Below are 115,343 nucleotides of genomic sequence, written 5' to 3'. Positions count from 1 at the left end.
AGCAGTCCTGGGCGCAGTTCGAGCAGCGCATGCATGAATACGTGGTGGGCGGTTATGCGTTTGACCTGGAAGACAACGAACCGTCGATCCGTTGCGTCGCGGCACCGGTGCGCGATGCCAGCCGGCGAATCGTCGCCGGCATCAGCATCGCCAGTACCGTGCCCTACATGCCGCTGGAGAAAATGGCCGAGCTGATCCCTGTGATCAAACAGGTCGCGGCCCGGCTCTCGGCGCAACTGGGCGCGAAGGCCTGATCAGGCCTTCAGGGTCGCCATGTCGATGACGAAGCGATACTTCACATCACCGGCGATCATGCGGGTGTAGGCCTCGTTGATCTGGCGGATGTCGAGCATCTCGATGTCGCAAGTGATCCCATGTTCGGCGCAGAAATCCAAGACTTCCTGGGTTTCGGCAATGCCGCCGATCAGCGAGCCGGCCAGCACTTTACGGCCCAATACCAGTTTGGCGGCGTTGACGGGCGGGTCCACCGGCTCGATCAGGCCGACCAGGATATGCACGCCGTCAAAGCGCAGAACGTCGAGGTAGGGGTTCAGGTCATGCTGCACCGGGATGGTGTCGAGCAGGAAGTCGAAGTGCCCGGCGGCGGCTTTCATCTGCTCGGCATCGGTGGACACGATCACATGGTCGGCGCCCTGGCGGCGGCCTTCTTCAGCCTTGCTCGCCGAGCGGGTGAACAGCGTCACTTCGGCGCCCATGGCCTTGGCGAACTTGATGCCCATATGGCCCAGGCCGCCCATGCCGAGAATCCCGACCTTGTCGCCGGCCTTCACGCCGTAGTGCTTGAGCGGCGAGTAGGTGGTGATGCCCGCGCAGAGAATCGGTGCGGCGCTGGCCAGGTCGAGCCTGGCCGGAATCTTCACCACGAAGTGCTCGCTGACCACGATGCTGTCGGAGTAGCCGCCCATGGTGTTGCTGCCGTCAACGCGGTCCGGGGTGGCGTAGGTCATGGTCGGGCCTTCGAGGCAGTATTGCTCCAGATCCGATTGGCAGGCGTCGCAGTGACGGCACGAATCGACCATGCAGCCCACGCCGACCAGGTCACCGACCTTGTGCGCAGTAACACTGGCGCCGATGGCAGTGACTTTGCCGACGATTTCATGGCCGGGCATCAGCGGGTATACCGCGATGCCCCATTCATTGCGCGCCTGGTGGATATCGGAGTGGCACACGCCGCAGTAGAGAATCTCGATGGCCACGTCATCGGCGCGCGGGCTGCGGCGTTCAAACGACATGGGGGCGAGGGGAGTGGTGGCCGACTGGGCGGCGTAACCGATAGCGGTGTACATAGGGAAACCTCGCAACTGCATTGAAAAGTGAGGCGGGCCATTCTCCTCATTGACCTTGCGTGCGGCCATGGCGATTGCTCCGAGTCTCATGCCTATTCGTCCGACAGTGCCCCTTGTTTGGATGCATGTGGCGCCAGACCTGCGATGATGTTCTTATCCCTTTTTCGCGAAGTTTTTTGCCATGCTGTTGACCCGCCATCTCGACGCCAACGCCACCCTGGTTTCCTTGATCGAGGGGCTTGCCTCCCGCGACGGCTTTTCGCCGACTCACTTGCCTGGCGTAAAGGTGTTGCGTGCCAGTTGCGACGTGGCGCGTGGGCCGCAGATCTACGAGCCGAGCCTGATGTTCGTGGCTCAGGGCAGCAAGGTCGCCTATCTGGGCCCGCGTACGTTGGAGTATGGCGCCGGGCATTACCTGATCCAGGCCATGCCGGTGCCGTTCGAGTGCGAGACGTTTGCCATGGCCCCCGGGGCGCCGTTGCTCGGCGTGACGGTCGGCATTGATCGAGTGGTGCTGGGGGAATTGGTCATGGCGATGGGCATGCAAGCCGGACCGCCGCCGGCGGCGCAGACCCTGGAGTCGATGAGTTCGGTGGTGCTCGATGACGCCATGCGCGGGTGCGTCGAACGGCTGTTGCAGTGCCTGCACGATCCGCTGGAGAGCCGGATCATGGGGCCGGCGCGGGTGCGTGAATTATTGTTCACCGCGTTGCGTGGTCCCCAGGCCGATGTGTTGCGTGCATTGGTGGAGCAGCAGGGGCAGTTTTCGCGCATTGCCACGTCCCTGAACCACCTGCATGCCCATTACGCCGAACCGCTGAATATCGAGACGCTGGCTGGTTTTGCGCACATGAGTGCGTCGACCTTTCACGAACACTTCAAGCGCTGCACGCTGTTGTCGCCGGTGCAGTATCTCAAGCGCCTGCGGTTACTCAAGGCCCAGCAGCTGTTGCTGGTCGACGGCATGGGCGTGGCGCAGGCGGCGCATAGCGTGGGGTATCAGAGTACGTCGCAGTTCAGTCGTGAGTACAAGCGTTACTTCCTGCGTAACCCCGGCGAAGAACGGGCCGCCTAAATCTTGCTGACACTCTGGAGTCAAAATGTGGGAGGGGGCTTGCCCCCGATAGCGGTGGGTCAGCCACAGATTGCTAACTGATACACCGTCATCGGGGGCAAGCCCCCTCCCACACTTGATCTGTGTCGCCCACAAAAAAGGCTCCCAATTGGGAGCCTCAGTTGGCTTTACATATTCGGGTAAGTCGGTCCGCCCGCACCTTCCGGCGTAACCCAGGTAATGTTCTGCGAAGGGTCCTTGATGTCACAGGTCTTGCAGTGCACGCAGTTCTGGGCGTTGATCTGGAAGCGCTTTTCGCCGTCTTCTTTAGTCACCACTTCATACACGCCGGCCGGGCAGTAACGCTGCGCCGGTTCATCGTAGAGCGGCAGGTTGGTGCCGATCGGGATGCTCGGGTCTTTGAGCTTCAGGTGGCACGGCTGCTCTTCTTCGTGGTTGGTACCGGAGATGAACACCGAGCTCAGCTTGTCGAAGCTCAGCTTGCCGTCGGGTTTGGGGTAATCGATCTTCTGGCTGTCCTTGGCCAGCTTGAGGCAGGCGTAGTCCGGCTTGGTGTCGTGCAGGGTAAAAGGAATCCTGCCGCCAAAAATGTTCTGGTCGAGCCAGTTGAAGCCGCCGCCGAGGATGGCGCCGAATTTGTGCACGGCCGGGCCGAAATTGCGGCTGGCGAACAGTTCTTCGTACAACCAACTGGCCTTGAAGCTGTCGACATACGCGGTCAGTTCATCACCGCCTTCGGATTCGGCAAACAGGCGGTCGGCTACCGCGTCGGCCGCGAGCATGCCGGACTTCATCGCGGTATGGCTGCCCTTGATCTTGGCGAAGTTCAGGGTGCCGAGGTCGCAACCGATCAGCGCGCCACCCTTGAATACCATCTTGGGCAGCGAGTTCAGGCCGCCTTTGCAGATCGCGCGTGCGCCATAGCTGACGCGCTTGCCGCCTTCCAGGTATTGGGCCAGTACCGGGTGATGCTTGAGACGCTGGAACTCGTCGAAGGGCGACAGGAAAGTATTGCTGTAGGACAGGTCCACGATCAGGCCGACCACCACCTGGTTGTTTTCCAGGTGATACAGGAACGAGCCACCGGTGTTCTCGTTACCCATGATGTCCAGCGGCCAACCGGCGGTGTGCACCACCAGGCCCGGCTGATGTTTGGCCGGATCGATTTCCCAGATTTCCTTGAGGCCGATGCCGTAGTGCTGGGCATCGGCGTCGCTGTCCAGGTTGAAGCGCTGGATCAGTTGCTTGCCGATATGCCCACGGCAGCCTTCGGCGAACAGCGTGTACTTGCCGCGCAGCTCCATGCCCGGGGTGTACAGGCCCTCTTTGGGCTTGCCTTCGCGGTCGACGCCCAGATCACCGGTGATGATGCCGCGCACCACGCCGTTTTCATCGAACAGCGCTTCCTGAGCGGCAAAGCCTGGGTAGATTTCCACGCCCAGGTTCTCGGCCTGCTGGGCCAGCCAGCGGCACAGGTTGCCCAGGGAAATAATGTAGTTGCCTTCGTTGTGCATGGTCTTGGGCACAAAAAAGTCGGGAACCTTGCTGGAGGTGTCGCTGCTGCGCAGTACATAGATGTCGTCGCGCACGACCGGTGTGTTGAGCGGGGCGCCCAGTGCTTTCCAGTCCGGGAACAGTTCGTTCAGGGCGCGTGGTTCGAACACGGCACCGGAGAGGATGTGTGCGCCCACTTCGGAGCCTTTCTCGACCACGCAGACGCTGATTTCCTTACCGGCTTCGGCGGCCTTCTGCTTCAGTCGGCAGGCGGCGGACAGGCCCGCCGGGCCGGCGCCGACGATGACCACGTCGAATTCCATGTATTCGCGTTCCACAGGCTATCTCCTACTCAAGGCTCAACGGGCTTTTTTTCTAATGGTTGGAGGTTCGGTAGCGTCATGCTGCAACGGCACGACCCACCTTTCTCTCTAGGTGGCGCATTATATCTACACCACCGGCAGCGTCCAATACAAACGTTTGTTTGAATTGCCCGCAGGCTAGGTAAATCAAAGCAACGCGGCTTATGACTGACCATTTTGCCGTATTGACCAGAATAGACGTTCCGGTCAATATACGGTCGGTTTTGCGCTGACCGTAGGCAGACTGCTGGTTTCAAGAGCACGTCCAAAAGCAAGACAGGTGACGCGCGCGCAATTATGGCGCGCAGTTTACACGCTGCGATTAAGAATGACTTCTCGGTCACCCCTGACGAACGGTCATTACTTCTCCATCGCTGGGTCATCCGCCGACCGTTTTGGAGGTGCCCTTGTGTGCCGATGAGCATCAACCGCCAGGTTCGCCTAGGCGACTTTCTTTTCACCGGAGAGTAACGAGGAATCCATGAAGGTTCTTGTAGCTGTCAAACGCGTTGTCGATTACAACGTGAAAGTTCGCGTCAAGGCGGACAATTCCGGCGTCGACCTTGCTAACGTCAAGATGTCGATGAACCCATTCTGTGAAATCGCCGTGGAAGAAGCCGTACGCCTGAAAGAGAAAGGCGTGGCGACCGAGATCGTCGTGGTTTCCATCGGCCCGACCACTGCCCAGGAGCAATTGCGTACCGCCCTGGCACTGGGCGCCGACCGCGCTATCCTGGTCGAGTCCGCTGAAGAGCTGACCTCCCTGGCCGTGGCCAAGTTGCTCAAGGCCGTTGTCGACAAGGAACAGCCGCAACTGGTGATCCTCGGCAAACAAGCCATCGACAGCGACAACAACCAGACTGGCCAGATGCTGGCTGCACTGACCGGTTACGGTCAGGGCACTTTCGCTTCCAAAGTCGAAGTGAGTGGCGACAGCGTTGCGGTCACCCGTGAAATCGACGGCGGCGCGCAGACGGTTTCCCTGAAACTGCCGGCCATCGTCACTACCGACCTGCGTTTGAACGAGCCGCGCTACGCGTCCCTGCCGAACATCATGAAAGCCAAGAAGAAGCCGCTTGAAGTGCTGACTCCGGATGCTTTGGGCGTTTCCACCGCCTCCACCAACAAGACCGTCAAGGTTGAAGCACCGGCTGCACGCAGCGCGGGCATCAAGGTCAAGTCGGTGGCTGAACTGGTCGAGAAACTGAAAAACGAAGCGAAGGTGATCTGAACATGACTATCCTCGTAATCGCCGAACACGATAACAAGGTGCTGGCCCCGGCCACCCTGAACACCGTGGCCGCTGCCGCTAAAATCGGTGGCGACATCCACGTGCTGGTTGCAGGTCAAGCCGCTGGCCCGGTAGCCGAAGCCGCAGCCAAAATCGCCGGCGTGAGCAAAGTGCTCAACGCCGACAATGCCGCCTACGCGCATCAGTTGCCGGAAAACGTTGCGCCGCTGGTTGCAGAGTTGGGCAAGAGCTACAGCCACATCCTGGCCGCCGCCACTTCCAACGGCAAAAACATCCTGCCACGCGTTGCCGCGCAGCTGGACGTTGACCAGATCTCCGAGATCATCTCGGTTGAAAGCGCCGACACCTTCAAGCGCCCGATCTACGCCGGTAACGCCATCGCTACCGTGCAGTCCAACGCTGCGGTCATGGTCATCACCGTACGCGCCACCGGTTTCGACCCGGTGGCCGCTGAAGGCGGTTCGGCTACCGTTGAAGCCGTCGCTGCCGCCCACGACGCCGGTACTTCCAGCTTTGTCGGCGAAGAGCTGGCCAAGTCGGATCGCCCGGAGCTGACCGCTGCCAAGATCGTCGTTTCCGGCGGGCGTGGCATGCAGAACGGTGACAACTTCAAGCACCTGTACGCCCTGGCCGACAAGCTGGGCGCGGCGGTCGGCGCTTCCCGCGCGGCCGTCGACGCAGGCTTCGTACCCAACGACATGCAGGTCGGCCAGACCGGCAAGATCGTTGCGCCACAGCTGTACATTGCTGTCGGTATCTCCGGCGCGATCCAGCACTTGGCCGGTATGAAAGACTCCAAGGTGATCGTTGCGATCAACAAGGACGAAGAAGCACCGATCTTCCAGGTGGCTGATTATGGCCTGGTGGCGGACTTGTTCGAAGCCGTACCCGAGTTGGAGAAGCTGGTCTAATCCAGTCGCTTCACTTATAAAGAGCCCGGTCTTGTGACCGGGCTTTTTTTTGACGTGTTGGAGCACCTCGCCATGCAACTGCGTTCCCTGATCCCGCTGCTGGGCCTTACGCTGCTGCCGACCTTGTCGCTGGCGGCCGGCAAATGCGAGCGTCTGGTCATTACCGGCAGCCCGGATGCGCCGCCGTTGCTGTGGCGCGACCCGCAGGACCCGACTCACCTGATCGGCGCCACCGCCGATGTGCTGCAACAAGTGGCCACGGACCTGGGTCTGAAAATCGATCTGCTTTACGGCGGCAAGCGCTCCCTGGCGCTGGAGGAAGTGCGCAGCGGGCGCATGGATATCCTCGCCGATGCGCCGTTGAACCTCGGCGAGCTGGAAAACCTCGACTACATACACCCGGCGCTGATGCAGATCGATTACCTGGTGTGGACGCGCAAGGACTCGCCCCTGGTCTATACCACCGCTGCCGACTTGCACGGCCATAAGGGCGCCGCATCGGAGCGTGCTCGCCTGAGTGCAGGGTTCGACACCTTTGCCGGCGAGCAACTGAGCCTGCAGCGTCTGCCCAGCCTGACGCCGGCGTTCCAGAAGCTGTTGCTGGGGGAGGTTGACTATGTGCTCGCCAGCCGCTATTCCGGCATGGCCATGGTCCAGACCCTGGGCATGCACAATGACCTGGCCGCGCGCGACATACCGATCGACCAGCCCGGCCTGTACCTGGCCATATCCCACAATTCAGCCTGCAATGATCCGTGGCTGCGCGGACAGTTGGCAAAAAAGATGACAGAATTGCCCGCGTCCGGTGCCGCGGAAGCCGCGTTGCAGCGCAATATCGAGCGCTGGAAGGCGCAATTGCAACAATCTGTCGGCACCCCAACAAAGTAGGGATTTTCAGTGACTCTTCGACCTCTTTACGCGGCCCTGGCCGTTGTCGCTCTGGCGGGATGTGCCACCGATCCTGCGCCGACTGAACAGATGCGCCTGACCCAGCAAGCCGTTGAGCAAGCCAACGCGGTCGGCGCCAATACCGATGAATCGCCCGAGCTGAAACTGGCCGAAGACAAATTTGCCAGGGCCAAAGGCAACATGGCCGACCAGTCCTACAAACATGCCCGCATGCGCGCCGAACAGGCCGAGCTGGATGCACGTCTGGCCGAGGCCAAAGTGCTGACCGCCAAGAGCCAGGAACAATTGAACGTGGTTAATACCCGCATCGCGCGCCTGCGCAAGCAGTTGCAGTTGGGAGAAGCCCAATGATCCGCGGTTTGAGTGTTGCATTACTGCTCAGCAGCGCGGCGCTGGGCGGCTGTGCCAGCCAACCCAGCAGCGAGCAGGCATTGCAGCAGGCCGGCAGTGACTTTCAGTTGGTCAAGGAAGACGCCAATGTATTGCGTTTCGCGCCCAAGGATGTGATCCGCGCCGGGGAGTCCCTGGCGCGTGCCGATCGCCTGTCCAGCTATTGGGGCAGCGGCGCCGACGTGGTGCATTACGCCTACCTGAGCCAGCGCTACAGTGCCATCGCCCGTGAGCACACCGAGCAGGGGCTGAACGCCGAGCGCCTTGCCAAACTCGAGCTGGAACGCCAGCGCCTGCAATTGGCGTTGCGTGAAAGCAAGTTGGCCAGCGTGCAGCAGCAGGGCAAGTGGGTCGAACAGCAAATCGCCAGCCTGACCACACAGACCGAGCGTGGCCTGGTGATGACCCTGGGTGACGTACTGTTCGATACCGGCGAAGCCGAGTTGCAGAACTCAGCCAACCGTACGGTGTTGAAGGTCGTGCAGTTCCTGCAACTGAACCCCAGGCGCAAGGTGCGCATCGAGGGCTATACCGATGATACCGGGGGCGAACACGACAACCTGAACCTATCCCGCGACCGCGCTCAGGCGGTGGCCGATGTGCTGGTCGACCTGGGGATCGACGAGAAACGCATCCAGGTTGAGGGGTATGGCGACAAATACCCGGTGGAGGCCAATGCTTCGGAGCGTGGCCGTGCGCAGAACCGCCGAGTGGAAATTGTGTTCTCCGACGAAAAAGGCCAACTGGGCGCCGCTCGCTAAGAACCAAGCCCGGATCAAAATGTGGGAGGGGGCTTGCCCCCGATTGCAGGGGGCCAGTCACAGATGTGCCTACTGACACTCCCTCATCGGGGCGTAGGCATCTACACAACTCTGTAGCGTTCAACCGTAACCACGATGCGAAGCGAGTCGCTCTTGATCTTGATCTGCTTTTGATCTTGATCTCAGGCGCCCCGTTAAACCACGCTGGCCGAACGCAGGTTTGAATCCGTGGGTAACCCGGCAGGACGCCGGGTTAGCCGCACTGGGCCATGGATGGCCCATTGCGGCGGCCCACGGATTCAAGCCTGCGTTCGGGCACACCGAGCCCAAGCGAGGTGCCGAGTGGTGGGGCAAGAGCGTTTTGCTTACTTTTGCGCTTTTCAAAAGTGAGCCGCTGTAAAAGCGGAACCCTAAGTGGCCGTGACCTAAATAATGGATATGTACTCGGTCTGATCCAACATCCTGGTCGGCCCTAAGGCCGCCATCGGGGGCAAGCCCCCTCCCACATTTGGACCGGGATCGACACCAACATCCTGGTCGGCCCAGAGGCCGTCATCGGGGGCAAGTCGAATCGTCGCACCGCCCCTCCCACATTTGGACCGGGATCGACACCAACATCCTGGTCAGCCCAGAGGCCGCCATCGGGAGCTAGCTCCCCCGCCACATGTCGGTGTCATATCAAAGCTGTGCAGATACCTATGCTCATCGGGGGCAAGCCCCTCCCACATTTCGTCAGGTGTACGCCCTTACAGTTTTTTCTGTCACTGCGGCCCGCGCTCGACTATTGTGGCAACTGTCCCCGTACACTTCTAAACTGTGCCGGTATGTTTCACACAAAAATAAAATACCCGTGAAATCGAGTGCTGCGTCATGACCAATCTGTTGCTCTACCAACGTATTGCCCAGCAATTGGCTGAGGACATCCGGCGTGGTGTCTATCAGCCGGGGGAGCGTGTGCCTTCGGTGCGCAAGATGAGCTCCCAGCTCAATGTGAGCCATGCCACGGTATTGCAGGCCTATGCCAATCTGGAAGATCAGGGGCTGATCCGGGCGCGACCGCAATCGGGTTATTACGTGCACCAGACACCGGCGCTCACGGCGCCAACGCCGGACATCGCGCGGGTTGAACGTCCTGGGCTGGTCACCCGCAGCAGCATCATCCAGCAAGTGCTGGTCGAGTCGCGCCGTGAAGGCGTGTTCCCACTGGGCGCGGCGGTGCCGAGTGTGGATTACCTGCCGGTACGGGCGTTGCACCAGCAGCTGGCCAAGGTCACACGCTTTCAGAGCCCGCGTGCTTTCAGCTACATGTTCAGCCCGGGTTTTGAACCGCTGCGACGTCAGGTGGCGATTCGCATGCGCGATGCCGGCGTGGTGGTGGACCCCTCCGACGTGGTGATCACCCACGGCTGCGTCGATGCGCTGCAAATGTCTCTGCGCGTGCTGACGCGCCCCGGCGACCTGATCGCCGCCGAGTCCCCGACCTATTACGGTTTGCTGCAATTGGCCGACCTGCTGGGCCTCAAGGTTATCGAGATCCCCAGCGACCCGGCCACCGGCATGAGCCTGGAAGCCCTGCAACTGGCGGCCAACCAGTGGTCGATCAAGGCGCTGGTGCTGACTACGCGCCTGAGCAATCCGTTGGGCGGCACCATGCCCGAAGAGCGGCAGAAACAATTGTTGCGGCTGGCCTCGGATTTCGATATCCAGATCGTCGAAGACGATATCTACGGCGAGCTGATGTTCGAACTGGGCCGCACCAAGGCCCTCAAAGCCTATGACCGGCTTGACCGAGTCATCTATTGCTCGAGTTTTTCCAAGACCTTGTCCCCTGGGGTGCGCATCGGTTGGATGATTGCCGGCAAGTACCAGCAGGAAATCCAGCGTCTGCAGATGTTCAGCACCCACTCGGCGTGCAGCGTCACCCAGATGGGCGTTGCCGCTTACCTGGAGAACGGCGGTTACGACCGGCACCTGCGTTACATTCGCCAGGAATACCGCAAGAATCTCAGCGCCTTCCAACTGGCAGTGCAGCAGTATTTCCCCGAAGGCACACAGATGACGCGCCCGACCGGCGGCTTTATTTTGTGGGTCAGTTTGCCGGGAAGGGTCAATACCCAGGAACTGCATGTGCGCGCCCTGCAACAGGGCATCAGTATCGCGCCGGGGTTGATTTTCAGTAATACGGAACAGTTCAACCACTGTATCCGGCTCAATTGCGGCACCCCGTGGAACCGCGAGGCAGAACGTGCGCTGATGACCCTGGGCATGCTTGCCAGCCAGTTGTGCCAGGAGACGGCGTCGGGCTTTTGAGCGGGGCAAAGGGGACAGGATTGATCTGCGTGCTTGTCATGCTGCGCACAACGAGCGAGCATATGGCCTTCTGCCGTTAATGCTGTTGGCGATATGACCTCTATTTTTCGCGCTGTCTGGATGGTTGGCTTGTTAAGCCTGTGCAATGTTGGCGCTGCGCTGGCGGCGTCGCCCGTGACGCAAACCCAGTCTGCTGCAGGCACTGAGCAGAAGACCCCGGCGCAAAAAACAGCACCGGTAAAAAAAACGCAGACCAGGAAGAAAACCGCCAAGTCGAAAAAGCGCGCACCCATTGCGAGCAAAACCAAGTCCGCTCGCGAAGTCGCCCAGACCAAGCTGCCGCCGGCCCAGTTGGATCTGTCCCTGCCGTCTGACATGGTCAGGCTGCTGCAACCCATCGGCACCATGCCCAAGCCCAAGAGCGTGCCGCTATTGCCGCCGATGTTCAGTGAAAGACCTTCCGACAACAGCGCATTTCAAATCAACGGCCGCTTGCTCAGCAACGAGATGAAGCTGCAATTGCGTAACGAAGAGCGGCGCGACGTGGAAGGTGCCGCGCTGGATTTCGAATTCAAGCAATAAACGTCTGACCCTCAGTGACTCCCGCTCCCGACCATCTGTCGCAGACTGGTCGGTCATCTTGGTTTTGTACGAAAAACCCCTGTTGGACCATTTTAAAACGGCTGTTTAAGGGCGTACTCTAGCCCGGCCATCCCATTGAGTTGTCGAGGACCTGCTGGTCATGAAATGCCGTGAAGGCTGTGGCGCTTGCTGCATCGCTCCCTCCATCAGTTCGCCTTTGCCGGGAATGCCCCAGGGCAAACCTGCGGGCGAACGCTGCCTGCACTTGTCGGTCGAACACCTGTGCCAGCTGTTCGGCCAACCGGAGCGGCCGGCGGTGTGCAGCGATTTCAAGGCAGATATCGACGTCTGCGGCAACGACCAGACCGATGCGATCCGCTTGATCGGCTGGTGGGAGCAGATGACGGCGGCTTGATGGGCTTTACTATCGGAACTTCAACAATAAGGAATACATCGATGGGTTCGCTGAAACGAATGGCTGTGGTCTGTGGCTTTACAATGATGTTCGCGGGCGCTGCCCAGGCCGAGGATTGGCAAGTGGCCAAGGACGAGGATGGGATCAAAGTGTCCCTGAGCGAAGTGGCCGGTTCAAAGTACAAGGCCTATCGCGGGGTGACGGTGATCAAGGCGCCAGTCGCGAAGATCGTTGCACTGCAGGAGGACGTAGCGGGCGCCTGCAAGTGGATTCATGAGTGCAAATCCCAGAAGCTCGTCGACAAGAAAGGCGATGAGGCCTGGACTTACACCCAGTTCAAGGCCCCGTTCCCCGTCACGGATCGTGATTCCTATATCCATGTCACCACCACCAAGTCAGCCGCCGGCACCGTAACGCGCAAACTGGAGGGAGTGCCGACCTACAAGCCTGAAGAAAAAGGCTATGTGCGGGTGGCCCAGGTGGAAGGTTCCTGGACGCTGGTGCCCAAAGGCGCCAACGAAACCGAAGTGACCTACCAGGTGCACACCGAGCCAGGCGGCAGCGTGCCGTCGTGGTTGGCCAACAAGTTTGTGGTGGACGCGCCGTTCAACACCTTGAAAGCCCTGAAGGAACACGCCGAGCAGTAAGCGCGGCGAATCCTGTGCCTCCTGCCTTGAGTGGAACGTTTGCTGAAGCCTCAAGGTCCAGATAGATGTGAGCCCACACATGGGTTTTATCGAGGAGGCACCGATGCCGAAGTGGAACATTTCTTTCATCAATGACCGTGGTGAGCCGGTAGTCGAGCAATTTGACTGCGATCATGAGCCGACGCTGGAAGAGGCCGCACAGTTGGTGCGCGTACGCGTGTCGCCGGTATTGGAAAAGCTGGACCTCAACGATCTTGCTGATCGGGTTCCGGATCCCACGGTCAAGAGCCTGCACGATCAAAACGGCATCAAAGACCTGAGGGTCGAACCCGCCGCATGAATATTCCCCTGGGCGCCATCCTTGTGCCTCTGGTGCAGGTGGTTGCTTCGCGCTACTCTGCAATCGAGATCAGCGAATGAATCGCTAAGGTCTGGTCTTGTCAGCTACATGCTTGTTTTCCTGCGGTGGTCATTGCCGTGGTACCCGCGCCAGTAGCGCGCGGGCTTCAGGAAGCACGGAAAGTCTATCCATCAGTCTGAGGAGGACGTTTCATGAGCACAGCCTATCAAGAAGACATCAGCACCCACGTTCTGCGCCGCATGAAAGAAGGCGGCTTCGACTTCTCACGTTTTCACCCCATCGAGTTCTACGCCATTTTTCCTGATGAAGAACGGGCGCGCAGGGCTGCGGGTCGATTTCGTGGAGAATCGCTGAACGCTCAGGTCAGCGCCCGCGACGATGGTGCCTGGTACCTGGAACTGAGCAAAATCATGTCCGCCACCTACGACGGCATAGGAGACTTCGAGCAGGACTTTGAAGCAGTGGTAGAGCCCCTTGGCGGGATCATCGAAGGCTGGGGCGTCAAGCAGGAGGTGCGTGGGTTACCCATGTAGTGTTTATGAGCAACACAGCGTATCGGCTGACCTTGGGTCGGCCGATTTTGTTTGCGCTCCGCGCACGTTTTCGCGAGCGTGCTTCGCGCTTTGTGTGCACGCAAAAAAAAGCCACCCGAATAGGGTGGCTGAAAGGGAAGATCGAGGAGCCGATCAGTACACGAGTTGATACGGTACTGGCTGTGCAAAGGGCTTAGCTGTAGGACATGTCCTGTTCAGCTGATGGAAACGATTATCCGCAGGTGCAGGCGGGCAGTGAAATCAACTCTGACTATGCTGTTGATAGTCAGAGGCCGCATTGTCATGACGCGTGCGGCGAAACTCCGGCCAGTTCACGCACCAGGACGGTGCGATGCGAATTCCCGGGTTGTCCAGCCTTTTGATTTTCAGGTGTTTATGCCGCTGGCATGGGCCTTGCGAAGGTCCTTGCGTCCGGGTGACAAGGAGTACGGCATGATCCGCACCTATTACGATGAAATGTACGATGGGGCAGGGCAGGTCCGGCCCCATTACCGCCAGTTCGCCCGCTGGTTGGCCGACACCCCGGCTGAACTGCTGGCCCAGCGTCGGCGCGAGGCCGACTTGCTATTCCACCGGGCAGGCATCACCTTCACGCTTTATGGGGACGAGCAAGGCACTGAGCGCTTGATTCCCTTCGACACCATCCCCCGCAGCATCCCGGCGAGCGAATGGCGAACGGTCGAGCGCGGCTGTATCCAGCGGGTCAAGGCGCTGAACATGTTCCTCGCCGACCTGTACCACGAACAACGCATCATCGAGGCCGGGATCATTCCGGCCGAACAGGTACTGGCCAACGAGCAATACCAGTTGGCAATGCAGGGCCTGGACCTGCACCGTGATCTGTATTCCCACATCTCCGGGGCCGACCTGGTTCGCGATGGCGATGGCACTTACTACGTACTGGAAGACAACTTGCGTACGCCGAGCGGTGTCAGCTACATGCTCGAAGACCGCAAGATGATGATGCGCCTGTTCCCGGAGCTGTTCGCAGCCCAGCGCATCGCGCCGATTGACCATTACCCCAACCTGTTGCTCGACACCCTGAAAAGCGCCAGCCCCCTGGATAATCCCAGCGTGGTGGTGCTGACCCCGGGGCGCTTCAACAGTGCGTTTTTTGAGCATGCCTTCCTCGCCCGGGAAATGGGCGTGGAGCTGGTGGAAGGCGCCGATTTGTTCGTGCGTGACGACCGCGTATTCATGCGCACCACCGACGGCCCCAAAGCGGTGGACGTGATCTATCGCCGTCTCGACGACGCGTTTCTCGACCCGCTGGCCTTCAACCCGGCCTCGATGCTCGGCGTGCCGGGCCTGCTGGCCGCCTACCGCTCGGGCACTGTGGTGCTGGCCAATGCCATCGGCACCGGGGTGGCGGATGACAAATCGGTCTATCCCTTCGTTACCGAGATGATCCGTTTTTACCTGGATGAAGAACCGATCCTGCAGAACGTTCCGACGTTTCAATGCCGTAAGCCCGACGAACTGTCCCACGTCCTGGCCCACTTGCCCGAGTTGGTGGTCAAGGAAACCCAGGGCTCCGGCGGCTACGGCATGCTGGTGGGCCCGGCGTCCACGGCGGCGGAAATCGAGGCGTTCCGCGCACGCATCAAGGCCAAGCCCCACGCCTATATCGCCCAACCCACCCTGTGTTTGTCCACCTGCCCGACGTTTGTTGAAAACGGCATCGCGCCGCGGCATATCGACCTGCGCCCGTTCGTGCTGTCCGGCAAGGACACCCGCGTGGTGCCCGGTGGCCTGACCCGCGTGGCGCTGCGCGAAGGTTCGCTGGTGGTCAACTCGTCCCAGGGCGGCGGTACCAAAGACACCTGGGTGGTCGAGGACTGACCTATGTCGATTAGAAACTGTTCCCACCTGGAGGCGGCATGAGACTCTCCATCAGCCACGAAACCACCTACCGCTACGAAGATCAGGTGCGCGCCAGCATTCAGTATCTGCGCCTGACGCCCCACGACAGCGAGCGCCAGCATGTGCTGAGCTGGCAGCTCGACCTGCCGCGCCCCGTGCGGGCGCAAGTGGACCCGTTCGGCAACATCCTGCATGTGCTGACCCTGGACGAACCTCACGACTGCATCATCATCGGCGCCCGTGGCCAGGTGGATATCGACGAGCTGCGCGAGGCCGAACACGAGAACCAGTCGGCCTTTCCGTTCCTGCGTTGCACGCGCCTGACCGAGCCCGACGAAGCCCTGCGCGGTTTCGCCCGGCAGCACTGTCATCAGCGGCGTGACCGCACGGCCCTGATCGACCTGATGCAGGCCCTGAACCAATCGATGCGCTACACGCCGGGCGCCACCCAGGTCGACACCTGCGCGGCCGAAGCCTTCGCCGGCCACGCGGGCGTCTGCCAGGACCATACCCATGCGTTCCTGGCCTGCGCGCGCAGCCTGGGGATACCGGCGCGGTATGTATCCGGGTATTTGTATACCGAAGACAGCACGCACCTGGCCAGCCATGCCTGGGCCGAAGCCTGGCTGGATGACGCCTGGTACAGTTTTGATGTGACCAACCAACTGGCCCGGCCGGAACGGCACTTGAAGCTGGCCGTAGGCCTGGACTATCTGGACGCCTGCCCGGTGCGCGGCATGCGCCGTGGGGGCGGGCATGAGCAGATGCATGCCAAGGTGTTCGTGGCGCCGACCCCGGTGATTTCTGTCCAGCAGCAATAATCTGAGACTTAATGCCGTCCAAATGTGGGAAGGGGATTGCCCTGATACCGTCTGTAGGAGCGAGCTTGCTCGCGAAAACTCACAGGCACCGCGCTCATTCAGAAAGGACGCGTTATCGTTGACGTTTTTCGCGAGCAAGCTCGCTCCTACAACTGGTATTAGGGCAAGCCCGCTACGCAAGCCTCAAGGCTGTTTCTTGCGCCCCGCCATATGCTGCAAATACGCCACCAGCAGATTCAACTCGTTGTCCGGCAACACACTGGTCGCGAACGCCGGCATCTTCGCCTGCGGCCAGTGCCTCAGACTTTGCGGGTCACGGATGTACCGCTTGAGGAAATCCCCGCCGAAATATTCGGTGGGATTGTAGGGAATATTCAGATCCGGTCCCACTTGTGCATCACCGGCGCCATTAAGACGATGACAAGCCAGGCAGTTCTTCTGAAACAGCGCGAAGCCTTGATTGACTGGGTCATCCGCCGGCAACTTGGGGTCGGGTAACAAGGCGGGGAAACGCTCGGCAACCGTCTGCAACTGCTTGATGCTGGAGATCTGGAACGGCCACTGCTCCGGGCTGATATGCCCTGCCTGCGGGTCGGTCCATACCAGGTAGAACGGCCCGGCGCTCGGTTTGCCTTGCCCCAGTGCGGGCCAGGGATGGGCCGGGTCTTCCACCGCCAGCCAGGCGCGGGCGCCGGTTTTTTCCAGCAGCGGCGCGGCGGAAAGTTCGGCGGCGAAACCATCAAGAGCAACCGCTTGCAGGTGGCTCGCAGGCTTCAAACCCGGTAGGAGAAGCGCCAAAGGCACTGCGCGATAGACCATGGTGCGCTTGTAGGAAACATCATCAACGATCTGCACCGTCTGCGCGTCGGGGTGCTTGAGCAGGTCCGCGGTCTGCCAGGTCTTGCTGGCGTGGTCCAGTTCAATGGTCAATTGCGCCGCCCAGGCGGGCAGGGCCAGCAGCAGGGCAACAAAGGCGAGGATCAATTTCAAAGGAGGAACCCGGGTTCGAAATGGCGGGAAAGGCACGATAGCGCAAATCCGCACGCAAAAAGACAGCCCCCGCAACGGGACCGCTATTGGCAATGTCCCGGCAGGTGCTGCCAAAAGCTGCAGTCCCGATGCTGTGGGTGCACGCAACAGATCGCTCGCGTCGTCACCCGATAACCTTGGTTAAATTGGGCAAGATCAGAATCAGTGTGGTGGCGAACAGAATAAGTCCCGCCTGACGTACTTTCGAATGCTTGAACATGGCTGACTGCCTTTTGTTGTTATTCCTGAGCGTCAAATGCGTGCCGGTGAGTCCAGTATCGCGATCTGGCGTGACACTTTTCTTACAACCGCTCCAGCAAAACCCGGCAGCAGCTTCTTACAGATTCAACCTTAGAGCCCTCGTTCTTCGTCGCATAGATCCATTTCATATCAGCTCATCACGTTTTCTGCTTAAAAAGGCATGAGGCCTAGTGCCATCTTGGCGCCAGCCCCGAGGCTAGACAGCTAAAACGATTAACCCGTGATTTCTCATAGCTGCCTACCGTTCGTCCGAGCGAGGGGGTCAAAGGCATTGAGCGCATCCGTCATTGAAACCGTGTCAATCGGGCTTAAGGTAAGGGGCATACGCCCACTGTGGTTCGAGGACATCATGACCCAGGCTTTGATCTTTGATGCGATACGCACACCCCGTGGCAAGGGCAAGGCCGACGGCGCCCTGCACAGCGTCAAGCCGGTGAATCTTGTCGCCGGCTTGCTCACCGCGCTGGCGCAGCGCAATGACCTCGACACTCGCCAAGTGGATGACATCGTCCTCGGCTGCGTCACTCCGGTGGGCGACCAAGGCGCCGATATCGCCAAGACCGCCGCGCTGGTGGCGGACTGGGACGTCAGCGTCGCCGGCGTGCAGATCAACCGCTTCTGCGCCTCGGGCCTGGAGGCCGTCAACCTGGGGGCGATGAAAGTACGCTCCGGTTTTGAAGACCTGGTGGTGGCGGGCGGTGTCGAATCCATGTCCCGCGTGCCCATGGGCAGCGACGGTGGCGCCTGGGTACTCGACCCGCAAACCAACCTGCAGAGCCACTTCACGCCTCAGGGCATCGGTGCCGACCTGATCGCTACCCTGGAAGGCTTCACTCGCCAGGACGTGGATACCTTTGCCCTACAGTCCCAGCAGAAAGCCGCCAGGGCGCGAGCAGAGGGTTCCTTCAACAAATCACTGATCGCGGTGCAGGACCAGAACGGCATCGTGCTGCTGGACCATGACGAATTCATCCGCGGCGACTCAACCCTCGAGGGCTTGGGCAAGCTCAAGCCCAGCTTCGAAATGATCGGCCAGATGGGTTTTGACGCCACCGCGTTGCGGGTCTACAGCCATGTGGAACGCATCCACCATGTGCACACGCCGGGCAACAGCTCCGGCATCGTGGACGGTGCCGCGCTGATGCTGATCGGCTCGGAGGCCAAGGGGCGCGAACTGGGCCTGCAACCACGGGCGCGCATCGTCGCCACGGCCGTCACCAGCACCGACCCGACCATCATGCTCACCGGCCCTGCACCGGCCACCCGCAAGGCGCTGGCCAAGGCCGGCCTGCGCGTCGAGGACATCGACCTGTTCGAGGTCAACGAGGCGTTTGCGTCGGTCGTGCTCAAATTCATCAAGGACATGGGGATCGATGCCGCCCGCGTCAATGTCAATGGCGGCTCGATCGCCATGGGCCACCCACTGGGCGCCACCGGCTGCGCGATCCTCGGCACCTTGCTCGACGAGCTGGAGGTGCGTCGGCAGCGCTACGGCCTGGCCACCCTGTGTGTTGGCGGTGGCATGGGCATCGCCACCCTCATCGAACGCCTCTGAGCCCAAGGACACTGTCATGACCGACGCCATTCGTTACGAAAAAGGCCAGGACCAGATCGTGGTGCTGACCCTCGACATGCCCGGCCAAAGCGCCAACACCATGAACGCGGCCTACCGTGAAGCGATGGCGGCCACCGTCGCGCGCCTGGAGGCGGAAAAAGACACCCTGGCCGGGGTGATCATCACCTCGGCCAAGAAAACCTTTTTTGCCGGTGGCGACCTCAACGAGCTGATCCAGGTCGACACCGCCCACGCTCAGGAATTTTATGTCGGCGTAGGCGTGTTGAAGGCCCAACTGCGCAGCCTGGAAATCCTCGGCAAGCCGGTGGTGGCCGCGATCAACGGCGCGGCCCTTGGTGGCGGCTGGGAGATTTGCCTGGCCTGTCATCACCGTATCGCGCTGGACGATCCTTCCGTGCAGCTCGGCTTGCCGGAAGTCACCTTGGGCCTGTTGCCGGGCGGTGGCGGGGTTGTGCGCATGGTGCGCCTGTTGGGCCTGGAAAAAGCTTTGCCGTATCTGCTGGAAGGCAAGAAAGTGCGGCCGGCGCAGGCATTGCAGGCGGGACTGATCGATGACGTGGCGGCAGATCGCGACGAGCTGCTGGCCAAGTCGCGCGCCTGGATCCTCGCTAACCCGCAGGCCAGGCAGCCGTGGGACAACAAGGGCTATCAGATTCCCGGAGGCACGCCGTCGCACCCGAAAGTCGCGCAGATGCTCGCCATTGCGCCGTCGATCCTGCGCAGCAAGACCCAGGGCTGTTTCCCGGCGCCTGAGAAAATTCTCTGCGCCGCCGTGGAAGGCGCCCAAGTGGATTTCGACACTGCGCACCTGATCGAAACCCGCTATTTCACCGAGTTGGTGACCGGGCAGGTGGCGAAAAACATGATCGGCACGTTCTGGTTTCAACTCAATGAAATCAACGCCGGCAGCTCGCGACCACCAGGTTTTGCGCGGTATGTGACGCGCAAGGTCGGCGTACTTGGCGCCGGCATGATGGGGGCGGGTATTGCCTACGTGAGTGCCTGTGCGGGCATCGACGTGGTGCTCAAGGACGTCAACCTGGCCGCTGCCGAGAAGGGCAAGGCCCATTCGGCGGCGTTGCTGGACAAGAAAGTCAGCCGTGGGCAACTGACCGCCGAGCAGCGGGAAACCACCCTGGCGCGGATTCAGCCTGCACAGGAAGACGCTGACCTGGCCGGCTGTGACCTGGTGATCGAAGCAGTGTTCGAAGACCGCGAACTCAAGGCCAGGGTAACCGCCGCCGCGCAACGCGTGGTCGGTGCAGACGCGGTGATCGCGTCCAACACCTCGACATTGCCCATCAGCGGCCTGGCGAGCGCAGTGCCCGACCCTGGCAAATTCATCGGCCTGCATTTCTTCAGCCCGGTGGACAAGATGCCCTTGGTGGAAATCATCAAGGGCGCTCATACCCGCGACGAAACCCTGGCTCGGGGTTTCGACTTCGTACTGCAAATCCAGAAAACCCCGATTGTGGTCAATGACAGCCGCGGCTTCTTCACCTCGCGGGTATTCGGCACGTTCACCAACGAAGGCATCGCCATGCTCGGCGAAGGCGTGGCCGCGCCGCTGATCGAGACCGAAGCGCGCAAGGCCGGCATGCCGGTGGGGCCGCTGGCGGTGTCCGATGAAGTGTCCCTGAGCCTCATGAGCCATATCCGACAGCAAACCGCCAAGGACCTGCAAGCGCAGGGCAAGGCAGCGCCGAGCCATCCGGCGACGGCGGTGATCGAGCTGCTGGTCAATGAGCACAAGCGCACGGGCAAAGCCGCGGGTGGCGGTTTTTATGACTATCCGGCAGGCGCCCGGAAGCGCCTGTGGCCCGAACTCAAGACGCGGTTCGAACAGCCCGATAAACAGATTTCGCCCCAGGACGTGCGCGACCGCTTGTTGTTTATCCAGGCCATCGAAACCGTGCGCTGTGTGGAGGAGGGCGTATTGATGTCCACCGCCGACGCCAATATCGGTTCGATCTTCGGCATTGGCTTTGCGGCGTGGAGTGGCGGCGCGCTGCAGTTTATCAACCAGTATGGCCTGAACGACTTCATCGCCCGGGCGCGCTATCTGGCAGGGCAATATGGAGAGCGCTTTGCGCCACCGGCGTTGTTGCTGGAAAAAGCGGCCAAGGGCGAGGTGTTCAACTGATCTAAATGAGGGAGGGCGCTTGCCTTGAAGGTGTATTTCAAGGCACGCTCTGGGGTGTTCAATATTCCCATCGCCGTGTCAGGTATTTTTTATGTCGCTACGCGTGTGCATCCTGGAAACCGATATCCTGCGTCCGGGCCTGATCGATCAGTACCAAGGCTACGGGCAGATGTTCAAGCGCCTGTTCGCCAAGCAGCCGATTGCAGCCGAGTTTGTGGTGTACAACGTGGTGCAGGGTGAATACCCGCCGGATAACGAAGTGTTTGACGCGTACCTGATCACCGGCAGCAAGGCCGACTCGTTCGGCACCGACCCATGGATCCAGACCCTCAAGACCTACGTGCTGCAGCGCTACGAGCGCGGCGACAAGCTGCTGGGTATCTGCTTCGGCCATCAGTTACTGGCGCTGCTGCTCGGCGGCAAGACCGAACGCGCCAGCCAGGGCTGGGGCATGGGCATCCACGATTACACGCTCGATGCCAAGGCGCCGTGGATGAGCCCTGAAGTACCGCAACTGACGCTGTTGATCAGTCATCAGGATCAGGTCACCACCTTGCCGAAAAATGCCACGGTCATCGCCTCCAGTGAGTTTTGCCCCATCGCGGCGTATCACATCGGTGACCAGGTGCTGTGCTTCCAGGGCCACCCGGAATTCGTTCAGGACTATTCCCGCGAATTGCTGGAAATTCTTCAGACAACCCTGGGCGAAAAGGTCTACACCAACGGCGTGGCCAGCCTTGAGCGCGACCACCATGGTGCGACCGTGGCGGAATGGATGATGCGCTTTGTGGCGCACAACGCTAAAGCCAACCCGACCGTTTGAAGCTCGCCCACAGGCTGGTGCAGCCCACCCCAATAAACCCGAGCACTGCAAAGTAGCCGTAGTGCCATTGCAGCTCGGGCATGTTCTGGAAATTCATCCCATAAATCCCCGCCACCGCGGTGGGGAACGCCAGGATCGCGGCCCAGGCGGCGAACTTGCGCTGCACCACGCTCTGGCGCGAAGCCTCCAGCAATACGCCGATCTCGATGGTCTGGCTGGCAATGTCGCGCAGGGTCGTCAGGTCTTCCATCTGCCGCGTGACGTGGATCTGCACGTCACGGAAATACGGGCGCATGTTCTTGTCGATAAACGGGAAGCTCAGCTTCTGCAGCTCCTGGCTGATCTCCACCATCGGCGCTACATAGCGCTTGAGCCGCAGCACGTCGCGGCGCAGGCCGTGAAGGTTCTGGATGTCGCGCTCGCTCAGGGAACTGCACAGCACATTGCGCTCCAGTTCATCGATCTCGGCGTGGATCGCTTCGCTGACCGGCTGGTAGTTTTCGGTGACGAAATCCAGCAAGGCATAGAGTACGAAATCTTCCCCATGCTCCAGCAACAACGGACGTGCCTCACAGCGCTGGCGCACAAACCCGTAGGACGCCGAATGCCCGTTGCGGGCGGTGATGATGTAGCCGTTGCCGGCGAAGATATGGGTCTCGATAAACTCCAGCTTGCCGTTCTCGCGCACCGGTGAGTACGTGACGATAAACAGCGCGTCGCCGAAGGTTTCCAGCTTCGGGCGGCTGTGCTTCTCCATGGCGTCTTCGATCGCCAGTTCATGCAGGTTGAACTGGCGTTGCAGGTTGTTCAGTTCCTGGGCGCTGGGTTCTTCCAGGCCGATCCACACAAAGTGGCCGGGTTTGGCGGCCCAGGCCGCACCTTCATCGAGGGTGATATCCGTGACTTTCTTTCCGGCGCTGTAGACGGCGGCCGCAACGACTCTACCCATGGTGCTGATCACTTCTTTTCAAGAGGACAGATGTTGGGCAGCTTAGCGTGAATGGCGTTCCCTGGAGTGATCGTTCAAGCGCTTTGCAGCTCGCGATCCATTTGCGCAATGCACGCGTCCATTTGCGCCTGGCACGCCTGCATCAACCTCGGAACGTCGTCCGCCGTCATCCCCACAGTAGGAATCGGCGCCAACGAACGTATGAGCACCTCGCCACTGTTCCAGCGATTAAGTCGCATATGCGTGACGTAATTACTGACACACACCTGCACGATCGGCACGCCGGCGGCAATCGCCATATGGAACGCGCCCTTTTTGAACGGCAACAACCCTTTGCCCAGGTTGCGCGTGCCTTCCGGAAATACCCAGATGGACGTGTCTTCATGCTGCAGGGTACGGGTGGTGGTGAGCATGGCCCGGCGTGCCTTGTGCGCATTGCCGCGGTCGATCAACACATTGCCGGCCAGCCAGAACAACTGGCCGAACAACGGCACCCATTTCAGGCTTTTCTTGGCAATGCACACCGTACGGTGCGGTACCACGGTACCGAGCACAAACAGATCATAGTTGGACTGGTGGTTGGCGATCACCACGCAGGTGCCAGGCTTGTTGCGCAGCGAGTCGACATCCTTCGTTACCTTCAAGCGCAGTATCCACATGGCCGGCAGTGCATAGAGGCGGGCGCAGAGGCGACTGTTGTCCGGATTGAACGGTCGGGACACTCCTACGAGCACGCCCAGTACCCCAGCGAGCATAAAGTGCAGGCTCATCAACAACATACGTAACAGAAAAAGCATCGACACGGCCCATCGGGACAAAAGGTGGCGCAGTGTACGGATGTGCACTGTATTCGGCAATTGCCCCTACAGACGTAGGAGATAGGCGATGTTTGAGCGCATGTTTCAACATAGGCCGATAAAGCCTGTCTAGAGCGGCGCAGGCTGTTTCGGCTTGAGCTGTAAGAAAAAGCCCGACTCAAGGTCGGGCTTCGGTACAGCACGTGTAGCGTGTTAAATCAGGCTGTGGCCCTGATCCTGGATAATCGCATCGTCCAACGCCTCCAGCAGCGCTTTACGCACTTTCAACTTGGTCTGCTTGTGCGCGTTCATATTGATCTTCTTCAACTGCCGCGCCGCTTCCAATGCCGCCGCGTGCAATTCTTCCGGTGCCACCACCTTGTCGAGGAAACCCGCTTGCAAAGCGCCTTGCGGGTCAAACATCTCGGCATTGATTACCGAGCGATGAAACGCCGACTTGCGCAGACGATCGCGCGCCAACTCGATCCCGGCGTGGTGCATGGTCATGCCGATCGCCACTTCATTCAGGCCAATGCTGAACGGTCCCTCAACCCCAATGCGATAATCCGCCGACAGCAGCAGAAACGCCCCCTTGGCCACCGCATGCCCAGGGCACGCCACGACCACCGGGAACGGATGCGACAACAGGCGCCGCGCCAGCGTCGAGCCGGACGTCACCAGGCCGATGGCCTCTTTGGGGCCGGCCGTCATCACCTTCAAATCATAACCGCCCGACAGAATCCCCGGCGTGCCCGTGATGACCACCACTGCCCGATCCTGCTCCGCCTGATCCAGCGCCGCATTGAACGCACTGACCACCGCTGGAGAAATGGCATTCACCTTGCCGTTGCTCAGGGTCAGGGTCGCGATACCGTCTTCGAGGTGGTAGGCAATCAACTCACTCATGACGCGATTCCTTATAGGGCTTGTTATAGAAGAATGCAGCAGACGTTACCCACCGCGCCCGCGCGGGTAAAGCGCCGTGACTGACTGCCCAGTCAGGCTTTTGCTTCACCGCCGGCAGTAGAGCGCCTGAAGCAGGGCACAACAGCCAGCGTAGACCATCCCGATCCATGCCCGAGATTGGCACAATCACCACCGCCCACAGAGCCCGTTCCGGCATACCCGTCTAAGCGCATGAAAATTCTGAAAAAAACCTTTGCCATCAGAAAGGCTTTCGACTACATTAGCGCGCCTCGACAGACTGAACTGGTTTGCCGAGATACGGTGAAGTGTCCGAGTGGCTTAAGGAGCACGCCTGGAAAGTGTGTATACAAGAAATTGTATCGAGAGTTCGAATCTCTCCTTCACCGCCACATTAAGTAAACACAAACCCCCGGTTTTCCTAAAGAAAGCCGGGGGTTTGTGGTTTCTGGCGTCTGAAAATTCAGGCTTGCGGCGTGCCTCGCCTGTTCTCGGCCCATTCAATCAGCGCCTGCATCGACGGCCCCAGCGCATACCCGTCGACAGTCAATTCGTACTCTACCTTGGGCGGTACCTGAGGGTAGACCGTACGGCGAACGATGCCGTCCTTCTCAAGCTGCTTGAGCTGCTGAATCAGCATTTTTTGGTTAATACCTTCAATCAGCTTTTCCAGGTCGGAAAAGCGCAGCGGGCCCTTGGCGGCGAACAGTTGGCAAAGAATGATGATTTTCCATTTGCCCTCCAGAACGCGAAGGGTTTCCAATGTGGCCTCCGCCCATTTCACGCGATTTTGGGGGTCGCTGCAGTTCCACTCTCTTTGGCTATTCATATGATAGGTTCGTTACTTACCTTTTGGTGTGTACTTACCATTATCTCACTGTTCTCTTAAGGTGAACGCCTGAGCTGAAATCAAAGGTGAGATCCATGAAAATCGGAATTATTGGAACAGGGAATATCGGCGGCACGCTTGCTCGGAAACTGACAGCAGCGGGTCACGACGTCGTGGTCGCTAACTCCAAGGGCATTGAAGGTGCTCGGGCATTCGCCAGTGAGATAGGCGCGACACCGTCTGATGTGTTTGGCGCGGTGCGGGGTGCGCAGGTGATCGTGCTGTCTATCCCTCTGCCTGCCGTGGCTGAGCTGCCCGATGATTTGTTCGCGTCAGTCCCGGCGGACGTGCCGGTTATCGATACCGGCAATTATTATCCCGGGCTGCGTGACGCCAACATCCCAGCCATTGATGACGGGATGACCGAAAGCGTTTGGGTATCCAGGCAGATTGGCAGGCCGGTGATCAAGGCGTTCAACAATTTGTTGGCCTATACGCTGGCTGAATTGGGTCAACCGGAAGGCAGTCCTGTGAGACTGGCGGCTGCCGTTGCCGGGGATGATGAACGTGCCCTGGAAACGGTGATGGAATTAGTCAGTGAGGTGGGTTTTGATCCCGTTTATTCCGGCTCGCTTGAGCAGTCCTGGCGGCAGCAACCCTCCACGCCGGCCTATTGCTGCGACTACGCGGCCAGTGATATGCGTCGCGCGCTTGATGCCGCAGTCAAAGGTGCGGCGGCGAAAATTCGAGACCGTATGCCGGAGAATTTCGCGAAGCTTGGAGATAATCCCAGCCATGACGAGATTGTTGCCATGAATCGATTGCTGAGTCCGATTTCGAAGTAGATTCAGATACTCGTTTGATGGGTGGTGCTCACCTTCAAATCATCGGCTTTGTGAGATGACACCACCCATATATTCATTCAAATCGCGAAAGTCCTTAACGCTCCAGGCGTGCGGCGGCAGCTTCACGCCATTCTCCCGCAAGGTTTTCGGAATCAAGTCTCCATTTGGACGAAGTATGATCGACGACACGATAACGCCCGGGTAATCATGCAGCCGCTTCTTGAATGTGGGCGTTGTGAGATCAGGCGTAGGCGGGGTGCTTTTAGTCGCCAGCGGCCCCGTGCCTTTGATATCTGCTCCGTGGCACATGGCGCACTTTTGCAAATAAAGGGTTTTGCCATTGGTGTTGTCTGCGAGAGATAGCGTCGTGTAAGGCAGCGATAAAACGATAAGCGTGGAGATGTATAAGGCTTTCATTTTTATAGGTTTGGCCGATGGGCGAGTCTTGATTTTCTGCACCTTGAACTGAAAAGTAAACAAACCCCTGATTTTGCGAAAAATCAGGGGTTTTGTTATTTCTGCGGTTTGAAAATGTGGCGATCTAGGTCAGGCGCAAGGCATGTCAATCCGCCGCCCAATGACGTCCAGCAAATCGCATCCGTCGCGTAGTGGTATTGAGCAGAGCAACGCGAAATCGCTGAGTACGACAGCATCACTGCTGATGTCACTGCGTAGTGCGAGGTTCTCAAGGACTTGGGTAACGGCGCGGAGTCGATAGGTTGCCGCGTCGAGAAGTATTTCCAGCGGCGCGGTGGTGTCGACAAAAAGGGCAGGGGTGGCGCTGTCGTTGTTGGTGAGGGCTATGTATTGGTTCATGCGTTATGTCCGTTCGCTTTGAGGGGTATGAGCCACCTTTTTGTCGCCAAACAAAAGGTGGCAACTGTACGCAGGTTGGCGAACCGGCATTAAGAACGGACAAAGACCGGCAGACCCGAAGGTCTCCCACGCACAGCTACCATTGAGCAGCTTATTGCGTGCAGGGGCATCCCGCAAATCAGCCGGGAGGCTTTTGCCGTCTTAATAGTCGAGTCGCCAAACCCGGTCACCCTATGAGTGACTGGGTGACTATAGGCATGGTGATTTTCAAACGGGAGCCCCGCATTTCTGCAAGGCGTGTAGGACGTTGCCCAAACCCGCACAGCGGTCAGAAATGATTCAGAATTGAGCGTCAGCGAGACGGGCGTAACGGATACCGAGGTTCATGGGCCATCCTCTGGAGTCAGGCCCATGATACGTCGCTTGCCAGGCTTTGCGCTCTGGCAGCCGGATACTTATTGCGCAGTTTTCAACTTGATCACATCACCGGAGATCTTGGTGGTGTAGCCATTGAGGACCCAGGCCCAGAACCATTTTTCCTGGATTTGGGTGTTGATCATCGCGTCGCCGCCTTTGGCCTTGATGGCTGCATCCTGAGCGCGGACGAAGCGACTGTTCTGGCCGATCGGGATAACGCCCAGCAGCATGATGCCGGTGGCGCTGGCTTCGCTGTGGCCGAGCACGGTGTATTGGCTGGCGTCGTATTGCTGGGTTTTCATGGCGGTGCCGGTGCAACCTGCCAGGGTGAGACCAAGAACGGCGGCTGTTGCTACTTTACTGACGTACTTCACGCGTAACTCCATGGGCTGAATCTCGAGATTCAATTCTCGAGGCGCGACACTTTAATCGCTCAGGTGGCGGATTGAAATCAGCCAGCCAAGGTTTGTGACGGCAGTCAGGCCGCCATCGGGGCAAGCCCTAATGCCAGTCAGTTAAGGCTTTTTGTAGGCGCGAGCTTGCTCGCGAAAAACTCACAGGCACCGCGTTCATTCAGAAAGCACGCGTTATCGTTGACGTTTTTCGCGAGCAAGCTCGCTCCTGCAGACTGTATTAGGCCAAGCCCCCTCCCACCGTCAGAGATGCAGCCACGCCAGGCTGCCGAGTACCACGGCCACGCCGCCGGCCGCGTACGCCATGCGCTTGAGCCATTCCTTGCGCGTGAGCAAGGTAATTGCCGCCAGTGAGATCGCGATCTGAATCGCCGTCATCGCCTGGGCCCAGCGATGGTGCTGGTGCAGCGCTTCTTCGGATTTGCGGTCCCATTCCAGGGAGGTGGCTTCAAGCTTTTCGGCTTGTTTGCGCACGTCTTCTTTCTGGCTTTTATAGCGCTGGATTTCGTCGTTGTAGTGGGCGGCATCCACGCCGGGAATATGCGTGGCCAGTTCCGCCAGGTTCTGGCGGCTGGATTTGGCCTGGTAGTAATTCCACTGGTTGGCGGCTTCGGTCTTGATGATCGCGGCGTTGTTCTTGTCCATCGCCGCCTCGCTTTCGCTGGAGCCGGCCTGGTAGCTGAGCATGGCGCCGACGGTGGCCATGATGGCGGTCATCACCGCGATACGGCTGGCGAAGGTGTCGCCTCGGCCGTGGGCCTGTTCGGTGGTGTGTTCGAGGTGTTTTTCGTGGGGGCTCGGGACTTCGAAGGCTTCGGACATGGCGGCGTCTATGAAGAGGCAGGGGAGCCTGATTCTTCACCAGGGCGGCTGTCTCAAGCCTGTCGATAACGTCGGATCAGGTGCCCATACACCGCAATGTTGATCAACAGCACCAGCGCGCCCAGGCCCAGCTGGATCTGCGGCGTGAGCCCGGCCGGGTAGATCAGCGCGATGATGTAATGTTCGATGAAGCCTGCGCCATAACCCTTCTGCCCAGCCATGTGGCGCAACAGGTTTTCCCAGCGAGTGAGCGGGCAGGGCAGGTGAAACACCTCGACGGCAACGCCCCAGGCGGCTGCGGGCAGGTGCAGCCAGATCAGCGGTCGCCATTTGAGCGCCAGCAGGCCACCGAACAACACGAACAGGATGAAGCATAAATGGAACAGCACCAGGCTGTCGGCGGCTAGACGAAAGAGCATCGCAGGTACTTCTAAGGGAAAGCAGGCAGTGTAAAGGGTTGCCCGCAAGCGAGTGCGGCCGTTATTGTGCTGAAACCATTTAGTCCTTCCCCCAAGGTTCTGTTGTGATGAATGCACCGCGTACCGCTGTCCCGATCAAGGCCGTGATTTTCGATATGGACGGGTTGTTGCTGGATACCGAAGGCATCTATACCGAAGTCACGCAAATCATTGCCGAACGCTATGGCCGCACCTATGACTGGAGCATCAAGCAGCACATCATCGGGCGCGGTGCACAGGACCTGGCCGATTATGTCGTCAAGGCGCTGGACTTGCCGATCACACCGGCCGAGTTTCTCGAGATTCGCGAGCCGCTGATGAGCGAGCGTTTCCCCAAGGCCCTGGGCATGCCTGGCGCCGAGGCGTTGGTGCGGCATTTGAAGGCGCATCACATTCCGATTGCCGTGGGCACCAGTTCGTCGCGAAACTCGTTCGGCCACAAGACCACTTTGCACCGCGAGTGGTTTGGCCTGTTCGACACCATTGTGACTGCCGACGACCCGGAAGTCGGTGCCGCCAAGCCCGCGCCGGATATCTTCCTCACCGCAGCGCGTCGCCTGGGCGTGGCGCCCGAGGATTGCCTGGTGTTCGAGGACTCGCCGTTCGGCGTGACGGCGGCGAAAGCGGCGCACATGACCGCCATCGCCGTGCCCGATGAAGCGATGGCTGACAGCAAGTATCAGCATGCCGACCAGATTATCCGCAGGCTGGCGGAGTTTGATCTGGCGGCCTATGGCTTGCCACCCATGGCCTGATTCAACACAGGGCAAAATGTGGGAGGGGGCTTGCCAGTCAGTAAGCGTACACCGCCCTCTGTAGGAGCGAGCTTGCTCGCGAAAAACGTTAACGATAACGCGTGCTTTCTGAATGAGCGCGGTGCCTGTGAGTTTTTCGCGAGCAAGCTCGCTCCTACAGACGGCATTAGAGCAAGCCTCCCATATTGGTTATGCAGTGTTGTAAAACTCTCAGGCGCTGAACCCCCCATCGATGGTCAGGCTGGCACCCGTGATGTAGCCCGCTTCCGGCCCTGCAAGATAGGCCACAAAGCTGGCAATCTCCTCCACATGGCCATACCGGCCCACCGCCATCAGCCCGATCAGGCTCTCGGCAAACTCACTGTTCGCCGGGTTCATATCCGTGTCCACCGGCCCCGGCTGCACGTTGTTGATGGTGATACCCCGTGGCCCCAGGTCTCGCGCCAAACCCTTGGTCAAACCTACCAGCGCCGCCTTGCTCATCGCATACGGGCCGCCACCGCCAAACGGCATGCGCTCGGCGTTGGTGCTGCCGATATTGATTACGCGGCCACCTTCGCCCATATGTTTGGCGGCTTCCTGGGTGGCGATAAACACGCTGCGCACGTTGATCGCCAGGGTCTGGTCGAAGTCTTCCAGCGTGAAGTCTTCCAGCGGGGCGATAGCCAGCACGCCGGCGTTGTTCACCAGAATGTCCAGACGCCCAAACGCTTCGACGGTGGCGTTGACCGCTGTGCGAATCGCTGTGGCATCGGCGCTGTCGGCTTGAATCGCCAGGGCTTTGCCGCCCGCGCTTGTCACGCTGTCCTGCAAGGCTTCAGCCTTGGCGGCCGAGCTGACGTAGGTAAAGGCAACGGCAGCGCCCTGCGCGGTCAGGCGCCTGACGATGGCGGCGCCGATGCCGCGGGAACCGCCTTGAACCAAGGCGACTTTACCGGTGAGATTTGCTGTGGTCATGTCCATCTCCAAGTAGTAGATGAGCCGAGTATCGACCTCGCACGATCAGTCCGGTAGAGCGTGATTGCTATAGTCTGTGTAAACCAAAAGTTTAGAGTGGCAGGTCATGGAGAGCTTTGGCAGTATCGAATGCTTTGTGCGCAGCGCCGAGGGCGGCAGCTTCGCCGAGGCTGCGCGGCACCTCAGCCTGACGCCGGCCGCGGTTGGCAAAAGCGTGGCCAAGCTGGAAGCGCGCCTGGGTGTCAGGCTGTTCCAGCGCAGCACCCGGCGCCTGACCCTGACCGAAGCCGGCAAGCTGTTCCTGGGCGAAGTGAGCGGGAGCCTCACCACGATTCAGAACGCCGTGGCCAACCTGGCCAGCGCTGAAGGGCGGCCGGTGGGCACGCTGAAGGTGAGCATGGGCACGGTGTTTGGCAATCGCTATGTTGTGCCGTTGCTGGGGGAGTTCATGCGGCGCTTTCCGGACATCAGCCCGGACTGGCATTTCGATAACCGCCAGGTCGACTTGATCGGCCAAGGCTTTGACGCCGCCATTGGCGGTGGCTTTGAACTGCCCCAAGGCGTGGTTGCACGCAAGTTGACGCCGGCGCACCGGGTGCTGGTGGCGTCGCCGGCTTATCTGGCGCAACGCCCTGTGGTGAGTGCGCCCGAGGAGTTGTCGCGTTGCCACGGCATCCTGATCCGCTCGCCGCAGACGGGCCGGGTGCGCTCATGGCAACTGACCCACCGCGAGCGCGAGCACAGCCCGCTGCTGCTCAAGCCTGTCATGACCATGAGTGATTCCGAGGCCGCCTGCTGCGCCAGCGCCCAAGGCCTGGGCATTGCGCTGGTCAGCCTGCCGATGGCCGTGCCGTTCCTCGACAGTGGCGCGGTGGTGCGGGTGCTGCCGGATTGGTATGTGGATGACGGCAATATCTCCATCTACTACGCCGAACACAAGCTGCTGCCGGGCAAGACCCGGGCGTTTGTGGATTTTGTGATTGAGCAGTTTGCCGAGCAGCAATTGGGCCGCAGATTCAGTGCGGTCGCAAAGTAAACAGAGTTCCAACTGTGGGGGGGGCAAGGCCCCTCCCACATTTTGATCTTCAGTGGCCGAACTTGCCGGGCCAGCCCAGGATTTTCTTCGGCCTTGGTGTCGCATAGGTCCTGACCTTGGACGTCGACAACCCCAACCGCACCAGCGACTCGGCGATCGTCACCGCCGCCGTCACCCCATCCACCACCGGCACCCCGGTACGCTGGCGAATCTGCTCGTCCAGCCCGGCCATGCCGCCGCAGCCCAGGCAGATCACTTCCGCCTTGTCCTCAAGGATGGCCAGTTCCGCCTGGCGCACGATGGCTTCCATGGCGGCCAGTGGGTTTTCTTCCAGCTCCAGCACCGCCATGCCGCTGGCCCGCACCGAGGCGCAGCGCTGGTACAGGCCGGCGAGTTTGAGCCGGTCTTCGATCAGTGGCACGGTGCGGTCCAGGGTGGTCACCACCGAGTAGGCATGGCCCAGGAACATCGCCGTGCTGGCCGCGGCCTCGGTGATATCCACCACCGGCACGCTGAGCAATTCCTGCAGGCCTTCGCGGCCATGCTCGCCGTAGCCGGCCTGGATCACCGCATCAAATGGCTGGTCGTAGGCCATTACGCGGTCCATGACCGCGATGGCGGCCAGGTAGCTTTCAAAGTTGCCCTCCACCGACTCGGCGCCGAAGTAGGGGGTGAGCCCGACAATTTCGGTGCCCGGCGAGGCCACGCTGCGTGCCTGCTCAGCGATGGTTTGGGTGATGGATTCGGTGGTGTTGACGTTGACCACGAGGATGCGCATGGAATGTCCTTGTTTAATGACTGACGTTATCGACGGCAATGCTTTCGCCGCTGACATCGGCGTAGAACGGCTGGCGCTTGGCGATCAGCAGGTACAGCAGCCCTGCAATACCGGCGCCAAACAGCCAGGAGAATGGCGAGACGCTGGCAAACCCGGGCAACAACGCCAAGAGAATGGCGATCACCGCTGCCGGCACGAACGCCGCCACTGCGCGCAGGTTCACGCCCCGGCTGTAGTAATAAACCCCTTGCGCGTCTTCGCTGTACAGCTGCGGTACATCCACCTGGCTTTTGCGGATCAGCCAGTAGTCGACCATGATCACCCCATACAACGGCCCCAGCAGTGCGCCCAGGCCGGACAGGAAATACACGATCACCAGCGGACTGTTGTAGAGGTTCCACGGCAGGATCAGCACCGCCAAGGTGGCGCTGATCAGCCCGGCGCGACGGAAGTTCAGGTACCTGGGCGCCAGGTTGCTCAGTACAAACGCCGGGGCGACGAAGTTGGCCATGATGTTCACCGCCACCGTGACGATCAGGAACGCCAGGCAGCCGAGCACCAGAAAGAAGGTGTTGGGAATGGCGGCGATGATTTCGGTCGGACTTTCGATCACCCGTCCATTGAGCTGGAACTGCCCGCCGCACAGCAGCACGGTGATGGCGGCGAACACCAGAATATTCACCGGCAGGCCCCAGAAGTTACCCACCAGGATCGTCCTGCGGCAGGGCGAAGAGCGTGCGAAGTCGCAGAAGTTGAGGATCAGGGTGCCGTAGATCGCCAGCCACAGCGCGCCTCCGGCAAAGATATTGCGCCACATCTCGCCACCGCTCAGCGGCTCGCGGATCGACCAGGCAATGTGGCCGCCTGCCTGGAAGTACATCCAGCCGGCCAGCGAGGCCACAGTGAGCAGAATCACCGGGCCGGCGAATCCTTCATAACGACGTACCATTTCCATGCCGTAGGCCAGGATCACCAATTGCACCAGCCAGATTGTCACGAAACACGCCCAGCCCAGCGATGACAGGCCAAGCATCGAGTTGTGATCGTAGTCGGCAAAGCCTGGATGAATTGCCGTCAGCAGCACGCGAAACACCACTGAGGCCAGGTAGGTCTGGATGCCGAACCAGGCAATCGCAATCACCGCACGAATCAACGCCGGAATCTGTGCGCCGTGAATGCCAAAGCTGATACGGCTGATGACCGGGAACGGTACGCCGGTCTTCTGGCCCATGTAGCCCGACAGGTTCATGAAGAAGTACACCAGTGCCGCGCCTATCCCCAACGACAGCAGGATCTGCCAGCCGCCCAGGCCCAATGCATACAAGCCGATGGCGAATGAATAGTTGGCGATGTTATGCACGTCATTGGTCCACAGCGCAAAGATGCTGTAGCGCCCCCAGCGGCGACCTTCGGCCTTGGTCGGCGCCAGGTCCTTGTTGTGCAGGCGCGGGCTGAGCACCAGCGGACCGGGGCTGGCTGCCTCGGGATTGAGGGCGGAGGAGGGCAGATCCAATGCGATGTTATTCGAGAGGCTTGTACGCATGCCGGCGGGCTCCAGCACATCCGCAGCAGCGCGGCAGATGGCAAAGTGTATGTAGGTTTTGTACTTATTGTATACAAAGCGTAAATACCCTTAAGCCACATGCGTGCCAGCTTTCGATCTATGAAAATCGAAGCTAATTTCGTTTTTATTTATTGGTTGAATAACTGGCTGAATTTAAAGCGATATAAATTGACCGTTCGTACAGCTATTTATTTTTTTGAGGATGGGGATGGATCTGGAAGGGCAAAAAATTTTAGAAAGGAAGTGTTACGTTTTGGTGCGCTTCAAGAGAGATTGCACACATAAATGGCACCGATGGTTACAGGAGTGTGTACATCTCAAGAGTGAATGCGAGTCCAATGTGGGAGGGGGCTTGCCCCCGATTGCAGGGGGCCAGTCACAGATGTGCCTACTGACACTCCCTCATCGGGGGCAAGCCCGCTCCCACAGGTTTCACCGCATCAACTTCAAGCCTTGCTGATGATATTCCCCGCATGCAGCCCGCATTCCTTCTGCGTGGCTTCTTCCCACCACCAGCGGCCTTCACGCTCGTGCTGATTGGGCAATACCGGGCGGGTGCAGGGCTCGCAACCGATGCTGATAAAGCCGCGTTCATGCAGGCTGTTATAGGGCAGCTCAAGCATGCGGATGTAACCCCAGACTTCCTCACTGGTCATCTGCGCCAGCGGGTTGAACTTGTACAGGGTACGTTCCGGGGTCGAGAACGCCGTATCGATTTCCAGCGCGGCCACCTGACTGCGGGTGCCCGGGCTCTGGTCGCGGCGCTGGCCGGTGGCCCAGGCACGTACACCTGCGAGTTTGCGGCGCAACGGTTCGATCTTGCGGATGCCGCAGCACTCGCCATGACCGTCCCTATAGAAGCTGAACAGGCCTTTCTCCTTGACGAAGGGTTCCAGCTTGCTCTGGTCCGGCGAGATCAGTTCGATGTCGATCTTGTAGAAGTCACGCACCTGTTCGATAAACCGATAGGTTTCCGGGTGCAGCCGGCCAGTGTCGAGGCTGAACACCTTGACGTTCTTGTTCAGCTTCCAGGCCATGTCCACCAGCACCACATCCTCGGCACCGCTGAAAGAAATCCACAGGTCGTCACCAAACTGGCTGAACGCCAGCTTGAGGATGTCCTGGGCGGACTTGTTGGCATAGGTCGTGGCGAGTTCAACGACATCGAAGGCTTGGTTCATCAGGACGGTTCCTACAGGTCAGTGGCGCTGAGCGCTCTATAGGCGGCGATGGTATCAAAATCCGCCCTGCGTTGCGGCGGCGTGCTTGAGTCGCTAGAGTTCGGCAGTCCTTTTGCTCGCTCAACTTGAATAATACGAACGGAGTGTCTTGTGGAAATTGCCTGTCTCGACCTGGAAGGGGTGCTGGTTCCGGAAATCTGGATCGCCTTCGCCGAAAAAACCGGTATTGAATCCCTGCGCGCCACCACCCGCGACATTCCCGACTACGACGTGTTGATGCAGCAGCGCCTGCGTATCCTCGACGAGCATGGGCTCAAGCTTGCCGATATCCAGCAAGTCATCGCGACACTCAAGCCACTGGACGGCGCCATCGAGTTCGTCAACTGGCTGCGCGAACGCTTCCAGGTGGTGATCCTCTCCGACACCTTCTACGAATTCTCCCAGCCGCTGATGCGCCAGTTGGGCTTTCCGACCTTGCTTTGCCACCGCCTGATAACCGATGAAAGCGACCGGGTGGTCGGCTACCAACTGCGCCAGAAAGACCCCAAGCGCCAGTCGGTGCTGGCGTTCAAGACATTGTATTACCGCGTAATTGCTGCAGGTGACTCCTACAACGACACCACCATGCTGGGTGAGGCTGATCGTGGAATTCTGTTCCATGCGCCAGATAATGTGATTCGTGAATTCCCGCAGTTTCCGGCCGTGCACACATTCGAGGATTTGAAGCGGGAGTTTATCAAGGCGTCGAATCGGCAGTTGAGCCTGTAAGTTATCCGGCGAAGCTGATGGCCTCATCGGGAGCAAGCCCCCTCCCACATGGGCCTCCGAGCCTGCGCCTAAATGCCTGCCAGCAATCGTTCGTAAGGAATACACAAGCCCTCATGCAGGCGTTTGATCATCGCCAGGCTCAGTTTGCGCTTGCCGTTGAGCACTTCTGAAACTCGCCCGCTGGGGCCGATAAAGGGTTCAAGATCGCGGGCGGTCAAGCCCATTTGTTCCATGCGGAATTTGATCGCTTCCACAGGGTCCGAAGGCGGCATCGGGAAATGTTCCGCCTCGTACTTCTCGATGAGGACAGCGAGAATTTCGAGCTCGTCACCTTCGGGGCTGCCAATGGCCGCGCCCCAAATCTGCTCGACGCGCGCGAGCGCAGCGGCCAGGTCTTCCTGAGAGTGAATAGGTTTGATGTTCATCACACGGTCTCCGCGTTATTTTCCTTATCTCCCATTTTGGGAGATTGTGGGGCGAAGTGGCCGAAGATGCAATTCCTGAAACAAATCCTGACGATTGAGCAGTCGCATATGTGATCCTTCACAGACGGCCGGTGGGCGGTGGAAGACGGAAGCTATCGCGCAGCTCACCGTCGGTCCACAACCGTTCTGATTCGGGGTTTTTCGTGGCGAAGTCGCTGCCTTGCGCGGCAGGAATGGCCTGGTTCTAGAGCGCTTCCAGGGTGTGTAACAACACCCGTACCTTCGTCAGCGACTCCTGATATTCCGCCTCCCACTGCGAGTCCGCCACGATCCCGCCGCCGCCCCAGCAGCACACCTGCCCGTCCTTGACCAGCAGGCTGCGGATGGCAATGGAGCTGTCCATTTCTCCGCGCACGTCCAGGTACATCAGCGAGCCGCAATACAAGCCGCGTCGGGTCGGTTCCAGTTCGTCGATGATCTGCATGGCACGGATCTTCGGCGCGCCGGTGATGGAGCCGCCGGGGAAGCTGCCTTTGATGAGGTCGAGGGCATCCTTGTCGTCAGCCAGTGTGCCGGTGACGCTGCTCACCAAGTGGTGCACGTTGGGGTAACTTTCCAGGCTGAACAGCTCCGGTACCTTTACCGAGCCGATACGGCAACTGCGGCCGAGGTCGTTGCGCAGCAGGTCGACAATCATCAGGTTTTCCGCGCGATCCTTGGGGCTGGCCAACAGTTCGGCGGCGTGCGCGGTGTCTTCGTGCAGTGTCAGGCCACGGGGGCGGGTGCCTTTGATCGGGCGGGTCTCGACCTGGCGCTCGCTGATCCGCACGAAACGCTCGGGCGAAAGACTCAACACCGCACCGTGATCCGGCAGGCTCTGGAATCCGGAGAACGGCGTCGGGCACGCTTCGCGCAATGCGCAGTAAGCCACCCAGGGATCACCGGCACACGGCGCGCGAAAGCGCTGGGCAAAGTTGACCTGATAGCAGTCACCGGCCTGGATGTAGTCCTGGATGCGCACGATGGCCTGGCGGTACGCCTCGGCCGTGAGGTCCGGCGCCATTGGGCCATGCAACTTGAAGCTGGCCGTTGACGCGGCGACGGGCCGACTGAACAGGGCAATCAGGCGCTGCCGCTGACTGTCGGCCAGGGCGGGGTGAAACACCAACTGGCTGGTCTGCGCCTGGTGATCACTGATCAGCGCCCAGGCATACAGGCCCAAGCGCGCGTCCGGCAGGTGCAAGTCGTCTACCGCCAGGTGCGGCATGTGTTCCAGATGTCGACCGAAGTCATAACTCAGGTAGCCGATCAAACCGCCGGCAAAGGGCAGCTCCCACCCGGGGGGCAACGCCGCTTCGCCCAGGTGCTTCAGGCTTTCGCGCAAGCGTTGCAGGAAACTGCCGCCGCTCTCGTCAGGCGCAACCGCCAGGGTCGTCTCGGGCCAGGCGCTGAGCAGATCATAACGGCCACGCTCGGCAGCCGGCCGGCCACTGTCGAGCAGCACCGCGCCAGGGGCCTGACGAATCGCCGCAAAGTACTCGGCGGGGTTGGCCCGGTAGGGCAGCGGATGTACGGAACAGGTCGACATGCGGGGGTGGATCAGCCAGTGGCGCGGAGGGAGGGGATTGTAGTCCCCTGTAGGATTTGCTCCTAGAGGGGATGTCGGGGATAGACAGTTCGAAGACCGGATCAGCCTTCCACCGGCGGTATATGGCCGAACATTTCCTGTACGAACTTCACCCGTTCTTCCACGGTTTCCGTCACGCCGGCGGCTTTCAGCTCTTCCAACCGTGCCTCCACCGCATGGGTGCGCAGGGTCAGGCCGCAGTCGTTGGCGATCTGGATATTCAGCCCCGGGCGCGCATTCAGTTCCAGGATCAGCGGGCCTTTTTCCTGGTCGAGCACCATGTCCACACCGATATAGCCCAGGCCGCACAGCTCATAGCAGCCGGCCGCCAGCCTCATGAAGCCGTCCCAGTTGGGCAGTTGCACGCCGTCCACTGCGTTGGTGGTGTCGGGGTGCTTGGTGATGATGGTGTTCAGCCAGGTACCGCGCAGGGTCAGGCCGGTGGCCAGGTCCACGCCCACGCCAATGGCGCCCTGGTGAAGGTTGGCCTTGCCACCGGATTGGCGAGTCGGCAAGCGCAGCATCGCCATGACCGGATAACCCATCAGCACAATGATGCGGATATCCGGCACGCCTTCGTAGCTGATGCTCTTGAAGATCTGGTCAGGTACCACGCGGTATTCGATCAAGGCGCGGTCGCGGTGGCCGCCCAGGGAATACAGGCCGGTGAGGATGCTGGAAATCTGGTGCTCGATTTCTTCATGGCTGATGATCTTGCCGGATACCGTGCGATAGCGCCCCTCAAAGCGGTCTGCCACCACCAGGATGCCGTCACCCCCGGCGCCCTGGGCAGGCTTGATCACGAAGTCGCTGCGCCCGCCGATGATCTCGTCGAGCTTGTCGATTTCCTTCTCGGTGGAGATTACCCCGTACATTTGCGGCACATGGATACCGGCCGCCAGGGCCCGCTCCTTTGTGATGATCTTGTCATCCACGATCGGGTACAGGCTGCGCTTGTTGTACTTGAGCACGTAGTCGGCGTTACGCCGATTGATGCCCATGATCCCGCGCGCCTCCAGGGCTTTCCAGGTCTTCCAGAAGCCGAACATTACGAGTCAGCCTTCAGGAACGCCTTGAAGCGGACCAGTTCGGTCAGGCGATAACCGCGATAACGCCCCATGGCCAGCATGAAACCCACCAGGATCAGCAGGATCGCCGGGAAGGTGAACACGAAGTAGATCAGCTCCGGCACGCTCATGATGATGTGCGCCAGGGAGGCCGCGAACAGCGTGCCGATCGCCACTTTCAGCGCATGGTTGGCGCCGCGCTCTTCCCAGGTGATCGACAGGCGTTCGATGGTCATGGTCAGGATCACCATCGGGAACAGCGCCACCGACAGGCCCCGCTCCAGGCCCAGCTTGTGGCTGAACAGGCTGATGGCGGCAATCAGCACCACCACGAAGGTCAGCACCACCGACAGGCGCGGCAGCATCTGCAGCTTCAGGTGTTCAAGGTAGGACCTGAGCGACAGCCCCAGCGCTGTAATAATGGTGAACAGCACAATGCCGAAACCCAGTTGCGTCTCGCGAAACGCCAGGGCAATCAGTACCGGGGTAAAGGTGCCGAGGGTCTGCAGTCCGATCAGGTTGCGCAGGATCAGGATCACCAGCACGCCGATCGGGATCATCACCATGATCATGAACGTCTGCTGGGTCTGCAGCGGCAGGCCGTACAGCGAATATTCGAGGAAGTTGGCGTCGGTGTTTTCGTCGGTCAGCTTGGCCAGGCGAATGGCGTTCATCTCGCTGTTGTTCAGGCTGAAGGTGACCATGGCTTTCTTGCCGCCTTCGACCGTGATCAGGTTTTCGTCGCCGGTCCACCACAGCAGGCGGTCGGCGGGCAGGCCCTGCTCACCGGTTTCCGGGTTGAAGTACAGCCAGTCATTGCCGTTGAAGCTGCGCAACCACAGTTCAGGCGATTGCGGCTGGTCGGCGACGAGGCGGATGGTGTGGACTTTTTCCACCGGGACGTGGGCGATGGACAACAGCAATTCGACGATCTTGGCCTTGTGCGACGTCGACGGGTCGCCCGCCAGCAGCAATTTCACATTGTCGTCGCTGAGGTTGTTGGTGCGCTTGATGGCTTCGGTGATAAAGGTCTCGACGTCCGCCGAGTGCTGGCGAATCGGCGCGAGCAAGGCTTCGGCGGCGATTTTTTCCGGGCCTTCCACGGCGATGCTGTCGCGGAAGGTCGGGCCCTTGATCTTGACCTTTTCACCGCTGTAGCGCTTGGTCAGCACCAGGCGGTAATACAGCGTCTGGTTGCCCTTGGCGCGGCGCGCCGACCAGGTGACCTTGCGGTTGCCGTCAGCGCGGTTGACGCTCACACCATAGTTGTTCGAAATAAAACTCTCATTGAGGCTGACGAAATCGCGGCTCAACGGTGGCACGAACATCGAAATCTTCACCGGGTCCTTGGGATTGGCGACGAACTCGACCTTGGCGTCGATGTTCCACAAGTCGTCGGTGGCGTCCTCGGTGACAGGGATGCCCAGCACGAAGATCTGGTAGGCGGTGACCGAAATACCCAGCACCACCAGAAGGGTGATCAGGATTTTCAGGTGCAGGGTCAGAGAGCGCATTTCGGTTTACTCGGCGGTATGAGCGTCGGCGGCGCAGGCAGGTTTGCCTGCTGCATATTTAAGGCTGGGATCGATCAGCGCATCAAAGCGTTTGAGCGCTTCGGAGCCGATCAGCAGCGGGTATTGGAAGGTGCTGCGGTCAGTCAAGTTCACTTCGATGCTGCGCAAAGCGTTGCCCATGCAGATATCCAGGGCAATCACCGGACGAGCGGTGTACTGCTTGTCTTCATCGGGGTCGTAATCATCGGCGCGGCGCTTGATTTTGCTGACGCGTGCCAGGGGACGTTCGATGGGGTGGGAGTGGGCGGTATCGATGGCCAGGTAGAAGCGTACCCAGGATTCGCCGTTGCGCTTGAAGCGTTTGATATCGCGCGCGCTCAGCGAGGCGGTCTTGGCGCCGGTGTCGAGTTTGGCCGCAACTTCAAGGTCGATGCCCGCCAGCTTGGCGTATTCGTTCAGGCCATACACCGTCTTCTCGGCGGCAACGCCAAGGCTTGGTATGGACATTAGGCATAACAGTAGGGGGAAGGGCTTGAGTCTCATAATTCCTGAGGCGATGCAGTGCGAAATTCAAGGCGACTGGCATTACTGCGCAAGCTCCCTCGTGCGCCATTTCATCCGGAGACGTCAGGCAAATGCGGCGAGCATTCTAGCATGATGCTTTTTTGGCGCCAGCGCTGGCAGGCGGCCATGCTCGATATCGTCCAAGAAGGTTATTAGACGATTGTCGACAATGTTGATTTATTCTTTGACTAAGTAGTGAGGATTGGCTAGTTTTTGCCGCATTGCTTTTGAAGGTGTCGACAATATGCTGTATCAATCGGAAGTCCCGTCGACGCTGTCGGAAGAATCCCAAACTATGTCGGAAAACGTCTTCCGACGAATCCAGGCCGCCATCGTCAAGGGCGAGATCGCCCCCGGCAGTAAAATTTCCGAACCGGAGCTGGCGCGCACCTACGGCATCAGCCGTGGCCCGCTGCGCGAGGCGATTCACCGTCTGGAAGGCCAGCGCCTGCTGGTGCGGGTACCCCACGTCGGCGCACGGGTGGTGTCGTTGAGTCACGCCGAGCTGGTCGAGCTGTATGAAATCCGCGAGTCATTGGAGGGCATGGCTTGCCGGCTGGCGGCCGAGCGCATGACCGATGCGGAAATCGAAGAACTGCGCCAGGTGTTGCACACCCATGAACGGGATGCCGCATTTCAGGCCGGTGTCGGCTATTACCAGCAGGAAGGCGACTTCGATTTTCACTACCGGATCATCCAGGGTGCCGGTAACCGCACCCTGACCCAGATGCTCTGCGGTGAGCTGTACCAATTGGTACGCATGTACCGCATCCAGTTTTCCGCCACGCCCAATCGTCCACGCCAGGCCTTTGCCGAGCATCACCGCATTCTTGACGCGATCGCCGATCGCGACGGTGAACTGGCCGAACTGTTGATGCGCCGGCATATCGGCGCTTCCAAACGCAACATCGCCCGTCACTTCCCGGACGGCGCTCCCCAATAAATAGAGGTGAGTCATGAGTTCCACGAACAAGAGCACCCCAGGCCAGCGTTTCCGTGACGCGGTCGCCAGTGAACAGCCGCTGCAAGTGGTCGGAGCAATCAACGCCAACCACGCGTTGCTGGCCAAGCGCGCCGGCTTCAAGGCGATCTATCTGTCCGGCGGTGGCGTGGCCGCCGGCTCCCTGGGCGTTCCGGACCTGGGCATCACCGGCCTGGATGATGTGCTGACCGATGTACGCCGCATCACCGATGTATGCGACCTGCCGCTGCTGGTGGACGTGGACACCGGTTTCGGCTCCTCGGCCTTCAACGTGGCGCGTACCGTCAAGTCGATGATCAAGTTTGGCGCCGCCGCCATCCACATCGAAGACCAGGTCGGCGCCAAGCGCTGCGGCCATCGCCCCAACAAGGAGATCGTGTCCCAGCAGGAGATGGTCGACCGCATCAAGGCCGCCGTGGACGCACGCACCGACGACAGCTTCGTGATCATGGCCCGCACCGACGCCCTGGCCGTGGAAGGTCTGGAGTCCGCCCTGGAACGCGCCGCCGCCTGCATCGAGGCCGGCGCCGACATGGTGTTCCCGGAAGCCATCACCGAACTTGAGATGTACAAGCTGTTCGCCTCGCGGGTCAAGGCGCCGATCCTGGCCAACATCACCGAATTCGGCGCGACCCCGCTGTTCACCACCGAACAGTTGAAATCTGCCGATGTTTCCATCGTGCTGTACCCGCTCTCGGCCTTTCGCGCCATGAACAAGGCCGCCGAGAATGTGTACACCGCGATCCGTCGCGACGGTACGCAACAGAATGTGATCGACACCATGCAAACCCGCATGGAGCTTTACGATCGTATCGACTACCACACCTTCGAGCAGAAGCTCGACGCGCTGTTTGCCGCGAAGAAGTAACGGCTCTCTGAACAACTATAAAATGGGAGAAGAACCATGGCTGAAGCAAAAGTATTGAGTGGCGCCGGCCTGCGTGGCCAGGTGGCCGGGCAGACCGCACTGTCGACCGTGGGCCAGGCCGGCGCCGGCTTGACCTATCGCGGCTATGACGTGCGTGAACTGGCCGCCGATGCGCAGTTTGAAGAAGTTGCCTACCTGCTGCTGTACGGCGAACTGCCGACCCGCACCGAACTGGCGGCCTACAGCGCCAGGCTGGGCAAACTGCGTGATTTGCCGCAAGCGTTGAAGGAAGTGCTCGAGCGCATCCCCGCCGACGCCCATCCGATGGACGTGATGCGCACCGGTTGCTCATTCCTGGGCAATATCGAACCGGAACACGACTTCAGCGTGCAGCGTGACGTCACCGACCGCCTGCTCGCCGCCTTCCCGGCGATCATGTGCTACTGGTACCGCTTCAGCCACGACGGCAAACGCATCGACTGCGTCACCGACGAGCCGAGCATTGGCGGGCACTTCCTGCACCTGCTGCATGGCAAGAAGCCGAGCGAGCTGCACGTCAAGGTGATGAACGTGTCGCTGATCCTCTACGCCGAGCACGAATTCAACGCCTCGACCTTCACTGCGCGGGTCTGTGCGTCGACCCTGTCGGACCTGTATTCCTGCGTCACCGCTGCCATCGGTTCCCTGCGCGGCCCGCTGCACGGCGGTGCCAACGAAGCGGCGATGGAGATGATCGAGCGTTTCGGTTCGGCCGAAGAAGCCGTCGAAGGCACCCTCGGCATGCTGGCGCGCAAGGACAAGATCATGGGCTTCGGCCACGCGATCTACAAGGACAGCGACCCGCGTAATGAGGTGATCAAGGGCTGGGCGAAACAGCTCGCTGACGAGGTGGGCGATACAGTGTTGTTCCCGGTGTCCGAAGCCATCGACAAGACCATGTGGGAACAGAAAAAACTGTTCCCCAATGCCGACTTCTACCATGCCTCGGCGTACCACTTCATGGGCATCCCGACCAAGCTGTTCACCCCGATCTTCGTGTGTTCGCGGCTCACCGGCTGGGCAGCGCACGTGTTCGAGCAGCGTGCCAACAACCGCATCATCCGTCCAAGCGCCGAGTACATCGGCGTTGAGCAGCGCAAGTTCGTGCCAATCGAACGTCGCTGAATGAGAGGGCCGACGGACCCGGGATTGGAAGGCGATCAAGTGTGGGAGGGGGCTTGCCCCCGATAGCAGTGTGTCATGCAACACATGTGTCGACTGATACACCGCCATCGGGGGCAAGCCCCCTCCCACCTTTTGGATTGCATTTCAATTTTCCGACCGGCGAAGGTCTTCCTTTTGCAATCACCGTGACCGAGTCCTGACGATGAACACTGAATTTCGCAAACCGCTTCCCGGCAGCCGCCTGGATTTCTTCGACGCCCGTGCGGCTGTCGAGGCAATCAGCCCCGGCGCCTACGCCACCTTGCCGTATACCTCACGCGTACTCGCGGAAAACCTGGTGCGTCGCTGCGACCCGGCCACCCTCAACGCTTCCCTCAGCCAACTGATCGAACGCCGACGTGACCTCGATTTCCCCTGGTTCCCGGCCCGCGTGGTCTGCCATGACATTCTCGGCCAGACCGCACTGGTGGATCTGGCCGGCCTGCGCGACGCCATTGCCCTGCAAGGCGGCGACCCGGCGCAGGTCAATCCGGTGGTGCCCACCCAGTTGATCGTCGACCACTCCCTGGCCGTCGAGGCCGGTGGTGCCGACCCCGAGGCGTTCGAAAAAAACCGCGCCATAGAAGACCGCCGCAACGAAGACCGCTTCCACTTTATCGAATGGACCAAAAAGGCTTTCAAGAACGTCGACGTGATCCCGCCCGGCAACGGCATCATGCACCAGATCAACCTGGAGAAAATGTCGCCGGTGATTCAGGTACGTGACGGTGTGGCGTTTCCCGACACGTGCGTGGGCACCGACAGCCACACCCCCCACGTGGATGCCCTGGGCGTGATCGCCATCGGCGTCGGCGGCCTTGAAGCCGAAAGCGTGATGCTCGGGCGTGCCTCGTGGATGCGCCTGCCCGAAAGCGTCGGCGTGGAGTTGACCGGCAAGCTGCAGCCGGGTATCACCGCCACCGACATGGTGCTGGCGCTGACCGAGTTCCTGCGCCAGCAGAAAGTCGTCGGCGCGTGGCTGGAGTTCTTCGGCGAAGGTGCATCGGCACTGACCCTGGGCGACCGCGCCACCATCTCCAACATGGCCCCGGAATACGGCGCCACCGCGGCGATGTTCTACATCGACCAGCAGACCATCGCCTACCTGAAACTCACCGGGCGCGAAGAAGAACAGGTCGCCCTGGTGGAACAATACGCTCGTCACACCGGGCTGTGGGCGGACGACCTCAAAGGCGCGCAATACGAGCGCGGCCTGACCTTCGACCTGTCCAGCGTCGTGCGCAACATGGCCGGCCCGAGCAACCCTCACGCCCGTGTCGCCACCCGCGACCTGGCGGCCAAAGGCATCAGTGGCCAATGGGACGACGTACCGGGGCAAATGCCTGACGGCGCGGTGATCATCGCCGCCATTACCAGTTGCACCAACACCAGCAACCCGCGCAACGTGATTGCCGCAGGGCTGCTCGCGCGCAACGCCAACAGGCTTGGGCTGACGCGCAAGCCATGGGTCAAGTCGTCCCTGGCGCCTGGGTCGAAAACCGTGGCGATGTACCTTGAAGAAGCCGGCCTGGGCCATGAGCTGGAAAAACTCGGTTTCGGCGTGGTGGCCTTCGCCTGCACCACCTGCAACGGCATGTCCGGCGCGCTCGACCCGCTGATCCAGCAGGAAATCATCGACCGCGACCTGTACGCCACTGCCGTGCTCTCGGGCAACCGCAACTTCGATGGGCGTATTCATCCGTACGCCAAGCAAGCCTTCCTCGCTTCGCCGCCGCTGGTGGTGGCCTATGCAATTGCCGGCACCATTCGGTTCGATATCGAGAAAGACGTGCTCGGGCTCGACGCCGACGGCAAGGAGGTCCGCCTGCAGGACATCTGGCCAAGCGACGAAGAGATCGATGCGGTGGTCAAGGCCTCGGTCAAGCCGGAGCAGTTCCGCGCGGTGTACATCCCGATGTTTGCGATTCACGAAGACACCGGCCCCAAAGTCACCCCGCTGTACGACTGGCGTCCGCAAAGCACCTATATCCGCCGCCCGCCGTATTGGGAAGGCGCACTGGCCGGTGCGCGCCCGCTCAAGGGCATGCGCCCGCTGGCGGTGCTGCCGGACAACATCACCACTGACCACCTGTCGCCGTCCAACGCGATCATGCTCGACAGTGCCGCCGGCGAGTACCTGGCGAAAATGGGCCTGCCGGAAGTTGACTTCAACTCCTACGCCACCCACCGGGGTGATCACTTGACCGCGCAGCGCGCCACCTTTGCCAACCCGAAACTGTTCAACGAAATGGTGCGGGAAAACGGCAAGGTCAAGCAGGGCTCCCTGGCGCGTATCGAGCCGGAAGGCAAGGTCACGCGCATGTGGGAAGCCATCGAAACCTACATGGAACGCAAGCAACCGCTGATCATCATCGCCGGTGCCGACTACGGCCAGGGCTCGTCCCGCGACTGGGCGGCCAAGGGCGTGCGCCTGGCCGGGGTGGAAGCGATCGCCGCCGAGGGTTTTGAGCGTATCCACCGCACCAACCTGGTGGGCATGGGCGTATTGCCCCTGGAGTTCCTGCCGGGCACCGACCGCCACACGCTCCAGATCGACGGCAGCGAAACCTATGACGTGGTCGGCGAACGCACGCCGCGTGCGCAACTGACCCTGGTGATAAACCGCAAAAATGGCGAGCGTGTCGAGGTGCCGGTGACCTGTCGCCTGGACACCGCCGAAGAAGTGTCGATCTACGAGGCGGGCGGCGTGTTGCAACGTTTTGCCCAGGACTTCCTGGAATCGGCGGCGACCGCCTGAAGAGGACAACCATGGCACACGCAGCGCAAATCAAGATCCCCGCCACCTATATGCGTGGCGGCACCAGCAAGGGCGTTTTCTTCAGCCTCGAAGACCTGCCGCCATCGGCCCAGGTCCCCGGTGCTGCCCGCGACGCCTTGCTGTTGCGGGTGATCGGCAGCCCCGACCCCTATGACAAGCAGATCGACGGCATGGGCGGCGCCACGTCCAGCACCAGCAAAAGCGTGATCCTGGCCAGGAGCACCCGCGCCGGGCACGACGTGGATTACCTGTTTGGCCAGGTCTCCATCGACAAACCGTTTGTCGACTGGAGTGGCAACTGCGGCAACCTGTCGGCGGCGGTCGGTTCGTTCGCCATCAGCGCCGGGCTGGTCGATCCCGGCCGCGTGCCCCGCAACGGCGTGGCCGTGGTGCGCATCTGGCAGGCCAACATCGGCAAGACCATCATCGCCCACGTGCCGATCACCGACGGCGCGGTACAGGAAACCGGTGATTTCGAACTTGACGGGGTGACCTTTCCCGCCGCTGAAGTGCAGCTGGAATTCATCGACCCGGCGGCGGAAGAAGAGGGCGGCGGTGGCTCGATGTTCCCCACCGGCAACCTGATCGACGACCTGGAAGTACCGGGTGTCGGCACCTTCAAGGCCACCCTGATCAACGCCGGCATTCCGACGATTTTCATCAATGCCCAGGACCTGGGCTACACCGGCACCGAGCTGCAGGGCGCGATCAACGGCGACCCGAAGGCCCTGGCCATGTTCGAGACCGTGCGTGCCTATGGCGCGTTGCGCATGGGCCTGATCAAACACCTGGACGAAGCCGCCCAGCGCCAGCACACGCCGAAGATCGCGTTCGTGGCCAGGCCTGCGGATTACGTGGCGTCCAGCGGCAAGGCGATCAAGGCCGGCGATGTGGATTTGCTGGTGCGGGCCTTGTCCATGGGCAAACTGCACCACGCCATGATGGGCACGGCGGCGGTGGCGATCGGCACGGCGGCGGCGATTTCCGGCACCCTGGTCAACCTGGCGGCAGGTGGCGTGGAGCGCAATGCCGTGCGTTTCGGCCATCCGTCGGGCACTTTGCGCGTCGGTGCCGAGGCGACGCAAGTCAACGGTGAATGGGTGGTGAAGAAAGCCATCATGAGCCGCAGTGCGCGGGTGTTGATGGAGGGGTTTGTGCGCGTCCCAGGCGACTCATTCTAAAACCCAGCACCAATCCCTGGAGAGGGGGCTTGCCCTAATTGCTACTGTAGGAGCGAGCTTGCTCGCGAAAAACTTCAACGAATACGCGTGCTTTTTGAATGAACGCGGCGCCTGTAAGTTTTTCGCGAGCAAGCTCGCTCCTACAGATAGACCCTCTCCACAGGGGATCTCTATTCCAAGGCAGGCAACCAGACCTGCCCTGATGATCAACCGTGAGCCTGAGGAATAACCCAACCTTTTTGGAGAACCGCCATGAGCGCCAACGTCGACCAGAACAACCGTCCCGACTACGATCAGGTCCTGCAGGACATTGCCGATTATGTCCTCACTTACCGAATCGAGTCCGAAACCGCCCTGGACACCGCGCGCAACTGCCTGATGGACACCCTCGGCTGCGGCCTGCTGGCATTGCGCTTTCCCGAGTGCACCAAGCACCTGGGGCCGCTCGTCGAAGGCACCGTGGTACCGTTCGGCGCACGGGTGCCGGGCACGTCGTTGCGGCTGGACCCGGTCAAGGCCGCCTGGGACATCGGCTGCATCGTGCGCTGGCTCGACTACAACGACACCTGGCTCGCGGCCGAGTGGGGCCACCCTTCGGACAATCTGGGCGGCATCCTCGCGGTGGCTGATCATCTGTCGCAGAAACGCGTGGCCAATGGCGACGCACCGCTGAGCGTACGCAACGTGCTGGAAGCGATGATCATGGCCCACGAGATCCAAGGCGTGATTGCCTTGGAAAACTCCTTCAACCGCGTCGGCCTTGATCATGTGCTGCTGGTCAAAGTCGCCTCGACGGCGGTCACCGCCAAGCTGATGGGCGCCAGCCGTGAGCAACTGCTCGCCGCCTTGTCCCATGCGTTTGTCGACGGGCAGGCGTTGCGCACTTACCGCCACGCGCCGAACGCCGGCTCGCGCAAGTCCTGGGCGGCGGGCGATGCGTCGAGTCGCGGAGTGCGTCTGGCGGATATCGCATTGCGCGGCGAGATGGGCATCCCCGGTGTGCTGAGTGCGCCGCAGTGGGGGTTCTACGACGTGTTGTTCAGCCACACCAACAAGGACCTGACCCTCAAACCTGAGGAACAGCGCCGCTTCAGCCTGTCCCAGCCCTACGGCACCTACGTGATGGAAAACGTGCTGTTCAAGATCAGCTTTCCCGCTGAATTCCACGCGCAGACTGCCTGCGAAGCGGCGGTCATCCTGCATCCGCAGGTCAAGCAGCGCCTGCATGAAATCGAACGCATCGTGATCACCACCCACGAGTCGGCCATTCGTATCATTTCCAAAGTCGGGCCATTGGCCAACGCCGCGGACCGTGACCATTGCCTGCAATACATGACCGCCGTGCCCCTGGCCTTCGGCGACCTGGTGGCCGAACACTATGAAGATCCATTCCATGCCGCCCATCCGATCATCGATGAGCTGCGCGGGAAAATGGTCATCGTTGAGGACCCGCGTTACAGCCGCGAATATCTGGAGGCCGACAAGCGCTCCATCGCCAATGCAGTGCAGGTGTTCTTCACCGACGGCACCTGCACCGAGCAGGTGGCGGTGGAATATCCGATTGGCCATCGCCGTCGTCGGGAGCAAGGTATCCCTTTGCTGGAAGACAAATTCAAGGCCAACCTGGCGACGCGCTTCCCCGCGCAGCGCAGCGCCGAGATTTTTGCCTTGTGCAAGGATCAGGCACGGCTTGAGGCTACCCCAGTCAACCGTTTCATGGACCTGTTCATGATCTAGAAAACAACGCGGTCAATGTGGGAGGGGGCTTGCCCCCGATAGCTGAGTGTCAGTCAGTGCATCAGGTGACTGACCCACCACCATCGGGGGCAAGCCCCCTCCCACATTTTTTGTCCGTGTTCAGCCTTCAAACCGCAAAATCACCCTGCGGTTGTGCTTGCTCTTCTTTTCGATCTTCTCGCAGAACACCCGGCCGATTTCCTCGGTATTGAGCACATGGGTACCGCCGCACGGCTGGATATCGATGCCCGGGATTTCAATCACTCGCACCGAACCCTGAATGACCGGCGGCGCAACGGCCTGGGTGCGGGTGATCTGCAGCAGGGTGGCGTACTCGGTCGCGGCCATCGACAGGGTTTGCACCGGGTGCGCCTGTTCGATCAGTGCGTTGAGATCGCGCGTGATGCTGTCCTTGTCCAGGGTCATTTCCGGCAAGTCGAAATCCAGGCGGCCCTTGTCCGCGCTGATGCTGCAACCGGTGACGGGCGCGTCGATGATCGAACACAGCAAGTGCAGGCAGGTGTGCATCTTCATATGCTGGTAGCGGCGCTCCCAGTCCAGGCCGGCGTCTACCTGGGCGCCGGCGATCAGTTGCGCCGGGCAATGTTGCACCTGATGCCAGATGATCGAGCGCAGCACCGGATCGCGCACCGTGCCGGTGACTTCCACGCGCGTGCCGTCGGCCAGGGTGAGGTGGCCGGTGTCGCCTGGTTGCCCACCGCCGGTGGGGTAGAACAGCGTGTGCTCCAGCGCGACGCCGTGCTCGCTGACGGCAATCACCCGGGCGCTGAAGGCGTTTTGATAGGGCGCGCTGTCGAACAGCGCCAGGGTTTCCATGGTATGCACGGACATGTTCAACCTCCGACGATCAGTGGGCTGGCTTGCAACAGGTGACGCACCATCGCACTCAAGCCAGGGGGGGAGAGCAGGGTGATTTCGAACGCCGGTCCGCAGACTTTCAGGTTCAGCGGCAGGCGCGGCAGTTGTTCGCCGACGCCCTGGCGGTGCAGGCGGAACTGCAGGTGGTGACGCTCTTTCACAGTAGGTTCGAGCATCAGCCCCGGCAGCGGATGAAAGTCCGCGTCCAGTACCGTGACCTTGTGCCCGGCATCGACCTCGCCGACCACGTGCAGGCGCTCCTCCAGGGCGAATGCGCCGAGGTAGTTGCTGTGCTCCGATTCATCGTTTTTCTGCAACTGAATCTGATTGACCACTTTGACCTTGGTACCCGCCGGCACGTCCTGGGTGATGACACAGGAGGGGCTGATAAACACGTTGTCGCCGATCTGCACATAACCCAGCACCCGCGCCCCGGCACCGACCTCGACATGGTTGCCCAGGCGTGGATGGCGCTTGCCGTCCGGGTTGTTGGCGATACCGCGAGCGCCCAGGGTCACGCCACAGAGGATGTAGCAGTCGTTGCCGATCTCGCAGGTTTCACCAATGACCGTGCCGTAGCCATGGTCCAGTACAAAGCGTCGGCCGATGCGCGCAGCCGGGTGAATCTCGGCCCCGGACAGGATCTTGCCCTGGTTGCTGAGCTTGAGCGCGATGCGCGTAAACATGCCGTGGGCGGTTTCCGGGAAATGCCACACCAGGTGCGCAAGCCGGTAGAACAATACCGCCTTGAAGGAGGCATAGGATTCCAGAATCAGCTCACCGCGTCCGCGCGATGCCGGGTCGCGATACGCGTAGGCGATCAGGTCCTCGGCCACCGCCTGGGCGGCGTTCCGGATCAGCGGCGCCAGGTGCGGTTCCAGCTGCTTCATCTGCCCGGGCGTCAGGGTCTGGATGAGGTGGGTCAGCAACTCATCGTGCAGCTGTTGCATGTCGATAAAGCCTCCCATGGAGGCACCCCCGCATTCTGGTTGGATGGATAACCGGTTATTCGAAACTGGGCAGGTAGCTATCGGCATTGTCGTAGACCATGGTCAGCACCACCGTTTCGGGCGGCAGTTGCGGGGCGAGCTGGGCGATGGCGACCATGTTGGCGGCCGAAGACAGCCCCAGGCTGATGGCGTCGGTGCGCATGATGCGTTTGATCATCTCCAGGCACGCCCCATGCGACACCTTGAGCATGCCGTCCAGTACGTCCAGGTTGAGAATGCTCGGGATCAGGCCGATCGACAGGCCCTGGATGGCGTGCGGGGCGTGCCGGTCCTTGAGCAGGTCGCACTCCTCCGGCTCCACACCCATCACGCGCAGTGCCGGCCAGGCGGCCTTGAGGGTTTCGCCGATACCGGTGATATGCCCACCGGTGCCGATGCCGCTGACGAAGTAGTCCACACGCCGCTCGCCAAAGACGCGGAGGATCTCCGGCGCGGTGGTGTCGCGGTGGGTCTGCGGATTGGCGCCGTTGCGTTGCTGGTTGAGCATCACGTAATTGGGATTTTCCAACAGCAGCTCCATGCACTTCTCGCCGTGGGAGTTGTTACCCAGGCGGCTGTCCGACAGCACAACCCTGGCGCCATACAGGCGCAGCAGCTTCTGTTTTTCCGGGCTGTAGTTGTCCGGAATCACCAGCACCACCTTGTAGCCGAGCACATTGCCGGCCATCACCAGGCCGATGCCGGTATTGCCACCACTGGGTTCGATGATGGTTTGCCCGCAGTCGCGCATCAGCACGCCACGGCGTTCGGCGTCGAGGATCATGCCCAGGGCGATGCGCGCCTTGTGGCTGCCGCCCGGGTTGAGGGATTCCAGCTTGGCGTAGACCTCGATGCCGAGATCTTCGGAAAACTGTGCCAGACGCACGATCGGGGTTTGGCCGATTACGTCGAGAATCGAGTTATGCAGCATCGGTCGACCCCCGGTCAGTACAGCGGCATGGCGGGTTCAACATCGCGCACCCAATGTTTCATGCCGCCCCGCAGCACTTTGGTATTGGCGAAGCCCGCCGCCAGCAAGGTGCTGGCGGCCTGCTCGGCGCGGGTGCCGGCGTAGCAGATCAGGTAATGCGTGTTGTCGCGGCTCAGGCTATCGAGCTGCTTATCCAGCTCGGCCAGGGGGATGTGCACCACGCCCGGCAATTTGCATACTTCCAGCTCGCTGGCGTCGCGTACGTCGAGCAAGACATCGGCGCTGCGGTGGTTGTCGATCACTTGCTTGAGCACGCGAGGCTCGATGTAGCGTTCTTCGGCCAGGGACGGTTGGCTCGGCACGGCATCCGCGCACACTGCTGGGGTGGCGGCCTCGCTGTGGCGGCGGTCAGAGCAGCACGGGCAGTCGGGGCGGCGCTTGAAGCGGATCTCGCTGAATTTCATGGCCAGCGCATCGAAGCGCATCAAGCGCCCGGACAAGGATTCGCCAATGCCGATCAGCAGCTTTATCGCCTCAGTCGCCTGGATCATGCCGATCACCCCCGGCAACACGCCGATGACCCCGCCGGCGCTGCAGTTGGGTGCCAGCTCTGCGGGTGGGGCCTTGGGGAACAGGCAGCGGTAGCACGGCCCGCCTTTGTGGTTGAACACACTGATTTGCCCGTCGAAGCGGTAGATGGCGCCGTATACCAGGGGTTTGCCCAACTGCACGCAGGCATCATTGACCAGGTAGCGGGTATCGAAATTGTCCGTGCCGTCGATCACCAGGTCGTAGGCACCCACCAGTTCCAGGGCGTTGTCGGTATCGAGCGCGGTGTTGTGTGTGTTGATTCGGATGTACGGGTTCAGATCCTGCAAACGCTGCCTGGCGGACTCCACCTTGGGCATGCCCAGGGTGCTGTTGCCATGTACGATCTGGCGTTGCAGGTTGCTGCTTTCCACCACATCGAAGTCCACCAGCCCCAGGGTGCCGATGCCGGCCGCCGCCAGGTACAGGCTGATGGGGGAGCCCAGGCCGCCGGTGCCGATGATCAGCACCCTGGCTTTTTTCAGGTTCAACTGACCCTCACGGCCGACACCAGGCAGAGTGATGTGGCGTACGTAACGTTGCACTTCTTCGTTGCTCAGGGTGTCGACGTCGATGCCGCCGGAGGTGGCGAGCAGCACTTCGATCCGGGCTTGTTCGGGCAGCGGGTCGTCGGCAGCGATCAGTTCTTCCTCGGCGGTGAACAGGAAGTGTTCCTTGAGCTGTTGGTTTTTTTCGTGAAACAGGTGCTGGCGCAGCTGCGGGTGGTGGTCGCAGAGATTTTCAATGACTTCGCGCAATGTCGATCCGGCGCCCTTGAGGGTCGATTGCGGCAGCTTGGCCACGCGAACCAGAATGTCGGGGAAAGAGACAGCGTTCATGGACAACTCCGTGTGCAGGTCGTTGAAAGGTTGAAGGGCGAACTGTTTGCCATCCCAGGCAAACAGCTTGGACCCCAGGGCCCGGCCCTGGCGAACATCCACCACCAGGTAGCTGACGGGGTAGATCGGCTCGCCCAGAAACAGCGCCTTGTCCTGGTCTTCAGCACTGAAATAGGCACCGACATCCGGGTGCGAGTGGTAGATCACCACCACCGGGTTGTCGCTGCAAAACGCCTTGTTCATCAGCAGCGTGTCGGCGACTGAAAAGGTGTAGCCGTTGGCCGCGCTGCGCGGGTACATCTGCGGATTCCTGTGGTGCAGCTCGTTCTGGATATTACTGCCCAGGTACACACTGCCGTCGGCGAAGATGAAGCCGCAGCACTCCTCGGGATAGCTGCCGCTTGCGTGGGCGTAGATCTGTTCCAGGGCGGTGGGGCGGAGGACGTCCATGTTTCTCTCGCTTGGGTCGAGGGTCAATTTTTCTTCGCCAGCAGTTTTTCAATGGGCAATTTGGTGATTGCAAAACCGGCCAGCAGGATCGCCGAGTACAGCATCAGGTCACGGGAAATCGCCACGCCTTCGTACCAGGCGCCGATGATCACCGCAAACACCGGGAAGATGATGAACACGAATGACAGGATGATCGGGCTCAGGCGCTTGAGCAGCATGAAATACACAATGAACCCACCCACCGAAGCCACCAGCCCCAGGTAGAACAGTGCGCTCCAGGAGCGCAGGGTGATGGCGTCGAAGGTCGGGGTTTCAAACCACAGGCCGGCCATGAACAGCATCAGGCCGGCAATGCCGATGGGCAGGGTGTTGTAGGTGATCACACTGATGGCGCTGCCCTTTTGCTTGGTGATCACGTAGCACAACGCGTGCATGATCGCGGCGGTCAAAATCGCCAGTACGCCGAAGAATTCGGCGTGGTCCAGGTGCAGGCCCTGGCTCTTGATGATCATGTAGAGGCTGCCGAAACCAATGCCGATGCCCACCACCTGAGACAGGTAGATGCGCTCACGCAGGAACAACGCGGAGAAGATCAGGATGAACACCGGCATGCAGCTGAACAGCAGGGCTGTCAGGCCGGACGAGACGTGCATCTCGCCATAGTTGAGCAGGTAATAGGGAATGCTGAAGTAGGACAGGGTCACGAACACGAAGAACCAGCGGCTTTCCCGCGGGAACAGAATCGGCTCACGGCGCACCAGGGCAAAACACAGGAACAACGGGAAGGCGATCAGGAAGCGCAGGCCTGCTGACGTCAGCGGCGGCACGCTTTCCACCGCGATCTTGATGCCCAGCCAGGTGGTGCCCCAGCTCAGGCACACGATCAGGAACATGACGCTGGTGATCACGCCGGCCAGCCACTGTTTCCGGGTTTTGGTTTTTGCGGTGTTTTCAAGAACGGCGGACATTGGCATCGTTTATTGCTTCCCTGAGCCGGAATTGAACTCTATATTGAACTTGTTATAAGTGATTCAATCCGCTGATTGAACCCGCAAAAGCACACTATTAGGGCGAATGATGACTGTCAAAACAAATATTGACATGGTGTCAATTATGCGTGAGGGGTTGTCCAACGGTCAGGGCGTAAAGTACAAGCGCCTGTCCGATGTCATGGAAAGGGGCATCCTTGAAGGCACGATTGAGCCGGGAAGAAAACTGCCGCCCCATCGGGTGCTTTCCGACAATCTGGGCGTGACCATCGGCACCATCAGCCGGGCCTACGGTGAGCTTGAGCGGTTGGGGTTGGTGGTGGCGCGCGTGGGTGACGGCACTTTCGTACGCAAGCGCGGGATGGAGCGCCAGCGTGATGAAGGCTTTCGCAACGTCAGCGAGGAGCCACGCCAGTACTTCGACATGAGCCGCAACATGCATATTCCGGGGCAGGAAACGGTATTCCTTGCCCAGAGCTTCCAGACCCTGTCGACCAACGGCAAATTTCTTCAGGACATCAGCGCCTATACCCCGGATGCGGGCCTGCCGCGCTACCGCGAGGCCGGTGCGCAGTGGCTGGTGCAGCGCGACTTCCATCCGATTCCCGAGCAGGTCATCTGCGTCAATGGCGGCCAGCACGGCTTGCTTTGCGCGATGATGGCGCTGCTGCGCGCAGGCGACACGGTGGTCACCGAGCAACTGACCTACCCAGGGCTGATCACCGCCGCGCGTATGCTGGGTGTGCGGCTGATCGGGCTGGAGATGGATGAAGAAGGTGTGCTGCCGGGCGCGCTGGACGAAGTCTGTCGAAATCACCGGATTTCGGCCTTGTACTGCACGCCGACGATCCAGAATCCTACAACCGCAGTGCTGTCGGTCCCACGCCGTGAAGCGTTGGCCAAGGTCTGTCGTGAACATAATCTGCTGATTCTGGAAGATGAAGCCCACGGGGTGCTGGTGGAGGATCGTCCCCCGCCCCTGAGTTACTTCGCCCCTGAGCGTACGATCCTGATCAGCAGCTTGAGCAAGGCGGTATCGGCCGGGCTGCGCGTGGGCTATGTGCATGCGCCGCCGGCGCTGGTCAGCCGGATTTCGGCGGCGTTGCGTTCGACCTGCTGGATGGCTACCCCGGTGACACTGGAACTGGCGACCCAATGGATCGAAAACGGCACGGCGCAATACCTGCTGCGCCAGCAGATCAACGAGATAAGCCGGCGCAAGTCCTTGGTCGAGGGCTTACTGAGCGGACTGCAGTACCGTACTCACCTCAACAGCCCGCATTTCTGGATCGAGGTGCCGGAACCCTGGCGCGCGTCGGAAATCGAGGCGGAACTCAAGCAGAACAATTACCTGATCGCGACCGCCGAGGCGTTTGCCGTGGGGCAGACGGCGGTGCCGCAGTTTATTCGGGCGAGTATCTGTAACACATCGGGGGACGATCAGTTGTTGCGTGCGGGTTTCGATGCGCTGGCGACGGCGCTGGGGCAGGGCGGGGGAAGATTCCACCTCTAGCCAGACTGACACAATTCGGTCGTGTGGGAGGGGGCTTGCCCTAATGCCAGTCAGTTACGCGAACGAAATGCTCAAAGCAGCGAAGATCAAATGTGGGAGGGGGCTTGCCCCCGATCGCTGAGTGTCAGCCAGTGCATCAGGTGGCTGGCCACCGCCATCGGGGGCAGGCCCCCTCCCACAGGTTCAGCGGCGTACCAGAAATTTCGTTCACACCGATAGGGCAATGCAGGTCACTTGAACCGCCGCTCCACACCCTTCTCCACCAGAATCTTCGCCGATATCTCTTCCACTGAAAAATGCGTGGAATTGATGTGCGCAATATTCTCGCGACGGAACAGATTTTCCACTTCGCGTACTTCGAATTCGCACTGGGCATAGCTGGAGTAGCGGCTGTTGGGCTTGCGCTCATTGCGGATCGCGGTGAGGCGGTCCGGGTCGATGGTCAGGCCGAACAGCTTGTGCGAATGCGCGCGCAGGGCGGCGGGTAGCGTCAGGTGTTCCATGTCGTCTTCGGTCAGCGGGTAGTTGGCCGCGCGGATACCGAATTGCATGGCCATGTACAGGCAGGTCGGTGTCTTGCCGCAGCGCGACACGCCCACCAGGATCAGGTCGGCCTTGTCGTAGTAGTGCGTACGGGCGCCGTCGTCGTTGTCGAGGGCGAAGTTCACCGCTTCGATACGCTCCATATAATTGGAGTTATGGCCAATGGAATGGGACTTTCCGACGGAGTAAGAGGAATGTTCGCTCAGCTCCTGTTCCAATGGCGCCAGGAACGTGGAGAAAATGTCGATCATGAAACCATTCGACGTTGCGAGAATCTCACGAATGTCCTGATTGACGATGGTGTCGAAAATGATCGGGCGGCAGCCGTCTTTTTCAGCCGCCAGATTGATTTGTTGTACCATGGCCCGCGCTTTATCCACGCTGTCTATATAAGGCCGCGTGAATTTGGCGAAGGTAATGTTTTCGAACTGCGCGAGCAGGCTCTGGCCCAGTGTTTCGGCCGTGATGCCGGTGCCATCGGAAATAAAGAAAGCAGATCGTTTCATTTGAGCCCTGGGCCTTAAGCTGATGGCGAATCTTGGATATGATAGGCGCGATTTTGCTGTCCCGCAGTGGGCCGCATTCTCACTTATTTTCCAGGTCCAGGCCACAAGCGTTGGCGTTCGCTCCTACTGAGCAAGCCGCGTCCTGAGCTTTTCCAACACAGAAAGTGGAGAGATCACCTTGGTAGAGTACGTAGTTTCCCTCGATAAGCTCGGCGTCCATGATGTAGAGCATGTGGGGGGCAAGAACGCATCCCTCGGCGAGATGATCAGTAATCTTGCAGGCGCCGGTGTCTCGGTGCCGGGTGGTTTCGCCACCACGGCCCAGGCTTACCGTGATTTCCTCGAGCTGAGCGGCCTCAACGCCCAGATCCACGCCGCGCTGGACGCCCTGGACGTCGATGACGTCAACGCCCTGGCCAAAACCGGCGCCCAGATCCGCCAATGGATCATGGACGCCGAATTTCCCGAAAAGCTCAACGAAGAAATTCGCACCGCCTTCGCCACCTTGTCCGCCGGTAACCCGGACATGGCCGTCGCCGTGCGCTCCTCGGCCACCGCCGAAGACTTGCCGGACGCCTCCTTCGCCGGCCAGCAAGAAACCTTCCTGAACATCCGCGGCGTGGAAAACGTGATCCGCGCGGCCAAGGAAGTATTCGCCTCGCTGTTCAATGACCGCGCGATTTCCTACCGCGTGCACCAGGGTTTCGACCACAAGCTGGTGGCCTTGTCTGCCGGTGTGCAGCGCATGGTGCGTTCGGAAACCGGCACCGCCGGCGTGATGTTCACCCTCGATACCGAGTCGGGCTTCCGTGACGTGGTGTTTATCACCGGCGCTTACGGCCTGGGCGAAACCGTCGTACAAGGTGCGGTGAACCCGGACGAATTCTACGTCCACAAGCACACCCTTGAAGCCGGCCGTCCGGCTATCCTGCGCCGCAACCTGGGCAGCAAGGCGATCAAGATGATCTACGGCGACGAGGCCAAGGCCGGTCGTTCGGTCAAGACCGTTGAGGTCGACAAGGCCGAGCGTGCGCGTTTCTGCCTGAGCGACGCTGAAGTCAGCGAGCTGGCCAAACAGGCGATGATCATCGAGAAGCACTACAAGTGCCCGATGGACATCGAGTGGGCCAAGGACGGTGACGACGGCAAGCTGTACATCGTGCAGGCCCGTCCCGAGACCGTTAAGAGCCGCACCTCGGCCAACGTCATGGAACGCTACCTGCTCAAGGAAACCGGCACCGTGCTGGTGGAAGGCCGTGCCATCGGCCAGCGCATCGGCGCCGGCAAGGTACGCATCATCAAGGACGTGTCCGAAATGGACAAAGTCCAGCCGGGTGACGTGCTGGTCTCCGACATGACCGATCCGGACTGGGAGCCGGTGATGAAGCGCGCCAGCGCTATCGTCACCAACCGTGGTGGGCGCACGTGCCACGCGGCGATCATCGCCCGTGAACTGGGGATTCCTGCGGTTGTCGGTTGCGGCAACGCCACCCAGCTGTTGAAAGACGGCCAGGGTGTGACGGTGTCCTGCGCCGAAGGCGACACCGGCTTCATCTTCGAAGGCGAGCTGGGCTTCGACATCAAGCAGAACTCCATCGACGCCATGCCGGACCTGCCGTTCAAGATCATGATGAACGTCGGCAACCCGGACCGCGCCTTCGACTTCGCGCAGTTGCCGAACGCCGGTGTGGGCCTGGCCCGCCTGGAATTCATCATCAACCGCATGATCGGCGTGCACCCCAAGGCCCTGTTGAACTACGACGGCCTGCCGCTGGAGATCAAGGAAAGCGTCGACAAGCGCATCGCCGGTTACAACGACCCGGTAGGCTTCTACGTCGAGAAGCTGGTGGAAGGCATCAGCACCCTGGCGGCGGCGTTCTACCCGAAAAAGGTCATCGTGCGCCTGTCGGACTTCAAGTCCAACGAATACGCCAACCTGATCGGCGGCAAGCTCTACGAGCCGGAAGAAGAAAACCCGATGCTGGGTTTCCGTGGCGCCTCGCGTTACATCAGCGAAGCCTTCCGTGACTGTTTCGAACTCGAATGCCGCGCCCTCAAGCGTGTGCGCAACGAGATGGGGCTGACCAACGTCGAAATCATGGTGCCGTTCGTGCGTACCTTGGGCGAGGCGAGTCAGGTGGTTGACCTGCTGGCCGAAAACGGTCTGACCCGCGGCGAAAACGGCCTGCGCGTGATCATGATGTGCGAGTTGCCGTCCAACGCGATCCTGGCCGAAGAATTCCTGGAGTTCTTCGACGGTTTCTCCATTGGCTCCAACGACCTGACCCAGCTGACCCTGGGCCTGGACCGTGACTCCGGGATCATCGCTCACCTGTTCGACGAGCGAAATCCTGCGGTCAAGAAGCTGCTGTCCAACGCCATCCAGGCCTGTAACAAGGCCGGCAAGTACATCGGTATCTGCGGCCAGGGCCCTTCCGATCACCCTGACCTGGCCAGATGGCTGATGGAACAGGGTATCGAAAGCGTCTCGCTGAACCCCGATTCCGTGCTGGAAACCTGGTTCTTCCTCGCCGAAGGCCAAGCGTCCGCGTAAAGCCGCTACGTCAAAAGTGCCGGTCACCTGTCGAGGGTGACCGGCATTCTTATCTGTGCAGGGCGGAACTCCTACCGGACGCCGCCCTTTTTTGTGCAAGAGCCTTATGCAAAGCAGCAGCAACCTGTTTCCCGTCGCCCTGATCAGCGCTGAACGTCGTGGCGACCTGAGTGAAGATGTGTATCGGCTTAAACCCGGCAACAGCCCCGACGGTACCGTCGAGTTGGCGGTTACCCGTCTGGGCCTGGCCGATGTCCCGGAAAACCGGGGCACGCCGGTTATTTTCCTGCACGGCAGTTTCTCCAATCGGCGCTTCTGGTATTCGCCCAAGGGCATCGGCCTGGGGGCCCACCTCGCGCGTCGGGGATTTGATGTGTGGATCCCGGAAATGCGCGGCCATGGCCTGTCCAAGCGCAACCACGACTACGTGCGCAACCGTGTCGCCGATTATGCGCGCTACGATTTGCCGGCCATTGGCGCCTTTGTGCACGAGCAAAGCGGGCAGGTGCCGCACTGGATCGGGCACTCCCTCGGCGCCACGACGTTGGCTGCGGCGCTGGGCGGGCAAACCTTAAGCGCTCAGTCGGTGGCCTCAGTGGCGTTATTTGGCTGCCAGGTCAGCCGCACGCATTGGCCGTTGAAAATTCCACTGGTGGAGTGGGGCGGTCGATTTATCCTCAAGCGTCTGGCCCAAGTGTCCGGCCCTCGGTTCAAGCGTGGGCCGGAGGACGAACCGGCCGGTGTGATGATCGAAGCGCTGCGCTGGAATGGCCTGTTCGGCCGCTTTGGCGATGCCGAGGGGGATTGGTGGAAAGGCCTGGCAGAGGTCGACGTGCCGCTGTTGGCAGTCAGCGCTGCGGGCGATCGGCAGGATCCGGACTGGGCGTGTCGCAAGCTGTTCGAGCAAGTCGGCAGCGAGCATCGCCAGTACCTGTGCCTGGGGCGTCGGCAGGGTTTTACCGAAGATTTCGGGCACGTACAAATGCTTGTCAGCAAAGCCGCGCAAGCCCAGGTCTGGCCCTTGGTGGAGCGCTGGTTGCGAGACCCGTTGACACCGTTGTCCGGCACCGAGCCAGAGGTGGCTGTGGCGGTTTGACGAAGCGTTCCAGCGAGGGCGTTTCACTCTTGAGTGGTTGCGGCTAAGATATGACGCCTCAGGCGCTTCTGGTCATATTCAGTCGCGTAACGGCTATTGCGTTGCGCTGATTGCGGTTTGATCATGGCCGGCGCCAGTGGCTGGGCATTTAAAGAATGCCTGCTGCAGCACGTTTTTCCTGATGTATGCCGTGAGCTGTTCGACCCCTTCTTTGACGACAGGAGTTTCGCGATGGACCATTACGTGACCCCCGACCTGTGCGACGCCTACCCGGAGCTGGTACAGGTGCTTGAGCCGATGTTCAGCAATTTCGGTGGCCGAGACTCCTTCGGCGGCGAGATTGTCACCCTCAAATGCTTCGAGGATAACTCCCTGGTCAAGGCGCAGGCCGAGCAACCGGGCGCCGGCAAGGTGCTGGTGGTCGATGGAGGCGGTTCGCTACGGCGTGCGTTGCTCGGTGACCTGATCGCCGAGAAGGCTGCGAAAAACGGCTGGGAAGGCATGGTCATCTACGGTTGCATCCGCGATGTCGATGTCATTGCCCAGACCGATCTGGGTGTGCAGGCCCTGGCCTCCCATCCGATGAAAACCGACAAGCGTGGCCTGGGTGACCTGAACGTGGTGGTGACCTTTGCGGGCGTGACGTTCCGCCCGGGCGAGTACGTGTACGCCGATAACAACGGGGTGATCGTCTCGCCCAGCCCACTGAAAATGCCTGAATAAATCGCGGTAGCCGAAAGGGATGAGGATGTTCGAGGAAGACAACGCGCAATGGGGGCTGGTGCATGCCCTGGTGCTGGATGGTAAAGGCGGTGCGCGTTCGATTGTCCGGACTGAGCTTGACGCGCTGCAACTGCAGCCCCAGGAAAGCCTGTGGTTGCATTGGGACCGCAGTCATCCGCAAACCCAGACCTGGCTGCGCAAATCCAGCGGTTTGAGCGAGTTTGCGTGTGACCTTCTGCTGGAAGAAAACACCCGCCCGCGGCTGTTGCCGTTGCCGGATGCCGAATTGTTACTGTTTCTGCGCGGGATCAATCTCAATCCAGGCGCGGAACCGGAAGACATGGTTTCGGTACGTATATTCGCAGCGGCCAATCGTGTGATTTCCCTGCGGTTGCGCCCGTTACGCGCCACCGATGAGCTGCTGGTGCAACTGGACGAGGGTAAAGGCCCCAGGACCGCGTCGGAACTGATCCTTTATATGGCGCAATACCTGACCAACAAAGTGCAGGATCTGGTCACTGGTCTGTCTGAAATCGTCGATGCAGAGGAAGAAAAACTCGACGCCGACGAACGGTATACCCCCGAGCATGGCAGTGTTTTGCAGATCCGTAGACGAGCGGCCGGGCTCAAGCGTTTCCTGGCGCCGCAACGGGATATTTTTGCGCAGCTGACGCGGACCAAACTGGCGTGGTTCTGTGATGACGACGCCGACTATTGGAACGAGTTGCACAACAGCCTGACCCGGTATCTGGAGGAGCTGGAACTGGCTCGGGAGCGCGTGGGGCTTGTACTTGAGGCTGAAGACAGGCGTTTGAGCCTGCGCATGAACCGCACCATGTACCGCTTCGGAATCATCACCGGCATCTTCTTGCCGATGAGTTTTCTGACCGGCTTGCTGGGCATCAACGTGGGGGGAATACCTTTTTCCAGCAGCCCCTACGGATTCATGATTGCCTGCCTGCTGATGGTCTCGGTGGCGCTGGGTCAATGGTGGCTTTTTCGACGGTTACGCTGGGTTTGAACTGAATATGAGCTGAACGTAGGAAAGGGTCGATGTGACCCGATGAATTTTACCCTCGTCTTTTAAATCACTTGCGAGAGGTCTCTATGCACGATCCGTTCGAACAGTCTTTGCGTGACATGCTCAATGCTTCGCCATCCAACCGTGATGACGATGCCTGCCTGGGCCGCGTACTGAAAACCGCCAACCGTCAGGTCGGGGCGGGGGATCTGTTCGGTCTGCTCGGGCGTTGGGTGCCGGCGTTGATGATGGCCCTGAACAACGGTTCGGCCCATGTATCACCGGTTTCCCGACATAAACCTCTTGCTCGCACTGCTGATAAGGCTGATTGAATATGGAACTTGATCTCTGGACCCAGAGCCTGGTCACCGCGATGACCGCATTGTGGACCAAGGTGGCGAATTTCATTCCCAACCTGTTTGGTGCGTTGGTTCTGGTATTGCTGGGTTTTGTCGTGGCCAAGCTGCTCGACACCCTGTTATCCAAATTGCTCGCCAAACTCGGGCTGGATCGCCTGATGGCCGGTACCGGGCTGACCAAGCTGCTGGGGCGTGCCGGGCTGCAGGTGCCGATCTCCACGCTGATCGGCAAGATCGTTTATTGGTTCGTTCTGCTTATTTTTCTGGTTTCTGCGGCTCAGTCCCTTGGACTTGAGCGAGTTTCAGCTACGCTCGACATGCTGGCGCTGTATTTGCCGAAAGTTTTCGGCGGCGCGCTGGTGTTGCTGGTAGGTGTTTTGCTCGCGCAACTGGCCAACGGCCTGGTGCGCGGGGCGGCCGAAGGCGTCGGGCTCGATTATGCGGCAGGCCTGGGACGAATTGCCCAGGGGCTGGTGATCATCATCAGTATTTCGGTTGCGATCAGCCAGCTGGAGGTCAAGACTGACCTGCTGAACCACGTTATCGTGATCGTTTTGATTACCGTTGGTCTGGCCGTTGCACTGGCCATGGGCTTGGGAAGCCGGGAAATTGCCGGTCAGATTCTTGCGGGAATCTATGTGCGTGAGTTGTATCAGGTGGGGCAACAGGTGCGTGTGGGCGAGGTCGAAGGGCAAATCGAGGAGATCGGCACAGTCAAGACGACCGTGCTGACCGATGACGGGGAACTGGTGTCGCTGTCCAACCGGATTCTTCTGGAGCAGCAGGTCAGTAGCCGCTAAACCGGCAAACCCTGCTAATGTACGCCGCCGCAAACCCGGCTGACCGGGTTGCAGCGGACATTGACCTGACTGCCGGCACGACTTGTTTTGAATAAAGCCCAAACGCTGTCCACGCGCTATGACCCCCGTGAGCTCTCTGATGAGGAGTTGGTCGCGCGTTCGCACACGGAGCTGTTTCACGTAACACGCGCGTACGAAGAATTGATGCGCAGGTATCAACGCACTCTGTTCAACGTTTGTTCAAGGTATTTGGGGAACGATAGAGATGCGGACGATGTCTGTCAGGAAGTGATGCTCAAGGTGCTGTACGGCCTGAAGAACTTCGAGGGCAAATCGAAGTTCAAGACCTGGCTCTACAGCATCACGTACAACGAGTGCATCACGCAGTATCGCAAGGAACGGCGAAAGCGTCGCTTGATGGACGCGTTGAGTCTGGACCCCCTTGAGGAAGCGTCTGAAGAAAAGGCGCCGTTACCCGAGGAAAAGGGCGGACTCGATCGCTGGTTGGTGCATGTGAATCCGATTGACCGTGAAATTCTGGTGCTACGTTTCGTCGCAGAATTGGAATTTCAGGAAATCGCTGACATCATGCACATGGGTTTGAGTGCTACAAAAATGCGTTACAAACGTGCTCTTGATAAATTACGTGAGAAATTTGCGGGCGAGACTGAAACTTAGTACGTGGCAAATATCTCTTACGTGTAGGCAAGTTCTGTTAGACTTGTCGCCGAGTTGTCCCCCGGTTTGTGGGACTGCTTTACAATCACCAGATGGGGATTTAACGGATGAAACTGAAAAACACCTTGGGCTTGGCCATTGGTTCTCTTATTGCCGCTACTTCTTTCGGCGTTCTGGCACAAGGCCAAGGCGCAGTTGAAGGCGAGCTGTTCTACAAGAAGCAGTACAACGATAGCGTCAAGCACATCGAAGACGGCTTCAATCCTGGCGCTCGCATCGGTTACTTCTTGACCGACGACCTGTCCTTGAACCTGTCCTACGACAAGACTAACCACACCCGTTCGAACGACGGCACTGGTAGCCAGAAGATCAAAGGTGATACCGGCAGCCTGGTTGCCCAATACCACTTCGGTCAAGCTGGCGTTGACAGCCTGCGTCCATACGTTGAAGGCGGTTTCGGCCACCAGAGCCGTACCAACGTGCAAGCTGACGGCCACAGCGGTCGCGACCAGACCACTTTCGCTACCATCGGTACCGGCGTGAAGTACTACTTCACCAACAACCTGTACGCTCGTGCTGGTGTTGAAGCCGACTACGGTCTGGACAACGGCAAGTGGGACTACTCTGCACTGGTTGGCCTGGGTGTGAACTTCGGCGGTAACGCCGGCGCAGCAGCTCCAGCTCCTACCCCAGCACCAGCTCCAGAGCCAGTTCCAGAGCCAGAAGCTCCGGTTGCTCAGGTTGTTCGTGTTGAGCTGGACGTTAAGTTCGACTTCGACAAGGCTGTTGTTAAGCCTAACAGCTATGGCGACGTTAAAAACCTGGCCGACTTCATGGCTCAGTACCCAGACACCAACGTAGAAGTGGCTGGTCACACTGACTCCGTAGGTCCAGACGCTTACAACCAGAAGCTGTCCCAGCGTCGTGCTGACGCTGTTAAGCAAGTCCTGGTTAAAGATGGCGTAGCTCCTAGCCGCATCACCTCCGTAGGTTACGGCGAATCCCGCCCAGTTGCTGACAACGCAACTGAAGCTGGTCGTGCTGTTAACCGTCGCGTAGAAGCAGCGGTTGAAGCTCAAGCTAAGTAATTAGCCGAGTTTCACAAAAAGCCCGGCTCAGGCCGGGCTTTTTTTCGCCTGCGATTTGCCTCAGGCGCTGGCCGCCGCTGCAACGCACGCCATCTGCGCTGCGCCGGCAACACGGCCAATCACCAGGATTGCCGGACTCTTGAGCGCAAAAGCCTGCGCGTCTTCATGCATGGCGCCCAGGTGGCTACGGCATTCGCGCTGTGCGGGCAGCGATGCATTTTCGATCATCGCCACCGGCATATCCGCGGCCATGCCGCCCTCCAGCAACTGTTGCCGGATGGCTTCCAGCTTGGCCACGCCCATGTACACCACCAGCGTCGTCCCGCCTTCGGCCAGTGCACGCCAGTTCAGGCTGCTGTCATCCTGGGTATGCGCGGTGACCAGGGTCACCCCACGGCTCACGCCGCGCAAGGTCAACGGGATATCGCAATGGGTCGCTCCGGCGAGCCCCGAGGTGATGCCGTTGACCAGCTCCACCTCGATTCCACGCTCACGCAGCCACGTCGATTCTTCCCCACCCCGACCGAAAATGCACGGATCGCCGCCTTTAAGCCGCACCACGCACTTGCCCTGGCGCGCATAGCGCAGCATCAGGCGGTGAATGAAATCCTGCGGTGTAGAGCGACAGCCGCCGCGCTTGCCAACGGTGATCACACGCGCGTCGGCGCAGTGTTCCAGGACGGCCGGGTTGACCAGATCGTCGATCAACACCACGTCTGCTTCATGCAGGGCCCTTACCGCTTTGAGGGTGAGCAATTCCGGATCACCGGGCCCGGCGCCTACCAGCCACACTTTTGCGCTCATGTTTTTTCCCTCACACACTGATTGCGATTGGCTGCGGGCTGGCGGCCAGCAGACGTTTGATTTCCGGCACGCAGGAGCCGCATTGCGTACCGCATTGCAGTTCCTGTTTGAGCCCGGTCAGGTCCAGACCACGGGCAATCCCGGCGCACACCGCGGTTTCGCTGACATGTTTGCAATTGCACAGGATTTTGCTGCTGGCTGCCGCTGCCCCCGGTGGCGCGCTCAGGGGCGCCAGGAGCCAGCGACGCAGTTGATCGTCGGTGCGGCCCTCCAGCCACAGGCTTTGCAGCCAATGCCGGGCCAGGGTTTCACCGGCCAGGCGAACCGCTGTGATACGGCCCTGTTCGACTTTCACCCGTTTGCCGATAGAGCGGCGCGGGTCGTCATAGGCCATCACCGGGCCGTCGTGCAGGCCCAGCAGTTGGTCGATGCGGGTCAATAGTTGCAGGTCGGGCGCCTCGGTATGGGCTGCGCGCACCAACAGCGCCGGCCGTTCACGTCCGCTCAGGCTCAGGCTGACATAGGCAAACTCTTCGCACAGCGGGCGCAGGGCGTCGAAATGGCGTTGCACGTCGCCCTCGATCAGCGCAAACAGCTGCCACGGCAGTTCAATAGCCTCAAGGCGCACACCGCTGTGTTTGAGTTCCGGCTGTTTGGACAACGGATCGAACGCCGGCTGGGTGAGCACATTGACGCCGCCTTTGAGAAAGCGGTCGCCCCAATGCATCGGCAGAAACGCTTGACCGGGGCGCACGCTGTCATCGCTGGTGACCGCGACCACCACACTGCCTCGACGACTCTTCAGGCTGACCAGATCGCCCTCCTTGAAGCGGTGACGGCGCATTTCGTCAGGATGCAGGCTCAGCAGCGCCTCGCTGACATGCCCGAACAACTGCGCCGCGGTGCCGGTGCGGCTCATGCCGTGCCACTGGTCGCGCAGACGACCGGTGATCAGGGTCAGGGGAAAGCGTGCGTCACGCTGCTCCTTGGCGGCGCGATAAGGGTCGGCAACAAACTGCGCACGGCCGTTATCGGTGGGAAAAATACCGTCGACGTAAAGTCGTGGCGTCCCGGCCTGTGCGCCCACGGGAAACGGCCACTGTTGCGGGCCGAGTCGGTCAAGCAAGGCATGGCTGAGGCCGGACAAATCCAGATCGCGCGCTTGAGTCAACAGCTTGAATTCGTCAAAGATCTGCGCCGGCTGCTCAAAGGCAAACAGGCTATCGAGGCCCGGCCGTAGACGGCGCTCCAGGCGCTGCGCGAAATCCACGGTAATCGCCCAGTCAGGTCGTGATTCGCCCGGTGGGGTGATGGCGCGGCGCACATGGGAAATACGCCGTTCGGAGTTGGTCACCGTGCCTTCTTTTTCGCCCCAACTGGCGGCGGGCAGCAGCAGGTCGGCGTAGGCGGCGGTCTCGGTGGTTCGAAACGCCTCCTGCAACACCACGAACGGACACGCCGCCAGGGCGGCACGCACGGCATTCTGGTCCGGCAACGATTGGGCGGGGTTGGTGCAGGCGATCCACAGCGCCTTGATCTTGCCCGCCTGCACCTGCTCAAACAGTTCGATGGCCGTGAGGCCGGTGCCAGCGGGCAGTTGATCGACGCCCCAATAAGCGGCGACTTCTGCGCGGTGTTCGGGGTTGGCGGCGTCGCGGTGCCCAGGCAGCAGGTTCGACAAGCTGCCGGTCTCGCGCCCGCCCATGGCATTGGGTTGGCCGGTCAGGGAAAACGGGCCGCAGCCTGGCTTGCCGATCGTACCGGTGGCCAGGTGCAGGTTGATCAGCGCGCTGTTTTTTGCACTGCCCGCAGTCGACTGGTTAAGCCCCATGCACCACAGCGACAGGAAGCTGCTGGAGGTGCCCACCCACTGCGCGCACAGGCGCAGCTGTTCGACGCTGATGCCGCACAGTTGCGTGACCATTTGCGGCGTGTAGTCATGCACCAGGCGTTTGAGTGCTGCCAGGCCGTCGGTATGGGCGTGAATGAAGTCGCGGTCGATCCAGTCTTCCCACAGCAGCAGATGCAAAATCCCGTGGAACAGCGCGACATCCGTGCCCGGCAGGATCGCCAGGTGCAGATCAGCCAGGTCGCAGGTGTCTGTACGCCGTGGGTCGATCACCACCACTTTCATCTGCGGTCGTCGCGCCTTGGCTTCCTCCAGGCGTCGGAACAGAACCGGGTGCGCATAGGCCATGTTGCTGCCGACGATCATCACACAGTCGCTGGTCTCCAGATCTTCATAGCTGCACGGCGGCGCATCGGCGCCCAGGCTGCGTTTGTAGCCCACCACTGCCGAGGACATGCACAGCCGCGAGTTGCTGTCGATATTGTTGGTGCCTACCAGCGCCCGCACCAGTTTGTTGAAACTGTAGTAGTCCTCGGTCAGCAATTGCCCGGAGATGTAGAACGCCACGCTGTCGGGGCCGTGTTCGGCGATAGTGCTTGCGAATACAGTCGCCGCATGTTCCAGGGCGCTGTCCCAGTCGGTGCGGGCGCGGGCCAGGTCTTTGCCCAGACGCAACTCGGGGTACAAGGCACGGGCATCGAGGTCACCAGTCAGGTGCAGGCTGGCGCCCTTGCTGCACAGCTTGCCGAAGTTGGCCGGGTGCTCCGGGTCGCCTTGCACGCCGAGGATGCGGGTGCCGTCATGCTCGATCAGCACGCCGCAGCCCACCCCGCAATAACAGCAGGTGGACGCGGTGACCTGGCGGTTCATCACCCTGCATCCCGCAGGGCCAGCATCACTCGGCCGTTTTCCACGCGGGCGAGGTGATGATGGGCGCAACCGATATCCGGCGCCTGGGCTTCGCCGGACGCCAGGTCGATCTGCCAGTTGTGCAGCGGGCAGGCCACGCGTTTGCCGTAGATCAAGCCCTGGGACAGCGGCCCGCCTTTGTGCGGGCAACGGTCATCGAGTGCGAAGACTTCATCGTCGCTTGTGCGAAAAATTGCAATGTCGCCCTTGGGCCCGTTGATGATGCGCGAGCCCAGCGCGTTGATTTCTTCCAGGGCGCAGATATCCAGCCAGTTCATGCCGGCACCTCCAGTTGCTTGACCGGGATCACATCGAATTCTTTTTTCAGCAGCGGCTGTTCCAGGCGTTCTTTCCAAGGGTCTTGCTCGAACGACAGGGAAAACTGCAGGCGCTCGTTGAGGGCCTGGCGCCGGGCCGGGTCCTCCAGCACGGCTTTCTTGATATGGTCCATGCCAACCCGCTGCAGGTAGTGCACGGTGCGCTCCAGGTAGAAGGCTTCTTCGCGGTATAACTGCAGGAATGCGCCGTTGTATTCGCGCACCTCTTCAGCGGTCTTGAGCTTGACGAAGAACTCCGCGACTTCGGTCTTGATCCCGCCGTTGCCGCCGATATACATCTCCCAGCCTGAATCCACGCCGATAATGCCCACATCCTTGATGCCCGCTTCCGAGCAGTTGCGCGGGCAACCGGACACCGCCAGCTTGACCTTGTGCGGCGACCACATGTTGAACAGGTCGTGCTCCAGCTCGATGCCCAGTTGCGTGGAGTTTTGCGTACCAAAGCGGCAGAACTCGCTGCCCACGCAGGTCTTCACGGTACGGATGGATTTACCGTAGGCATGCCCGGACGGCATGTCGAGGTCCTTCCACACGCCGGGCAAGTCCTGCTTCTTGATGCCGAGCAAGTCGATGCGCTGGCCGCCGGTCACCTTGACCATCGGCACGTTGTATTTGTCGGCCACGTCGGCGATACGGCGCAGTTCCGACGGATTGGTCACGCCGCCCCACATCCGTGGGACCACCGAATAGGTGCCGTCTTTCTGAATGTTGGCGTGGGCGCGCTCGTTGATCAGGCGCGATTGCGGGTCGTCCCTGGCTTCGCCCGGCCAGGTGGAGATCAGGTAGTAATTGAGCGCCGGACGGCAGGTGGCGCAACCGTTGGGCGTGCGCCAGTTCAGGTAGCTCATGGTGCCGGCGATGGTCAGCAGGTGCTGGTCGCGAATGGCCTGGCGGATCTGGCCGTGGTTGAGGTCGCTGCAGCCGCAGATGGCTTTTTCGCTCTTGGGCTTGACGTCGGCGGCCCCGCCCACGGTGTTGATCAGGATCTGTTCTACCAGACCCACGCAGGATCCACAGGAGCTGGCCGCCTTGGTGTGCTTCTTCACGTCATCGACGCTGAACAGGCCCTGTTCCTGAATCGCTTTTACGATAGTGCCCTTGCACACGCCATTGCAGCCGCAGACCTCGGCGTTGTCGGCCATGCTCATGGCCTTGTCCTGACCTTGGTGGCCTACGTCGCCCAGCGCATTTTCGCCAAACATCAAGTGATCACGAATCTCGCCGATCGCGTGGTTCTCACGGATCTGGCGGAAATACCAACCGCCATCGGCGGTATCGCCGTACAGGCAGGCGCCGACCAGGATGTCGTCCTTGATCACCAGCTTCTTGTAGACGCCGCCGATGGGGTCGGAGAGGGTGATGGTCTCGGTGCCTTCGCCGCCCATGAAATCGCCGGCGGAGAACAAGTCAATGCCGGTGACTTTCAGCTTGGTGGAGGTCACGGAGCCTTTATAGGTGGCGAAACCCAACTGGGCGAGATGGTTGGCGCAGACCTTGGCCTGTTCGAACAGCGGTGCCACCAGGCCATAGGCGATCCCACGGTGGCTGGCGCATTCACCGATCGCATAGATGCGCGGGTCGTAGGTTTGCATCGTGTCGTTGACCAGAATCCCGCGGTTGCAGGGAATGCCGGACTTTTCCGCCAGCTCGGTGTTGGGACGGATACCGGCGGCCATCACTACAAGGTCGGCGGGGATGATGTCACCGTTCTTGAACTGCACCGAGCCGACGCGGCCGTTGCCGGCGTCGTGCAGGGCCTGGGTCTGTTCGCACAGGCGAAACACCAGGCCCCGGCTTTCCAGCTCGGTTTGCAGCAGTTGGCCACTGGTCTTGTCCAGTTGCCGCTCCAGCAACCATTCACCGATGTGCACCACGGTCACGTGCATGCCGCGCAGCATCAAGCCGTTGGCCGCTTCCAGACCGAGCAGGCCGCCACCGATGACCACCGCGTGCTTGTGGGTCTTGGCGGTGTCGATCATGGCCTGGGTGTCGGCGATATCGCGGTAGCCGATCACGCCCTGCAAGGTGTTGCCCGGAATCGGCAGGATAAACGGCGTGGAACCGGTGGCGATCAGCAGGCGATCATATTCGGCTTCGGTGCCGTCTTCTGCGATGACGCGGCGCTTGACCCGGTCGATCTGCACCACCTTGCGGTTGAGCAGCAGCTTGACGTGGTTGTCGAGGTACCAGTCCAGATCGTTGAGCACGATCTCTTCGAAGGTCTGCTCGCCGGCCAGTACCGGTGAAAGCAGGATGCGGTTGTAGTTGGTGTGGGGCTCGGCGCCGAACACCGTGATGTCATACAGGTCGCTGCTGAGCTTGAGCAATTCTTCCAGGGTGCGAACCCCGGCCATGCCGTTGCCGATCATCACCAGTTTGAGTTTTTTCATGTCGCTCTCCGACCATTCACGCGCAAACAAAAAAGGCGTCCCCGCTAGTTACCTAGCGAGGACGCCTTTGTCCTGGTCCCGTTCTCTCGGGAAGCTCGATCCTTCGACGTTGAAGGCGCGGCTATATGTGGGTTGTTGAAGAGGCTAATGCAGCAGCTGTGCCAAGTGTCGATATCCCGGTTTTATTGAGCATTAGACCCAGGCGGCCGGAGGGTTTTGCCCGTTAGTGGTGCAATAGCCAGAACAGCAGCACCAGATTGATCAGCAGCGAAGCCGTCGCCAGGGTCTGCCAGACCTTCAGCGGTTCACGTTCCAGCAACGGGCGCGCACGCACGCTCAGTTCCCGGCGGTCGGCCTGTTCCAGCACCAGCAGCCATTCTTCGGCGGTTTCGTAGCGCTGCTGCGGTTGGGCGGCGATGGCACGTTCCAGGCTTGCGGGCAGCCAGTCCGGCACATCGGGGCGGTAACGGCTGGCGCTGACTGCTTGAGTAAAGCGCGGGCGTTGGAAGGCTTCGATTTCGCCGTAGGGATAATGGCCGGTCAGCAGGTAATAAAGCGTGACGCCGACGCTGTATAAATCCTGTTGTGGCGTAGGACGCTCACCGTTGAACGACTCCGGCGCGATAAAGCTCGGGGTGCCCGGCAGTGCGCCGGAACGGTCTTGCGACAGCCCCGGGCAGTAGGCCAGGCCGAAGTCCAGCACGCGCAGTTCGCCGTCGTCCCCCAGCAACAGGTTTTCCGGCTTGATATCGCGGTGCAGGATCTGCCGCCGGTGCAGCAGGCCGACCGCGCGCAGCAGGCGCTCGGCGATGGACTGCCATTGCGCCAGGGGCAGCGGGCCCTGGCGCTTGAACAGTTCGGCAAGGGTTTGCCCAGGGTATTCGCGCATCACGTAGTACAAATGCTGACGCCCACTGGCGGCATGCACTTCAGGGAATGCGCGGCCGGCGACCCGACGCAGAAACCATTCTTCCGAGAGCAGGGCCTGGGCGGCGTCAGTGTCGTTGTCGCGGCCTGACGCCAGGGTTTTCAGCAGCCAGTATTGATGCTGATCATCCTGTACCCGATACAACAACGACTGTCGGCTTTGCGCCAGCAGGCTGTGCACCTGCCAGCCCTCGAAGCGTTGCCCGGCCTTGAGCGGTGGGGGCGGCGGCCACTGCTGCAACTGCACCAGTGCGTCGCCCAGCGTGGCGGCGCCGAGGGCGTCGATGCGCACCAGCAAGGCGCTGGCATTGTCCTGGCTTCCCGCCAGATGCGCGGCGTTGACCAGGGTGTTGACCGCCAGGTCCAGGTCGGTCTGCTCACGCAGAATCGCGCGGATGCTGTGGTCGCCCAAGGTGGCCCAGACCCCATCACTGAGCAACAGGAAGCACTCACCTGCGCGCAGTTCGCCATCGAGAAAATCCAATACCAGGTGCTGGTCCAGGCCAAGGGCGCGCTTGAGCACATGCTGCATGCCCGGTTGCTCCCACACATGGTCTTCGCTGATGCGCTGCAATTCGCCGTCCAGCCAGCGATAGGCGCGGCAATCGCCGACGTGGGCGAGGGTGAAACGCTGGCCGCGAAACACCAGGGCGCTGAGGGTGGTCAGCAGCGGCTGACCGCCGCCATTGGCTTGCAGCCAGCGATTCTGCGCGACCAATAAGCGCTCCAGCGCCTGGGCCACGCCCCAGGTCTGCGGCGTGGCGTAGTAGTCCAGGGCCAGCGCCTGCAAGGTCGAGCGCGCGGCCAGACCCCCATCGGCGCATTGGCTGACGCCGTCGGCCAATGCGCACAGGTAGCCTTTGCTCGCGGCCAACTCCGCCACGGGCGTGACCACCCGCAGTGCGTCCTGGTTTTCTGCCCGTGGACCGATCGCACTGGCCTGGGCGACGCTCAGTTGCAGGCTCATCAGACGCGTGCGGCGGTCACGGCGGCCGAGCCCCAAGTGGTTCTCCAGCGCCGTTTCACGCCGTGCAGGCCAAACCAGGCCAGCACGCCAAGGCTGGCGAACAGCCACAAGGCCAGTTGGTAACTGCCGGTATTCTGTTTGATCGCGCCCATGCCGGCTGCCAGCGCAAAGCCGCCGATGCCGCCGGCCATGCCGATCAAGCCGGTCATCACGCCAATCTCACTGCGAAAACGCTGGGGCACCAGTTGGAATACCGCGCCATTGCCGGCGCCGAGACCAAGCATGGTACAGACGAAAAGCGCCAGCGCAGCGTAGGAACTGGGCAGGTTGAAACCCACCGCCGCAATGCAGATCACCGCCACGCTGTACATGCCGAGCAGGGTTTTGATCCCACCGAAACGGTCCGCCAGGGCGCCGCCCAACGGGCGCATCAGGCTGCCACCGAAGACACAGGCTGCGGTGTAGTAGCCGGCGGTCACCGGGCTCAGGCCGTACTGGTCGTTGAAGTAGCCGGGCAGGGCGCTGGCCAGGCCGATGAAGCCGCCAAACGTCACGCTGTAGAAGAACATGAACCACCAGCTGTCGCGATCACCCAGGGCTTTGAAATAGTCGGCCATCGACTTGGCTTTTGGACGTTGCGGCGCATTACGGGCGAGCCAGGCGAACACGACCAGGGTGAGGATCAGCGGAATCAACGCAAAACCGAACACATTGCTCCAGCCAAAGGCGGCTGCCAGTACCGGTGCGAGCAAGGCGGCAAATACGGTGCCGGAGTTGCCGGCGCCGGCGATGCCCATGGCTTTGCCTTGGTGCTCGGCCGGATACCATTGCGAGGCCAGCGGCAGGGCGACGGCAAAGGAAGCACCGGCCATGCCGAGGAACAGGCCCAGCAGCAGGGCTTGCTCGTAGCTGTGAATGCCCAGCTTCCAGGCGCAGAACAACGCCACGATGACAATCACCTGGCCGATCAGCCCGGCGGTCTTGGGCGACAGCTTGTCGGCCAGCATGCCCATGAGAAAGCGCAGCACCGCGCCCGCCAGGATCGGCGTCGCCACCACCAGGCCGCGCTGTTGCGTGGTCAGGTGCAGGTCGGCGGCAATCTGTACTGCCAAGGGGCCCAGCAGGTACCAGACCATGAAACTCAGGTCGAAATACAGGAACGCGGCAAACAGGGTCGGGGTGTGCCCGGATTTCCAGAAGCTTGATTTCATCACGCACCTCAACGGTTGGGGGTCTTGTCAGAAGGCCTGGTGGCTCCATGCGCTGGGGCCGGAACGAAAAAAAACGCCGCCACCGGGTTCGCGAGGGCAAACCGGGTGTGCGACGTCTTTGTCGTTCGTGGGGCAACCGCCGTTGGCTACCTGTAAAGGTTCTTTAGCAAGAGCCGCGCCAGATCAGCCGAGCAATTCGCTCATGGCAATAATCTGTTCGGCCACCTGGATCAGTTTCTGCTGACGACTCATGGCCTGGCGGCGCATGAGGGTGTAGGCCTCTTCCTCATTGCAGTCCTTCATTTTCATCAGCAGACCCTTGGCCAGCTCGATGCGCTTGCGCTCCGCCAACTGTTGGTCGCGGGCATGCAGCTGCGCGCGCAGGGCCTGGTCGCTTTCGAAGCGCGCCATGGCCACATCGAGGATCGGTTGCAGGCGCTGGGCCTGGATGCCTTCGACAATATAGGCACTGACCCCGGACTTGATCGCCTGGCGCATGACGTTCGGGTCATGTTCATCGGTGAACATCACGATAGGACGGGGCTGGTCGCGGCTGACCAGCACGACTTGCTCCATCACATCGCGGCCGGGTGACTCGGTATCGATCAGGATCACGTCGGGGCGCACTGTTTCGACGCGTGCGGGCAAGTCGATGGTCAGGCCGGATTCATCGATCACCTCAAAACCGGCCTCGGTCAGCGCGGCCTTGAGCCGGCCGACTTTACGCGGGGTGTCGTTGATCAACAGGATTCGCAGCATGGTCGTGCTCCTAGCGCAGCGCTTGGCGGCTGATGTCATCCGCCATGGCGTGCAGGCGGAAGCTGCGGGCATAGCCGGCGGGATCGGAGCCGTCCCAGATCTTGCCGTCGATCAACTGGCTGCTGCGCATGTCCTGGGCATTGATCGCGACGCCCACGGCTGCGGCGGCCTGACGGTACACCTGCAGTTGTTGCACCTGGCGGGCGACGGCCAGGTAGTCCGGGTCCTCGCGCAGCAGGCCCCAGCGGCGAAACTGGGTCATGAACCACATACCGTCGCAAAGGTAGGGCTGGTTGACCGCGCCATCGGCGAAGAACCGCAGCGCATGCGGGTCCTGCCACGGGTTGCCGAGGCCATCTTCGTAGTGGCCCAGCAGGCGCGGCTCGATACAGTCCAGCGGTGCGTCGAGGTACTCGCCGGCGCTGAGCAGTTGCGCAGTGGAACGACGGTTTTGCGTGCTCGCTTCGATAAAGCGACTGGCCTCGAGAATCGCCATCACCAATACGCGCGCCGTATTGGGGTACTGGTCGACGAACGCTTGGGTGCAGCCGAGGACTTTTTCCGGATGATTCGGCCAGATCGACTGGCTGGTCGCCAGGGTGAAGCCCTGGTTCTGCTTGACTGCGCTGGCGCACCAGGGTTCACCGACACACAGGCCGTCGATGCGACCCGCTTGCAGGTGCGCGACCATTTGCGGCGGGGGCACCACTACGCTGTCCACATCCCGCAGCGGGTGGATGCCCTGGCTCGCCAGCCAGTAATACAGCCACATGGCGTGGGTACCTGTCGGAAAGGTCTGGGCGAAGGTGAGTTTTGTGCGGCTTTGGTGCACGTGGCGATCCAGCGCCTCAGGAGTGACCACGCCCTGTTGTTGCAGCCCACGGGACAGGTTGATGCTCTGCCCGTTCTGGTTCAGCCCCATCAGTACCGCCATCGGGCTCGGCGCAACGCCACCTATGCCCAGGTGCACGGCATAGATCAGGCCGTAGAGGCTATGGGCGGCGTCGAGCTCACCGCTGACCAGTTTGTCGCGCAAGTTGGCCCATGACGATTGGCGCTTGAGGTTCAGTGTGAGGCCGTAGGGTTGCGCAAACCCCTGGGTGGCGGCGACCACCAGCGAGGCGCAATCAGTCAGGGCCATGAAGCCCAGGTCCAGGCTGCTCTTTTCCGGGGCGTCACTGCCGTTTACCCAGGCGAGCGCGGGATTCACCGCGCTGCTGTCGACCGAATCGTTCATCAACACCTACCTTTTCTCGCAAAAAAAAGCGCCGCTCCCTCGGATGGCGATATCGGCCATTGCACGGAAACGACGCCTTTGTCCGTAGGCCCGCGCCGCCGCTGGCGCGCGCCCTGATAGAGAGTGCTTAGCAAGGCACATGCCACGGGGCAGCCGTCAGCTTTCCATCATGATTGAACCTCGCCTGCCTTTCAGTATGGCCGCTCTTTTGCGTCCTACCGCCCCAGGAAAAACCCACGGTGCATGCTGATTCCTCCATTTCGACGAACCGCCACCGCCTCGGTAGCACGCTGCTGTGGGTCGTGCTGTTGCTGGTCAGCGCCGTAGCCCGGGGCGAGCCGTATCAGGCCAGGGATGAGAGTCTGGACAGTTTTTTCACGGCGTTGTCGGTGCCTTTGGGCATGCCTGTAGTGGTCAGTCGGGAAGCGGCGCACAAGCGTGTCAGCGGGACATTCGATTTCGATGCACCGCAACAGGTCCTCGAAGCGCTGGCCCGGCAGGAAGGCCTGATCTGGCACAGCGACGGGCAAGCCTTGCACCTGTACAACGCCAGCGAAGCCAGAACCTCTGCGGTGTCGCTGCGGTACATTTCGGTCAACCGGCTGCGCGGCATCATGCGCCGAACGGGCATGGATGAGTCGCGCTACCCCTTGCGCGACAGCGGGGTGCGTACGTTCTACGTGTCCGGGCCGCCAAGCTACGTCAGCCAGGTGCTGCGGCTGGCGCAATTGACCGATCGGCAACGCAGTGAGCTGCGCGTGGGGGCGCACGCCTTTGGTGTGGTGCAGGTGTTCAATACCCATGTCGAGGATCGGCAGTACGGGACTGGCGCAAACAAAGTCACGGTGCCGGGCATGGCCTCTGTCATTCAAGGCCTGCTGGCCAGCGAGCAGAAGGGCCTGCTGGCGGACAAGAACCTGACGCTGATCGCTTATCCGGACACCAACAGCCTCCTGATCAAGGGCAAGCCTGCCCAGGTGAGCCTGATCGAAAAACTGGTGGATGAGTTGGATGTGCCCAAGCAACTCAATGAAGTCTCGTCATGGCGTGTGGAAGCGGGCCGTGATGAATCGAAGCCCCCGGCCGGGCCGCCGCCGTTGACGGCCGCGCAATATGACCGTGTGCAACGTGCGTTCGTAAAGCCGGGCCGCGAGCGTTCTCCCTGAATAAAGGCGTTAGTCCATGTACCTGGAAATATTGCTGCAGGAGCAACTGATCAGCCGCAAGCGTCTGGCTGCGTTTGCGCCGGGGAAAGTCTTGCCGTTGGCGCCCGAGGTCATCCATTGCGTGGAAGTGCGGGTCAATGGGCAACTGATGGCAGTGGGTGAGTTGGTGCAGTTGGAGGACCGATTAGGGGTTGAACTGCATGAGGTATACCAGGAGTGGCTGCCTCATTCGGGTTGAGTAGCGAATTGCCCTACGGCAAAACGCTGAAAGACGCTGACTGAATCGGGTTTTTCCTAGCGTGATACGCGAGAGAGGTTTTTATAGTCATGGCACCGGGCAAGTGAGCCGTCACAGGAAGAATGGATTGAATGTCAGCAGTCGAGTGTGCAGGTGTCCTATGACCGTCATGATTGAAAAGTCACCCAAGTCCTTCATTTTCGCGGGTTGGACCTTGCATGACGGTGGGCGGCTGACAGGCCGGGAAATCGATATTCAACTGCCGCCCAAAGAGGGCAGCGTGCTTCGATTGCTGCTGGTTTCCGGTGGTTCGTTGATGACCAAGGACCGCCTGTTGGCGCTCGCCTGGCCCAGTGGCGAGGTGGCCGATGAGTCATTGACACGTTGCATTTATGCTTTGCGCAAGCACTTGAGGGCCGATAAAGGGTTTATCAAGACCGTGTACGGCAAGGGCTATCGTTTTACCTGCCCCGTGCAGGTGCAAGACGCCGAGCCAAGGCGGGGCATGCATGTGTGCTCGGCGTGCGGAAAGATCAGCAGTGTTTAAGACGTGGGGCAGGGGCCTGATACTCGGCCTTCTGCTGGGCAGTGACCAGGCCCTGGCCTACTGCTGGGATGAAGTGGCGCGTCGCTACGACTTCGAGCCCCAGTTGCTGCAGGCTATTGCGGCGGTGGAGTCGGGGTATCGCGCGGAGGCGATCAATGCTGCCAACGCCAACGGCACATACGATATCGGTTTGATGCAAATCAACAGCAGTCATCTGCCTCGCTTGCTCAAGCTGGGCATTACCGAGGAACGTCTGGTGAACGAGCCATGTCTGTCGGTGGAGGTGGGTGCCTCGATTCTTGCCGAGTTCGTTCAGCGTTTCGGCTATAACTGGACGGCGGTGGGCTCCTACAACGTGGGGCCGGGCGCCGGGGCGGAGCGTGACGCGTTGCGCCTGCGATACGCCGAAAAAGTCTGGGCGCGTTATGAGGACTTGATGGCGCACCGCAATTGACGAGTGGGCGGCACGCCTCGCATGCAGCCCGTCTCCCCGGCTATAATCGCGCCACCTTTCGCCGCCATCCGAGTCTAGCCCGCCCATGTATACCCTGGCCCGCCAGCTGTTGTTCAAACTTTCCCCGGAAACTTCCCACGATCTGTCCCTGGACCTGATCGGCGCCGGTGGCCGCCTGGGGCTCAATGGCCTGGTGTGCAAGGCAGCGGCGAAGGTGCCGGTGTCGGTGATGGGGCTCGACTTTCCCAATCCGGTCGGGCTGGCTGCCGGCCTGGACAAGAACGGCGCGGCCATCGATGGGTTTGCGCAGCTGGGTTTCGGTTTCGTAGAAATCGGCACCGTGACCCCTCGCCCGCAACCGGGCAACCCCAAGCCGCGGATCTTCCGCCTGCCGGAAGCCGAGGCGATCATCAACCGCATGGGCTTCAACAATCTGGGGGTGGATCATTTGTTGTCGCGGGTTCAGGCGGCGAAGTACAAGGGCATCCTGGGCATCAATATCGGCAAGAATTTCGACACGCCGGTGGAGCGTGCGGTGGACGATTACCTGATCTGCCTGGACAAAGTCTACGCCCACGCCAGCTACGTCACCGTCAACGTCAGTTCGCCCAACACCCCGGGCTTGCGCAGCCTGCAGTTCGGTGACTCGCTCAAGCAATTGCTCGAAGCATTGCGCCAGCGCCAGGAAGACCTGGCGGTGCGTCACGGCAAGCGGGTGCCGCTGGCGATCAAGATCGCTCCTGATATGAGCGATGAAGAAACCGTGCTGGTGGCCCAGGCTCTGGTGGACGCGGGCATGGATGCGGTGATCGCGACCAACACCACCCTCAGTCGTGTGGGCGTCGAAGGCCTGGCCCACGGTGACGAAGCGGGTGGTCTGTCTGGCGCGCCGGTACGGGATAAAAGCACCCATATCGTCAAGGTGCTGGCCGCCGAACTGGCAGGGCGCTTGCCGATTATCGCCGTGGGCGGGATCACCGAAGGCAGGCACGCGGCTGAAAAAATCGCGGCGGGCGCAAGCCTGGTGCAGCTGTACTCGGGCTTTATCTACAAGGGCCCCGCGCTGATTCGCGAATCGGTGGACGCGATCGCCGCCTTGCGCTGAGGGTCTCTCAAGGCCTTATCCGGCGGGCAATAAAAAGGGCTCCCTGAAGGAGCCCCTGGGCCGAAGCCCGCCGCCCGGATAGGACGTGCGTGGTTAAGTCGTTATCTATTCAAGTTGATGTGTCGGAATATAAATGCCCTGATTAGCCGACGGCGTGAAGTTCGTTGAGTCTGTGGATACCCGCAGTGCCAGTCATACCGTCCCAGTTGTCGCCACGTCCTTCTCGCCAGCCGTTGATCCAGGCTTGGCGTACCGACGGTAGAGTAAATGGGCAAAGCTCACGGGATTTTCCATGAACGCCATATTGATATCCGCGTAAAAATGCTCTTTCCAACGGATCACGCTTAAGTCTTCTCATAGGGTGTTTCCCTCACTTGTTGACTGTCTAGATATCCTTCGGCCTCGTCTGAGGCCGGGCAGAGTTTTTCTGCCGTTGGTGGGCTCGCTGCCGGCGTGGCGAGCCGATGTGTCGGCGTCGTTACGGCGCCAACCTGTGTTGAGTTCTAACCAATAGGTCACATGGATTCAATGATCGTTTTGTCATAAGCACGTAACGATAACGATGCTATAGCCATAAGCTGGCATGGCTTTTCGCCCCTTTTATGGGGCAAAGCCAGCTATGATGTGCCCTGCGAAGAAAATGTGTTTAATCCTTTGGTGAGAATGACCACCTGTTGCAGTCGGTTATTATTCGACGAAGGGTCGGGATATTTCTTTTTGTTGCTTCAAATTGTTTTTCTGCACCGTCAATAAAGGCCCGAGGGTCCGTCAGGCGGGGTGGAACGGCACATTCGTGCCACGCGAGCGCTCTTCAAGAAAAGTGCTTGATTGAAAACCGAGCCGGCGATGCGTCGCCCGTTCATTTATTGCTGAAAAGCCTGGAATGCCCCATGTCGGACCGTTTTGAACTCTTCCTCACTTGCCCCAAGGGCCTCGAAGGCCTGCTGATCGAGGAAGCCGTCGGGCTTGGCCTTGAGGACGCCCGCGAGCACACCTCGGCCGTGCGCGGCATGGCCGACATGGAAACCGCCTACCGCCTGTGCCTCTGGTCGCGTCTGGCCAACCGGGTGCTGCTGGTACTCAAGCGTTTCCCGATGAAGGACGCCGAAGACCTCTATCACGGCGTGCTGGATATCGAATGGGCCGACCATATGGTCAGCGACGGCAGCCTGGCGGTTGAGTTCAGCGGCCACGGCTCGGGCATCGACAACACCCACTTCGGCGCGCTGAAGGTCAAGGATGCGATCGTCGACAAGCTGCGCACCCCGACCGGTGAACGCCCGTCCATCGACAAGATCAACCCGGACCTGCGCATCCACCTGCGCCTGGACCGTGGCGAAGCCATTCTGTCCCTCGACCTGTCCGGCCACAGCCTGCACCAGCGCGGCTACCGCCTGCAGCAGGGCGCCGCGCCGTTGAAGGAAAACCTCGCGGCGGCGATCCTGATCCGCGCCGGCTGGCCGCGCATTGCTGCCGAAGGCGGCGCGTTGACCGACCCGATGTGCGGCGTGGGCACCTTCCTGGTCGAAGGCGCCATGATCGCCGCCGACATGGCCCCTAACCTCAACCGCGAATTGTGGGGCTTCACCACCTGGCTCGGACACGTCCCGGCGCTGTGGAAGAAATTGCACGCCGAGGCCACTGAACGCGCCGCTGTCGGTATGAACAACCCCCCGCTGTGGGTGCGTGGCTACGAAGCCGACCCACGCCTGATCCAGCCCGCGCGCAACAACATCGAGCGCGCAGGCCTGAGCCACTGGATCAAGGTGTACCAGGGCGAAGTCGGCACCTTCGAGCCGCGCCCGGACCAGAACCAGAAAGGCCTGGTCATCTGCAACCCGCCGTACGGCGAGCGCCTGGGTGACGAAGCCAGCCTGTTGTACCTCTACCAGAACCTTGGTGAGCGTCTGCGCCAGGCGTGCATGGGCTGGGAAGCGGCGGTGTTTACCGGCGCGCCGGACCTGGGCAAGCGCATGGGCATTCGCAGCCACAAGCAGTATTCGTTCTGGAACGGCGCCTTGCCGTGCAAATTGTTGCTGATCAAGGTCAATCCCGATCAATTCGTCACCGGTGAGCGGCGTACCCCGGAGCAGCGCCAGGCCGAGCGTGAGCAAGCGGCTTACGATCAGGCCCCGACCGAGCCGGCGGAGCGTCAGTACAACAAGAACGGCAATCCGATCAAGCCGGCGCCGGCGCCGGCTCCGGTGGTCGAACAGGCGCGCTTGAGCGAAGGTGGGCAGATGTTCGCCAACCGCCTGCAGAAGAACCTCAAGTTGCTGGGCAAGTGGGCCAAGCGTGAAGGCGTGGATTGCTACCGGGTGTACGACGCCGACATGCCGGAATATTCCATGGCCATCGACCTGTATCACGATTGGGTGCATGTGCAGGAATACGCCGCGCCCAAGTCCATCGACCCGGAAAAAGCCTCGGCGCGCATGTTTGACGCGCTGGCGGCGATTCCCCAGGCATTGAACGTCGACAAAAGCCGCGTGGTGGTCAAGCGTCGCGAGCGCCAGAGCGGCACCAAGCAGTACGAGCGCCAGAGCGCCCAGGGCAAGTTCACCGAGGTCAGCGAAGGCGGCGTGAAGCTGCTGGTCAACCTCACCGACTACCTGGACACCGGCCTGTTCCTCGATCACCGGCCGATGCGCCTGCGTATTCAGAAGGAAGCGGCCGGCAAGCGCTTCCTCAACCTGTATTGCTATACCGCCACCGCCAGTGTGCACGCAGCCAAGGGCGGCGCGCGCAGCACCACCAGTGTCGATTTGTCCAAGACCTACCTGGACTGGGCGCGGCGCAATTTTTCCCTCAACGGCTTTTCCGACAAGAACCGCCTGGAACAGGGTGACGTGATGGCGTGGCTGGAAGCCAGCCGTGACGAGTTCGATATGATTTTCATCGACCCGCCAACGTTCTCCAACTCCAAGCGCATGGAAGGCATTTTCGACGTACAGCGTGATCACGTGCAGTTGCTCGACCTGGCCATGGCGCGCCTGGCGCCGGGGGGCGTGTTGTACTTCTCGAACAACTTCCGCAAGTTCCAGCTGGAAGACAACCTCAGCGAACGCTATGCGGTCGAGGAGATCAGCGACAAGACCATCGACCCGGATTTCGCGCGTAATGCGAAGATCCACCGGGCCTGGAAAATCACTGCCCGTTGAGTGGCCAATGTGGGAGGTAGGAGCGAGCTTGCTCGCGAAAAACGTCAAAGATAACGCGTGCTTCCTGAATGAACGCGGTGCCTGAGAGTTTTTCGCGAGCAAGCTCGCTCCTACCTGACGGTATTAGGGCAAACCCCCTCCCACATTAAGCGTGCGCACTTTTTACGCTGGTCAAACACCCGACCGATGGCTATAACTTAACGTCCAGCCAAAGTGACACCCCCGCACGCTGGCGCTGTGAGTGTTGCCTATGCCGATGCAAGCCGTACGCCCGAAAATCCTTGGTTTAATCAGTGAGCAGGCATCGGCTTGGCTGGTGGCATTGGTGGTAGTGGCAACCGGTAGCGCACTGACCCTGGTGATCGCGTGGGCCGCTGCCGACCTCTATCAGCAACAGGTGCGCCAGCGCTTTCAGTTGCTGGTCAACGAGCGCTACAGCCGGATTCAGGAACGCTTCGAAGACCAGGAGCTGCGCCTGGATAGCCTGCGCCGCTTCTTCGTCAATTCCGGTGAAGTGTCCCGCGCCGAATTTGACGGCTTCGCCCAGCCCCTGTTGTTGCATGCGCGTGCCTATGCCTGGGCGCCGCGAGTGCCTGGGGATCAGCGCAGCCAATTCGAACAGGCGATCTCGCGCCAGCGTGGCGCACCTTTCACTATCCGCGAACTGAATTCGGCAGGTGAGCTGGCGCCGGCTTCCGCGCGCGATGAATACGTACCGGTCTTATATAGCCAGACCCAGAGTCTGTTGGGCTCGCCGTTGGGTTTTGACCTGCTGGCCCAGCCGCTGCGACGCGCGGTTGTCGAGCGCGCGCAAGCCAGCGGCCAGGCGGCAGTGTCCCAGCCCATGCAACTGGTGGGCGTGGAGCCGGCGTATGCCGCTGGGGTGCTGCTGGTGGCGCCGGTCAGCAAAACGGTCGATCCCCGGCCGTACGGTTATGTCATGGCGGTGATCAGCATGCGCCAACTGGTGGCCGAGGGTTTGCCCAAGTCAAGCCGGGACAACCTGGTGATGCAGATCGTCGACACCTCCGACACTGAACAGCGTGTGCTGTATGCGTCCAGCAATGTGCCTGGCGACAGCGACCTTGTCGCTGCTCGACGTCTTACCCTCGGTGACCATGTCTACGCGCTGAGCCTGCGCGCCAGCGAGGCATTTGACGAGGCCAACCATTCTTCGACCAAGACCATCCTGGCCATGGGCGTGCTGCTGAGTGTGCTGCTCGCGGCCTTGCTCTACGTGCTGGTCAGCCAACGCCAACGGGCGCTGACACTGGTGGAGCAACGCATCGGGCAGTTGCGCATGCGTGAACAGGAATTGCGCGGCGCGCACGGCCAATTGCGCAGCGTGCTGAACGCGGCGACGCAGGTCGCAATCATTGCCACTGACTTGCGCGGTGTCATCAACATGTTCAATGCCGGCGCCGAACGGATGCTGGGGTTCAAGAGCGAGCAGGTGGTGGGCCACCTGACGCTGGAAAGCCTGCATCTTGCCTCGGAGCTCGAGACCCGCGCCACGCGGTTGAGCGCGGCGCTGGGCAAGCGGATTGCGCCGAGCCAGGCGATGCTGGTGGACAGTGCGGACAGTCAGCACGCCCGCGAGTGGACGCTGGTGCGTGAGGACGGCAGCACCTTGACCGTGAACATGCTGACCACTGTGCTGCTGGATGACCATGGCCTGTGGGTCGGGCACCTGGCCATTTACCTGGATGTCACTGAGCAGAAGCGTGCCTACGAGGCCTTGGCCGCGCGGGATCGCTTGCTGAAAAAGCTCAGTGCCCATGTACCTGGCGGCATCTTCCAGTTCACCCTGGAGCCTCACGATCACTGGCGCTTCATTTATGCCAGCGAAGGCATGCGCGATATCTATGAAATCGAGCTTGGCGTGTTGCAGCAGGATGCGGGCAAAGTCCTGGAACGCATTCACCCCCAGGACCTTGAGCGGGTACGCGCGTCGATACGCTTGTCGGCGCTGCAATTGAGCCATTGGCGCGAGGAATATCGCGTGCAGTTGCCACAGCGAGGCCTGCGCTGGATTCGTGGCGAAGCCACACCGGAAGAATTACCTGGCGGCGGTACGTTGTGGCACGGCTATGTGTCGGATATTTCCGATCTCAAGCGCGTGGAAGACGAGTTGCGCACGCTGTCCATCACCGACTCCCTGACGGGCATCCACAATCGCCGTTATTTCCAGGACCGCATGAAGGTCGAACTGCTGCGCCTCAATCGAACGTCGGGCGCGCTGTCGGTGATCATGCTGGATATCGACCATTTCAAGCGGATCAACGACCAGCATGGGCACGGTGTCGGCGACGGCGTATTGCGCGAGCTGTGCAGGCGAATCAGCCAGCGCCTTCGCCGCACCGACGTGTTCTGCCGGCTGGGTGGCGAAGAGTTTGTGGTGCTTTGTCCGCATACTGATGGCGCCCAGGCCTATTGCCTGGCGATGGAGTTGTGGCAGTCGTTGCGCAGCATGCCGATGGCGCCGGTGGGCGTCGTCACCGCCAGCTTTGGTGTCGCCAGCTGGCGTGTCGATGAAAGTATCGATGGGTTGCTGCTGCGCGCGGACTCGGCTGTCTACCTAGCCAAACAGGCGGGCAGGGACCGGGTGGAGCCCGCCCCACAGGCTGATCCTGTGTCCTAGAGCACCGGCGCGGCCGCCACCGCCTTCGGCTGGCGATACAGGTCCAGCAGCACCTGATCCAGCACCGACGACGCGCCCCACGGTTTGGAGTCGTTGAGAATCGCCACCACCGCCCAGGTGTTGCCATTGTTGTCGCGGCTGAACCCGGCAATGGCGCGCACGGTGTTCAAGGTACCGGTCTTCACGTGGGCTTCGCCGCGCATGGCGGTGGTTTTCAGGCGCTTGCGCATGGTGCCGTCGGTGCCGGCGATCGGCAGCGAGCTGATGTATTCGGCGGCGTAGGGACTTTTCCAGGCGGCTTGCAACATGGCCGCCATCTCGCGGGCGCTGACCCGTTCGGCGCGGGACAGGCCGGAACCGTTTTCCATCACCAGGTGTGGCGCGGTGATGCCTTTTTTCGCCAGCCATTGACGCACCACGCGTTGCGCGGCCTTGGCATCGTCGCCATCGGCATCGTTGCGAAATTGCGCGCCCAGGCTCAGGAACAGTTGCTGGGCCATGGTGTTGTTACTGTATTTGTTGATGTCACGGATGATTTCCGCCAGGTCCGGCGAGAAGGCACGGGCCAGCACCTTGGCATCCTTGGGCACCGGCGCCTGGATATCGCGACCCAGGATGGTGCCGCCCAATTCCTTCCAGATCGCACGCACGGCGCCGGCGGTGTAGGTGGCATGGTCGAGCAGCGACAAGTAGGTCTGCGAGCTGCAACCGTCCGCCAACTGGCCACTGACGGTCACGGTCACACTGCCGTCGGCGGCGGTCACCGGGCTGTAGCGCACATCGCCGGTGCACTGTTTGGCATTGGACACTTTTACCTGGTTGTCGATGCGAACGCTCGCAATCGGCGGCTCGACCGACACGATCACCCGCCCGGCGTCATTACGTGTCACGAAGCGCAGGGCCTTCAGGTTGACCAGCAGAGCATCGGGCTTGACCAGGAACGGCTTGTTCTCGTCATTGCCGTCGTCGTTGAATTCCGGCAATTGCGGCTGCTGGAAGAAGTTGCGATCCAGGACCAGGTCGCCGGTGACCTGCTGCACGCCGTTGGCGCGCAGGTCGCGCATCAACAGCCAGAGTTTCTCCATGTTCAGCTTGGGGTCGCCGCCGCCCTTGAGATACAGGTTGCCGCGCAACACGCCGCCACTGAGTACGCCGTCGGTGTAGAACTCGGTTTTCCACTGATGGTTGGGGCCGAGCATTTCCAGGGCCGCGTAGGTGGTCACCAGTTTCATGGTGGAGGCCGGGTTCACCGAAACGTCGGCGTTGAACACGGTCGGCGTACCGGGACCGTTCAACGGCAACATCACCAGGGACAAGGCGGTATTTTGCAGTTTGGCCTTCTGAAGGGCCTGGGCAACGCTGGGGGGCAGGGTGTTATTGATGGGAGCGGCGGTGGCATGCAGGGCCAATGGCAGGAGAACACCGGCAAGAAAAACAGAACGCAACGATTTGATCATAAGAAATAAGACCCTACTGCTGAGAAGGGTGAAAAAGGCGAGGGGTATATAAGAAAAATCCCTCATTGGTCATGAAAGTGTCGGCATTATGCCCCAAGCCGAGCTTACTTGTAGCTGAACGATAGCGGGTAATCCGGGTTTTTTTATCGGCAAAGCGCCGCCCGTCCCAGAGAGTCGGGCAATTGCCGCCTTAAACTGCTAAAGTGCCGGCCGTTATTACTTAAGAGGATTGTTCCAATGGCGACTAACCGTTCCCAGCGTCTGCGCAAAAAACTGTGCGTTGATGAATTTCAAGAGCTGGGTTTCGAACTGAACCTGGACTTCAAAGAAGGCCTGAGTGAAGAAGCTATCGACGCTTTCCTCGAAGCATTCATCAAAGAAGCCATGGAAGCCAACGGTCTGGGTTATGTAGGCGGCGATGACTACGGTCTGGTTTGCCTGCAGAAGCGTGGCTCGGTTTCCGAAGAGCAGCGCGCTGCCGTTGACGCTTGGTTGAAAACCCGTTCCGAGCTGACCAAGGCTGAAGTCAGCCCGTTGCTGGACGTGTGGTATCCGGAAAAGCCGATCAACGCGGCCAAGTGATACTCAAAAAAACGGCGACCTGAGGGTCGCCGTTTTTTTATGCCCTGCGCCCGTTCAGGATCAGCAGCGTCAACACGCCCGCCACAATCCCCCAGAACGCCGAACCGATGGAAAACAGCGTCAGGCCTGACGCGGTGACCATGAAGGTGATCAACGCCGCTTCCCGTTCCTTCGGCTCACTCATGGCGATGCTCAGGCCATTGATGATCGAGCCGAACAACGCCAGTGCCGCAATCGACAGCACCAGTTCCTTGGGCAACGCGGCGAAGAGCGCCGCCAATGTGGCGCCGAACACCCCGGCAATCCCGTAGAACACCCCGCACCAGACGGCTGCGGTGTAGCGCTTGTTGCGGTCTTCGTGAGCGTGCGGCCCGGTGCAGATCGCCGCGCTGATGGCCGCCAGGTTGATGCCGTGGGAGCCAAAGGGCGCCAGCACCAGCGAGGCGAGCCCGGTGGTGGTGATCAGTGGCGAGGCCGGCACGGTGTAACCGTCGGCGCGCAGCACGGCGACTCCCGGCATGTTCTGCGAGGTCATCGCCACCACGAACAGCGGGATGCCGATGCTGATGGTCGCCGCCAGCGAGAAGTGCGGCGTGGTCCATACCGGGGTCGCGACTTCCAGATGAAAGCCGCTGAAGTCGAGCAGCCCCATCAAACCCGACAGCAGGGTGCCGCTCACCAGCGCGGCCAGCACCGCATAACGCGGCGACAGGCGCTTGATGATCAGGTAAGTGAAAAACATCCCCAGCACCAGGCCGGTGCGGTGCTGCGCGGCGACAAAGATTTCACTGCCGATCTTGAACAGAATCCCCGCCAGCAACGCCGCCGCCAGTGATGCTGGGATACGCTTGACGAGTTTTTCAAAGCTGCCGGTCAGCCCGCAGAGGGTCACCAGTACCGCGCAGGTAATGTAGGCGCCAATGGCCTCGCCGTAGCTGACCCCGCCCAGGCTTGTGATCAACAGCGCCGCGCCGGGTGTCGACCATGCGATGGTGATCGGCGTGCGGTAGCGCAGGGACAGGCCGATGCTGCACACCGCCATGCCGATGGAAATCGCCCAGATCCACGATGAAATCTGCGCCGTGGTCAAACCGGCGGCCTGGCCGGCCTGGAACATCAGCACCAGCGAGCTGGTGTAGCCGGTCATCATGGCGATGAAACCGGCGACGATGGCCGAAGGTGAAGTGTCGGCCAGCGGGCGCAACGGCGCTTGGGTGGCGTCGGTCATGGAAAGGTGTTCCTTTTACCTGACTCCGCACGCTGTAGGAGCGAGCTTGCTCGCGAAAATCGCCAACGATAACGCGGGCAATCAGATTAAACGCGGCGCCCTCGGGTTTTTCGCGAGCAAGCTCGCTCCTGCAGTGGCATGTCGTTCATGGGAAATCGTGGAATCAAGCCTAAACTCAAACGTAACGACCCATTGCAATACAGCCGGCGCCGCAAACAGCCGTACAGTGTGTTGGCGCATTGGGTTGTGTACAATGTGCCCTGTTTTCAGGTGATACTTGCCAGCGTACCGTTGTTGCCGTATTACCTTATTTCGCCGCCGTTCTCCAAACCCCGAGTGCCCATGAACGAACAGTTGCAACCTCTCAAGAAACAACCGCGAGCCGGCAAGACCGGTCGCAGCGGAACCCAGGACGATATCGTCTACGCGCATATCTTCGAGGCGATCCTCGAACAACGCCTGGCACCCGGTACCAAATTGAGTGAAGAGGCACTGGGCGAAATCTTCGGCGTGAGCCGCACCATCATTCGTCGCGCGCTGTCGCGCCTGGCCCATGAAGGCGTGGTGTTGCTGCGGCCCAATCGTGGTGCGGTCGTCGCCAGCCCGAGCGTCGACGAGGCCCGCCAGGTGTTCATGGCGCGGCGTCTGGTGGAGCGGGCGATCACCGAGTTGGCGGTGCAGCACGCCACCGCCGAGCAACTGGCCGAGTTGCGCCAGATGGTCAACGACGAACGCGACAGTTTCTCCCGTGGTGACCGTGGTGCCGGCATTCGCCTCTCCGGCGAATTCCACCTGAAGCTGGCCGAAGCGGCGAAGAATGCGCCGCTGATCAGCTTCCAGCGCAGCCTGGTGTCCCAGACCTCATTGATCATCGCCCAGTACGAAAGCGGCAACCGCTCGCACTGTTCCTATGATGAGCACACCCAGCTGATCGACGCGATCGAAGCCCGGGATGCGGTATTGGCGGTGAATTTGATGATGCATCACATGGATCACATCGACAGCAAGCTCAACCTCGATGAGGAAAGTGCGTCGGATGATTTGCATGCGGTGTTCTCGCATCTGTTGCAGACCAAAAAGGCAGGGCGCTCGTCTGTAAAGTTGTAATTTTCCAGGATTCACTGGGGACAAAAATGTGGGAGGGGGCTTGCCCCCGATAGCAGTGGGTCAGTCAATGCATAAGTTGGCTGATCCACCGCAATCGGGGGCAAGCCCCCTCCCACATTTTTTGATTTGTATTGTGGCTGGGATCAGCGTTGATGTACCAGATTGCCGGCCGCGTAGGTCTGCATCACCGCCCGATCATCCCCCAGTGTCATCAGTACAAACAACGTCTCGGCAATGTCCTTGGCCTGCTTCAAGCGATAGCTGAGCAGCGACGTGGCGTTGTAGTCCAGCACCAGGAAGTCCGCATCCGTTCCCGGTTGCAACGTGCCGATTCTGCCTTCCAGACGCAACGCCCGCGCACCGCCCAGGGTCGCCAGGTACAGCGATTTGAACGGGCTCAGCCGCGCGCCCTGCAGCTGCATGACCTTGTAGGCTTCATTCAGCGTTTGCAGCAGCGAGAAGCTGGTGCCGCCGCCCACGTCGGTGCCCAGGCCGACATTCAATTTGTTCTTCTCGGCCATCGGCAGGTTGAACAGGCCGCTGCCGAGGAACAGGTTCGATGTCGGGCAGAACGCCACGGCCGAACCTGTCTCGGCCAGACGTGCGCACTCGTCGTCGCACAGGTGCACGCCATGGGCGAACACCGAGCGTTCACCGAGCAGTTTGTAATGGTCGTATACGTCCAGGTAGCCGCTGCGCTCCGGGAACAGTTCCTTCACCCATTGGACTTCCTGCTTGTTCTCACTGATGTGGGTCTGCATGTACAGGTCCGGGTATTCCCCCAGCAGTTGCCCGGCCAGCGCCAATTGCTCCGGCGTGCTGGTCGGCGCAAAGCGTGGCGTCACCGCATAATGCAGGCGGCCCTTGCCGTGCCAGCGCTCGATCAGCGCCTTGCTTTGCTGGTAACTGGATTCGGCGGTATCAGTCAGGTAGTCCGGCGCGTTGCGGTCCATCATCACCTTGCCGGCGATCATGCGCACGTCGAGCTTTTCGGCGGCTTCGAAGAACGCGTTCACCGATTGCGGATGCACGCTGCCGAATACCAGCGCGGTGGTGGTGCCGTTGCGCAGCAGTTCCTTGATGAAGATGTCCGCGACTTCCTCGGCGTGGGCCTTGTCGGCGAACTGGCTTTCACAGGGGAAGGTGTAGGTGTTGAGCCAGTCCAGCAACTGCTCGCCATAGGCGCCGACCATGCCGGTCTGCGGCAGGTGGATGTGGGTGTCGATCAGGCCGGGGGTGATCAATGCGTCCTGGTAGTGCGTGATATCGATGTCAGCGGGCAGCGTCGGCAGCAGGTCGCTGGCGTGGCCGAGCGCACTGATCCGGCCGTTATCGATCACCAGCAGGCCGTCTTCGAAATACTCGTAGGATGCGTCAATGCCAACGATGGCAGGGTCGTCGATGCTGTGCAGGATGGCAGCGCGGTAAGCTTTGCGAGTCAAAGGCATGGTGATCTCAATTGATAGCTTGGCTGCGGCGTGACACCGGCAGCAATTTGGCAATGGGTTCGGCGCTGGCGGTGTGCTGGCCGAAACTGGCGTTATAGGTGGCGATGATTTCGCCAGCGATGGAAATGGCGATCTCCACCGGCAGTTTGCCCTTCACCTCGGTGAGGCCCATGGGGCAGCGCATGCGTTGCAGTTGCGCGGCATCGAAGCCGCGATCGCGCAGGCGGTGTTCGAATTTGACGCGTTTGGTTTTCGAGCCGATCAGGCCGAAGTAGGCAAAGTCATTGCGCTTGAGCAGGGCGGCGGTGAGTTCCAGGTCCAGCGCGTGGTTGTGGGTCATGACGATGCAGTAACTGCCCGCCGGCAAGTCGGCGATCTCGTCGACCGGCTCTTCGCTGACGATTTTACGCACGCTTTGCGGGATGTTCTCCGGGAATTCCTGCTCACGGGAATCGATCCAGCGCACCCGGCACGGCAGGCTCGCCAGCAACGGCACCAGCGCACGTCCCACGTGGCCGGCGCCGAATACGGCTATCTGCGCCTGCACCTGGCCCATGGGTTCGAACAGCAGCACCGTCACGCCGCCGCAGCATTGGCCCAGGCTGGCGCCGAGGCTGAAGCGTTCGAGATGGGTGTTCTGCTGGCCACGGGCAAGCATCTCGCGGGCGATGTGCATCGCCTTGTATTCCAGATGCCCGCCGCCGATGGTGTCGAAGGTTTGCGCGGCACTGATCACCATCTTCGAACCGGCGTTGCGCGGCGTGGAGCCGAGCTCTTCGATGATGGTCACCAGTACGCAGGGCTCGCCCTGGTTCTGCAGGTCGGCGAGGGCGCTGATCCAGTTGTTCATAGTCACCTCTTGTGGTGTCTGTCAGGCCGTCATCGGGGGCAAGCCCCCTCCCACACTTGAATGTATTCACAGTTCAAAATGTGGGAGGGGGCTTGCCCCCCGATGGCAGCGCCTCGGTCTAGAGCGAAGCCAACTCGGTTTCGGTATCCACCGCCACAGCGGCGGTCAACTTGCGCATCTGCTCACACCCCCATAACACTCGCTCGGGCGTGGCCGGCGCGTCGATCTTCGGCTGCTGGCGATAGTCACCCAGGCTCGCCACGGCATCCTTGATCGCGCACCACGAAGCAATCCCGAGCATAAAGGGCGGCTCGCCCACGGCCTTGGAGTGGAACACCGTGTCTTCCGGGTTCTTGCGGTTTTCCACCAGCTTCACCCGCAGGTCCAGCGGCATGTCGGCCACCGCCGGGATCTTGTAGCTGGCCGGGCCGTTGGTCATGAGCTTGCCCTTGTTGTTCCACACCAGCTCTTCCATGGTCAGCCAGCCCATGCCCTGGATAAACCCTCCTTCCACCTGGCCGATGTCGATGGCCGGGTTCAGCGAGGCGCCCACGTCATGGAGGATGTCAGTGCGCAGCATCTTGTATTCGCCGGTCAGGGTGTCGACGATCACTTCGCAGCAGGCCGCGCCGAATGCAAAGTAGTAGAACGGCCGTCCGCGCGACTGGCTGCGGTCGTAGAAGATCTTCGGGGTCTTGTAGAAGCCGGTGCTCGACAGCGAAACCTGGGCGAAATACGCCTGCTGGATCAGCGCCTCGAAGCTCAGGATCTGCTCACGCACGCGCACATGGCCGTTGCGAAATTGCACATCCGCTTCGCTGACGTCGTACTTGCGTGCGGCAAATTCCACCAGGCGCTGCTTGATGGTTTCGGCGGCGTTCTGGGCGGCCTTACCGTTCAGGTCGGCACCGCTGGAGGCTGCTGTTGGCGAAGTGTTCGGCACTTTGTCGGTGTTGGTCGCGGTGATCTGCACGCGGTCGATGTCGACCTGGAACACTTCGGCCACCACCTGGGCGACCTTGGTGTTCAGGCCCTGGCCCATCTCGGTGCCGCCATGGTTCAGGTGAATGCTGCCATCGGTGTAGATATGGATGAGCGCGCCGGCCTGGTTGAGAAAGCTCGCGGTAAACGAGATTCCGAATTTGACCGGGGTCAGCGCCAGGCCCTTTTTCAGGATCGGGCTGTGGGCGTTGTACAGGCGAATCGCTTCGCGGCGCTCGGCGTATTGGCTGCTCGCCTCCAGCTCGGCGGTCATTTCTTCGAGCATGTTGTGCTCGACGGTCTGGTAGTAGTGGGTGACGTTGCGCTCGGTCTTGCCGTAGTAGTTGGCCTTGCGCACGGCCAGCGGGTCCAGCGCCAGATGGCGGGCGATAGCGTCCATCACTTCCTCGATGGCGACCATGCCCTGGGGGCCGCCGAAGCCACGATAAGCTGTGTTGGAGGCGGTGTTGGTCTTGCAGCGATGGCCGTTGACCGTGGCATCGCCCAGGTAATACGCGTTATCGGCGTGGAACATCGCGCGGTCGACAATCGAGTTGGACAGGTCCGGCGAGCAGCCGCAATTGCCGGCCAGCTCCAGGTTGATGCCGTGCAAACGGCCGTTGTCGTCAAAGCCCACGTCATATTCGATGTAGAAAGGGTGGCGCTTGCCGGTCATCAGCATGTCTTCGACCCGCGGCAGGCGCATCTTGGTCGGCTGCCCGGTGAGGCGCGCCACCACCGCGCACAGGCAGGCGGGGCTGGCGGCCTGGGTTTCCTTGCCGCCGAACCCGCCGCCCATGCGGCGCATGTCGACGACGATCTTGTTCATCGACACATCGAGCACTTCGGCCACCAGTTTCTGCACTTCGGTGGGGTTTTGCGTGGAGCAATAGACGATCATGCCGCCATCTTCGGTGGGCATTACCGAGGAAATCTGCGTCTCCAGGTAGAAATGTTCCTGGCCGCCGATATGCAGCGTGCCCTGGATACGGTGTTTCGCGCTCGCCAACGCGCCGGCCGCATCACCGCGTTGATGAGTATGGCTGTCGAGCACGAAGTGTTTGTTGCGAAACGCCTCGACCACATCCAGCACCGGCTCCAGGTCTTCGTATTCGATCACCGCCGCCATCGCGGCTTTGCGCGCGGTCTCCAGATCGCGGGCGGCCACGGCCAGCACCACCTGGCCGACGAACTGCACGGTGTCGATGGCCAGCAACGGATCGCCGGGCATCAACGGACCGATGTCTTTCAGACCCGGTACGTCTTCGTGGGTGATCACGATGCGCACGCCGTCGAAGGCGTAGCAGGGCGCCGTGTCGATGCTGAGGATTTTCGCGTGGGCGCGGTCGGACAGGCGCGCATACAGGTGCAACTGGTTGGGAAATTCGAGGCGGTCGTCAATGTACTGCGCCTCGCCGCTGACATGCTTGGCAGCGCTGTCATGCTTGACGCTGCGCCCGACCCCGCAGGTCAGGTCCTGGGCGAACAGCTCGGCCAGTTCGGCCTGGGTTTTTACCACGGCGTGATGGTTAGACATAAGCGGTCACCCGAGTCTCGATGTGCGGCGTTTGCAGTTCGATGAAGTATTTGCGCAGCAGGTTTTGCGCGCTGAGCAGGCGGTATTCCTTGCTGGCGCGGAAGTCCGAGAGCGGGGTGAAGTCTTCGGCCAGGGCGGCGCAGGCTTTTTCCACAGTGGCGGCGTTCCAGGTGGCGCCGATCAATACCGTTTCGCAGTGTTTGGCGCGTTTTGGCGTGGCGGCCATGCCGCCGAAGGCGACGCGCGCCTCACTGATCACACCGTTGTCGAGCTTCAGGTTGAAGGCGGCGCACACGGCGGAGATGTCGTCGTCCAGGCGTTTGGACACCTTGTACGCGCGAAACAGTGAATGGCCCTTGGGTACGATGATTTTCTCGATGAATTCGCTGTCCTGGCGGGCGGTGACGCGGTAGTCGATAAAGTAGTCTTCCAGCGCCAGGGCGCGGCGAGTTTCGCCCTTGCACAGCACAATCTGCGCACCGAGGGCGATCAGCAGCGGCGGCGAATCGCCAATGGGCGAGGCATTGCCGATATTGCCACCCAGGGTGCCCTGGTTGCGGATCTGCAGGGAGGCGAAGCGGTGCAGCAAGTCGCCAAAGTCCGGGTATTCGTGGTGCAGCGCGGTGTAGCAGTCGGAGAGGGCGGTGGCGGCGCCGATTTCCAGGCGGTCGTCGAACGATTCGATGCGCTTCATTTCTTCGATATTGCCGACGTAGATCATCACCGGCAGGGTGCGATGGAACTGGGTGACTTCCAGCGCCAGGTCGGTGCCGCCGGCCAGCAGGCGCGCTTGCGGATAGGCGTCGTAGAGATCGGCCAGGTCGGCAACGGTCAACGGCACCAGGCAGCGTTTGTCGCCACTGTTGAGTTCGCCGGTTTGCGTCGGCGCAATCGCTTTGAGCTGCGCGATGGTCTGGGCTTCACGGCTGTCGAATTGATCCTGGGGTTTGTTGCAACAGGCCTGTTCGGCCGCCGCCAGAATCGGGCGGTAACCGGTGCAGCGGCACAGGTTGCCGGCCAGGGCTTCGTGGGCTTTCTGGCTGTCGGGCGCGTCGCTGTTCTTTTGCAGGGCAAACAACGACATCACAAAGCCCGGGGTGCAGAAGCCGCACTGTGAACCGTGGCATTCGACCATCGCCTGTTGCACGCTGTGCAGTTGGCCCTGGTGCTTGAGGTCTTCGACACTGATCAGTTGCTTGCCGTGCAGCGACGAGACAAAGGTCAGGCACGAGTTGAGGCTGCGATAACGGATCTGCTCAACGCCTTGATCGTTGCGCTGCAACTCGCCGACGACCACGGTGCACGCACCGCAGTCGCCGCTGGCACAGCCTTCCTTGGTACCGGATTTGCCCACATGCTCACGCAAATAGTTGAGCACGGTCAGGTTGGGGTCCAGGGCGTGCTCGCTACGGAGTTCCTGGTTGAGTAAAAACTGGATCACGGAAGGCCTCGCAGATTCATTATTGTTGTTAACCGCTTTGCGCCGAATCTAGTCATGTCTGACTTTTCGGTCAATTGTTTTCTGACCTAAAGGTCAAGAAAATCCGGTCACAACCTGTTCAATTATGGTTCAGTCTTCTGGAACCGGTGTTTTCAGGGGCTTATGGCGGTTCAGGCTTGCGTGTTTCATGCCAAATTCGCCACCGTGGGCGTAGCGCCATCAGCGGGCCAATGCGCTACACTGCCGCGCTTGTACCGATAGAAGATTTTGAAGGGAAAACATGACGTTCAAGGCGCCGGACAGTCTCGCCGAGCAAATCGCTCACCACCTCGCCGAACGTATCATTCGCGGCGATCTCAAGCCTGGGGAGCGGATCCAGGAACAGAAGGTCACGCTGGCGCTGAATGTCAGTCGTGGTTCCGTGCGCGAAGCCTTGCTGATCCTCGAACGCCGGCACCTGATCGCGATCCTGCCGCGCCGTGGCGCTCACGTCACCGAGCTCACCGCGCACAAGGTGCAGAGCCTGTGCACGTTGATGGGCGAAATGTACATCCTGCTCGGCAATGCGGTGGCCGAAGGCTGGCAGACCCAGGCCGACATGGCGCCCTTCCTGCAGATCCAGCAGCGTCTGATGGCCAGCTACGAGCGCCAGGACATCCGCGCCTTTGTCGAAGAAAGCTTCAATGTGATGCGCGCCGCGTATCCCTTCGCCAACAACCCCTACCTGCAGGAAACCGTCGAGAACCTGCAGCCGGCGATGAACCGCGCCTACTACCTGGCCCTTGACCAGCGCAAGGCGGAAATGAGCGAGTACCTCGCGCTGTTCGAACAACTGCTCGCTGCCGTGCTGGCCCGTGACCTGGCGCAGATCCGCCGGGTGCTGTCGGCTTACTGCCAGCGCAGCAGCTCGCTGGTCATCGCCGCGTTGGCGGACGCCTAAACGTGCGGCTCAAGTGCATCAAACTGGCGGGGTTCAAGTCCTTCGTCGACCCGACCACGGTGAACTTCCCCAGTAATATGGCGGCGGTGGTCGGGCCCAATGGCTGCGGCAAGTCGAATATCATCGACGCCGTGCGCTGGGTGATGGGCGAGAGCTCGGCAAAAAACCTGCGTGGCGAGTCGATGACCGACGTCATCTTCAACGGCTCCACCAGCCGCAAACCGGTGAGCCAGGCCAGCATCGAACTGGTGTTCGACAACTCTGACGGCACCCTGGTCGGCGAGTACGCGGCCTACGCGGAAATCTCCATTCGCCGCAAGGTTACGCGCGACAGCCAGAACAGTTACTTCCTCAACGGCACCAAATGCCGTCGACGCGACATCACCGATATCTTCCTCGGTACCGGCCTGGGCCCGCGCAGCTACTCGATCATCGAGCAGGGCATGATCTCCAAGCTGATCGAAGCCAAGCCCGAAGACCTGCGCAACTTTATCGAAGAAGCGGCCGGCATCTCCAAATACAAGGAGCGCCGCCGCGAGACCGAAAACCGCATCCGCCGCACCCACGAGAACCTCGCCCGCCTGACCGACCTGCGCGAAGAGCTGGAGCGTCAGTTGGAGCGCCTGCACCGCCAGGCCCAGGCCGCCGAGAAGTATCAGGAATACAAGGCCGAAGAGCGCCAGCTCAAGGCGCAACTGTCGGCCCTGCGCTGGCAGGCGCTGAACGACCAGGTCGGCCAGCGCGAAGCGATCATCGGCACCCAGGAAGTCAGCTTTGAAGCGCTGGTGGCCGAGCAGCGCAACGCCGACGCCAGTATCGAACGCCTGCGCGACGGGCACCATGAACTGTCCGAACGCTTCAATCTGGTGCAGGGCCGCTTCTATTCTGTGGGCGGCGACATTGCGCGGGTCGAACAAAGTATCCAGCACGGCCAGCAACGCCTGCGCCAGTTGCAGGACGATCTGAAGGAAGCCGAACGCGCGCGCCTGGAGACCGAGTCGCACCTGGGCCACGACCGCACCTTGCTGCTGACCCTGGGCGAAGAGCTGGACATGCTCACTCCCGAGCAGGAAATCACCAGCGCCGCCGCCGAAGAAGCGGCCGCCGCCCTGGAAGAAGCCGAAACCGGCATGCACGGCTGGCAGGAGCAGTGGGACACGTTCAACCTCACATCTGCCGAACCGCGGCGCCAGGCCGAGGTGCAGCAGTCGCGTATCCAGCAACTGGAAACCAGCATGGAACGCCTGGCTGAACGCCAGCGCCGCCTGCAGGAAGAGCGCGTATTGCTCGCAGCCGACCCGGAAGACGCGGCGATCATGCAGTTGAGCGAGCAACTGGCCGAAAGTGAAATGACCCTCGAAGAGCTCGAGGCCAGCGAAGAACAACAAGTGGAGCGCCTGGAGCAACTGCGCCAGCAACTGCAACAGGCGACCCAGGCGCAGCAACAGGCCCAAGGTGATTTGCAGCGGCTCAACGGGCGGCTGGCCTCACTGGAGGCCTTGCAACAAGCCGCTTTGGACCCCGGCACCGGCACCGCCGAATGGCTGCGCGACCAGCACCTGGCCGAGCGCCCGCGCCTGGCCGAAGGCTTGAAGGTCGAAGCCGGTTGGGAACTGGCGGTGGAAACCGTGCTGGGCGCCGACCTGCAAGCCGTGCTGGTGGACGATTTTGGCGGCTTCGAGCTGGCGAGTTTCACCCAGGGCGACCTGCGCCTGCTCAGCCCCGCAGCCGACGGCACGCGGGTGCCGGGCAGCCTGCTGGACAAGGTCGAGGCGGCGATCGACCTGTCGCCGTGGCTGGGCCAGGTCAAGCCGGTCGAGTCGCTTGAACAGGCCCTGGCCCAACGCGGCCAGTTAGCGGCCGGCGAAAGCCTGATCAGCCGCGACGGCTACTGGGTCGGCCGCCACTTCCTGCGGGTACGCCGTGCCAGTGAGGCCGAGAGCGGCGTATTGGCCCGTGGCCAGGAAATCGTCAACCTCAGCGCCGAGCGTGAAGAGCGCGAGGCCACCCTGGAAAGCCTGGAAACCGAACTGCAAACCCTGCGCGCCACCCAGCGCCAGCAAGAGACCGGTCGCGAGCATCTGCGCCGCCTGTTGCAGGACGAAGCGCGCCAGCAGGGCGAACTCAAGGCCCAGCTCTCCGCGAGCAAGGCCAAGGTCGAACAACTGACCCTGCGCCGCACCCGCCTTGACGAAGAAGTCGCCGAAATGGGCGAGCAGCGTGCCCTGGAGCACGAACAGATCGGCGAAGCGCGCCTGCTGTTGCAGGAAGCCCTCGACAGCATGGCCCTGGACACCGAGCAGCGCGAACTGCTGCTGGCCCAGCGCGACAGCCTGCGCGAACGCCTCGACCGCGTGCGCCAGGAAGCGCGCCAGCACAAGGATCACGCGCATCAGTTGGCGGTGCGCCTGGGCTCCCTGCGCGCCCAGCACACGTCCACGGCCCAGGCCCTTGAACGCCTGGAGATGCAATCGGAACGCCTCACCGAAAAGCGCGAGCAGTTGAACCTCAACCTGGAAGAGGGCGAAGCGCCGCTGGAAGAGCTGCGCCTCAAGCTTGAAGAGTTGCTCGACAAGCGCATGAGCGTCGACGAAGAACTCAAGACCGCGCAGATCGCCCTGGAGGACGCCGACCGCGAACTGCGCGACGCTGAAAAGCGCCGGACCACGGCCGAACAGCAATCCCAGTTGATTCGCGGTCAGCTCGAACAACAGCGCATGGAGTGGCAAGCCCTGACCGTGCGCCGCAAGACCTTGCAGGACCAATTGCTTGAAGACGGCTATGACCTGCATGGCGTGCTCAACACACTGACCGCCCAGGCCAACGAAAAAGACGCCGAAGAAGAGCTCGAGCGCATTGCCGCGCGCATCCAGCGACTCGGTGCAATCAACCTCGCCGCCATCGACGAGTACCAGCAGCAGTCCGAGCGCAAACGTTATCTGGATGCCCAGAACGCCGACCTGGTCGAAGCGCTGGACACCCTGGAAAACGTGATCCGCAAGATCGACAAGGAAACCCGCAACCGCTTCAAGGATACCTTTGATCAGATTAATGGCGGTTTACAGGCGTTATTCCCAAAAGTTTTCGGTGGTGGCAGTGCCTACTTGGAACTGACGGGCGAAGATCTACTCGATACAGGGGTAACGATCATGGCGCGGCCACCGGGCAAGAAGAACAGCACCATCCATTTGTTGTCCGGCGGCGAAAAGGCCCTGACGGCCCTGGCGCTGGTATTTGCCATCTTCAAGCTCAACCCGGCGCCGTTCTGCATGCTCGACGAAGTTGATGCACCGCTGGATGACGCCAACGTTGGACGCTACGCTCGGCTGGTCAAGGAGATGTCGCAGACCGTGCAGTTCATCTATATCACCCACAACAAGATCGCCATGGAAATGGCCGATCAGCTGATGGGCGTGACGATGCATGAGCCGGGCTGTTCGCGTCTGGTGGCGGTGGATGTGGAAGAAGCGATGGCGATGGTGGAATCCTGAGGTCTGTCAGGAAGGAATTTTACGGCACGCTGTAGGATGGTTTACCGGTCTGGGAAAAGTGGCAAATGGACATATTTGTTCAAGGCATTTTGACAGACGGTGTAAAGTTATCTTTGGTCGTGCTAGTTTAATGTCAATTTTTCGTGTGCGTGGGCAAAACGTCAGTCAGAACATAGAGTTGGCGCCACGTTTTAAAGCGGTTTGCACGGTGCTAAACCCCTTATTTTTCAGCATTTTTTATTAGAGGCACGGGATTACATGGAAATCGGTCTGCGCGAGTGGCTGATCGTCATCGGCATTATTGTCATTGCCGGTATTCTTTTTGATGGCTGGCGCCGCATGCGCGGCGGCAAGGGCAAGCTTAAATTTCGCCTGGACCGAAACCTGTCCAATCTGCCCGACGACGACGGCAGCGCCGAGCTGCTGGGGCCGCCCCGTGTGCTGGATACCCACAAGGAACCGCAGCTGGACGAGCACGACTTGCCGTCGATGAGCGCGCCGGTGCGTGAAGCCCGTGAGCCGTCGTCCAAACGTGGCAAGCGCGGTAGTACTGGCGTGGCCGAGCCGCATCAGGGCGACCTGAACCTGGGCGTCGACGAAGGCCCGAGCTTCAGCAGCCGCGACGATGATTTCCCGGATGAAAACGGCGGCAAGACCCCATCGCGCCAGTCGGTCAACGATCAGCCGCCTGCCGAAGAAGTGCTGGTGATCAGTGTGATCTGCCGTGATGCCGCTGGCTTCAAAGGCCCGGCACTGTTGCAGAACATCCTTGAGAGCGGCCTGCGCTTTGGCGAGATGGATATTTTCCACCGTCACGAAAGCATGGCCGGTAATGGCGAAGTACTGTTCTCCATGGCCAACGCGGTCAAGCCGGGCACCTTCGATCTGGACGATATCGACCTGTTCAGCACCCCGGCGGTCAGTTTCTTCCTCGGCCTGCCAGGTCCGCGTCACCCCAAGCAAGCGTTCGACGTGATGGTCGCCGCTGCCCGCAAGCTGTCCCAGGAACTCAATGGTGAGCTCAAGGACGACCAACGCAGCGTCCTCACTGCCCAGACCATCGAGCATTATCGTCAGCGCATCGTCGAGTTCGAGCGTCGCGCCTTGACACAAAAACGCTGAGGATTGCGCCTCGGCGTTGTCGGATAGAATAAGCGCACTACCATTTGAGCAGCTTCGGCTGCTCTTTTGCTTTTTGAGAGAACACCATGACCGCCGCCCATACCCGCATCCTCGAACTGCGCGCTGAACTGGATCAGCACAATTACCGCTATCACGTCCTCGACGAGCCGAGCATTCCGGACGTCGAGTACGACCGGTTGTTTCATGAACTGAAGGCCCTGGAAGCCGAACATCCGGAGCTGGTGACGCGTGATTCGCCGACACAGCGGGTCGGCAGTGCGGCGCTGTCGGCGTTTACTCAAGTCAGGCATGAGATCCCGATGCTCAGCCTGGGCAACGCGTTCGATGAAGCGACCATGCTGGAATTCGATCGCCGGGTGACCGAGGGCCTCGACCTGCCGGCCGGGGAACTGTTCGGCAGCGTCGAATACAGTTGCGAGCCGAAGCTGGACGGCCTGGCGGTCAGCCTGCTGTACCAGGACGGCGAACTGGTGCGCGGCGCCACCCGTGGCGACGGGACTACCGGCGAAGACATCAGCGTCAATGTGCGCACCGTGCGCAATATCCCGTTGAAGCTGCACGGCAGCGGCTGGCCGGCCATCCTGGAAGTGCGCGGTGAAGTGTTCATGTCCAAGGCCGGTTTCGAGCGCCTGAATGCCTCGCAGCTGGAAGTCGGCGGCAAGACTTTCGCCAACCCGCGCAACGCGGCGGCCGGCAGCCTGCGCCAGCTGGATTCGAAGATCACCGCCAGCCGCCCGCTGGAATTCTGCTGCTATGGCATCGGCCAGGTGACGGCGGATATCAGTGACACCCATATCGGCAACCTGAAGCAGTTGCAGAAGTGGGGCATGCCGATCAGTCATGAACTGAAACTGGCCAAGGGTATTCAGGAATGCCTGGACTACTACCGCGACATCGGCGAGCGGCGCAACAGCCTGTCCTACGAGATCGACGGTGTGGTGTTCAAGGTCAACAGCATCGCCGCCCAGCGCGAGCTGGGTTTCCGCGCCCGCGAGCCGCGCTGGGCCATTGCGCATAAATTCCCGGCCATGGAAGAACTGACCGAGTTGCTCGACGTGGAATTCCAGGTCGGCCGCACCGGCGCCGTCACGCCCGTGGCGCGTTTGAAGCCGGTCAAGGTGGCCGGGGTGACCGTGTCCAACGCCACCCTGCACAACATGGACGAAGTGGCGCGCCTGGGCCTGATGATCGGCGACACGGTGATCATCCGCCGCGCCGGGGACGTGATCCCGCAGGTGGTGTCGGTGGTCACCGAGCGTCGTCCGGAACACGCGCGCGCGGTGCAGATCCCCGAAAGCTGCCCGGTGTGCGGCTCCCACGTGGAACGCACGCAACTGGTCAAGCGCAGCAAGGGCAAGGAAACCGTCAGCGAGGGCGCGGTGTACCGCTGCGTCGGGCGCCTGGCCTGTGGCGCGCAGCTCAAGCAGGCGATCATTCATTTCGTCTCGCGCCGCGCCATGGACATCGACGGCCTGGGCGACAAGACCATCGAGCAGTTGGTGGATGAAAAACTGATCGGCTCGCCGGCCGACCTCTACAAACTCAAGTATGAGCAAATCATCGACCTGGAAGGCTTTGCCGATATTTCCAGCAAAAAGCTGATCGCCGCCATCGAAAACAGCAAGACGCCGACCCTGGCGCGGTTTATCTACGCCCTGGGCATTCCCGATGTGGGCGAGGAGACGGCCAAGGTGCTGGCGCGCTCCCTGGCTTCCCTGGAGCGTGTGCAGAAGGCCTTGCCGGAAGTGCTGACGTACCTGCCGGACGTGGGCCTGGAAGTGGCGCACGAAATCCACAGCTTCTTTGAAGACAGCCATAACCAGGACGTGATCGGCGCGCTGCTGTCGCCCGACGAGTGCGCCCTGCAAGTGCAGGAGCAGGGCGACCTGAGCCCCGAGTTCGCCGCGAGCGCCACCCTGGGCGGCCTGCTCGACAAGCTGCACGTGCCCTCCGTTGGACCGGGAGCGGCGCAGAAACTGGCGGACAAGTTCGGCAGCCTCGAAGGCGTGATCAAGGCCGACTGGCTGGACATGCGCCAGGCCCTGCCCGAGAAGCAGGCCAAGGCCGTGCGCGATTTTTTTGATAGCGAAGACAACGCCAACCGCGCCCTGGCCATCGAGCAGCAGCTCAAGGACTTCGGCATGCACTGGCAGAGCGAGAAAAAGGTTGTCGAAGGCCTGCCGGAAGCCGGGCACACCTGGGTGCTCACCGGCTCCCTGGAGCTGATGAGCCGCGATGTGGCCAAGGACAAACTGGAAAGCCTGGGCGCCAAGGTGGCCGGTTCCGTTTCGGCCAAGACCCACTGCGTGGTGGCCGGGCCGGGTGCCGGTTCCAAACTGGCCAAGGCCAGCGAACTGGGGCTCAAAGTGCTCGACGAAGAGGCGTTCGTCGCCTTCCTCGCCAAGCACAACATCCACGTCTGATAGCGTCCTCTGGCGAGGGAGCTTGCTCCCGCCGGGCTGCGAAGCAGCCCTTCCCCGGGAAAGTGGAACGATCCTGCACGGTAAATGATCTAGTCTCAGTCACCCCAGGGGAGAGATCGCCATGTTCCGCTACTTCGAGCAACTCAGCACGCGCATCGCCGCACCGTTCATGGCCGGATCCTCGCGTAACAGCAAGGTATGGCAATGCCGATGCGGCCAATCCTTGTTCTTTCGCAACAGCCAGTGCCTGGCCTGCTCGGCGCTGCTGGGCTACCACCCGCAGCAAAGCCGCTTGTCTTCACTGCAACCAGGGCCGGTGATCGATACCTGGCTGATGGATGACAACCTCGACGCCGGCGCCTTTCGCCGCTGCGCCAACCTCCAGACCCCGGCGGCCTGCAACTGGTTGATCCCGGCGCACAGCACCTCGGCCCTGTGCGTGGCGTGCAGCTTGAACCGCACCATCCCTGATCTGTCCATCCCGGAAAATCCCGAGCGCTGGCGCAAGGTGGAAACCGCCAAGCGCCGACTGGTGGCCCAACTGATCAGCCTGGGCCTGCAGGTAGTGCCCAAGAGCGTCAACGAAGACACCGGCCTGGCGTTCGACTTCGTCGGCATCGACCTGCAAGGCAACGCGCCCACGACCGGCCACGCCAACGGCCTGATCACCCTTGACATCAAGGAAGCCGACGACGCCCATCGTGAAAAGGTTCGCATACAGATGCACGAGCCCTACCGCACCTTGCTCGGTCACTTTCGCCATGAGGTCGGCCACTATTACTGGGATCGCCTGATCGCTGGCAGCCACTGGCTCGAGCCGTTTCGCAATCTGTTCGGCGACGAAAGCGCCAGTTATGCCGACGCGCTCGACCAGCACTATCAGAACGGACCGCGCCCGGACTGGCAGCAAACCTGCGTCAGCGCCTATGCCACCATGCACCCCTGGGAAGATTGGGCCGAGACCTGGGCGCATTACCTGCACATGATGGACGCGGTGGACACCGCCCTGGGGTTTGGCATGAGCGCTCGGGAGATGGACCTCGATTATCAGCCGTTTCCTCCGAGCACCTTGTACGACCCCGAACACCCTGGCGGGGCGGCATTCCTGTCCTTCGTCAACGCCTGGATCGAACTGGCCGGCATGCTCAACGAACTGTCCCGCGCCATGGGCCAGCCGGATTTCTACCCCTTCGTGCTGCCGCCGGCGGTGATAGCCAAGTTGCACTTTATCCACCTGGTCATCCAGGAAGAGGGCGGCAGGGCTGATCAGGTCCTCCAGGCACAATGATGAAAATGTGGGAGGGGCAAGCCTTAATGCCGTCTGTAGGAGCGAGCTTGCTCGCGAAAAATTTACAGGCGCCGCGTTCATTCAGAAAGCACGCGTTATCGTTGACGTTTTTCGCGAGCAAGCTCGCTCCTACAGAGTGATTGGGAGAGCGTCATCGTTGAAGTCCATGGCAAGTACTTGAAGCTTCTCATTTTTTACGGTTGTAACTTCCGATGAGATCGGTACAATGGCCCCGCTTGCCGAGAGGCGAGCGTCGTTATGGTGACCCCATCGGTCCCCCCGCAACGATTACCCGTGAACCTGGTCAGAGCCGGAAGGCAGCAGCCACAGCGGGAACATTGTGTGCCGGGGTGTGGCTGGTGGGGTTGCCTCCATAACGCTCCCTCCTGTAACACCCTTCAAAATCCTACGATCAAGCCAGTCATCTGTGATGCTTATTGCGCAGTGCATGACGACCATTCCACGACTGGTGGCATACTCCCAAGCGTCTTTCTCCTGGCCACGAGGCTGTATGCACTCGGAACATTTTGACTTATCCAGCCCTGTGTTCTTGCCGATCACCGATGAAACCTGTGCGGGGTTATTAGGTGCTGACGGCGCGGATGCGCTGGTAGCCCTCAGTGAACCGGAGTTGGCCGCCGTGCTGGTTATCCAGAATCTGGCGCAAATGCCGGAACACGAGTTGAGTGCAGTGGGCGCTGAAAGGGTGCTGGCCAAGCTCATTGGCTGGGCGGCGCAGGGCAGGCATTCGGCCGCTGTGAGCTTGCTGTCGGAGGCACAACGGCTGTTTGACCCGCGCAAGCTGTACTTCGGCCTCAACGTGGTCAAGAGCCTGAAGTTGCGTTTCCTATTGGCGGATGAAGTGTTGGCGCGGGACTATCTGTTGCCCGACGGCCAATGGGACGTCGAGTACAAAGTTCGTCACCTCAAGGCCAACAATCCCTTCCGCCAGCAGATGGTCACGCCCAGGCACCGCGAGCGCTGGTTGAGCGCCGAGCAGGACAAGCTGGTCAGGACCTTTCGTGCCAACCTGAACGAAGACCTGCATGTCCAAGGGTACGCGGGCATTGGCAAGAGTCACCTGCTGGTGGCGTTGATGGAGCATCTGCGGCCCGAGAAGACCTTGTTGCTGGCGCATACACCGGCAAAGCTGGAAACCCTGCGCGCGCGCATGGTGGGCGTACGGGAGAGACAGGCCGGGCAAACCTTTCAGGGGTTTGCCCACGCCTTATTACAGGGCCCAAGGCCGCAGCCGTTGAATACCCAAGTGCGCATCCCGAGCAAGCAGACGCTGGCGCAGGAACTGAACATCTTCGGTTTTCGCCATCTGGAAGGGCAGGCGCTGCTGGATATCTGCCTCAAGGTGCTTGAAAACTACTGCGGCTCCTGGGATTACAGTCTGTCGGCCAAGCATCTGCCGCACTTCAAGCAAGCGCTGTCCAGCGTCGATGCCAAGGTGCTTGTCGAATATTCCAGCCGGTTATGGACCTACCTTGAGGCAAATCCGGCCTGGAGCAGTCACACCGGGTTTGAAGCATTGTTGATGATCAAGCGCGCCAGCCTCGCGGGCAGTGTGGTGCCTGAGCGCTATACCCATGTGCTGATCGACGAGAGCCAGGACATTCCGGCGCCCCTGCTGCAAATCATCGAGCGCGGCCGCCAGGTGCTGATCACCCTGGGCGACGAGTATCAGCAGGCCAGCGGGTTGCCGGTCAAGCGCGCCCGTGAGGTTCGCCACACCGATGTGAGCTATTCGGTGCGCTCCGGGCGCAATGTCGAGCGCCTGGTCAATCCGCTGATCAGCCGGCACTCGCAGAAAAGCAAGGTACTCTTCGAGGGGGCGCGGGATGCGGACGTCGGTATCGAACTGTATCCCCAGGGCTTTGTGCCGCCACCGGGGTGCGTGGTGTTGACCGCGTCCCACTGGGACACCATGAAGTGGCTCATTCAACTGAGCGAAGAGCGTTGCGCCTGCACATTTGCCGGCAATGAGGCGCAGCAGGATCTCAAGTACTTCATGGAAACCGTCATCGCGTTGTTCAAGCCCGAATTCTATGGCAGCGAGTACAGCGACCGTGGACCTCATCCGTTTTTCAGCGACATGGCCGACTGGCAGCAGGTGCGCGACGCGTGCCGGTTCGATGAAGCATTTCTGTGGGTCGAGGCCAAGCTGGAAAAAGGCTTCAACGTGGCCGACGTGACACGCTTGAACCGGCTCAGCGGCCACCCGGGTGAGCGCTGTTTATTGATGCTGGCGCAAGACGCCGGCGGCATGGAGTTCGAAAGGGTGCTGCTCACGCCCGAACTGCTCACCAATGTGAAATTCCAGGATGCCTATGCGTTCGATCAGCGTCTGTGCGCGGTGTACATCGCGATCTCCCGCGCCACGGTGCAGCTTTATCTGCCTTATGACGTGGTCGAATGGATCGACTACCACCAGTATCAGAAGACCCGCGATATGCATGGCTACTGAGTGATTTACTCTGGCTGATTCACAACTTTCGAAAGCCTCTCTGGACAACCTCAAGGCACCTTGTTAGCTTCCGCCGGCCACTTGTTTCAGAGTATGACAAGGGCGTGGACTTGATATCGAAGCGCAATCGCTTCTTTACCTTACAAGGATGTCTGTCATGAAAAGCCTGCAAGGGTTACCTCGTCTTATCAGTGCCTCGGTCGGCACGCCTGGTAAAGCCCGCAACTTGCCCGCCGATGTTCAGTGCATCCAGTATCTGTTCAACCTGATCATTCCCAAGCTGGGTTTCGCCCTGCCCGAAAACGGCAAATGCGACGGCCAATTGGTGCAGTGCATCAGCCAATACCAGTTCCGTCATCTCAAGTACGCCCATCCCGATGGCGTGATCGACCCTACCGGTCGGACCTTCAACAGCTTGATCGAAGAGGCGTTGAAGGTGCCGGTGACGGCCTTCCCGGCGATGCGTATCCCGAGCTTTCTCAACGCCTTCGGCAATAACAATGCCGATGCGGTGCAGGCCACCGTCAATGTCTATCTGAACCAGGTGCGTGCGGTGATCGAGGCCGAGCGGCGTAACCGGCAGTTGATGATGCAGTCCACCTGCGATGGCGGCATGACGCTCAGCGACACGGACTTTCAGAATGCCGCCAAGCAACTGGGCAACGGGATCTCGGTGAATGTCATCAAGGCGTTTGCCACGATCGAGTCGGGTGGGAAGGTGGGCTTCGGGCCGGCCAAGTTGCCGATCATCGCGTTCGAAGGCCATCAATTTCGCAAGTACACCAAGCACATTTACGACCAGTCGCACCCGCTGCTGTCGTACATCTACAAGAAAAAAGCCGGCCCGCAGTGGCAGACCAACAACAAGGACCAGGTCAAGGCCTGGGAAACCATGGCCACGGCGTTTGCGCTGGATCAGGAAGCGGCGTTGCTGTCGGCCTCGTGGGGCATGTTCCAGATCATGGGGTTCAATTTCGCGTCTTGCGGGTTCAAGACCGTGTTTGAGTTCGTGGCGGCCTTGAAGATCAATGTCGGCAATCAGCTCAAGGCCTATCTGAGCCTGTGCGGCAAAAATACCGCGTTGATGACGGCCATGAAAAACAAGGACTTTACGGCCATGGCGCGCAACTACAACGGTGAGGACTACGGCAATTACGACGTGCTTATGAAGCAGGCCTACGACGTACTGGAAGGGAAGAAATAGGATGATGCGTTTTCTGGCGATGGGTGTGTTGTCGTTATGCGTCGTGGTGCCTGCGTTTGCAGGGCCCGCCGCGTTGCAGTCGGGCAAGTACGAAGGGCTGATGCTGGCGGTGACACCGCAGCAGCAGGTCGAGGGGTTCTATTCGGAGGCGATGGGCGAGGGCGTGACACGAGGGTGCAGCTTCTTTTTGCAGGGCAAGCCCGAGGCGCTGACCACCTGGCGCGATGTGGCTTATCCCGGCAGCGTGGCGGCAGCGGCCGACGGCGTGACCCTGACCGTGGAGCAAGGTCGCCAGCATCCAGGTTGTATCAATGTGTTGATGCCGGACATCGCTACGGGTCTGGAGTTGAGCCAGACCGCCCGGAAAAAATGGATCGGCCTGGTGACGGTATCGGCCGAAAAGGCCTACCTGTTGAAAACGCCGGGCGCCAAAGCGACAAAGCGTCCTTACATCGTCAAAAATGATGTGGTGGGCGTACTGGCGTTCAAGGACGGCTGGGCGCAGGTGGAATTTATCAATGCTGACGAGCGTTCGTTCACGGGCTGGATCAGCCAGGACCAGTACACACGGTTGACTGCACCGAAGATCTAAAAAAGGTGGGTGGGGGCTTGCCCCCGATGGCGGCCTCAGGGCCGACCAGGATGCTGGATCAGATCGAGTACATATCCGTTTCTGCGGTCACGGCCACTTAGGGTTCCGCTTTTACAGCGGCTCACTTTTGAAAAGCGCAAAAGTAAGCAAAACGCTCTTGCCCCACCACTCGGCACCTCGCCCAGGCTCGGTGTGCCCGAACGCAGGCTTGAATCCGTGGGCCGCCGCAATGGGCCATCCATGGCCCAGTGCGGCTAACCCGGCGTCCTGCCGGGTTACCCACGAATTCAAGCCTGCGTTCGGCCAGCGTGGTTTAACGGGGCGCCTAAGATCAAGATCAAAAGCCAGATCAAGAGCGACTCGCTCGCATCGTGGTGACGGTTGTGCAGATAGCTATGGCCATCGGGGGCAAGCCCTCCCACATTTTGGACTGTGTCAGCCGAAGGTTTCGCGCAGCAGTCCGGCGAACGCGTCCCTTGCCAGGTGCCGTTGGGTGTCCGTGTGCCAGAACAGCAGGTTGTCCACGGGCGCCAGCGCTTCAAAGCGATACGACGTCAGCTGATTGACCTGCTCATAGCGCGCCAGAATGCCCTCGGGGGCCAAAGCGACGCCAATTCCGGCGCTGACGCAACCGATGATCGTGCCCCAGCTGGCATAGCTGGCAATCGCCGGCTTGACGTCATGGGGCTTGAGCCAGTTTTCCAGGGCCGCGCGGTAGGGACAGCCTGGCGGCCACACCAATAATGTGCGGCCGGCCAGGTCTGCGGCGCCGGTGATGGGCGCGCTCGACGCGCTGGCGATCAATACCAGGTGTTCGCTGTAAACCACGCTGTGTTCCAGTTTCGGGTGTTTGCCACTGGCGGCTACCAGCGCCACATCGAGCCGATGGTGCTGCAGGTCGTCCAGCAGTTGCGCCCAGGCGCCGGTGACCAGTTCCAGGCTGACCTCAGGGTAGCGCCGGTGGTACTCGGCCAGCAGCGGCGGCAGGCGCCCGCTGGCGCTGGATTCCACCGCGCCGATGCGCAGCGTGCCACGGGGCGTCGCGTTGGCATCCACCGCGCGTTTGGACTCGTCCACCAATGCCAGAATGCGCTCGCAGTAGTCGAGGAAAATCTCCCCGGCGGCGCTGATCGCCAGCCCGCGTCCGGCGCGGATAAACAGTGGCGTGCCCAACTCGGCTTCCAGTTGCTTGATACGCGTGGTGATGTTGGACGGTACGCAGTGCAAGTGCAGGGCGGCCTGGGCCACGCTGCCGGTTTGCGCCACGGCTCGCACCATTTTCAGTTGGGCCAGCTCCATTGCTCAGTTCCAGTGATCTCAGAAGTCAGAAACGCTTAATTGTGCTGCGCCTGGCGCGGGCCAAGACTGACGGCATTCCTTCCCAATGTCCGGATGCCGTCGATGAATGCCCCCTCTCCCGTAAAGCTTACGCTAGTCGTTGCCGTCGTCATCCTCTGTTGGGCGTATTCGCCGATTGGCGTGCACATCGGGTTGCACAGCTACAGCCCTGGTCAACTGGCGCTGCTACGGTTTCTGATCGCGTCGGTGTGCATGGGCGCGGTGGCGCTGGTCGCGGGTATCGACCGGCCGCGCCTGCGCGATACGCCGTGGCTGCTGGTGCTGGGTTTTTTCGGGGTGTTCCTGCACCACACCAGCCTCAATAGCGGCCAGCAATGGGTGAGCGCCTCGGCGTCCAGCGTGCTGGCGCAGTCGGCGCCGCTGTTCAGCGTAGTGATTGCGTTTTTCTGCCTGAAGGAGCGGGTCAGTGCCTGGCGCTGGGGATGTGTGCTGTTGGGATTGTGGGGTGTGCTGGTGGTGATCCGGGGCGATCATGGCATGGCTGACATGGATCCACGCGGCTTGCTGATCCTGCTGGCGGCCCTGTCCTGGAGCGTGTATTTCGCTGTGCTGAGACATTATGCCCACCGCTACAGCCCGCTGACGCTGGCCTGCTATATGGTCTGGTCCGGCACCTTGATGCTGTGCGTGAACCTGCCGGGCCTGCCCGCTGCGGCGGTACAGGCACCCCTGCCGGACAACATGGCGGTGCTGGTGCTCGGTATTTTCCCCAGTGCCCTGGCCTACCTGGCCTGGGGCTACGTGCTCAAGCACGTCGAGGTCAGCCGCGCCTCGGTGGCGATGTACCTGATTCCACCCGTAGCGATGATCATGGCGGCGCTGCTGCTGGGCGAACGCATCACCCAGCAGGTGGTGCTGGGCGGGCTGATGGTGCTGGCCAGTGTCGCTGCTATCGGCCTGGAGGCGCGCTGGGTGCGTTGTTTGCGGCGTACAGCCGGTGCAGGATCAGGCCTCTGAGGAGCGCTTAGTCAGATAAGACGAGCGTGCCGGATGCAATTTCCCCCTTGCTCCGCTAGCATTACCGCCTCCCGCTTCCCAGTTGCGACGGTTTTCGATGAGTTATCAGGTTCTTGCACGTAAATGGCGTCCGCGCTCGTTCCGCGAAATGGTCGGCCAGACCCATGTGCTCAAGGCTCTGATCAATGCCTTGGACAGTCAGCGGCTGCACCACGCCTACTTGTTCACCGGTACCCGCGGCGTGGGCAAGACCACCATTGCGCGCATCATCGCCAAATGCCTGAATTGTGAAACCGGTATCACCTCGACACCGTGCGGCACCTGTTCGGTGTGCCGCGAGATCGACGAAGGGCGTTTCGTCGACTTGATCGAGATTGACGCCGCGAGCCGCACCAAGGTCGAGGACACCCGCGAGTTGCTCGACAACGTGCAGTACGCACCGAGCCGTGGCCGCTTCAAGGTCTACCTGATCGACGAAGTGCACATGCTGTCCAGTCATTCCTTCAACGCGCTGTTGAAAACCCTGGAAGAGCCGCCGCCCTACGTCAAATTCATCCTGGCCACCACCGATCCGCAGAAACTTCCTGCGACGATTTTGTCGCGATGCCTGCAATTTTCCCTGAAAAACATGACCCCCGAGCGGGTGGTCGAGCATCTGACCCACGTGCTGGGCGTCGAGAACGTACCGTTCGAAGACGACGCCCTGTGGCTGCTGGGCCGCGCTGCCGATGGCTCGATGCGTGATGCCATGAGCCTCACCGACCAGGCCATCGCCTTTGGTGAAGGCAAGGTGCTGGCCGCCGATGTCCGCGCCATGCTTGGCACGCTGGACCACGGCCAGGTGTTCGACGTGCTGCACGCGCTGATCGAGGGCGACGCCAAGGCGTTGCTCGAAGCCGTGCGCCATTTGTCGGAGCAAGGTCCGGACTGGAATGGTGTGCTCTCGGAAATCCTCAATGTGCTGCACCGCGTCGCCATCGCCCAGGCATTGCCTGAGGCGGTCGACAACGGCCATGGCGACCGCGACCGCGTGTTGGCGCTGGCCCAGGCGTTGCCGGCCGAAGACGTGCAGTTCTATTACCAGATGGGCCTGATCGGCCGTCGCGACCTGCCCCTGGCGCCGGACCCGCGCGGGGGCTTCGAGATGGTCCTGCTGCGCATGCTCGCCTTCCGGCCCGCCGACTCGGCAGATGCGCCGAGACAGCCGCTAAAGCCAGTGGGGATCAGCCAGGCCACAGCTGATTCCGCCAAACCCGTGGCTGGTGCGGCGGTGGTTGCGCCAGTGGAGGTTGCGCCCGCGGCGGTTGCCGAGCCGGTGGTTGCCGCTCCGGTGGCCGAGCCTGACGCGATTGTCGAGGCGGCGCCTGAGCCGAAGGCCGCCCCGGTCGATCTGCCGTGGAATGACCCAGTTGAAGCGCCTGTCGAGCCCGAGCAACAGCCCGCCGTGGAGCCGGTACTGGACACCACCGGCGAGCAGCCCGAACTGACGCC

98 protein-coding genes, 1 tRNA gene, 1 other RNA gene and 1 pseudogene (2 of these 101 running past the window's edge) are annotated in these 115,343 nt (G+C 60.9%); 58 read left to right on the top strand and 43 right to left on the bottom strand.

The window, feature by feature from the left end:
• Nucleotides 1–254, top strand: the 3' end of a protein-coding gene (locus MRY17_RS19160) for an IclR family transcriptional regulator (protein ID WP_181283892.1). 550 nt of this gene lie to the left of the window's left edge; only the last 254 of its 804 coding nucleotides appear in the window; its start codon lies beyond the left edge, outside the window; its stop codon occupies nucleotides 252–254.
• Here MRY17_RS19160 and MRY17_RS19155 read toward each other — a convergent pair whose 3' ends face one another.
• The gene (locus tag MRY17_RS19155; RefSeq protein ID WP_243353955.1) at nucleotides 255–1,307 is read right to left on the bottom strand and encodes an NAD(P)-dependent alcohol dehydrogenase; all 1,053 of its coding nucleotides are present in this window, start codon (nucleotides 1,305–1,307) and stop codon (nucleotides 255–257) included. It abuts the gene before it with no gap.
• Nucleotides 1,308–1,488: 181 nt separating this feature from the next.
• On the opposite strand from MRY17_RS19155, the gene MRY17_RS19150 reads away from it, so the two are divergent.
• Nucleotides 1,489–2,382, top strand: coding sequence for an AraC family transcriptional regulator (locus MRY17_RS19150; protein ID WP_057721141.1), 894 nt, complete (start codon nucleotides 1,489–1,491; stop codon nucleotides 2,380–2,382).
• Nucleotides 2,383–2,549: 167 nt separating this feature from the next.
• Here the strand turns inward: MRY17_RS19150 and MRY17_RS19145 are convergent, their stop codons facing one another.
• On the bottom strand, nucleotides 2,550–4,214 hold the full coding sequence (locus tag MRY17_RS19145) for an electron transfer flavoprotein-ubiquinone oxidoreductase (protein WP_191955489.1): 1,665 nt from the start codon (nucleotides 4,212–4,214) through the stop codon (nucleotides 2,550–2,552).
• Nucleotides 4,215–4,719: 505 nt separating this feature from the next.
• Here MRY17_RS19145 and MRY17_RS19140 point away from each other — a divergent pair.
• From MRY17_RS19140 to MRY17_RS19080, 13 genes are all read left to right on the top strand, one after another.
• Nucleotides 4,720–5,469 (top strand): electron transfer flavoprotein subunit beta/FixA family protein, encoded by a 750-nt coding sequence (locus MRY17_RS19140; protein WP_024076934.1) that lies wholly within the window; start codon nucleotides 4,720–4,722, stop codon nucleotides 5,467–5,469.
• A gap of 2 nt (nucleotides 5,470–5,471) precedes the next feature.
• Nucleotides 5,472–6,401: an electron transfer flavoprotein subunit alpha/FixB family protein gene (locus MRY17_RS19135; protein ID WP_243352698.1), complete on the top strand. Its 930-nt coding sequence runs from the start codon at nucleotides 5,472–5,474 to the stop codon at nucleotides 6,399–6,401.
• A 72-nt stretch (nucleotides 6,402–6,473) separates the two neighbouring features.
• Nucleotides 6,474–7,289, top strand: coding sequence for a substrate-binding periplasmic protein (locus MRY17_RS19130; protein WP_243352697.1), 816 nt, complete (start codon nucleotides 6,474–6,476; stop codon nucleotides 7,287–7,289).
• A gap of 9 nt (nucleotides 7,290–7,298) precedes the next feature.
• Complete coding sequence (locus MRY17_RS19125) at nucleotides 7,299–7,661, top strand: DUF4398 domain-containing protein (protein WP_181283896.1); 363 nt, start codon at nucleotides 7,299–7,301, stop codon at nucleotides 7,659–7,661.
• Nucleotides 7,658–8,461, top strand: a complete 804-nt coding sequence (locus tag MRY17_RS19120) for an OmpA family protein (RefSeq protein ID WP_243352696.1) — start codon at nucleotides 7,658–7,660, stop codon at nucleotides 8,459–8,461. The genes MRY17_RS19125 and MRY17_RS19120 overlap by 4 nt, the downstream gene beginning before the upstream one ends.
• An 870-nt stretch (nucleotides 8,462–9,331) precedes the next feature.
• Complete coding sequence (locus tag MRY17_RS19115) at nucleotides 9,332–10,771, top strand: PLP-dependent aminotransferase family protein (protein ID WP_191952233.1); 1,440 nt, start codon at nucleotides 9,332–9,334, stop codon at nucleotides 10,769–10,771.
• Nucleotides 10,772–10,864: 93 nt separating this feature from the next.
• Nucleotides 10,865–11,353 carry a translation initiation factor 2 gene (locus tag MRY17_RS19110; protein ID WP_243352695.1) on the top strand — a complete coding sequence of 163 codons (489 nt, stop codon included), beginning with the start codon at nucleotides 10,865–10,867 and terminating at the stop codon, nucleotides 11,351–11,353.
• A 160-nt stretch (nucleotides 11,354–11,513) separates the two neighbouring features.
• A complete protein-coding gene (locus MRY17_RS19105) occupies nucleotides 11,514–11,768 on the top strand; it encodes a YkgJ family cysteine cluster protein (protein ID WP_181284591.1) in 255 nt (84 codons plus the stop codon).
• 41 nt (nucleotides 11,769–11,809) lie between these two features.
• Complete coding sequence (locus MRY17_RS19100; RefSeq protein WP_191952231.1) at nucleotides 11,810–12,415, top strand: START domain-containing protein; 606 nt, start codon at nucleotides 11,810–11,812, stop codon at nucleotides 12,413–12,415.
• A gap of 79 nt (nucleotides 12,416–12,494) precedes the next feature.
• Nucleotides 12,495–12,755: a hypothetical protein gene (locus MRY17_RS19095; protein ID WP_104504390.1), complete on the top strand. Its 261-nt coding sequence runs from the start codon at nucleotides 12,495–12,497 to the stop codon at nucleotides 12,753–12,755.
• Nucleotides 12,756–12,967: 212 nt separating this feature from the next.
• Nucleotides 12,968–13,309, top strand: coding sequence for a ribonuclease E inhibitor RraB (locus tag MRY17_RS19090; protein ID WP_060756266.1), 342 nt, complete (start codon nucleotides 12,968–12,970; stop codon nucleotides 13,307–13,309).
• A 453-nt stretch (nucleotides 13,310–13,762) separates the two neighbouring features.
• On the top strand, nucleotides 13,763–15,172 hold the full coding sequence (locus MRY17_RS19085; RefSeq protein ID WP_243352694.1) for a circularly permuted type 2 ATP-grasp protein: 1,410 nt from the start codon (nucleotides 13,763–13,765) through the stop codon (nucleotides 15,170–15,172).
• 38 nt (nucleotides 15,173–15,210) lie between these two features.
• Nucleotides 15,211–16,014, top strand: coding sequence for a transglutaminase family protein (locus MRY17_RS19080; RefSeq protein ID WP_181284594.1), 804 nt, complete (start codon nucleotides 15,211–15,213; stop codon nucleotides 16,012–16,014).
• Nucleotides 16,015–16,197: 183 nt separating this feature from the next.
• Here the strand turns inward: MRY17_RS19080 and MRY17_RS19075 are convergent, their stop codons facing one another.
• Nucleotides 16,198–17,004, bottom strand: a complete 807-nt coding sequence (locus MRY17_RS19075) for a c-type cytochrome (RefSeq protein WP_181284595.1) — start codon at nucleotides 17,002–17,004, stop codon at nucleotides 16,198–16,200.
• Nucleotides 17,005–17,653: 649 nt separating this feature from the next.
• Here MRY17_RS19075 and MRY17_RS19070 point away from each other — a divergent pair.
• The 3 genes from MRY17_RS19070 (at nucleotide 17,654) to MRY17_RS19060 (ending at nucleotide 21,846) form a co-directional block, all read left to right on the top strand.
• Nucleotides 17,654–18,859 carry an acetyl-CoA C-acetyltransferase gene (locus tag MRY17_RS19070; protein WP_243352693.1) on the top strand — a complete coding sequence of 402 codons (1,206 nt, stop codon included), beginning with the start codon at nucleotides 17,654–17,656 and terminating at the stop codon, nucleotides 18,857–18,859.
• A 16-nt stretch (nucleotides 18,860–18,875) separates the two neighbouring features.
• Nucleotides 18,876–21,023: a 3-hydroxyacyl-CoA dehydrogenase NAD-binding domain-containing protein gene (locus tag MRY17_RS19065; protein WP_243352692.1), complete on the top strand. Its 2,148-nt coding sequence runs from the start codon at nucleotides 18,876–18,878 to the stop codon at nucleotides 21,021–21,023.
• Between the two features lie 91 nt (nucleotides 21,024–21,114).
• On the top strand, nucleotides 21,115–21,846 hold the full coding sequence (locus MRY17_RS19060) for an amidotransferase (protein WP_191955495.1): 732 nt from the start codon (nucleotides 21,115–21,117) through the stop codon (nucleotides 21,844–21,846).
• On the opposite strand, the gene MRY17_RS19055 is transcribed toward MRY17_RS19060, so the two are convergent.
• From MRY17_RS19055 to MRY17_RS19045, 3 genes are all read right to left on the bottom strand, one after another.
• Nucleotides 21,824–22,795: a magnesium and cobalt transport protein CorA gene (locus MRY17_RS19055; protein ID WP_181284599.1), complete on the bottom strand. Its 972-nt coding sequence runs from the start codon at nucleotides 22,793–22,795 to the stop codon at nucleotides 21,824–21,826. The two genes, MRY17_RS19060 and MRY17_RS19055, sit on opposite strands and share 23 nt — an antisense overlap.
• Nucleotides 22,796–22,869: 74 nt before the next feature.
• On the bottom strand, nucleotides 22,870–23,592 hold the full coding sequence (locus MRY17_RS19050; protein WP_181284600.1) for a lysophospholipid acyltransferase family protein: 723 nt from the start codon (nucleotides 23,590–23,592) through the stop codon (nucleotides 22,870–22,872).
• A gap of 213 nt (nucleotides 23,593–23,805) precedes the next feature.
• Entirely contained in the window at nucleotides 23,806–24,498 is a 693-nt protein-coding gene (locus tag MRY17_RS19045; protein WP_181284601.1) for a crotonase/enoyl-CoA hydratase family protein, read from the bottom strand.
• Between the two features lie 320 nt (nucleotides 24,499–24,818).
• Here MRY17_RS19045 and MRY17_RS19040 point away from each other — a divergent pair.
• Nucleotides 24,819–24,908 (top strand) — tRNA-Ser (locus tag MRY17_RS19040).
• A gap of 71 nt (nucleotides 24,909–24,979) precedes the next feature.
• On the opposite strand, the gene MRY17_RS19035 is transcribed toward MRY17_RS19040, so the two are convergent.
• The gene (locus MRY17_RS19035; RefSeq protein ID WP_181284602.1) at nucleotides 24,980–25,345 is read right to left on the bottom strand and encodes a winged helix-turn-helix transcriptional regulator; all 366 of its coding nucleotides are present in this window, start codon (nucleotides 25,343–25,345) and stop codon (nucleotides 24,980–24,982) included.
• Nucleotides 25,346–25,419: 74 nt separating this feature from the next.
• Here MRY17_RS19035 and MRY17_RS19030 point away from each other — a divergent pair, with 74 nt between their 5' ends.
• Entirely contained in the window at nucleotides 25,420–26,190 is a 771-nt protein-coding gene (locus MRY17_RS19030) for an NADPH-dependent F420 reductase (protein ID WP_279308388.1), read from the top strand.
• 39 nt (nucleotides 26,191–26,229) lie between these two features.
• Here MRY17_RS19030 and MRY17_RS19025 read toward each other — a convergent pair whose 3' ends face one another.
• The 5 genes from MRY17_RS19025 to MRY17_RS19005 all read right to left on the bottom strand — a co-directional run bounded on the left by MRY17_RS19025 (nucleotide 26,230) and on the right by MRY17_RS19005 (nucleotide 29,077).
• On the bottom strand, nucleotides 26,230–26,607 hold the full coding sequence (locus MRY17_RS19025; RefSeq protein WP_243353954.1) for a cytochrome c: 378 nt from the start codon (nucleotides 26,605–26,607) through the stop codon (nucleotides 26,230–26,232).
• A gap of 129 nt (nucleotides 26,608–26,736) precedes the next feature.
• Nucleotides 26,737–27,006: a short-chain dehydrogenase gene (locus tag MRY17_RS19020; protein ID WP_243352690.1), complete on the bottom strand. Its 270-nt coding sequence runs from the start codon at nucleotides 27,004–27,006 to the stop codon at nucleotides 26,737–26,739.
• Between the two features lie 455 nt (nucleotides 27,007–27,461).
• A complete protein-coding gene (locus MRY17_RS19015; protein WP_065932477.1) occupies nucleotides 27,462–27,797 on the bottom strand; it encodes a hypothetical protein in 336 nt (111 codons plus the stop codon).
• A 282-nt stretch (nucleotides 27,798–28,079) separates the two neighbouring features.
• A complete protein-coding gene (locus tag MRY17_RS19010) occupies nucleotides 28,080–28,658 on the bottom strand; it encodes a DUF4337 domain-containing protein (protein ID WP_243352689.1) in 579 nt (192 codons plus the stop codon).
• 53 nt (nucleotides 28,659–28,711) lie between these two features.
• Nucleotides 28,712–29,077: a DUF2784 domain-containing protein gene (locus MRY17_RS19005; protein WP_181284605.1), complete on the bottom strand. Its 366-nt coding sequence runs from the start codon at nucleotides 29,075–29,077 to the stop codon at nucleotides 28,712–28,714.
• Nucleotides 29,078–29,184: 107 nt separating this feature from the next.
• Between MRY17_RS19005 and MRY17_RS19000 the strand changes: the two genes are divergently transcribed.
• A complete protein-coding gene (locus MRY17_RS19000; RefSeq protein WP_057721165.1) occupies nucleotides 29,185–29,871 on the top strand; it encodes an HAD-IA family hydrolase in 687 nt (228 codons plus the stop codon).
• Nucleotides 29,872–30,081: 210 nt separating this feature from the next.
• Here the strand turns inward: MRY17_RS19000 and MRY17_RS18995 are convergent, their stop codons facing one another.
• Nucleotides 30,082–30,828 carry a 3-oxoacyl-ACP reductase family protein gene (locus MRY17_RS18995; RefSeq protein WP_181284607.1) on the bottom strand — a complete coding sequence of 249 codons (747 nt, stop codon included), beginning with the start codon at nucleotides 30,826–30,828 and terminating at the stop codon, nucleotides 30,082–30,084.
• 106 nt (nucleotides 30,829–30,934) lie between these two features.
• On the opposite strand from MRY17_RS18995, the gene MRY17_RS18990 reads away from it, so the two are divergent.
• Nucleotides 30,935–31,864 (top strand): LysR family transcriptional regulator, encoded by a 930-nt coding sequence (locus tag MRY17_RS18990; protein ID WP_243352688.1) that lies wholly within the window; start codon nucleotides 30,935–30,937, stop codon nucleotides 31,862–31,864.
• 49 nt (nucleotides 31,865–31,913) lie between these two features.
• Here MRY17_RS18990 and MRY17_RS18985 read toward each other — a convergent pair whose 3' ends face one another.
• The 3 genes from MRY17_RS18985 to MRY17_RS18975 all read right to left on the bottom strand — a co-directional run bounded on the left by MRY17_RS18985 (nucleotide 31,914) and on the right by MRY17_RS18975 (nucleotide 35,387).
• On the bottom strand, nucleotides 31,914–32,642 hold the full coding sequence (locus MRY17_RS18985) for an aspartate/glutamate racemase family protein (RefSeq protein WP_191952224.1): 729 nt from the start codon (nucleotides 32,640–32,642) through the stop codon (nucleotides 31,914–31,916).
• Nucleotides 32,643–32,655: 13 nt separating this feature from the next.
• Nucleotides 32,656–34,185 carry an NCS1 family nucleobase:cation symporter-1 gene (locus MRY17_RS18980; RefSeq protein ID WP_191952223.1) on the bottom strand — a complete coding sequence of 510 codons (1,530 nt, stop codon included), beginning with the start codon at nucleotides 34,183–34,185 and terminating at the stop codon, nucleotides 32,656–32,658.
• A 467-nt stretch (nucleotides 34,186–34,652) separates the two neighbouring features.
• A complete protein-coding gene (locus MRY17_RS18975; RefSeq protein WP_124427283.1) occupies nucleotides 34,653–35,387 on the bottom strand; it encodes a phosphoadenylyl-sulfate reductase in 735 nt (244 codons plus the stop codon).
• A 150-nt stretch (nucleotides 35,388–35,537) separates the two neighbouring features.
• On the opposite strand from MRY17_RS18975, the gene thrH reads away from it, so the two are divergent.
• Nucleotides 35,538–36,155, top strand: a complete 618-nt coding sequence (thrH, locus tag MRY17_RS18970; RefSeq protein ID WP_124359421.1) for a bifunctional phosphoserine phosphatase/homoserine phosphotransferase ThrH — start codon at nucleotides 35,538–35,540, stop codon at nucleotides 36,153–36,155.
• Nucleotides 36,156–36,223: 68 nt separating this feature from the next.
• Here the strand turns inward: thrH and MRY17_RS18965 are convergent, their stop codons facing one another.
• The 5 genes from MRY17_RS18965 to MRY17_RS18945 form a co-directional block, all read right to left on the bottom strand.
• Nucleotides 36,224–36,580 carry a helix-turn-helix domain-containing protein gene (locus MRY17_RS18965; RefSeq protein ID WP_065892322.1) on the bottom strand — a complete coding sequence of 119 codons (357 nt, stop codon included), beginning with the start codon at nucleotides 36,578–36,580 and terminating at the stop codon, nucleotides 36,224–36,226.
• Nucleotides 36,581–36,824: 244 nt separating this feature from the next.
• A complete protein-coding gene (gene pabB, locus MRY17_RS18960) occupies nucleotides 36,825–38,168 on the bottom strand; it encodes an aminodeoxychorismate synthase component I (RefSeq protein WP_181284612.1) in 1,344 nt (447 codons plus the stop codon).
• A gap of 101 nt (nucleotides 38,169–38,269) precedes the next feature.
• The gene (locus MRY17_RS18955; RefSeq protein WP_181284613.1) at nucleotides 38,270–39,256 is read right to left on the bottom strand and encodes an alpha-L-glutamate ligase-like protein; all 987 of its coding nucleotides are present in this window, start codon (nucleotides 39,254–39,256) and stop codon (nucleotides 38,270–38,272) included.
• Complete coding sequence (locus tag MRY17_RS18950; protein ID WP_057721176.1) at nucleotides 39,256–40,788, bottom strand: inactive transglutaminase family protein; 1,533 nt, start codon at nucleotides 40,786–40,788, stop codon at nucleotides 39,256–39,258. The genes MRY17_RS18955 and MRY17_RS18950 overlap by 1 nt, the downstream gene beginning before the upstream one ends.
• Nucleotides 40,789–40,794: 6 nt before the next feature.
• The gene (locus MRY17_RS18945) at nucleotides 40,795–41,331 is read right to left on the bottom strand and encodes an ATP-dependent zinc protease family protein (protein WP_181284614.1); all 537 of its coding nucleotides are present in this window, start codon (nucleotides 41,329–41,331) and stop codon (nucleotides 40,795–40,797) included.
• Nucleotides 41,332–41,596: 265 nt separating this feature from the next.
• Here MRY17_RS18945 and MRY17_RS18940 point away from each other — a divergent pair, with 265 nt between their 5' ends.
• The 6 genes from MRY17_RS18940 (at nucleotide 41,597) to prpD (ending at nucleotide 50,102) form a co-directional block, all read left to right on the top strand.
• Nucleotides 41,597–42,295 carry a GntR family transcriptional regulator gene (locus MRY17_RS18940; protein WP_181284615.1) on the top strand — a complete coding sequence of 233 codons (699 nt, stop codon included), beginning with the start codon at nucleotides 41,597–41,599 and terminating at the stop codon, nucleotides 42,293–42,295.
• Nucleotides 42,296–42,308: 13 nt separating this feature from the next.
• Nucleotides 42,309–43,202 carry a methylisocitrate lyase gene (prpB, locus tag MRY17_RS18935; RefSeq protein WP_057721179.1) on the top strand — a complete coding sequence of 298 codons (894 nt, stop codon included), beginning with the start codon at nucleotides 42,309–42,311 and terminating at the stop codon, nucleotides 43,200–43,202.
• A 36-nt stretch (nucleotides 43,203–43,238) separates the two neighbouring features.
• Entirely contained in the window at nucleotides 43,239–44,366 is a 1,128-nt protein-coding gene (gene prpC, locus MRY17_RS18930) for a bifunctional 2-methylcitrate synthase/citrate synthase (RefSeq protein WP_191952219.1), read from the top strand.
• A 202-nt stretch (nucleotides 44,367–44,568) separates the two neighbouring features.
• Complete coding sequence (acnD, locus tag MRY17_RS18925) at nucleotides 44,569–47,163, top strand: Fe/S-dependent 2-methylisocitrate dehydratase AcnD (protein ID WP_181284616.1); 2,595 nt, start codon at nucleotides 44,569–44,571, stop codon at nucleotides 47,161–47,163.
• An 11-nt stretch (nucleotides 47,164–47,174) separates the two neighbouring features.
• Nucleotides 47,175–48,365: a 2-methylaconitate cis-trans isomerase PrpF gene (prpF, locus tag MRY17_RS18920; protein WP_243352687.1), complete on the top strand. Its 1,191-nt coding sequence runs from the start codon at nucleotides 47,175–47,177 to the stop codon at nucleotides 48,363–48,365.
• 252 nt (nucleotides 48,366–48,617) lie between these two features.
• The gene (gene prpD, locus MRY17_RS18915; RefSeq protein WP_243352686.1) at nucleotides 48,618–50,102 is read left to right on the top strand and encodes a 2-methylcitrate dehydratase; all 1,485 of its coding nucleotides are present in this window, start codon (nucleotides 48,618–48,620) and stop codon (nucleotides 50,100–50,102) included.
• Between the two features lie 120 nt (nucleotides 50,103–50,222).
• Here the strand turns inward: prpD and MRY17_RS18910 are convergent, their stop codons facing one another.
• Genes MRY17_RS18910 through MRY17_RS18890 form a run of 5 tightly spaced genes read right to left on the bottom strand, consistent with a single transcriptional unit; the run spans nucleotide 50,223 to nucleotide 55,671 of the window.
• Entirely contained in the window at nucleotides 50,223–50,954 is a 732-nt protein-coding gene (locus MRY17_RS18910) for an alanyl-tRNA editing protein (protein ID WP_243352685.1), read from the bottom strand.
• Between the two features lie 2 nt (nucleotides 50,955–50,956).
• Complete coding sequence (locus tag MRY17_RS18905; RefSeq protein ID WP_181284620.1) at nucleotides 50,957–51,949, bottom strand: serine O-acetyltransferase; 993 nt, start codon at nucleotides 51,947–51,949, stop codon at nucleotides 50,957–50,959.
• A 37-nt stretch (nucleotides 51,950–51,986) separates the two neighbouring features.
• Entirely contained in the window at nucleotides 51,987–52,901 is a 915-nt protein-coding gene (locus tag MRY17_RS18900) for a PLP-dependent cysteine synthase family protein (RefSeq protein ID WP_181284621.1), read from the bottom strand.
• 14 nt (nucleotides 52,902–52,915) lie between these two features.
• Complete coding sequence (gene moeB, locus MRY17_RS18895; protein WP_191952214.1) at nucleotides 52,916–54,778, bottom strand: molybdopterin-synthase adenylyltransferase MoeB; 1,863 nt, start codon at nucleotides 54,776–54,778, stop codon at nucleotides 52,916–52,918.
• 23 nt (nucleotides 54,779–54,801) lie between these two features.
• Complete coding sequence (locus MRY17_RS18890) at nucleotides 54,802–55,671, bottom strand: DMT family transporter (RefSeq protein ID WP_375154669.1); 870 nt, start codon at nucleotides 55,669–55,671, stop codon at nucleotides 54,802–54,804.
• 184 nt (nucleotides 55,672–55,855) lie between these two features.
• Here MRY17_RS18890 and MRY17_RS18885 point away from each other — a divergent pair, with 184 nt between their 5' ends.
• A complete protein-coding gene (locus tag MRY17_RS18885; RefSeq protein WP_191955506.1) occupies nucleotides 55,856–57,280 on the top strand; it encodes a PLP-dependent aminotransferase family protein in 1,425 nt (474 codons plus the stop codon).
• 230 nt (nucleotides 57,281–57,510) lie between these two features.
• Here MRY17_RS18885 and ppsR read toward each other — a convergent pair whose 3' ends face one another.
• Nucleotides 57,511–58,329, bottom strand: a complete 819-nt coding sequence (ppsR, locus tag MRY17_RS18880; RefSeq protein ID WP_003230310.1) for a posphoenolpyruvate synthetase regulatory kinase/phosphorylase PpsR — start codon at nucleotides 58,327–58,329, stop codon at nucleotides 57,511–57,513.
• Between the two features lie 178 nt (nucleotides 58,330–58,507).
• Here ppsR and ppsA point away from each other — a divergent pair, with 178 nt between their 5' ends.
• From ppsA to MRY17_RS18840, 8 genes are all read left to right on the top strand, one after another.
• Nucleotides 58,508–60,883: a phosphoenolpyruvate synthase gene (ppsA, locus tag MRY17_RS18875; RefSeq protein WP_181285691.1), complete on the top strand. Its 2,376-nt coding sequence runs from the start codon at nucleotides 58,508–58,510 to the stop codon at nucleotides 60,881–60,883.
• Nucleotides 60,884–60,989: 106 nt separating this feature from the next.
• Nucleotides 60,990–61,979, top strand: a complete 990-nt coding sequence (locus MRY17_RS18870; RefSeq protein WP_181285690.1) for an alpha/beta fold hydrolase — start codon at nucleotides 60,990–60,992, stop codon at nucleotides 61,977–61,979.
• A gap of 231 nt (nucleotides 61,980–62,210) precedes the next feature.
• Complete coding sequence (gene rraA / locus MRY17_RS18865; protein WP_181285689.1) at nucleotides 62,211–62,702, top strand: ribonuclease E activity regulator RraA; 492 nt, start codon at nucleotides 62,211–62,213, stop codon at nucleotides 62,700–62,702.
• A gap of 25 nt (nucleotides 62,703–62,727) precedes the next feature.
• On the top strand, nucleotides 62,728–63,723 hold the full coding sequence (locus MRY17_RS18860) for a zinc transporter ZntB (protein WP_181285688.1): 996 nt from the start codon (nucleotides 62,728–62,730) through the stop codon (nucleotides 63,721–63,723).
• Between the two features lie 86 nt (nucleotides 63,724–63,809).
• The gene (locus tag MRY17_RS18855) at nucleotides 63,810–64,055 is read left to right on the top strand and encodes a CrfX protein (protein WP_065949826.1); all 246 of its coding nucleotides are present in this window, start codon (nucleotides 63,810–63,812) and stop codon (nucleotides 64,053–64,055) included.
• 2 nt (nucleotides 64,056–64,057) lie between these two features.
• A complete protein-coding gene (locus tag MRY17_RS18850; RefSeq protein WP_003193288.1) occupies nucleotides 64,058–64,882 on the top strand; it encodes a mechanosensitive ion channel family protein in 825 nt (274 codons plus the stop codon).
• Between the two features lie 87 nt (nucleotides 64,883–64,969).
• Nucleotides 64,970–65,560, top strand: coding sequence for an RNA polymerase sigma factor SigX (gene sigX, locus MRY17_RS18845; RefSeq protein ID WP_181285687.1), 591 nt, complete (start codon nucleotides 64,970–64,972; stop codon nucleotides 65,558–65,560).
• A gap of 107 nt (nucleotides 65,561–65,667) precedes the next feature.
• Entirely contained in the window at nucleotides 65,668–66,648 is a 981-nt protein-coding gene (locus MRY17_RS18840; protein ID WP_181285686.1) for an OmpA family protein, read from the top strand.
• A 60-nt stretch (nucleotides 66,649–66,708) separates the two neighbouring features.
• On the opposite strand, the gene cobA is transcribed toward MRY17_RS18840, so the two are convergent.
• The 8 genes from cobA to MRY17_RS18800 form a co-directional block, all read right to left on the bottom strand.
• Nucleotides 66,709–67,452, bottom strand: coding sequence for a uroporphyrinogen-III C-methyltransferase (gene cobA, locus MRY17_RS18835; RefSeq protein ID WP_243352684.1), 744 nt, complete (start codon nucleotides 67,450–67,452; stop codon nucleotides 66,709–66,711).
• Nucleotides 67,453–67,462: 10 nt separating this feature from the next.
• The gene (locus MRY17_RS18830) at nucleotides 67,463–70,171 is read right to left on the bottom strand and encodes a nitrate reductase (protein ID WP_243352683.1); all 2,709 of its coding nucleotides are present in this window, start codon (nucleotides 70,169–70,171) and stop codon (nucleotides 67,463–67,465) included.
• Nucleotides 70,171–70,488, bottom strand: coding sequence for a nitrite reductase small subunit NirD (gene nirD / locus MRY17_RS18825; RefSeq protein ID WP_057721197.1), 318 nt, complete (start codon nucleotides 70,486–70,488; stop codon nucleotides 70,171–70,173). The genes MRY17_RS18830 and nirD overlap by 1 nt, the downstream gene beginning before the upstream one ends.
• Nucleotides 70,485–72,938 (bottom strand): nitrite reductase large subunit NirB, encoded by a 2,454-nt coding sequence (gene nirB / locus MRY17_RS18820; RefSeq protein WP_181285683.1) that lies wholly within the window; start codon nucleotides 72,936–72,938, stop codon nucleotides 70,485–70,487. Before nirB ends, nirD begins: the two co-directional genes overlap by 4 nt.
• A 223-nt stretch (nucleotides 72,939–73,161) precedes the next feature.
• A complete protein-coding gene (locus tag MRY17_RS18815; protein WP_243353953.1) occupies nucleotides 73,162–74,832 on the bottom strand; it encodes a bifunctional protein-serine/threonine kinase/phosphatase in 1,671 nt (556 codons plus the stop codon).
• Entirely contained in the window at nucleotides 74,832–76,043 is a 1,212-nt protein-coding gene (locus MRY17_RS18810; protein WP_181285682.1) for a nitrate/nitrite transporter, read from the bottom strand. The genes MRY17_RS18815 and MRY17_RS18810 overlap by 1 nt, the downstream gene beginning before the upstream one ends.
• Nucleotides 76,044–76,226: 183 nt before the next feature.
• The gene (locus MRY17_RS18805; RefSeq protein ID WP_057721200.1) at nucleotides 76,227–76,802 is read right to left on the bottom strand and encodes an ANTAR domain-containing response regulator; all 576 of its coding nucleotides are present in this window, start codon (nucleotides 76,800–76,802) and stop codon (nucleotides 76,227–76,229) included.
• Nucleotides 76,803–76,812: 10 nt separating this feature from the next.
• Nucleotides 76,813–78,039: a CmpA/NrtA family ABC transporter substrate-binding protein gene (locus MRY17_RS18800; protein WP_243352682.1), complete on the bottom strand. Its 1,227-nt coding sequence runs from the start codon at nucleotides 78,037–78,039 to the stop codon at nucleotides 76,813–76,815.
• A gap of 257 nt (nucleotides 78,040–78,296) precedes the next feature.
• Between MRY17_RS18800 and MRY17_RS18795 the strand changes: the two are divergent.
• From MRY17_RS18795 to MRY17_RS18775, 5 genes and pseudogenes are all read left to right on the top strand, one after another.
• Nucleotides 78,297–79,115 (top strand): annotated as a pseudogene (locus MRY17_RS18795) (secretin N-terminal domain-containing protein); the annotation flags it as partial.
• 106 nt (nucleotides 79,116–79,221) lie between these two features.
• Nucleotides 79,222–79,443, top strand: coding sequence for a FliM/FliN family flagellar motor switch protein (locus MRY17_RS18790; RefSeq protein WP_181285680.1), 222 nt, complete (start codon nucleotides 79,222–79,224; stop codon nucleotides 79,441–79,443).
• Nucleotides 79,444–79,603: 160 nt separating this feature from the next.
• Complete coding sequence (locus MRY17_RS18785) at nucleotides 79,604–79,990, top strand: winged helix-turn-helix domain-containing protein (protein ID WP_181285679.1); 387 nt, start codon at nucleotides 79,604–79,606, stop codon at nucleotides 79,988–79,990.
• Nucleotides 79,983–80,444: a transglycosylase SLT domain-containing protein gene (locus MRY17_RS18780; protein WP_411565581.1), complete on the top strand. Its 462-nt coding sequence runs from the start codon at nucleotides 79,983–79,985 to the stop codon at nucleotides 80,442–80,444. The genes MRY17_RS18785 and MRY17_RS18780 overlap by 8 nt, the downstream gene beginning before the upstream one ends.
• 85 nt (nucleotides 80,445–80,529) lie before the next feature.
• Nucleotides 80,530–81,549, top strand: a complete 1,020-nt coding sequence (locus MRY17_RS18775) for a quinone-dependent dihydroorotate dehydrogenase (RefSeq protein WP_181285677.1) — start codon at nucleotides 80,530–80,532, stop codon at nucleotides 81,547–81,549.
• 142 nt (nucleotides 81,550–81,691) lie between these two features.
• On the opposite strand, the gene rmf is transcribed toward MRY17_RS18775, so the two are convergent.
• The gene (rmf, locus tag MRY17_RS18770; RefSeq protein WP_002553055.1) at nucleotides 81,692–81,907 is read right to left on the bottom strand and encodes a ribosome modulation factor; all 216 of its coding nucleotides are present in this window, start codon (nucleotides 81,905–81,907) and stop codon (nucleotides 81,692–81,694) included.
• A gap of 532 nt (nucleotides 81,908–82,439) precedes the next feature.
• On the opposite strand from rmf, the gene rlmKL reads away from it, so the two are divergent.
• Nucleotides 82,440–84,710, top strand: a complete 2,271-nt coding sequence (gene rlmKL, locus MRY17_RS18765; RefSeq protein WP_243352680.1) for a bifunctional 23S rRNA (guanine(2069)-N(7))-methyltransferase RlmK/23S rRNA (guanine(2445)-N(2))-methyltransferase RlmL — start codon at nucleotides 82,440–82,442, stop codon at nucleotides 84,708–84,710.
• Between the two features lie 250 nt (nucleotides 84,711–84,960).
• The gene (locus tag MRY17_RS18760; protein ID WP_243352679.1) at nucleotides 84,961–87,351 is read left to right on the top strand and encodes a sensor domain-containing diguanylate cyclase; all 2,391 of its coding nucleotides are present in this window, start codon (nucleotides 84,961–84,963) and stop codon (nucleotides 87,349–87,351) included.
• Here the strand turns inward: MRY17_RS18760 and dacB are convergent.
• Nucleotides 87,348–88,808, bottom strand: a complete 1,461-nt coding sequence (gene dacB / locus MRY17_RS18755; RefSeq protein ID WP_191952205.1) for a D-alanyl-D-alanine carboxypeptidase/D-alanyl-D-alanine endopeptidase — start codon at nucleotides 88,806–88,808, stop codon at nucleotides 87,348–87,350. The genes MRY17_RS18760 and dacB overlap by 4 nt on opposite strands.
• 237 nt (nucleotides 88,809–89,045) lie before the next feature.
• Here dacB and MRY17_RS18750 point away from each other — a divergent pair, with 237 nt between their 5' ends.
• Nucleotides 89,046–89,390, top strand: coding sequence for a YggL family protein (locus MRY17_RS18750; RefSeq protein WP_124433629.1), 345 nt, complete (start codon nucleotides 89,046–89,048; stop codon nucleotides 89,388–89,390).
• Between the two features lie 37 nt (nucleotides 89,391–89,427).
• On the opposite strand, the gene MRY17_RS18745 is transcribed toward MRY17_RS18750, so the two are convergent.
• Nucleotides 89,428–90,618 (bottom strand): benzoate/H(+) symporter BenE family transporter, encoded by a 1,191-nt coding sequence (locus MRY17_RS18745; RefSeq protein WP_243352678.1) that lies wholly within the window; start codon nucleotides 90,616–90,618, stop codon nucleotides 89,428–89,430.
• A gap of 342 nt (nucleotides 90,619–90,960) precedes the next feature.
• Between MRY17_RS18745 and MRY17_RS18740 the strand changes: the two genes are divergently transcribed.
• Entirely contained in the window at nucleotides 90,961–91,725 is a 765-nt protein-coding gene (locus MRY17_RS18740) for a GntR family transcriptional regulator (protein ID WP_191952203.1), read from the top strand.
• Between the two features lie 143 nt (nucleotides 91,726–91,868).
• Here MRY17_RS18740 and guaD read toward each other — a convergent pair whose 3' ends face one another.
• From guaD to xdhA, 4 genes are all read right to left on the bottom strand, one after another.
• Nucleotides 91,869–93,173 (bottom strand): guanine deaminase, encoded by a 1,305-nt coding sequence (guaD, locus tag MRY17_RS18735; RefSeq protein ID WP_243352677.1) that lies wholly within the window; start codon nucleotides 93,171–93,173, stop codon nucleotides 91,869–91,871.
• 7 nt (nucleotides 93,174–93,180) lie between these two features.
• A complete protein-coding gene (gene xdhC, locus MRY17_RS18730) occupies nucleotides 93,181–94,023 on the bottom strand; it encodes a xanthine dehydrogenase accessory protein XdhC (protein WP_243352676.1) in 843 nt (280 codons plus the stop codon).
• A gap of 118 nt (nucleotides 94,024–94,141) precedes the next feature.
• On the bottom strand, nucleotides 94,142–96,541 hold the full coding sequence (gene xdhB, locus MRY17_RS18725; protein ID WP_181285669.1) for a xanthine dehydrogenase molybdopterin binding subunit: 2,400 nt from the start codon (nucleotides 96,539–96,541) through the stop codon (nucleotides 94,142–94,144).
• Nucleotides 96,534–97,982 carry a xanthine dehydrogenase small subunit gene (gene xdhA, locus MRY17_RS18720; RefSeq protein WP_243352675.1) on the bottom strand — a complete coding sequence of 483 codons (1,449 nt, stop codon included), beginning with the start codon at nucleotides 97,980–97,982 and terminating at the stop codon, nucleotides 96,534–96,536. The genes xdhB and xdhA overlap by 8 nt, the downstream gene beginning before the upstream one ends.
• A 280-nt stretch (nucleotides 97,983–98,262) precedes the next feature.
• Here xdhA and MRY17_RS18715 point away from each other — a divergent pair, with 280 nt between their 5' ends.
• The 9 genes from MRY17_RS18715 (at nucleotide 98,263) to MRY17_RS18675 (ending at nucleotide 111,536) form a co-directional block, all read left to right on the top strand.
• A complete protein-coding gene (locus tag MRY17_RS18715; RefSeq protein ID WP_124359381.1) occupies nucleotides 98,263–98,922 on the top strand; it encodes a GntR family transcriptional regulator in 660 nt (219 codons plus the stop codon).
• Nucleotides 98,923–98,924: 2 nt separating this feature from the next.
• Nucleotides 98,925–102,413, top strand: coding sequence for a chromosome segregation protein SMC (smc, locus tag MRY17_RS18710; RefSeq protein ID WP_181285667.1), 3,489 nt, complete (start codon nucleotides 98,925–98,927; stop codon nucleotides 102,411–102,413).
• 258 nt (nucleotides 102,414–102,671) lie between these two features.
• Nucleotides 102,672–103,535 (top strand): cell division protein ZipA, encoded by an 864-nt coding sequence (zipA, locus tag MRY17_RS18705; RefSeq protein ID WP_181285666.1) that lies wholly within the window; start codon nucleotides 102,672–102,674, stop codon nucleotides 103,533–103,535.
• An 86-nt stretch (nucleotides 103,536–103,621) separates the two neighbouring features.
• Nucleotides 103,622–105,979, top strand: coding sequence for an NAD-dependent DNA ligase LigA (gene ligA / locus MRY17_RS18700; protein WP_191955521.1), 2,358 nt, complete (start codon nucleotides 103,622–103,624; stop codon nucleotides 105,977–105,979).
• A 121-nt stretch (nucleotides 105,980–106,100) separates the two neighbouring features.
• Nucleotides 106,101–107,267 (top strand): zinc-binding metallopeptidase family protein, encoded by a 1,167-nt coding sequence (locus MRY17_RS18695; protein WP_243352674.1) that lies wholly within the window; start codon nucleotides 106,101–106,103, stop codon nucleotides 107,265–107,267.
• A 268-nt stretch (nucleotides 107,268–107,535) separates the two neighbouring features.
• An RNA gene (gene ffs, locus MRY17_RS18690) (signal recognition particle sRNA small type) lies at nucleotides 107,536–107,632 on the top strand.
• Between the two features lie 146 nt (nucleotides 107,633–107,778).
• Nucleotides 107,779–109,740 (top strand): AAA family ATPase, encoded by a 1,962-nt coding sequence (locus tag MRY17_RS18685; protein ID WP_243352673.1) that lies wholly within the window; start codon nucleotides 107,779–107,781, stop codon nucleotides 109,738–109,740.
• Between the two features lie 157 nt (nucleotides 109,741–109,897).
• Nucleotides 109,898–110,944 (top strand): N-acetylmuramidase family protein, encoded by a 1,047-nt coding sequence (locus MRY17_RS18680; protein WP_243352672.1) that lies wholly within the window; start codon nucleotides 109,898–109,900, stop codon nucleotides 110,942–110,944.
• A gap of 1 nt (nucleotide 110,945) precedes the next feature.
• Nucleotides 110,946–111,536 carry a hypothetical protein gene (locus MRY17_RS18675; RefSeq protein ID WP_181285661.1) on the top strand — a complete coding sequence of 197 codons (591 nt, stop codon included), beginning with the start codon at nucleotides 110,946–110,948 and terminating at the stop codon, nucleotides 111,534–111,536.
• Between the two features lie 435 nt (nucleotides 111,537–111,971).
• Here MRY17_RS18675 and MRY17_RS18670 read toward each other — a convergent pair whose 3' ends face one another.
• Nucleotides 111,972–112,835 (bottom strand): LysR family transcriptional regulator, encoded by an 864-nt coding sequence (locus MRY17_RS18670; protein ID WP_243352671.1) that lies wholly within the window; start codon nucleotides 112,833–112,835, stop codon nucleotides 111,972–111,974.
• A gap of 102 nt (nucleotides 112,836–112,937) precedes the next feature.
• Here MRY17_RS18670 and MRY17_RS18665 point away from each other — a divergent pair, with 102 nt between their 5' ends.
• Both MRY17_RS18665 and dnaX read left to right on the top strand, forming a co-directional pair.
• Nucleotides 112,938–113,852, top strand: a complete 915-nt coding sequence (locus tag MRY17_RS18665) for a DMT family transporter (protein ID WP_181283338.1) — start codon at nucleotides 112,938–112,940, stop codon at nucleotides 113,850–113,852.
• Nucleotides 113,853–113,949: 97 nt separating this feature from the next.
• On the top strand, nucleotides 113,950–115,343 hold the 5' portion of the coding sequence (gene dnaX, locus MRY17_RS18660) for a DNA polymerase III subunit gamma/tau (RefSeq protein ID WP_243352670.1). 661 nt of this gene lie beyond the right edge of the window; the window shows 1,394 of its 2,055 coding nt (coding positions 1–1,394); it begins with the start codon at nucleotides 113,950–113,952; the stop codon falls past the right edge of the window.

This window comes from Pseudomonas orientalis, assembly GCF_022807995.1.
Lineage (GTDB): Bacteria > Pseudomonadota > Gammaproteobacteria > Pseudomonadales > Pseudomonadaceae > Aquipseudomonas > Aquipseudomonas orientalis_B.
Note: the sequence above shows the minus strand (reverse complement) of the source record. Positions and strands in the feature narration are given on the sequence as shown.

Coding starts and splice junctions, on each gene's coding strand:
- MRY17_RS18950 (WP_057721176.1), bottom strand. CDS start 40,788: ATGCGCTCTCTGACCCTGCACCTGAAAATCCTGATCACCCTTCTGGTG.
- MRY17_RS19155 (WP_243353955.1), bottom strand. CDS start 1,307: ATGTACACCGCTATCGGTTACGCCGCCCAGTCGGCCACCACTCCCCTC.
- xdhC (WP_243352676.1), bottom strand. CDS start 94,023: ATGAACAACTGGATCAGCGCCCTCGCCGACCTGCAGAACCAGGGCGAG.
- MRY17_RS18890 (WP_375154669.1), bottom strand. CDS start 55,671: ATGTTCCTGATCGTGTGCCTGAGCTGGGGCACCACCTGGCTGGGCATC.
- MRY17_RS19100 (WP_191952231.1), top strand. CDS start 11,810: ATGGGTTCGCTGAAACGAATGGCTGTGGTCTGTGGCTTTACAATGATG.
- dacB (WP_191952205.1), bottom strand. CDS start 88,808: ATGATCAAATCGTTGCGTTCTGTTTTTCTTGCCGGTGTTCTCCTGCCA.
- rmf (WP_002553055.1), bottom strand. CDS start 81,907: ATGAGAAGACTTAAGCGTGATCCGTTGGAAAGAGCATTTTTACGCGGA.
- ligA (WP_191955521.1), top strand. CDS start 103,622: ATGACCGCCGCCCATACCCGCATCCTCGAACTGCGCGCTGAACTGGAT.
- prpF (WP_243352687.1), top strand. CDS start 47,175: ATGGCACACGCAGCGCAAATCAAGATCCCCGCCACCTATATGCGTGGC.
- MRY17_RS19105 (WP_181284591.1), top strand. CDS start 11,514: ATGAAATGCCGTGAAGGCTGTGGCGCTTGCTGCATCGCTCCCTCCATC.
- MRY17_RS19135 (WP_243352698.1), top strand. CDS start 5,472: ATGACTATCCTCGTAATCGCCGAACACGATAACAAGGTGCTGGCCCCG.
- MRY17_RS18905 (WP_181284620.1), bottom strand. CDS start 51,949: ATGGGAGGCTTTATCGACATGCAACAGCTGCACGATGAGTTGCTGACC.
- MRY17_RS19010 (WP_243352689.1), bottom strand. CDS start 28,658: ATGTCCGAAGCCTTCGAAGTCCCGAGCCCCCACGAAAAACACCTCGAA.
- MRY17_RS18985 (WP_191952224.1), bottom strand. CDS start 32,642: ATGCGCATCCTCGTGGTCAACGTCAACACCACCGAATCCATCACCCAA.
- acnD (WP_181284616.1), top strand. CDS start 44,569: ATGAACACTGAATTTCGCAAACCGCTTCCCGGCAGCCGCCTGGATTTC.
- MRY17_RS18800 (WP_243352682.1), bottom strand. CDS start 78,039: ATGAACGATTCGGTCGACAGCAGCGCGGTGAATCCCGCGCTCGCCTGG.
- MRY17_RS19140 (WP_024076934.1), top strand. CDS start 4,720: ATGAAGGTTCTTGTAGCTGTCAAACGCGTTGTCGATTACAACGTGAAA.
- MRY17_RS18680 (WP_243352672.1), top strand. CDS start 109,898: ATGAAAAGCCTGCAAGGGTTACCTCGTCTTATCAGTGCCTCGGTCGGC.
- MRY17_RS18855 (WP_065949826.1), top strand. CDS start 63,810: ATGCACGATCCGTTCGAACAGTCTTTGCGTGACATGCTCAATGCTTCG.
- MRY17_RS18980 (WP_191952223.1), bottom strand. CDS start 34,185: ATGCGTACAAGCCTCTCGAATAACATCGCATTGGATCTGCCCTCCTCC.
- MRY17_RS19025 (WP_243353954.1), bottom strand. CDS start 26,607: ATGAAAGCCTTATACATCTCCACGCTTATCGTTTTATCGCTGCCTTAC.
- nirB (WP_181285683.1), bottom strand. CDS start 72,938: ATGAAAAAACTCAAACTGGTGATGATCGGCAACGGCATGGCCGGGGTT.
- rraA (WP_181285689.1), top strand. CDS start 62,211: ATGGACCATTACGTGACCCCCGACCTGTGCGACGCCTACCCGGAGCTG.
- MRY17_RS19055 (WP_181284599.1), bottom strand. CDS start 22,795: ATGGGTAGAGTCGTTGCGGCCGCCGTCTACAGCGCCGGAAAGAAAGTC.
- MRY17_RS18885 (WP_191955506.1), top strand. CDS start 55,856: ATGACTGTCAAAACAAATATTGACATGGTGTCAATTATGCGTGAGGGG.
- MRY17_RS19065 (WP_243352692.1), top strand. CDS start 18,876: ATGACCGACGCCATTCGTTACGAAAAAGGCCAGGACCAGATCGTGGTG.
- MRY17_RS18850 (WP_003193288.1), top strand. CDS start 64,058: ATGGAACTTGATCTCTGGACCCAGAGCCTGGTCACCGCGATGACCGCA.
- zipA (WP_181285666.1), top strand. CDS start 102,672: ATGGAAATCGGTCTGCGCGAGTGGCTGATCGTCATCGGCATTATTGTC.
- MRY17_RS19020 (WP_243352690.1), bottom strand. CDS start 27,006: ATGAACCAATACATAGCCCTCACCAACAACGACAGCGCCACCCCTGCC.
- MRY17_RS18965 (WP_065892322.1), bottom strand. CDS start 36,580: ATGAACATCAAACCTATTCACTCTCAGGAAGACCTGGCCGCTGCGCTC.
- MRY17_RS18810 (WP_181285682.1), bottom strand. CDS start 76,043: ATGAAATCAAGCTTCTGGAAATCCGGGCACACCCCGACCCTGTTTGCC.
- MRY17_RS18740 (WP_191952203.1), top strand. CDS start 90,961: ATGAACGAACAGTTGCAACCTCTCAAGAAACAACCGCGAGCCGGCAAG.
- MRY17_RS18805 (WP_057721200.1), bottom strand. CDS start 76,802: ATGCTGCGAATCCTGTTGATCAACGACACCCCGCGTAAAGTCGGCCGG.
- MRY17_RS19130 (WP_243352697.1), top strand. CDS start 6,474: ATGCAACTGCGTTCCCTGATCCCGCTGCTGGGCCTTACGCTGCTGCCG.
- MRY17_RS18675 (WP_181285661.1), top strand. CDS start 110,946: ATGATGCGTTTTCTGGCGATGGGTGTGTTGTCGTTATGCGTCGTGGTG.
- MRY17_RS18910 (WP_243352685.1), bottom strand. CDS start 50,954: ATGTCCGTGCATACCATGGAAACCCTGGCGCTGTTCGACAGCGCGCCC.
- MRY17_RS18900 (WP_181284621.1), bottom strand. CDS start 52,901: ATGCTGCATAACTCGATTCTCGACGTAATCGGCCAAACCCCGATCGTG.
- xdhB (WP_181285669.1), bottom strand. CDS start 96,541: ATGTCTAACCATCACGCCGTGGTAAAAACCCAGGCCGAACTGGCCGAG.
- MRY17_RS19050 (WP_181284600.1), bottom strand. CDS start 23,592: ATGCTTTTTCTGTTACGTATGTTGTTGATGAGCCTGCACTTTATGCTC.
- MRY17_RS18665 (WP_181283338.1), top strand. CDS start 112,938: ATGAATGCCCCCTCTCCCGTAAAGCTTACGCTAGTCGTTGCCGTCGTC.
- MRY17_RS18790 (WP_181285680.1), top strand. CDS start 79,222: ATGTACCTGGAAATATTGCTGCAGGAGCAACTGATCAGCCGCAAGCGT.
- MRY17_RS19085 (WP_243352694.1), top strand. CDS start 13,763: ATGATCCGCACCTATTACGATGAAATGTACGATGGGGCAGGGCAGGTC.
- MRY17_RS19000 (WP_057721165.1), top strand. CDS start 29,185: ATGAATGCACCGCGTACCGCTGTCCCGATCAAGGCCGTGATTTTCGAT.
- MRY17_RS18760 (WP_243352679.1), top strand. CDS start 84,961: ATGCCGATGCAAGCCGTACGCCCGAAAATCCTTGGTTTAATCAGTGAG.
- MRY17_RS18670 (WP_243352671.1), bottom strand. CDS start 112,835: ATGGAGCTGGCCCAACTGAAAATGGTGCGAGCCGTGGCGCAAACCGGC.
- MRY17_RS19110 (WP_243352695.1), top strand. CDS start 10,865: ATGACCTCTATTTTTCGCGCTGTCTGGATGGTTGGCTTGTTAAGCCTG.
- prpC (WP_191952219.1), top strand. CDS start 43,239: ATGGCTGAAGCAAAAGTATTGAGTGGCGCCGGCCTGCGTGGCCAGGTG.
- MRY17_RS18940 (WP_181284615.1), top strand. CDS start 41,597: ATGCTGTATCAATCGGAAGTCCCGTCGACGCTGTCGGAAGAATCCCAA.
- MRY17_RS18860 (WP_181285688.1), top strand. CDS start 62,728: ATGTTCGAGGAAGACAACGCGCAATGGGGGCTGGTGCATGCCCTGGTG.
- MRY17_RS18785 (WP_181285679.1), top strand. CDS start 79,604: ATGACCGTCATGATTGAAAAGTCACCCAAGTCCTTCATTTTCGCGGGT.
- MRY17_RS18945 (WP_181284614.1), bottom strand. CDS start 41,331: ATGAGACTCAAGCCCTTCCCCCTACTGTTATGCCTAATGTCCATACCA.
- pabB (WP_181284612.1), bottom strand. CDS start 38,168: ATGTCGACCTGTTCCGTACATCCGCTGCCCTACCGGGCCAACCCCGCC.
- MRY17_RS19150 (WP_057721141.1), top strand. CDS start 1,489: ATGCTGTTGACCCGCCATCTCGACGCCAACGCCACCCTGGTTTCCTTG.
- MRY17_RS19090 (WP_060756266.1), top strand. CDS start 12,968: ATGAGCACAGCCTATCAAGAAGACATCAGCACCCACGTTCTGCGCCGC.
- cobA (WP_243352684.1), bottom strand. CDS start 67,452: ATGAGCGCAAAAGTGTGGCTGGTAGGCGCCGGGCCCGGTGATCCGGAA.
- MRY17_RS18955 (WP_181284613.1), bottom strand. CDS start 39,256: ATGTTCGGCTTCTGGAAGACCTGGAAAGCCCTGGAGGCGCGCGGGATC.
- MRY17_RS19095 (WP_104504390.1), top strand. CDS start 12,495: ATGGGTTTTATCGAGGAGGCACCGATGCCGAAGTGGAACATTTCTTTC.
- MRY17_RS19045 (WP_181284601.1), bottom strand. CDS start 24,498: ATGAGTGAGTTGATTGCCTACCACCTCGAAGACGGTATCGCGACCCTG.
- MRY17_RS18695 (WP_243352674.1), top strand. CDS start 106,101: ATGTTCCGCTACTTCGAGCAACTCAGCACGCGCATCGCCGCACCGTTC.
- MRY17_RS18685 (WP_243352673.1), top strand. CDS start 107,779: ATGCACTCGGAACATTTTGACTTATCCAGCCCTGTGTTCTTGCCGATC.
- MRY17_RS19115 (WP_191952233.1), top strand. CDS start 9,332: ATGACCAATCTGTTGCTCTACCAACGTATTGCCCAGCAATTGGCTGAG.
- MRY17_RS18815 (WP_243353953.1), bottom strand. CDS start 74,832: ATGAGCCTGCAACTGAGCGTCGCCCAGGCCAGTGCGATCGGTCCACGG.
- prpD (WP_243352686.1), top strand. CDS start 48,618: ATGAGCGCCAACGTCGACCAGAACAACCGTCCCGACTACGATCAGGTC.
- MRY17_RS18775 (WP_181285677.1), top strand. CDS start 80,530: ATGTATACCCTGGCCCGCCAGCTGTTGTTCAAACTTTCCCCGGAAACT.
- guaD (WP_243352677.1), bottom strand. CDS start 93,173: ATGCCTTTGACTCGCAAAGCTTACCGCGCTGCCATCCTGCACAGCATC.
- MRY17_RS19080 (WP_181284594.1), top strand. CDS start 15,211: ATGAGACTCTCCATCAGCCACGAAACCACCTACCGCTACGAAGATCAG.
- MRY17_RS19120 (WP_243352696.1), top strand. CDS start 7,658: ATGATCCGCGGTTTGAGTGTTGCATTACTGCTCAGCAGCGCGGCGCTG.
- MRY17_RS18840 (WP_181285686.1), top strand. CDS start 65,668: ATGAAACTGAAAAACACCTTGGGCTTGGCCATTGGTTCTCTTATTGCC.
- moeB (WP_191952214.1), bottom strand. CDS start 54,778: ATGGACGTCCTCCGCCCCACCGCCCTGGAACAGATCTACGCCCACGCA.
- MRY17_RS19005 (WP_181284605.1), bottom strand. CDS start 29,077: ATGCTCTTTCGTCTAGCCGCCGACAGCCTGGTGCTGTTCCATTTATGC.
- MRY17_RS19070 (WP_243352693.1), top strand. CDS start 17,654: ATGACCCAGGCTTTGATCTTTGATGCGATACGCACACCCCGTGGCAAG.
- MRY17_RS19035 (WP_181284602.1), bottom strand. CDS start 25,345: ATGAATAGCCAAAGAGAGTGGAACTGCAGCGACCCCCAAAATCGCGTG.
- ppsR (WP_003230310.1), bottom strand. CDS start 58,329: ATGAAACGATCTGCTTTCTTTATTTCCGATGGCACCGGCATCACGGCC.
- MRY17_RS18715 (WP_124359381.1), top strand. CDS start 98,263: ATGACGTTCAAGGCGCCGGACAGTCTCGCCGAGCAAATCGCTCACCAC.
- MRY17_RS18995 (WP_181284607.1), bottom strand. CDS start 30,828: ATGACCACAGCAAATCTCACCGGTAAAGTCGCCTTGGTTCAAGGCGGT.
- rlmKL (WP_243352680.1), top strand. CDS start 82,440: ATGTCGGACCGTTTTGAACTCTTCCTCACTTGCCCCAAGGGCCTCGAA.
- nirD (WP_057721197.1), bottom strand. CDS start 70,488: ATGAACTGGCTGGATATCTGCGCCCTGGAAGAAATCAACGCGCTGGGC.
- MRY17_RS18975 (WP_124427283.1), bottom strand. CDS start 35,387: ATGAACCAAGCCTTCGATGTCGTTGAACTCGCCACGACCTATGCCAAC.
- MRY17_RS18990 (WP_243352688.1), top strand. CDS start 30,935: ATGGAGAGCTTTGGCAGTATCGAATGCTTTGTGCGCAGCGCCGAGGGC.
- MRY17_RS18750 (WP_124433629.1), top strand. CDS start 89,046: ATGGCGACTAACCGTTCCCAGCGTCTGCGCAAAAAACTGTGCGTTGAT.
- MRY17_RS19060 (WP_191955495.1), top strand. CDS start 21,115: ATGTCGCTACGCGTGTGCATCCTGGAAACCGATATCCTGCGTCCGGGC.
- MRY17_RS18745 (WP_243352678.1), bottom strand. CDS start 90,618: ATGACCGACGCCACCCAAGCGCCGTTGCGCCCGCTGGCCGACACTTCA.
- MRY17_RS18830 (WP_243352683.1), bottom strand. CDS start 70,171: ATGAACCGCCAGGTCACCGCGTCCACCTGCTGTTATTGCGGGGTGGGC.
- prpB (WP_057721179.1), top strand. CDS start 42,309: ATGAGTTCCACGAACAAGAGCACCCCAGGCCAGCGTTTCCGTGACGCG.
- MRY17_RS18870 (WP_181285690.1), top strand. CDS start 60,990: ATGCAAAGCAGCAGCAACCTGTTTCCCGTCGCCCTGATCAGCGCTGAA.